This is a genomic window from Sporosarcina sp. FSL K6-1508 (genome assembly GCF_038007465.1).
Taxonomy (GTDB): Bacteria; Bacillota; Bacilli; order Bacillales_A; family Planococcaceae; genus Sporosarcina; species Sporosarcina psychrophila_B.
This window is the reverse complement of record NZ_JBBOXF010000001.1, coordinates 2,398,700-2,514,042: the sequence shown is the minus strand read 5'-3', so window position 1 is coordinate 2,514,042 and position 115,343 is coordinate 2,398,700. Positions and strand designations below refer to the sequence as shown.

The following is a 115,343-nucleotide window of genomic DNA, read 5'->3' as shown; positions in this document are numbered from 1 at the left end:
CATAAAAAAACCTCCAATTAATTTAAATATAGTGAAACTATTTAGATGGGTCGACCGTATAGGATAGTATCTATTAAATAATAAGGGGGGATCTGTTATGGGATTAATGATCCGCTTTGTCATTATTGCCTTTATCATTTATTTTTTCTATCGGGGGATTCGTTATTTAACGGACCCAAAACGCAAGCTTGATGATGCATATGCAGTGGAGAAATATTACTTTTACGATGAAGTGAAAAATGTGCGGAAAAACTTTTTCATTACGTATAAAGGCGCTATGTTTGAAGGTGAAAAATATTTGGGCACGACGGATGATTCAATTGACGTCATATCTATCTTCGTCTGGGTGAAAGATGACACAAAACTTCAAGGTTTTACAAAAGACGATTTTCATTTCCTCGAATCTGAGATCCTATCCAACTATCCTAACGCAACGATTAGTTGGAAAAACCCTATCGAACAACTAATGGAACAACAGTAAAAGTCCGTGGTATATACGGGCTTTTTTTTACGCCTCAACTATTCCTGGCAGGGAGACGCCAAGAAGAAAGAGTACACCGATTCCATAGGCCATCGCCAATATCAGAAAGCCGACCCGAAAAGATGTATGCCTCGTTTTATGACGGAAAACTTGCATTCCAAAATAAGCACCGATGCCTCCACCAAGCAGCGCCAGAGTCCATAAATCCTTTTCAGGAATACGCCGGCCTTTTCTTTTCGCTTGACGTTTATCATAACCCATCGCAATAAATGCCCAGATGGACATGATGGCAATCCACCCTAGAATTGTCGTTTGCAAGTGCTATTCCCCCTCTTCTTTTCTTCATTTACATTTTACACTGTTTAGCCGTCACAAAGAAATAATATACTAGAATAATCCTATAAGACTGGGTGAGAAGATACGACAGAATTCATGAACACTACGACAATCCTTGATAATTCCATAACCAATAATCCCCTAATAAAAAAGCCGCCTCGCACCCAGATTAGCTCTGGGCCGTTTGGCGGCTTCTATTGAAGTTCTTATTTTGCGATTGATTTTTTTGCTACATCTGCAAGTTGTGTGAACGCTTGTGCGTCAGTCACCGCAAGATCAGCAAGCATTTTACGGTTAACATCGATGCCAGCTACTTTCAAGCCGTGCATAAGAGTGCTGTAAGAAAGACCGTTAATACGTGCAGCCGCATTGATACGTGTGATCCAAAGTTTACGGAATTCACGTTTCTTCTGACGACGGTCACGGTATGCATAGTTGAATGATTTCATTACCTGTTGGTTTGCTACCTTGTAAAGTCTATGTTTTGAACCAAAGTAACCTTTTGCTAATTTCAATACTCGATTACGACGCTTGCGCGTCACTGTTCCACCTTTTACGCGTGGCATAGTTCATTACCTCCTGCTTTTCTGTCCGATTGTGTTTTTTGTTATTACATGTATGTGATCATTTGGCGAATACGTTTGAAGTCGCCTGAAGAAACGAGTGAAGCTTTACGCAGGTGGCGTTTTGCTTTCGTCGGTTTGTTTGCAAATAAGTGACTTGTGTAAGCACGGCCGCGTTTCAATTTACCAGAACCGGTTTTTTTGAAACGTTTCGCTGAGCCGCGGTGAGTTTTCATTTTTGGCATGTTCTGTTCCTCCTAAATCATTCATTCTTACTCTTTTTCAGCAGTTGGTGCAAGCACTAAGAACATGCTGCGACCTTCCATCTTCGGTCGTTGTTCAACCGTAGATACATCTTTGCACGCTTCTGCGAAACGGTCAAGGACGCGCTGCCCGATTTCCTTGTGCGTAATCGCACGTCCACGGAAACGGATAGAAGCTTTTACTTTGTCGCCTTTTTCAAGGAACTTGATAGCGTTCCGTAGTTTTGTCTGGAAATCATGCTCATCGATCGTCGGGCTTAACCGAACTTCTTTAAGCAGAATGATTTTCTGATTTTTACGGACTTCACGATCCTTTTTCTGCTGCTCAAATTTGAACTTTCCGTGGTCCATGATACGAGCCACTGGGGGTTTCGCTGTTGGAGCTACAAGGACAAGATCCAAATTCGCAAGAGCGGCAATTTCTAATGCCTCAGTGCGTGTTTTGATTCCGAGCTGATCGCCGTTGTGATCGATAATGCGCAGCTCGCGGGCACGGATGCCCTCATTTACGTACATGTCTTTGCTAATAGTAATCCACCTCCGGATATTTCTCGAATACATGGTTTGGGTATGCCGTCCGGTTGGGACGGTCCCACAGGTCCATCCAATAAAAAAAGGTAGACAAATTGGATTTGTCTACCCGCGTATGTGTACGTGCAAATGCACGGCACTTCACTCATGTGTTGACCTGTCAACAACGTCTAGGCGTCGAGCAGGTGAGAAGCGGGTAGCCTCTTCTTATACCACAAACTGTATTCAGTCATTACTAACCTTAATTACTTTAACATGAGACAATCAAAGTGTCAACTACTTTAATTATATATTACTTACTTCATCCTTTAATTTTACTAGGAAATCATCAAATTGCATGCTTTCTGAATTTTGCTCACCGTATTTACGGACGTTCACTTCGCCTGATTCAACTTCCTTGTCTCCAAGAACGAGCATATAAGGCACTTTTTGCATTTGGGCTTCCCGAATTTTATAACCAATTTTTTCCTCTCGGCTATCAATGTTAACACGGAATCCAGCAGCAACAAGTTTTTCGCGCACACCATCTGCATAGTCGAAATGTGCATCTGGCGAAACTGGAATCACTTCTACTTGGACAGGTGCTAACCAAGTTGGAAATGCGCCTTTGTATTCTTCAATTAGGAATGCAACAAAACGTTCCATAGTTGAAACAACGCCACGGTGAATAACGACTGGACGGTGTTGTTTTCCATCTTCGCCAACGTATGTTAGATCGAAACGTTCTGGAAGCAAGAAGTCGAGTTGTACTGTTGACAATGTTTCTTCCATACCAATTGCTGTTTTCACTTGAACGTCGAGTTTAGGTCCGTAGAATGCAGCTTCCCCTTCGGCTTCAACATAGTCAAGACCAAGCTCATCCATCGCTTCTTTTAACATCGTTTGTGCACGATTCCACATTGCATCGTCATCAAAATATTTCTCTTTATCTGCTGGGTCGCGGTAAGAAACACGGAATGAATAGTCATCGATATTAAAATCTTTATAGACATCAATAACAAGTTGGACGACACGTTTAAACTCATCTTTAATTTGGTCGGGACGGACGAAAATATGAGCATCGTTCAACGTCATTCCACGGACACGCTGTAATCCTGATAATGCGCCGGACATTTCGTATCGGTGCATTGTACCAAGTTCTGCAATTCGCATTGGTAAGTTTCTATAAGAATGGATACCATTTTTGTAAATCATCATATGATGCGGACAGTTCATCGGGCGAAGGACAAGGTCTTCATTATCCATGCTCATAACTGGGAACATGCCGTCCTGGTAATGATCCCAGTGGCCAGAAGTTTTATATAATTCTACGCTTCCGAGAACTGGCGTGTATACATGATCATAACCAAGCTTCTCTTCCTTATCGACAATGTATCGCTCGATAATTCGACGAATTGTAGCTCCTTTAGGCAACCACATCGGCAAACCTTGTCCGACTTTTTGAGAGTTCATGAACAGATTGAGTTCTTTCCCGATTTTACGATGATCACGCTCTTTTGCTTCTTCCAAAAGACGCAGATGCTCTTTCAACTCATCTTTCTTGAAGAATGCTGTGCCGTAAATCCGTTGCAGCATTTTGTTATTTGAATCACCGCGCCAATAAGCGCCTGCGATGCTAAGAAGTTTGAATTCCTTTAGCTTGCCTGTTGATGGAACATGGACACCGCGGCACAAGTCAATGAAGTCGCCTTGTTCATAGATAGACACTTGCTCACCCTCAGGTATCGCTTCAAGAAGTTCTAGTTTATATTCGTCATCGATTTCTTCAAAACGCTTTTTCGCCTCTTCACGAGATACATCATGACGAATTACTTCCACGTTTTCAGCAATAATTCTTCTCATCTCTTTTTCAAGTTCTGGTAAATCTTCTGCTGTAATCGGTTCAGGCGAATCAATATCATAATAAAATCCGCTTTGGATAACTGGCCCTATACCTAGTTTTGCATTAGGGAACTTACGTTTTACAGCTTGTGCAAGAAGATGAGCTGTACTATGGCGTAATATTTCAAGTGCTTCCGGCGATTGAGGTGTAATGATTGCGATGTCGCCGTCTTCAGTGATCGGCGATTTCAAGTCGACTAATTTATCCCCTACTTTACCAGCCAATGCACTTTTCCGCAGTCCCGGACTAATGGATGCTGCCACATCTTCAGTCGTTGTACCTTGTGGAAATTCTTTCACTGCACCGTCCGGAAATTTCAATTTAAGTATATTTGTCATTATTAAGCACTCCTCTTTATTATAATTAAAAAACAAAAAAAGCCCCATCCCTGGAAAGGGACGAAGCTTTAGCTCGCGGTTCCACCCTTCTTCCTTCAATCCAATAAAATGAAAAGCGCAAGTGGCCAGTCGTGTCTGACTGCTAGAGCTAAACAAACATTGAAAAGATGAAGCTTGACGTCGGGTAACGGACCGGATTCCGTCATCAGTTACTGCATTGTTCACCGATGCTGCTCAGAGGTGGTAAATCATCCGTCTCACCTTCAGGGCTTTCAGCCAATGACCCCGTTCTCTTTAGGCAGACAAAAAGATTGTTGTCCTCTTCCACGCATTTCATATTATTAATTAAAGTCGAGTATACGTCGATTACGCTTTAATTGCAAGTCAATTCTACATGAAACTCCAAGAAGTGCTTCGCTACGTTTCCCTTTCATCAGCTTTCTAGTTGTTCTGTCTGTAGTATTTGTCCGATAACCTATTTTCATTTCCTATGGAAACTATATTTATTTGCAAACGACGACATTAATCATCCTACAGTTAATAAATAAGAAAAGTCGGCTATTACTATCAGTAAGGTTAGCGGTTTTAGAAACAAAGCGTATGAAAAAGCCGCTGACAAGATGACAATTCGGAATCAGACTCCTCTTTCTCCGGGAGTAATTACCAAGAGTTGAAAAGCAAACTTGAACACATATTATGCTCACGGAGGTGAATAATCTTGCCAAACAACAAAGACAAAAATCCGAACAAAGACCGCAATAAAAAGCAAATCCCTAGCGATATGCGTGAAGAGTTTGGATCTACGTTTGATATTGATAAGTTAAATGATCAGAAAAATGATCCTAAAAAACAAAAAGAGCAACGTGCAAACCGATTTGACAATAACACTCGATAAGGAAAAATTAACGGACAGAAGCATAATGCTTCTGTCCGTTTTCCATTTATTTATCGCGTCTGTTTTCACCATCGAGTCGTACCGGGTTACTGATCATTTGGATTCTTTCCATGATACGCGCGGCTTTTACTACTTCTTTTTCACCGCGCTGCGTATATGTTAAGTGATTTTCAAGCTCCGCGTAGCTAAAATTGGAAGTGAAGAAAGTCGGTAGTTTTTCTGCCATCCTAAATTGCAGAATTGTTCCGAGCACTTCATCACGCGTCCAAGCAGACATTGTTTCCGCACCAATATCATCGAGCATAAGTACTTGAGCACCTTTTACAAAATCGATTTTTTCGTTTAATGTCTGATCTTGGATAGATTGTTTCATTTCTCTAAGGAATTCCGGCACATACACAGCAACAGTGCGTATCCGGCGATTCGCTAATTCATTCGCTAACGCTCCAAGCACAAAAGACTTTCCAATTCCAAAAGGTCCATAAATGTACATGCCGCGTTCAGGAAGTTTTCCAGTTTCATCGAAAACATTCAAGAAATCTTTTGCGGCACGTACGGCCGTCACCCTGCTGTCGTCAAAATACATATCAATATTTTGCAGCTTTGCTTCCATGACATCTTTCGGCATGTACATACTGTCAATCATTTTCTTAATATTACGCTGATCGTCATCCATAAGCTTGTTTGGACACTTTGTATATTCCACATCAATAAGACCGCAGGATAAAACCAATTTGGGTTCAAATCCGTTCATGATATTCACGCACCCCTGTAGATCCGGGCATTTTCCACAACCATGAGAAGCAGTGGCGTATTCGTATAATTTGCCGAGGCTCCGTTCAACAACTTCACCATCGATTTCAGTGGAATGATCCGTCAGAAATTGTTGCACGCCTGGACTCTCCATCACTTCTTTTCGTAATTCATCAAACCTCGCGGCAAATGCGGGAGACTTCACAACCCGTTTCAGCGTGTCACCAATATGTTCCATTTCACTTCACCGTCCCGTCCCCTGTTACACCTAATTCCTCAAGTAATTTACGACGTTCTTCATCAATAGCGGAAGAAGACTTAACAGGTTTATCTGATTTTGTTTTCTTTTCTTCTTTTTTATAAAACCATTCCGGTACTTTCTCTTCTCGTGCAGGTTTTCTTCTCGGGCCCGTTTTCTGACCTTCATTTTTCCATTTCACATACTGGTCATGCTCATTTCGCGACATTTCCATTGCAGTTTTCACTGAATCCACCTTTTTGCTCATCCAATGGGAAGCAATCCGTTCAGCATAACTATTTGTTATTTTTCCGTCATTGCGATAAAGAACGTATTGCAGGAGAACATTGACGACTCCGACGGACAATCCATGCGTATTGACAAGCTTTTCAGCAAGCTTTACATCTACCGATAATGGTTCTTTCCCCATAAAATCACGCAGCATTTCAAGCGGTGCCGTAGTTTCAAGGTAGTGTTCCAATTCTTCGTCACGTGTTAATAATCCAGTTTCAGGCTTAGGTGATTCTTTCGCGTATACTTTGTGCAAAACGGGTGCGTCTTTTGAAACATTCATTTTATAAAATTCGGCAGCTGATTTTCGCAATCTATCCTCTGGTAACTTAAGGTCCTCATCAAGTGCCATCATGATGACTTTTTGCATATCCAGCGGAGTCAATGAATAAAGGAATGCGAGTTTCGCAATCGATTCTTTAGAAACCGAAGATAATGAAGCTTGAGGAACCATTTGTTCAGATAATCCTGAGCGAAGCAGATCAAAATCAAAATCGGAATGCCCAAATGGAACACCTTCCGGTTCGTTGCGTCCGATAAACTGCTGATTCTCACCCATATCCATGCTATACCCCTGCTGGACGGGCGTATACACATCCAGAAACGTCCGTGAAACGTCATCGAACCCATCATCAGTGATACGGTCAAGTGCAAAACGGCTACGTAAACTGCGGTATGCCTGCTCTCCGATTTTACTGAACAAGAATGTCGACAACAATGGATCTAGGAAAAATGCTTTGGCGTCAAGGGGAGGCAGCAGTTCATAAACGAATAATCTTGCATCTCCATCTTTCTTCTTGTAAGTACGTAATAAGCCAATCGCTTCCAAAGAAATCCTCGCCTCGAAAACAGGTCCGAGCGGCATCGTTAGAATGTTCATAAGATGGTAATGGTTGTATTCCCGGCCGTCTTCACGCTCCGCGTCCGCCCATAGCGTCATAAACAAACTCATTGCACCTGGACCAATCAACGGCTGATAAAATAAAGTGAGGAGTTGTCTGTCGTAATCCGAAAAGGATTGCGATAACCGTATTTTGTATGCATCAACTGGCTGAAGTTCTTTATAAAGTGGTGCCATTGGAACTCTACTTCCTATCTGAATGGGATACGTTACTTTTTCGTACGTTTTTGTATATCTTGCAATTCTTCTATGAAAACTGTGATGTCTTTATATTGGCGGTACACTGAAGCGAATCTGACATAAGCGACTTCATCGACTTCCGACAACTGTTCCATAACCATTTCCCCAACATCATCAGAGTTAATCTCTACAACTCCTGCACTTTTTAACTCTTTTTCAATCGAATAAACGATTTTTTTGAGATCTTCAAGTGAAACAGGGCGTTTTTCACAAGCACGGATAAGGCCCCTGAGCACCTTTTCTCCGCTGAATTCTTCGCGCGAACCATCTTTTTTCACGACAACCAAAGGTGTTTCCTCGACTTTTTCAAATGTCGTAAATCGGAACGTACATTGTTCGCATTCTCTGCGCCGCCGGATGGATCTATTTTCCTCGGCAGGTCTGGAATCGACTACCCGAGTGCCATTGTACTGGCAAGCTGGACATTTCATAGTTTGTATCCTCCGCTTTTTCTTAGATATTAACTTGATTATAACAGAACAAGCACAAAAAAATTGGAATCCCGCGGAAAGATACTTGTTTGACTAGACAAAAGCGTCCCGCAAGTCATCGTACAACGACTTGCGGGACGCTATTTCAAGCATGGGAAACTATATGGTTCAGATCCGGTGGTTAACCTATAAAAAAGAATATTCCATATCTAAACTGCAGCCCCTCTAACCAGGCGCTCCCGCTTTTTTTAAGCCATTTCCACTGTTTTTAAAGCCGCGGCAACTCTCTTCGTTAAATCGACAACGCGTGCGGAATAACCCCACTCATTATCATACCATGCAAGTACTTTTACTTTGCGGTCAGCCATGACGATTGTTGAAAGGCCATCAATAATTGCAGAGTCTGTTGTCGTATTGAAATCAATAGACACCAGTGGCTCTGTCGTAAAGCGCAGAATACCTTCCATTGCCCCTTTAGACGCTTGCTTAAATGCATCATTTACCATATCTACAGTAACATCCTGCTTGAGATCCACAACGAGGTCGACAAGTGATACATTTGGTGTCGGAACACGAAGCGCCATCCCATGAATCTTTCCTTCTAGCTCAGGTAGCACAAGTGCCAATGCTTTTGCAGCACCAGTCGACGTCGGGATGATGGACTGCGCACATGCACGTGCACGGCGAAGGTCCTTATGTGGATTATCCAAGTTTTTTTGGTCGTTCGTATAAGCATGAACAGTTGTCATTAAGCCGTTGTCGATACCAAATGCGTCATTTAACACTTTTGCTACCGGTGCAAGACAGTTCGTTGTGCAGCTTGCATTCGAGATGACGTCATGCTTCTCGATATCCAGTTTGTCGTCGTTAACGCCAAGAACAATTGTGATATCTTCATCTTTACCGGGTGCAGATATTATAACCTTTTTTGCTCCAGCCTTAAGATGAAGTGCAGCTTTATCACGTGCATTAAATTTACCTGTCGCTTCGATAACAATATCAATTTCAAGCTCTTTCCAAGGAAGGTTTAGCGGATCACGATCTGAAACGATTTTAACACGTTTTCCGTTGACGACAATCGCATTTTCTTCTGCGATTACTTCACCATCAAATGTCCCGTGATTCGTATCGTACTTTATAAGATGAGCAAGCGTTTCTGAAGAATACATTGCGTTTATCGCAACAATAGTTACATCATCTTCTTTAATCATTTGGCGAAAAACCATTCGTCCAATACGTCCAAACCCATTTATTGCAATAGAAGTAGTCATGTGAAGATCCTCCCGTATGTATGTTATACTTTTTATCTTTATTCGCTCATTAGTATAACACATATTAAACAACAACAAAGGGTTAATGTTGCTTATTTCAATGTCCCACTTTTCAGAATAAAACTAAGGTTTCGCATTCCAAACAGATAGTATCCCATCTAGCTGGCTCTCCGTATGTTCTATCGTCCCGTTATTGTATAAAACGGCATCTGCGCCTAGTTCCTTTTCTTTCAGAGGCAGCTGGGAACTAATTCGAGCATCGGCTTCTTCTTCCGATAACACATTTCTCGACATGAGCCGATCTTTTTGAATTTCAGGTGTGGTGGACACGACAATAATTTTATCTACAAACGATTGCAGTTTGCTTTCGAATAAAAGTGGGATGTCTAAGATGACTGTGTTTGATCCGCTAGAAATCCATTGTTCTTTTTGTTTCAGCATCTCTTTCCGTATGGCTGGATGGATAATGCTATTTAACTTCAAACGCTCTTCTTCGTTTCCAAATATACGCTCACCAAGTTTTTCACGGTTTAGCGATCCGTCTTCCCTTAAAAATTCTTGCCCAAATAGGCGACTGATTTCCATCAGGACTGGACTGCCAGGTTCAACAACCAGCCGAGCAATTTCATCTGCATCTACAATCGGAAACCCTCTTTTCTTCAGCATTGCGGAAACGGTACTCTTTCCGCTTGCAATACTGCCGGTCAAACCAATAATCATAGAATATCCCTCTTTCCAGCGATTATTTCTGACATGTCGGACAATAAACAGATGTCCTGCCCGCTATTTTCATACTTCTCGTGGCGGAGCCGCATTCTGGGCAAACTTTCCTCCCATACATTTTTAGCCGGTCCTGCATTGTTCCCGCTTCTCCATTAATATTCCGATAATCGGAAATGGAACTGCCGCCAGCATCGATACTTTCCTGTAAGACATCCACGATTACGTCAAATAATTCATTTTTCCGTTTCTGACTAATTCGCTCTGTAGTCCTACCCGGATGAATATTCATCTTATAAAGTGCTTCCGTCGCATAAATATTTCCGCATCCCGAAATAACATGCCCATCCATTATGACTTCTTTAATCGGTTTCCGCGCATATTTCGGGGTAGCTGCCATTTCCAGAAAATGATTGTGCGCTTCTGCGGCGAACGGTTCGGGGGCCATTTTCAATAATGGCGGATGGTCCGCTTCGCAGCCAAGAAGCCGCAATTCTCCAAAGCGGCGAATATCTGAATAGACAAGCAATCCTCCGCCTTCCAGCGTAAAGATGACGTGAACATGGTTGCGAAATTTCATTTCCGTAATGTCATCGACAGAGTTAACTGTGAACCATGCACCTGACATGCCGAGATGGCTGACAAGAAGGCAGGTGTTACCGTCTTTCGCTAGATGAAAGTAAATGTATTTACTGCGTCGTGTGACGTCATTGATCTTCATCCCAGCCATATCTGCTATAAAATCTTCGGTTGTGATCCCTTTTATCACGGCTTCTTTTCCAAGTTGTTTTGATTTGATGACCGTGTCTGAAACGGTCACGTTCTGGATTGTCCTTCCGATCGCAACAGGTGCGAGTGCTCGGACGACCCCTTCTACTTCAGGCAGTTCAGGCATTATATCCCCTCACTTCGTATCATACCAAGATAATCCAAATGCCCAATCAACTTTCAATGGCACGTCCAGCGCAAGAGCTGATTCCATCACTTCAGGTACGATTACTTTTAGTTTTTCGATTTCGTCTTCCGGTGCCTCAAAGATCAACTCATCATGCACTTGCAGGAGCATACGCGTCTGCATACCATCAGCTTCAAGACGTTTTGCCATCTCAATCATTGCTTTTTTAATGATATCAGCCGCACTTCCTTGAATCGGCGTATTCATAGCTGTCCGTTCTGCAAAACTTCTCAGGTTGAAATTCGAACTTGTAATTTCCGGCAAATAACGTCGGCGGTTCATGAGCGTCGTCACATAGCCTTTTATCTTCGCTTCTGCAACGCTGTCACTCATATACTGCTTGACACCCGGGAAGCTACTCAGATATGTGTCAATGAACTTTGCTGCGTCTTTCCGTGTAATACCCAAACTTTGTGAAAGTCCATAATCGCTTATACCATAGACAATTCCAAAGTTTACCGCTTTCGCCGCCCTACGCATGTCTGAAGTCACGGAGTCATTATCCACTCCGAATACATCCATTGCCGTCTTCGTATGAATGTCTGCGCCTTCACGGAACGCTTCAATGAGCTTCTCATCTTGTGATATATGAGCAAGTACCCGCAACTCGATTTGCGAATAATCTGCAGCAAACAGATACCAGCCTGGTTCGGACGGAACAAACGCCGCTCGGATCTTTCTTCCTTCTTCGAGCCGTACAGGGATGTTCTGCAAGTTCGGATTGATGGAACTGAGTCGCCCCGTTGTAGTGAGCGCTTGCTGGAACCGTGTATGAATCTTCCCGTCCTCAAAGATTTCTTTCAACAGACCTTCAATATAAGTCGAGTTTAATTTACCCAGTTGACGGTAGTTTAAAATGTGGCTGATGATTTCATGTTCGCTTTCAAGCTTTTCAAGTACGTCAGCTGCTGTTGAGTAACCGGTTTTCGTCTTTTTAATCGGAGTAAGTCCGATTTTTTCAAAGAGAATGACACCCAGCTGTTTAGGCGAGTTTATATTGAACTTTTCCCCGGCAATTTCATAAATAGTTGTTTCAAGTGTGGCCAGCTTAGCAGTAAGTTCACTCCCGATAGTTAGAAGTGTCTCCCGATCTGTCATAACGCCCGTCGTTTCCATTTTGCCTAGAATCGCCGCAAGCGGTAGTTCCAGCTCATGGTATAAATCATACTGATCGTTTTCCTTTAATTTCTGTTCGATGTCAGGACGCAGTTTCCAAATTGCTTGCGCTTTACGGCCTGCGTGCTCCGCAATCATCTCCTGTGCTGGTGCCGCTTTCTTCGCTCCTTTTCCGTAAATCACTTCATCATGCTCGACCTCTGTGTAGCCAAATTCGCCTGCAACAGAGGCAACATCTGTATAAGTTGTCGAAGGATTGACAATGTATGTCGCAAGCAGTAAATCGAATTGGAACCCTTCTGCCTCCATACCTTGCCGCGCAAGCGATGCGAAAGCCGCTTTCGAATCGGACGTGTATTTCAACTTGTCCGTATTTTGCAGCCAGTTTTTGAACGCAACACACTCTTTTGCAACCTCTAACGGGACAAAAAGCGTATTTTTTTCATCTGCCAGACTAATTCCAAGAATTTCTGCAGTCAAATAGTTTTCATCCATCATTTCGACATGTATTGCCATCTCGTTTGATAAATCCGCATCCATTAATTCCGAAACGATTGTCACATCAATCGCTTCTTTTGGCTCTTCCGCTGCTTGCGGTGCGATTTTATCAAGAAGCGTTTTGAATTTCAATTCACGGTATATACTCGTCACTTCTTCCATGTCAGGTCCCTCATACGCTAAATCATTCAGGGAGACCGTGATTGGCGCAGCTACTTCGATTGTCGCTAAGTCTTTGCTCATGAACGCTTGCTCTTGATTTTCCGTTAAATTCTGATTCAGTTTTTTAGCTGTAATCTTATCGAGTGATTTGTACACATTTTCAATAGAGCCATATTCCACCAATAATTTAAGTGCCGTTTTTTCACCGACACCGGGGACACCCGGAATATTATCTGAAGCATCGCCCATAAGCCCTTTCATATCAATGATTTGACGGGGCTCGATGCCGTACTTTTCCATTACATGTTCAGGTGTGTATTTCTCAATGTCCGTCATCCCTTTTCGGGTGATGAACACCGTAGTATTACTGCTTGCAAGTTGCGTTAAATCTTTGTCCCCTGAAATGACGACGATTTCAGAACCATCCGCATCGCCCGTCTTACTGAGCGTACCGATGATATCATCCGCTTCGTACTGATCCAGTTCATATTGAGGAATATTGTAGGCATCAAGAAGCTTACGCAAATAAGGGAATTGCTCCGATAATTCCGGTGGTGTTTTCTGACGTCCACCTTTATATTCTCCATACGTTTTATGCCTGAATGTTGTTTTCCCTGCATCCCATGCAACGAGAATATGTGTAGGTTTTTCTTCTTCCAGGATGTTTTGCAACATCATTGTAAAGCCGTATACTGCATTGGTATGGATTCCATTATCATTGGTTAGTAAAGGCAATGCAAAAAATGCCCGATATGCCAGACTGTTTCCGTCAAGTAACACGATTTTCTTAGTCGTCACGTATATTCCACTCCTATTCAAAAAAACGTCATCTTCATTCATCTTACCACGGGGGCAAGTATAAAAGAAAACGACGCGATGTTTAGGTTAAATTCAAGTTCACTGCCAACGGGTTATGTGGCCATTTGGACAGCTTCCTACGCTATTCTTTACTCAAGATAGCCTGTCAGCACTTTTGCGTACGGAGAGTCGGCTGGGATGATGATCATCGTATCATCACCGATTGTTTTCGTATATGACTGAAGTGTACGATACAAGTTATAAAACTCTGGATCTTTTGAAAATGAATCATTATAGATTTTTGCCGCTGCGGATTCTCCTTCAGCGTGGATAATTGCTGCTTCTTTTTTTGCAGTTGCCAGCATCTCCTGCACTTCACGGTCTGTCTCCGCTTCGATCCGGCGCTTATCTGCATCCCCTTGTGATAAATAAGATTGAGCAGTCGATTGACGTTCAGAAATCATCCGCGTATAAATCGATTGTTCATTTTCCTCAGGCAAATCAATGCGCTTCATACGGACATCCACAACTTCGATTCCGTAGTTCCCCTCAGCTAAAAATTCATTTACCCGTTTCGTTACACGGTCATTCAAACTGCCTCGGGAAGAATTTTCATCATTGACGACATCTACATAATTCAGCTGCCCCAGTTCTGTTCGAACAACTGAGTAGATGAACTCTTCCATCCGAGCTTCAGCATTGATGATATTTCGTGCATTTGAAATCATCTTTCCGGGATTGGTGATCCTCCAAACTGAATAGTTGTCGATGATGATACGCTTCTTATCTTTGGTATTTATTTCAGCTTCCGAGACATTATAGGTCATCAGACTTTTCGGAAGAGAAGTAACACTTTGGATGAATGGAATTTTCATGTTCATTCCTGGTTCCTGAACGATGCGCTTAATTTCCCCAAATTGTCGTACAACGCGGTATTCATCTTCTTTAACGATGAAAATATTAGCGATCATGATGACTGCTAATGCAAATATGGCGGTGAGGATAAGTGTCAACTTTACATATTTCTTGACTTCAATCGGTGCTTTTGGTGTAACAGGCCCACCTGTCGCTTTTGGCCTTTTCTGTTTCTCGCGCTGTCTTTCAAGGAATTTTTCTTCGATGGATTTAAATGGATTATTGTCATTTGCCATCCGTTTCAACCCCTTCCGTTTTAGGCTCTTCTGGCGGTGGTGGTGTACTTTCCATTTGCTGCAACGGAAGATATTTCACCGTTTCACCTGTGTCGTTCATAATATAAATTTTTGCTTTCGGCAATACTTGTTCAAGTGTCTCGATGACAAGCCGTTGACGCGTGATTGCTTTATTCTTTGAGTATTCTGCAAGGAGGTCATTAAAAAGTGCGACATCACCTAACGCTAGCTCAGTACGTGCTTTCTTTTGCCCAATTGCATTCGATTTGACCGCGTCAACTTCCCCGATTGCTTCGTTCTTTTTTTGGTTCTCATACTTTTTCGCTTCATTTATTTTTGTGTTTTTTGTTTCGCGTGCATCCGTCACGGCTGTGAAGGCGGCCCGGACTTCAGCATTCGGAAGTTCGACATCTTGAAGCTTGACGCCTTGTACAGCAATTCCGATATCATATTTACCAATGAGTGTCGACAGTAATTCGCGCGTCTGCGCTTCGATTTCCGCTTTCCCATCCGTTAGTGCTGCGTCTATTGTTGAACTGCCGATGATGGACCTGATCGATGCAGACGTAGCGTCATGAAGGATTTCTTTTGGATCCTGAGCATTGAATAAATATTTTTGCGGCTCGGTGATTTTCCATTGGACTACCAAGTCAGTCAGCACGATATATTCATCACCTGTAATCATCTTGGTTTCTTTATCATACGAAACCAGCTCCCCTCCGGAATCTTGCTTATATCCGAATTGAAGACTATATGTCTCTTTAGAGAGTATTTCAGCCCTCTGAATAGGCCATGGTAATTTAAAATGTAGCCCCGAATCTGTCACTGTTGTATCTGCTTTTCCAAATGTGATGACGACAGCCTGTTCCGATTCGTCGACTGTGTACCATGTTGTAAAAGCAACGATAAGCAGCAATAACCCAACGATGATCATTCCAACTGTCATTAAAGTACGGCGTGTGCTCATTTGTAAGCCCCCTTCTCTTATGTATCAATCTGTTATACGGTCTGCCAAGTTAAAAGTTTCATAATATCAGAATTTAACAAAATAAAAATGAGTGATCCCCTGATTACGGATCACTCATTTTCATTGTCGCAAAGGGACTTGGATACTGATAGTAGTGCCTATTCCGATTGTGCTTTCCAATTCTACCGTTCCGCTATGGGCTTCCACGAGATGCTTTACGATAGCAAGCCCGAGTCCCGTTCCTCCTGATTCACGGCTTCTGGCACGGTCAACCCGGTAAAAGCGTTCAAACAGCCGTGTCAATTCCGACTGCTCAATTCCAATTCCCTCATCTTGCACTTTGATTAGGACATCATGTGCCATCATTTTGACTGAAACAGTGATTTTTGTCTGTTCTTTCGAATAATTAATGGCATTTGATAATAGATTCACCATCACTTGTATAAGCCGACCGGCGTCGCCTTCAATAATAATTTGATCAGGAATGTCTAAAACGAAGTTCATTTTCTTGCGCTCTAAATTTCCAGAAACAATTGTCATTGCATCGTTTATTACTTCCTTCAGATTGATTTGTGAGAACTGAAGGGAAAAACTTTCCCTTTCCATAGCCGACAATTCCAGCAGATCATCAATCAATAGATGTAATCTGTCGCTTTCCTTTTGAATAATTTCAAGAAACTCTTTCATAATTACTGGCTCGTTCATTGCACCGTCCAATAACGTTTCAGTAAATCCTTTAATGGACGTAATAGGTGTACGAAGCTCATGGGATACATTTGCGACGAAATCTTTTCTTACCTCTTCAAGTTTTATAAGCTTTGTAATATCGTGCATAACAACGACAATACCGAGCCAATTGCCATGATGACCGATAACCGGGGCACCATAAACGCCCATATAGGAAAAGAGCCCCCCTGCATCCAACCGTACCTGTTTTTCATGAACTTGTTCTGTCATAAAAACTGCTTCAATCAGATTTTCAATATCGGCAGGCAGACCAATTGTTTTATAAGTCCTTCCGATCAGTTCCTCTTTCGAAAATCCAAACGTCTTCTCGAATACCCCATTCACAAGATTGACTGCTCCTTCGCGGCCAAACATAAGAAGGCCGCTCCCCATGCTCTCGATAAGTGTTTTTAATCGCTCTTGTTCCATGGTGCGAAGTGTCGACATTTCTTGCAGGTTACTCGCTATTTTATTTACAGCAATTGCAAGTTCATTGTCATATTCAGGTTCGTCTGTCTTGGTCCTTATCAGGTAATCACCTTGCGCAATTTGAACAGCTACTCTTGTCACTTCATCGACCGGACGAGCATACTGCATCATCATGCGCATAGCTATTAAGAGAGAGATAACAAATGCAATTATCAGCGTAATTATTAAATAAACCCAGTATTGCCGTTGCAAATCAATGGCAACATCCCTTGCGAATAAAGGGAAAAACTGACCTAGGACAATACCAAGGCCAGTTAAAAGAACTGAAAGAAGAACTGCACATGCGATAGCTAATCGAGAATACAGATCTTTCATCACGCCTTCGGTTCCTCAAACTTATAGCCAATCCCACGCACAGTTTTAATGAAAGCTGGTTTTTTCGTATTTTCTTCTATTTTCTCACGTAAATGGCTCACATGGACATCAACGATGCGTGTATCTCCAGCAAAATCATAGTTCCAGACTGCACTCAAAAGCTGATCCCTTGAAAGCACACGATTCTTATTCTGCATGAAATAAACAAGTAGTTCGAATTCTTTCGGAGTAAATTCGAGTACTACTTTGTCAAGGTAAGCTTCGTATTGTTCAGCGTGTACCGTTAATAATCCAGAGGTTAAAACTCCAGTTTCTTCAACTTGTCCTGCCCATTCCCCACTACGTCTCAATACTGCCTTAACGCGCGCGACGACTTCCCGAGGACTGAACGGTTTCGTCATATAATCATCTGCGCCAATCTCCAGACCCAACACTTTGTCAAGCTCATCCCCTTTTGCCGTGAGCATGATGATCGGAATATCAAGACCGCGCTGTCTTAGCGTTCTGCAAACATCGATCCCATCCATTTTGGGGAGCATTAAGTCAAGTAAGATTAAATCAGGTTTTTCCATTTCTGATTTTAATACAGCTTCTTCCCCATCCGCGGCAGTGATTGTTTCATATTGCGCTTGCTTTAAGTTATATTCAAGCAACGTTCGAATCGGTTGTTCGTCATCGACAATTAATATTTTCCTAGAACTTGAATTCATCTCGCATCAGTCTCCTGTCAAAAATTCTCCATTGCTTGCGATGTGAGACGCTCTTCCACTTTTGGCGGAATGACTGTCACTATTCCAGTAATGACGATGTCTTCCTTTTCATCACACGCTTCGATTGAAATGTCTATTGAGTTATTTTCCTTATCTACATGAATAATTTCGAGTAAGAAGTTGATCGTTGTATAGTGAAACACAGCTTTTGGAAATGACAATTCCTGTTTAACGATATGTGAACCAGGACCAGGCAGATACTTCGAAACGGCTGATGTCACAATCCCTGTCAGCATGATAGTCGGTACGATAGGCAATTCATAAGCTGTCTGTGAAGCGTAATCATGCTGGATGTAAAGTGGGTTGCTATCATTTGTTAGTCCGAGATAGAGTAATAGGTCTTTATCTTCTATTTTCTCCGTCAGTTTTAATTTTTCTCCAACAGTTATCTCTTCTATCTTTCTACCGAGACGTCTTTTCTTCCCTAGTATCAACTTATTTCCTCCTTGAAATGTGATAATACAAGTTTATCAATAATCAGAAAAAAAATCGAGTAGCATAGGCTACCCGATTTAATAGTGAGGATAATCATTTATTCCTCAGCGTAATTGCATCCAAATTTTGAATTGCGCTTGCGCAGTTATTTCCTTTCAAAATTTGTACCATCTGCCGGAGGAATAACTTGAATCCACAGGGACTTCTGCTAATTCAAGTTACGCAAGAACTTTCATAACAGCTTTTACGGATTCAGCAGAATTAGCTAATGCCGCTTTTTCGTCATCAGTCAGTTCCAGTTCAATAATTTTTTCTATACCAGCTGCGCCAAGCACAGTCGGGACACCGATGTAAATACCGTCAAGTCCATACTCGCCTTCAAGGTATGCAATCGAAGGAAGGACACGTTTCTGATCTTTTAGAATCGCTTCAGCCATCTCAACAAGTGATGCAGCTGGTGCATAATATGCAGAACCATTCCCAAGAAGATTAACGATTTCTGCCCCACCTTTGCGTGTACGATCAACGATTTCTTCTAGACGTTCAGCAGAGATCAACGTTTCAAGCGGAATGCCGCCTGCGTAAGAATAGCGCACAAGCGGAACCATGTCATCACCATGGCCGCCAAGTACAAAACCTGTAACGTCTTTAACGGACATGTTCAATTCTTGCGCTACAAACGTGCGGAAACGTGCAGTGTCAAGCACACCAGATTGCCCGATTACGCGTTCTTTCGGTAATCCCGATTCTTTGTAGACTGTGTAAGTCATTGCATCGACAGGGTTTGTCAAAACGATGATTGTTGTGTTAGGAGAATGTTTTACAATTTCACTTGTAACAATTTTCATGACTTTTTGGTTCGTCTGAACGAGATCATCACGGCTCATACCTGGTTTGCGTGCAATACCAGCGGTGATGATAACGATGTCAGAGTCTTTAGTATCTGCGTAATCTGAAGTTCCGATAATATTAGCGTCAAAACCTTGAACAGGGCCAGCTTCAAGCATATCAAGCGCTTTCCCTTTAGTCGGGTTTTCCATTTGTGGAATATCGACGATAACTACATCGCAAAGCTCTTTTTGAGCTAAAAGAAATGCTGTAGTTGCACCTGTGAAACCAGAACCGATAACTGAGACTTTTTTACGTTTCATTGTCATGAGTTTTCTCTCCTTTTATTTATATGTATGAGGGGGATAAACCCCCTCCGTCCTAATTTGTTTACTTAAGGTTTTTGATCAATTCGTCTGCAAACTCTGATGCTTTCACTTCTGTTGCGCCATCCATTAGACGTGCAAAGTCGTAAGTAACAACTTTAGAGACGATAGTTTTTTCGATTGAAGTAGTGATCATAGCTGCCGCTTCGTTCCATCCTAGGTGTTCAAGCATCAAGACACCCGAAAGTAGAAGTGAAGAAGGATTAACTTTATCAAGTCCTGCATATTTCGGTGCAGTACCATGAGTTGCTTCAAAGATCGCATGTCCAGTGATGTAGTTGATGTTTGCCCCTGGAGCAATACCAATTCCGCCGACTTGCGCCGCAAGTGCATCAGAAATGTAGTCACCATTCAAGTTCATTGTTGCAACAACATCAAACTCTTTTGGACGTGTCAAGATTTGTTGCAAGAAGATATCAGCAATCGCATCTTTAACGATAATTTTGCCTGCTGCTTCAGCATCCGACTGTGCTTTGTTAGCAGCATCCGTACCGTCAGCATCTTTGATTTTATCGTACTCATTCCATGTGAAGACTTTATCGCCGAATTCTTTTTCAGCAACTTCATAGCCCCAGTTTTTGAATGCGCCTTCGGTAAACTTCATAATATTCCCTTTATGAACAAGCGTCAATGACTTACGGCCTTCTTTAATAATATAATTAAGAGCAGCACGAACTAGACGTTTTGTTCCTTCTTCGGAAATAGGTTTGATACCGATTCCTGAAGTTTCCGGGAAGCGGATGTTTTTAACGCCCATTTCATTTTGGAAGAAATCGATAACTTTTTTCGCTTCAGGTGTACCTTCTTGGTATTCAATACCAGCATAGATGTCTTCTGTATTCTCACGGAAGATAACCATATCACAGTCTTCAGGACGTTTAACAGGTGATGGAACACCTTCAAAGTAACGGACTGGACGCAGGCATGTATAAAGGTCCAATTCTTGGCGAAGCGCTACGTTCAATGAACGGAAACCGCCGCCGATAGGCGTAGTAAGTGGTCCTTTAATAGCGATCAAATACTCTTCGATTGTATCGAGTGTTGCTTGTGGAAGCCATTCGCCAGTTTCATTGAATGCTTTCTCCCCTGCAAGAACTTCTTTCCAAACAAGTTTCTTCTTGCCGCCGTATGCTTTATCAACAGCTGCTTCAAGTACACGTGAAGCTGAATGCCAAATGTCCGGCCCCGTGCCGTCACCGATAATAAAAGGAATTGTTGCGTGATCAGGAACGTTCAAAACACCATCAGTTACTGTAATTTTCCCACCGTTAGTCATGTTTAATTTCCTCCCAATTTCAAAATCAGAGGGCCGGCATATGTACGCCGCCCCATGTTATAAAGTTCTTATCTTTCTTTAATTGGCACGTACTTCTGCATGCCCGGTCCGATATAATCTGCACGAGGGCGAATCAGTCTATTGTTCGCATATTGCTCACGAATATGTGCAATCCATCCCGAAATACGAGAAACCGCAAAAATCGGTGTAAACAAATCATGATCGATATCAAGCGAGTGATAAACAGAAGCTGAATAGAAATCTACGTTTGGCGGCAAATTCTTTTCGCCTGTAACGATTTCTTCGATTTTACTGGACATATTGTAGTACTTTTCTTCCCCGCGAAGCTCTGTCAAGCGCTTAGACATTTCACGAAGATGTTTCGCACGCGGATCACCTTTACGGTAAACGCGGTGGCCAAAGCCCATGATTTTTTCTTTATTATCCAGTTTAGCACGAATGAATGCCTCAACTTTGTCTTCTGAGCCAATTTCCATCAGCATTTTCATAACTTGTTCGTTTGCACCACCGTGAAGTGGGCCTTTGAGTGCACCGATAGCAGCTGTAACACCAGAGTACATATCAGAAAGTGTTGCGACACATACGCGTGCTGTAAATGTCGATGCATTCAACTCGTGGTCTGCATGAAGTACAAGTGCTTTGTTGAATGCTTCAATTGCGATTGCTGCAGGCATTTCACCAGTGAGCATGTACAAGAAGTTTTCAGCATAGCCCAGCTCTTCTTTCGGAGCGACTGGCTCAAGACCTTTGCGGATACGAGAGAATGAAGTAACGATTGTAGCAATTTTCGCTTGAAGCTTGATCGCTTTTTCGTAATTTGCTTCCTCAGACATATCTTCCGCTTTTTCATCGTATAATCCAAGGAGAGAAACTGCAGTACGCAGTGCCGCCATAGGGTGAACTTCCCCAATCGGATACGTTTTGAAATGATTAAGTACTTCTTGAGGAATAGACATATTCTCTGCAAGCTGTTTTTTCAGCTCTGCAAGTTCATCCTCTTTCGGCAGACGTTGGTGCCAAAGAAGATAAATAACTTCTTCAAAGCTGGCGTTATCTGCAAGATCGTCAATGTCATAGCCGACATATGTAAGTGTGTCATCAATAATAGAACTGATTGCTGACTGTGTCGCTACGACTCCTTCCAACCCTTTGGTTGATGTCATATAAATCGCTCCCTCTTCCAGTATAGCTGTCCAATCTACAGAAAAAGACAGAAGAACAGCCAGTCTGCTAATAATACTCTTCCTAAAACGCTTACAACGACCATTATAATCAATTTTGTCATCTTTGTGAATGGAAACGCTTGTTTTTGTTTTTTAATTCATGAAAAGGGAGGCGGAAAATGCCAGAGAATCATAACAGGCAACAAGTTTTTCATTCGATTTTCATGAAATGGTTGCCTGCCGTTTTGACGGGTATTATCCTGTTCACTGTTCCCCCAGCGGCAATCGCTGTCATTATTGCCTACTTCACTGCACCTATCTTATCATCCGTCCGCTCAATGACCAAGCTTCCACTAACAATTGCAACGCTATTGGTTATGACACTTATGCTCTTTTTAATGAGTGCGTTCACATTTATCGCGCTACACGGACTGATTGACACCGTTCCAACTGTCGAACGCCATATAGCGCCATTTACACAGAACACCGATATCCCAAGTAAACTGTTCACTTTCTTGGAAGATAAAGTCGTTGAATATGGACATGCACTTTTAGAATACACCTTAACGATAATCAGCACTGTATTTCAACAGTTATTCGGCTGGTTCATTTTCCTCGTTGCTTACTTTTTCGCCTTACGGGAATCCGGTAAAAACCGGTACTGGTTTCTGGTGTATTTCCCTGTTACAATACGGCAGCCCGCGAAGAGGATGTTTACAAAGTCTGGCCAGCTTATCGGCACCTTCGTTTCAGTTGAAGCACGCTTATTTCTTTTAACATTCTTGATTATTACAATAGGGTTCTTCCTTCTACGATTCGATTCGCCAATCGGCAACGCTTTTCTTATCTCTCTTGCAGACAGCCTTCCATTTCTCGGAATTGGCTTATTCCTTCTACCTATGGCCGCTTTCTTTTTATATACAAGCAACCTGTACGTTGGAGTTTCACTTATATTGCTTTACCTTTTCACTATGACAACACGACAAATGGCTGAATCATATATGTGGGCATCCACTTTCCAATTAAAACCGATCCATGCTTTTTTCATAACAGCTTCTTCCTTTTATCTATTCGGATTACCTGGTATTTTACTGACGCCATTCCTTCTTTTTGCCGCCTTGAAAATAAGACAGCACCCTTTGTTTACCGGATAACAATTTGTCCATTTTTCATTTTATTATAGATCCATTTCTGGATGAAAGGCCTGATTAAATTTCTCGGACCTTTAAAGAGCAATAAAAAGCCGACAATATCAGTAATAAACCCGGGCAATATTAGCAGGATTCCTCCTAAGAGAATACAGAAACTGTCGATAAGGGCATCCCCTGGAGTCTCCATAACAGCCATACGCGTCCTTAATTCCGTCCATGCTTTCATCCCTTGGCGTTTGGCTAGATAAGCCCCGCCCAGACCAGTAACAAGGATAATCGCTATTGTAGGGAGAAGTCCTATTGTTTTCCCTGAATAAATCAGCAAACCTAGTTCTGCTGTTGGGACTAAGACAAAAGCAAGTATAATCCATTTCATGATTAAGTCCATCTCCTAAAAAGGCTGCTTACCGAACTTATCGGAAGCAGCCTTATCTTATTTACAACACGCTAGCGTGTCCGTTATAGATAACACCTGATTCAGCATCCATCGTCACTTCATTGCCATGTCGGATCAGTTTAGTAGCATCCTTCACACCGACGATAACAGGTATACCTAGACTAAGTCCGACAATAGCACCATGGCTTGTCAATCCGCCTTCTTCAGTGATAAGTCCAGCACATTTTTCAATCGCAGGCATCATGTCACGATCAGATGCGTTTGTTACCAGGATTGCCCCCTCTGTGTCATAGGCCAATGCCTCAGTTGCATTCTTGGCTACAACAGTTCGACCGTAAGCTACATTTTTGCCAATCCCTTGGCCGCGTGCAAGCAAATCGCCGATAACATGAATTTTCATTAAATTCGTTGTTCCTGCTTCACCAACCGGTACACCAGCAGTAATGATGACGACATCACCGTGTCCAACATACTGATGTTTGACACTCTGTTCTACAGTCTCCTGCAAAATCCCATCAATAGATGTCACTTTTTCTCCAACGATTGGGTAAACGCCCCACACGAGAGATAGCTTTCTTGAACAAGTTTCAGATGACGTAACAGCGATGACAGAGCATCCTGGACGATATTTAGCAATCATTTTGGCTGTATGTCCGCTTTCAGTCGGCGCAAGTATAGCTTTCACTTTCAAGTTAATTGCCGTGTATGCTGCTGCTTGTCCAATCGCTTCTGTCATATTGCCGTGTTTTTCACGTCTGCGCGTTGAAACGACAGAACGATAATCAATTGCTGCTTCCGTCGTGCACGCAATCCGATCCATCGTCTGGACGGATTCGACTGGATAAAGTCCTGCCGCTGTCTCACCTGATAGCATAATTGCATCAGAACCGTCTAAAATTGCATTCGCCACATCACTCGCTTCCGCACGTGTGGGCCGCGGGTTACGTTGCATAGAATCGAGCATTTGTGTTGCCGTGATCACCGGTTTACCCGCTTGATTACATTTTTCAATTAAATTCTTCTGAACGAGAGGTACTTCTTCAGGAGGAATTTCTACGCCGAGGTCGCCGCGTGCAACCATTAGACCGTCCGAAACATTCAGGATTTCATCGATGTTGTCTACACCCTCCTGATTTTCTATTTTCGGGATAATTTGCAAGTGTGATCCATCGTTCTTCTCGAGGAGGGCGCGTATTTCCATGACATCGGAGGCCCGCCGTACGAATGAGGCAGCTATGAAATCGACACCTTCTTTAACGCCGAACAAAATATCTTGAGCGTCTTTCTCTGTCATTCCTGGAAGTTGTACCGAAACACCTGGAACGTTAACCCCTTTATTATTTTTTAAAACACCCGAATTAATGACAAGTGTATGGATCAGCCCTTGTTCCTTATCCTTACCTGTCACTTCTAATTGGATAAGACCATCATCCAACAGAATGACAGACCCTTTTTCGACATCTTCAAGTAGTTTATCGTAACTAACTGAAAATACATCATTATCCCCTTCGACTTCCGTCATGGAAATATCGATTTTCTGTCCAGTTACGAGATCGACTTGTCCGTTTTTCATGGAATGAGTGCGAATTTCAGGACCTTTTGTATCAAGCAGTATTCCAACAACTTTGCCTTTTTCCCGTGCAACTCTTCTAATGGCATCAATGCGAGCTTTATGTTCTGCATGATTACCATGTGAAAAATTCAGCCTCGCTACGTTCATACCCGCTTCAATGAGTTGTTCCAATAATTCTGGTGATTCACTTGCAGGACCAATCGTACATACTATTTTCGTTTTTCTCATTGCCTATCGCCTCTTTTTAGTTTTTTGAACACCCAATCAATAGTGCCTGGATTCACGTTCTCTTGGTTACTCGGTGGAGAGGAATTGAACTTCATCCCGCTTTGTTGCCACAGTAGGCGACGAACTGAAACGTCAGAGTTGTACATTTCAGTCAGTGTTTGAACCTACACTGAATTTTAAGCATCGTTCTCATTCATCTCTACACTTATAGACCAGAAAATTTCTCCTGAATGAAATTAAATAGACAATTCCTTGGACAGCTTGTACATCTCTACATCAAAACCATCCGATTGTTCGAAAACGTCCTTTAAATTATAGTCTACCACCACATGATTTCGCATGCCAATTGCAATGCCTCCGCGGCCTTCTTTCAGTACTTCTACAGCTTTTGCTCCATACTGGCTTGCAATGACCCGGTCACGTGCAGAAGGAGATCCGCCCCGCTGAATATGACCCAATACCGATATACGTGTTTCAATATCCGCTTCACATCTGAGTATTTCAGCAAGCTCCGCGGCGGACATAACCCCTTCGGCAACAACGATAATACTATGTTTCTTACCGCGTCCTGTACCGCTCTTCAGCCTATCAATAATTGCAGGCACTTCATATTTTTCTTCTGGAATAAGGATCGTTTCAGCGCCCCCTGCAAGACCTGCCCATAGTGCAAGGTCGCCTGCATCGCGTCCCATTACTTCAATAATAAAAGTGCGTTCGTGGGATGTAGCCGTATCACGAATTTTATCAATTGCATCAATCACGGTGTTCAATGCTGTATCAAAACCAATCGTGAATTCAGTGCCATTGATGTCATTATCTATAGTGGCTGGAACGCAGACACACGGCAAACCGAGGGCAGTTAATTCGTAAGCGCCCCTGAACGAACCATCACCGCCGATGACAACTAGTCCTTCGATACCGTTCAACTTCAGTTGACGCAGTGCTTTGTCACGGCCTTCAGGTGTCCGGAATTCAGAACTGCGTGCTGAGCGTAATATCGTCCCGCCCCGTTGTATGATATCACCTACTGAACCGAGTTGCAGAAGTTCAATTTTCCCTTCGATTAACCCTTGATAACCATTAAAAATGCCCGCAACTTCGAGCCCTTCGTAAATTGCTTTTCGAACAACTGCTCGGACTGCGGCATTCATGCCCGGCGCGTCTCCTCCACTCGTCAACACAGCAATTTTCTTCATTGAAATCACTCCTGCTTAGTATAGTTTATTCTTTTTTAAACGCGAAAAGATGCGGTCACCCGCACCTCTCTTTTATTCAGAAAAAACACCAATTCGGCGGAACTTTTCATAACGATGGTCAATAAGACCGTTTCCATCCAGTGTCGTTAATTCATCCAACGAAGTTCGAATTGAATTCCCAATACTGACGGCTTGCGCTTTTGCATCACGATGCGCACCACCCTGCACTTCCGGGATAATATCATCGATAATTCCCATCTCTTTTAAATGCGGGGCTGTGATTTTCATCGCCTCCGCAGCTTGTTTGGCAAGACTGGAATCTTTCCACAGGATTGTTGCAGCGCCCTCGGGCGAAATGACAGAATAAGTTGAGTGCTCAAGCATATGAATATGGTTTGCTACTCCCAGAGCCAGCGCTCCGCCACTGCCGCCTTCACCGATGACGATTGAGATAACCGGAACAGTCAAGCCAGCCATTTCAACTAAATTACGTGCTATCGCTTCACTTTGTCCGCGTTCTTCAGCCGCCTTGCCAGGAAAAGCTCCTTTTGTATCGATAAAGCAAATGATCGGTCTGCCAAATTTTTCAGCCTGATTCATGAGGCGAAGCGCTTTCCTGTATCCTTCAGGATGTGGCATTCCGAAATTGCGCTTAACGTTTTCTTTTGTATCTTTTCCACGCTGATGTCCGATAACCGTTACTGGTATCGATTCAAATGAAGCGATTCCGCCAACGATTGCTGCATCATCACCATAAGCCCGGTCCCCGTGTAACTGCATGAAGTCTTTAAACAGCATATCGATATAATCAATCGTGGTCGGGCGTTCGGGGTGTCTTGCCACTTGAACCCGGTCCCATGGTTCCATATTTCCGTAGATCTCTTCTTCTAATTTTTTCAAACGCATTTTTAATGTTCCAATTTCATCAGAAAGGTCAACTGAGTTGTTTGCCGTGAACTCTTCAAGCTCGGCAATTTTCTCACGTAGCTTGACGATCGGTTCTTCGAATTTCAACGTCTTGCTCATGTCAGTTAGCCCCCTTCACGTGAAGTCGAACAATCTTGGATAAGGTTTCTTTCATTTCAGCACGGTGAACGACTGCGTCCAATTGTCCGTGATCCAGTAGGAATTCGGCAGTCTGAAAATCATCCGGTAATTTTTCTCTGACAGTTTGTTCGATAACACGCCTACCCGCAAACCCGATAAGTGCTTTCGGTTCTGCAATATTAATATCACCGACTGATGCAAAACTTGCCGACACTCCGCCTGTTGTCGGATAGGTCATAACGGATATATAAAGCAGCCCTTCACTAGCGTGACGTTTGAGCGCGACACTAGTTTTAGCCATCTGCATAAGTGATAATACGCCTTCCTGCATACGAGCGCCACCGCTCGCTGAAAAGATAATCATTGGAATGCCAAGTGCAGTTGCTTTTTCAATTGCACGGGTAATCTTTTCACCAACAACTGATCCCATAGAGCCCATACGGAAGTGGGCATCCATAATGGCAACCGCAATTTCTTGCCCATCAATTTTACCAACTCCAGTTAAAACAGCCTCATTCAAGCCTGTCCTTTCTGCATCTGCCTCAACCTTTTCTGTATAAGCCGGAAACTTAAGCGGATTTTCTGTCTTTAAATGATCATCCATGGATTCAAATGATTCATCGTCAAATAGACATGCAACCCGTTCAGCTGCCGTCATCTTCAAATGATGATCACATTTCGGACAGACTTTCATTACTTTCATTAAGTCTTTTGTTAAAATGATATTTTTACATTCTGGACATTTCGTCATTATTCCCTCGGGTACATCGTTTTTTGCATCAACAGAAGGAATCGTCGTCGTATGCTTTTTTCTGTTTTTCATAAATATATCGCGGATCATTTTTCATTGTCCCCTCTTTCACCTTCAACTAGTTCAATCCATTCAGAATAAGCTTCCAACGTTGTTAATACATTGCCAGCACACAAGTTATGAAGCAATATTTTCACGATATCGTTTTCATCTGCTTTTGACATTTCTTCGAATGGCACTTTACTATATTGTTTTAATAAAAACCAGATTTTCAGCGACAGTCTATTCCCTGTCGCAACAATCATTTCACGGATAATATCTTCTCGTAAGATTTCCCCATCCTGGTCGATTTTCGTAAGTAAGCTTTCCCACACCGGTAGCCCCCGTAACGTACTGTCCTTGCATACAGCAAGGATTGCCGCCGTTTCATGAATTCGCCTTGTTTCCTGGACATCAATGACGGAATCCGGCTGTTGCATGATGAATGCAGCGAGGACTTCAACAAGCTGATGCTTCTTGAAATCTGTAAGAAACGTCCCTTCTCCACGTCGGGTTTCGATAAGTCCGAGCAGTTCCAAACTTCGTAACGCCTCGCGAATTGTAGATCTTCCTGCCTGCAAACGCTCTGCCAACTCGCGCTCGGAAGGTAGCTTGCCACCGGTTTCAATGCCTTCTTCTTTAATTATCGATCTAAGTTGACCGACAATACCGAGAAACATTTTCGACGACGGTTTTGGATTTTGCATGCTTGGACCCCTTTGGAAATAAACATGATGGCAAGTGGTCTGACCACTACTGTCTCTAGCATACAGAAAACGCCGGTGAACGTAAAGTGTAAAATGTAAAATGAAAACATATAATAAATAGCCGCTGAAACCACCTAATATAAAAGAGGCTTGCCTGTTTTATTGGCATGCCTCTCATACAGTTTTTGTTTGTTGAACAAGTATTTGTGGCTTTCCTCTGCGACGCTCCACCATCCCTTCAATATGAATTATTGCCATTTCGGTAAGTTGACTACTTGAAATCGTATATTGTTTCGGGAATAACGTACAAGATATATTTCCCGTCTCATCTTGAATCGTAATGAAAGCCATCGATTCCCCTTTTTTCGTTCTAATTCGTTTGATTTCAATAATAAGGCCTACAATTTTCACATACGCGCGGTCCGCTATTGTGTCAATTGAAGAAATATCATGGAACCCTCCGCCTGCCGCTTTTTTCACTTCAGCTGCAGGGTGTTCTGAAAGATAGAAACCGAGTACTTCTCTTTCATATTCGAGCAGCATCATACGCGGCAACGTACCACCTGGAGAATACTTCGGACTTGCAACCGAGCGCATCACTTCACTTAGCAAATCGTTGCCATCATTAGGGCGGATGAATAATGCATGGGAAATTGCTGCGTCAATTGAAGCAAGCAGGACAGCTCTTGACTCACCAAATTCATCAAGTGCCCCTCCTTTTACAAGAGGACGAATGGCTTTCTCCGTAAAAAAGTCTCCTCCTACGGATGCCGCCATATCAAATAAACTCTTCCAGTTACCGTCCGACTTCCTTGCACGCTTAATCGCGTCATAAAAAGTTGGTGTCACGCCTTTGATAGAACCAAGTCCAATCCGGATTGAACCGTTCTCGACTGTGTGCATATATTTACTGTGTTTAATGGACGGCGGCAGGATCTTAACGTCCCTAGTCTCGGCTTCACGCATCAGCTCCATCGCCTTATCGTTGTTGCCAGTCATTGATGACAGAAGTGCCGCGTAAAAATATGCTGGCTCATTCGCTTTTAAATAGGCAAGCCTATATGAAATAAGTGAATAGGCGACAGCATGACTTTTGGGAAATCCGTAGTCTGCAAATTTTACAATGAGATCATAGATTGCAACAGCAGCCTTTTCAGGAAAGTTGTTTTCGATGGCTTTTTGCGTGAAATGAATTCGCTCTTTTTCTAGATTTTCGCGATTCTTCTTACTGACGGCGCGTCTTAACAAATCCGCTTCCCCCATTGTGAACCCCGCTACGCGGACTGCGATCTCCATAATTTGTTCTTGGTAGACGATAACACCATATGTTTCTTTTAAAACCGATTCGAGTTGCGAATGTATATAGATGATTTTCTCGTTATCATTTTTCCGCCGGCTATAAAGCGGAATATTGTCCATCGGTCCTGGCCTATAAAGTGCAGTGATAGCGAAGATATCCTCGAATTGATTCGGGCGAATCAAACGAAGGGCATCTCTCATTCCATCCGATTCAAACTGAAAGATTCCCGCCATATCTCCCCCTTTGAAAAGGTCAAATGTCTTTTCATCGTTCAGTGGAATCTTTTCAAAATCCAAACGAATTCCTCTATCATAAGCAATCATTGACCTGATCCGATCTAGTAAAGTCAAGTTCCGCAGGCCCAGAAAGTCCATTTTCAATAAACCTTGTTCCTCAACATCTCCCATCGGCCATTGTGTAAGATAAATTCCATCCGCGCCACTTTGAAGCGGTACCACCTCGACCAAAGGAACGGGAGATAAAATTACACCGGCAGCATGTGTCGATGCATTACGGGGCAATCCTTCTAGACAAATTGCAGCTTTGAACCAATCGCTTCGCACAGGATCAATTGCAATCCAATCTCGCAGCGCCTTCGATCCTGTCACTGCCTCTTCGAGGGTAATCGAGTGTCTATTTGGAATTTCTTTTGATAAATAAGCCATTTCTTCATTCGAAAAATCGAAAACACGTGCAACGTTTCGAGCGACTGACCTTGCGGATAGCGTACCAAATGTGATGATTTGTGCAACACTTGTCTTCCCATATTTCTGTGCGACATAGTCAATCACTTCTGCACGCCGATTATCCGCGAAGTCGATATCGATATCGGGCATTGTCACACGTCCCGGATTAAGGAACCGTTCAAAAATTAGACCGTATTTAATCGGGTCGACATCTGTTATACCAAGCACATAAGCAACAAGAGAACCTGCGGAAGAGCCCCGCCCTGGACCAGTCAGAATAGCATTTTCTTTGGCGTAGCGCATAAAATCCTCAACGATAAGAAAGTAGTCGGCAAAGCCCATCTTACTAATGACATCAATCTCGTAACGGAGACGATCTTCATATGCTTCTTCCACTTCCCCCAGACGTTTTTGCAATCCCAGCATGCTATTCTTCTCCAACAATGATGGTGACGTTTCTCCTGCCGGCACTGGGAAAACAGGCATAAGCGATTGACTTGGAGGTAATGCCGCATCGCACGATAAGAGGATATTTGAAGTATTCGAAAGCCATTCAGATTTATCCGCAAACCATTCAGTCAGCTCACTCTCCTCAGGGATATACGCAGCTTTTTGTCTATTCTTAGGTCTCACTGGGTCATTTAGCTTATACCCACTTCGAATCGCTTCTGCCACTTCATATGCAAATGCATCTTCTTTAGCGATGTACCGGCTTTCATAGACTGCGGCGATAAGTGTATTTGTAGCCTCTGCAATGGTTTCAATTATTTTTTCTTCAGGATGTCTTTCACCTTCCGGCCTGCCGATGCCAATGATAATCGAAGACTTGTCACAATCATTTATGACACGATTGAATACTTCTTCGTTTCTTGATAAATCCCAAGAAACGTCCGTCAACGGACAAACAATGATACAGCCGGAACTGTAAGCTTTCAGCCATTGAAGTGGTAATGTCTCAGAATCCCTAACAGAGACAGCACTGCTCATCTTCAATAGGTTCCGATAACCTTCATCATCTTTCGCATAGACATAGAGAAGGACATTTTCCCCATCACCAGTTTCCAAAAAGATCGATAAGCCAATAACAGGTCGGATTCCGTATTTTTTCATAACTTTATAAAATGACCGAATACCATACAGTTTCGAGTTAACGATGGCGACAGATTTAGCCCCTCTCCTTTTCAGAAGCGGGGCTAAATGGTCAAGTTTGATAATTCCGCGCAGTAAGTCTGCGCCCGTCACTACTTGCGGATAGACAAGTGTCAATGCAATCCCTCCGCCTATTTTTTACATACACAATTGTTTTAATTTCGTGATGACTTCTTCCACTTCTTCCCACGAATACACTGAAGCGCCAGAGGCAAGCGGATGGCCGCCGCCTCCGTATTGAGCAGCCAACGTATTGATGACAGGGCCTTTTGAGCGCAGGCGGACACGAATCTGATCCTCTTCTTCAATGAAAATTACCCATGCACATATTCCTTGTACATCACCCAAAGCTCCGACAAGTTGAGATGTATCCGAAGCTGTTACCCCAAACTGTTCAAGTGTCGCTTTGTTTAGTTTAACGAAAGCAGCTCCATTGTCATCCATTGTAAAGTTTTGATACATATAGCCTTTCAAATGAAGCAATTCCCGCTTAACCTCATACATGCCTGCAAATAATTCCGTCCGATCAAAATCAAAATTAATCAATTCACTTGCTACGTTAAATGTAGTTACAGTTGTACTCGGAAACAGGAATCGGCCTGTATCTCCAACGATGCCGGCGAACAGCAGTCTGGCGGCGTCAGTAGTCATTTTCCATCCATAGGATTCCCTTCCTTCTTCAAACAAGGAATAGATCATTTCAGACGTTGAGCTTGAAGATGTATTTACCCACTTCACATCCCCATAAGGATCTGCATCGGGATGGTGATCGATTTTCATAAGCAAATCACCTTCTGTATAAAATTCCCCGTCTATCCGTTCCGTGTTGCCTGTGTCAGTAACTATCACAAGGGCTCCTTCATAAAAGGAACGGTCGACTTGATCCTGCTGGGCTAGAAAGTTAAGCGATTCTTCGTGCTTGCCCACAGCATACACTTGCTTATCTGGATAGTTTGCTTTTATTAATTCTTTCAATCCTGATTGTGATCCGTACGCATCTGGATCAGGTCTTACATGACGATGAATAATAATTTTATCGTACTTTTCAATTGTGTCGATGATTTGTCTTTTCATATCCGATTCCTCCAAGCTTCGATATATTCGGGTCGCAATCTTTTCAAAAAGCCGCTACAATGTAAGAAGTTTGTATGTAATGGAGGGCTTTCATGTTAAGTATAAATTTCATTTTCGTTTTTTTCATTATTGCATCCGCGGTCTCTTATTTTTACTTTAAGACCCGGCAATTCCGGACAAGACAAGTATTCCCGATTCGCAAAAAAATGTACGCAAGTATGTCTGGTGCCTCTCTGGGCGGCTTACTTCTATTTTTTGGAATCAATCAGCTGATACTTTTTAACGGTATCACTACGTACATTATTGCCGCTTTATTTATTATATTTGGAGTTTACGTAGGTATTTTCAATTTTAAAGCTTACAAACATTACAGAAGCTTTGTAGATGAAGAAACGAAGTTGAACGACAACTGATGCTCATTATGAGCATCAGTTTTTTTATCGTCCATTTAACACGAACAATTGCCTTGCTAATTTACCGTTCGAACAGTTGATACATAATCATGGCCTTTGCCACAAGTTCTCCATCGGTTAATATGTCGAAATCAACTTTTACAAACCGCCTGCTCATGTGCAAAATTCGCGGAATAATAACAACTACACTGCCGAGTTGGACATGTTTAATAAAATAAAGCGACATATTCTCCGGAACACTTTCTCCGCGTTTCCGCATTTTGATTGCTCTATTACCCGCTTCGGTTAATAAAGTCGTCAATGCTCCGTATGACAATGAACCGAACTGATTCGTCATTTGTGGAATGACTGTAAATTCAATAGTATGCGGTTGTTCAGGGATTGTTTTCATTTGATTTTTAATAATGTCATCAATCGTTTCGCCTTGTTGAGGTTGACGCTGTGTCATTTGGAGAGCCTTCAAAACGTCTTGCCGACTAATGATTCCAACAAGCAGTCCGGCGTCCGAAACGACAGGTAACAGATCAATACCTTCCCAGATCATACTATGTCCCGCTGAAGCAACGGAAGTCTTTCCCGTTACCGTTATTGGATGGCGGGTCATAACTTTTTCAATCAATTCATTATCCATTTTTCCGATTGCATCACGTGAAGTAATTACGCCGACAAGTTTCCCTCTTTTCTCCACAACGGGGTAGCCGGTATGAGACGTCCTATCATTCACCTCATGGAAATGAGTCACGGTATCCTTTACTGAAAGTGTAATTGTTTCAGTAAGCGGCGTCAAAATATCTTCCACCAGCAATATTTCTTTTTCGATCAGCTGGTCATAGATTGCCCTATTCAGCATCGTCGCGACAGTAAATGTATCATAGCTTGTCGAAATAACAGGCAGTTCTAATTCGTCAGCTAACTTCCTCACCTCATCGGACGCATCAAATCCCCCAGTGACAAGTACTGCTGCACCGGCAAGAAGAGCTGTTTCATGCGCTTTCAATCTATTTCCGACGATCAGAAGACTGCCCGCATCGATGTAACGCATCATGTCATCCAGTTGCATCGCACCTATAACGAACTTCGTCAACGTCTTATGTAATCCCCCACGACCGCCGAGCACAAGGCCATCGACAATATTTAGTACTTCTGCGAATGTGAGACGTTCAATATTTTCTTTCTTTTTCTTCTCAATCCGGATTGTCCCGACACGCTCTATCGTATTGACAAGTTTCTGATTTTCAGCTTCTTTGATGGCTCGGTAAGCTGTTCCTTCGCTGACTGACAGCGCCTTTGCAACTTGACGGACCGAAATTTTCTCACCGACGGCTAAGCCCTCGATATAACGGAGTATCAATTCATGTTTTGTCGCCATGTCTTCACCTTTTCTCTATCATGACCTTAAGGCTATTCTACCACAAGAGCTTATAGAAAAGCGCTAACAGGTCGCCTAACTGCAACAAAACAGGCATTTGAAGAAAGCATTTGTACAGGGCTTTTATAATTCGAATGCTTCCCCTGCCTGCATTACGTTTACCTCATGTCTTACTACAAGCGCTTTGAACGTTTCAGGGTCCTGTTCAATCGGCGGAAATGTATTGAAATGGATTGGAACAGCAAGTTTTGGGTTGAGCAACTCGACCGCATATGCAGCATCCTGAGGCCCCATCGTAAAATTATCACCGATAGGAACAAAAGCCACGTCGATTGGATGCAGCTTGCCAATCAACTCCATATCGCCAAAAATCGCTGTATCTCCGGCATGATAAATTGTTTTATCTTCTGCCATTAGTAAAATACCTGCCGGCATACCAGTGTAAATGATCTCTTTGTCCTCTGTTGTGTAGGAGGAACTGTGAAACGCTTGTGTATATTTCACTGTTCCGAAATTAAATTTGCAGGCACCCCCAATATTCATACCATGTGTTCTTACCCCCTGCCAGCCCAGGAAAACAGCTAGTTCGTTTGGAGCTATAACTAATGCATCGCTCGCCTTCGCAATGGCCACCGTATCTCCGACATGATCATTATGTCCATGTGTCAGTAAAATAAAATCCGGTTTCTCGTTCGCAACTTCTAAGTCTGTAAGCTTATTACCTGTAATGTATGGGTCAATAAGAATTGTATAGTTGCCTGTTTTTATTTTCACAATCGAATGACCGTGGTATGAAATTTGCATTGAGCAATCTCCTCCTTTTTATCCTATAAATCAAATTTCGTTATACAACCCAAAAACCCTCTTTTTTGTTATGATAAGAGTAGTAAAAATAGGAGGTCATTAATTTGAGTAAAGTTAAAGAAATCCAACAATTTCTTCATGAAGAAAACTTGGATGCAGCATTCATTACTACACCGGACAATGTATTTTACATATCAGGATTTCAAAGCGATCCACATGAACGTCTTCTTGGTGTAATGGTATTTAAAGATGCTGAACCGTTCGTCATTTGCCCCTTGATGGAAATACCTGACGTAAAAGCTGCTGGATGGTCTTTTGATGTCGTCGGACACGAAGACACAGATGATGCTTGGGATATTGTCATGGACGCTGTCCGCATACGCGGAGATCTCCCGACTTCAGTTGCAATCGAGAAATCACACCTAACAGTGGAGCGTCTCGAACGGATGGATGGACTGTTTACAGACGCAAAATTTGTACGTTTGGATGAACAGTTAAACAGCATGCGTAATATCAAAAGCGAAGACGAACTAAACAATTTACGCAAAGCTGCTGAGCTGGCTGATTACGCTATCGAAGTTGGCTGCAGAGAAATTGCTGAAGGTAAAACGGAACTTGAAATTCTTATGGCAATCGAGTTTGAAATGAAGAAAAAAGGTGCCGAGAAAATGTCGTTCGATACGATGGTCCTCTCAGGTCCAAAAACCGCATCGCCTCATGGTACGCCTGGGGATCGTAAAATTCAAAAAGGCGATTTCATCCTCTTCGATCTTGGTGTCGTTTATAATGGTTACTGTTCCGATATTACACGTACAGTTGCGTTCGGCGAACCGTCGGATTCAATGCGTGAGATTTATGAAACGGTAAAACAAGCAGAACAGGCAGCTGTCAATTTAGTCCGACCTGGCGTAAAAGCAATGGAGATTGACAAAGCCGCACGTGATGTGATTGATCAAGCTGGTTTCGGTAAATATTTCACACACCGCATTGGTCACGGGCTTGGTATTTCAGTTCACGAATTCCCATCTATTACAGGTACAAACGAACTTGTCCTTGAAGAAGGAATGGTCTTCACAATCGAGCCTGGTATTTACCATCCTGAAATCACAGGTGTCCGAATTGAAGATGATGTTGCTGTTACGGCTGATGGTGTGGAAGTACTAACGAAATTCCCGAAAGAATTGCAAATCATTTAACCTTAATTAGAAAAGCATAAGGTGTCTGCTAGACGCGAGCCTAATCTAAGTTACGACATACAGAAGTACGAAATCCTAAAAATTTCTAGCCAACAGAAAAAAGGCTGTCCCCACTTTCGTAACGGGGACAGCCTTTTAAAATATATTCTTATCGGTTCAATAGTGTTTCAGCTGTTACATACTCAACGCCTTGAGCATCTGCTACAGCTTTATATGTAACGTGCCCTTCCATTGTGTTAATCCCTTTTTGAAGAGAAACATTGTCCAAACAAGCTTGTTTGAATCCTTTGTTCGCAATTTGAAGTGCATAAGGAACCGTAACGTTTGTTAAGGCTGTTGTTGAAGTTTGTGGGACTGCACCCGGCATATTCGCTACTGCGTAGTGAACAACACCATGCTTCACATAAGTTGGCTCATCATGCGTCGTTACACGGTCAGATGTCGCAAAAATACCGCCTTGGTCGATTGCGATATCTACAAGAACCGATCCTGGTTTCATCGATTTCACCATATCTTCTGAAACAAGTTTTGGTGCTCTCGCTCCGGGAATTAAAACAGCTCCTACAACAAGATCTGCATCTTTTACAGACTCAGCAATGTTGAATGGGTTTGATACAAGTGTTTGAATATCATTTCCGAAGATTTCATCCAATTGACGAAGACGATCAACTGACAAGTCAAGAACTGTTACTTTCGCACCCATCCCGACAGCAATTTTAGCAGCATTCGTTCCAGCTTGCCCACCACCGATAACAGTTACGTTACCACGTGAGACGCCTGGCACGCCGCTCAAAAGAATACCTTTTCCGCCATTCGTTTGTTGCAAGTATTGTGCACCGATTTGTGTAGCCATACGGCCTGCAACTTCACTCATAGGAGCAAGAAGGGGCAACGAGTTATTTGGGAGCTGTACTGTTTCGTAAGCGATTCCAACAACTTTATTGTCAAGAAGTGCTTTAGTCAATTCTAACTCAGGTGCAAGGTGCAAGTACGTAAACAAAATTAGTCCTTCACTGAAATAACCGTATTCAGAAGCAACGGGTTCTTTCACTTTCATGACCATATCCACATTCCATGCTTCTTCTGCAGACGCGACAATTCTTGCGCCTGCTTCAATATAATCCTCATCCATAAAGCTCGAGCCGAGACCCGCTCCTTTTTCAATGATGACTTCATGACCTGCTGACTTTAAATTAAAAACTCCAGCTGGTGTCATAGCGACTCGGTTTTCATTGTTTTTTACTTCTTTTGGAACCCCAATAAGCATTGCTATTCCTCCTAAAAAATGATTATTTAACTGATTCCTCGAAGACGCTTCAATAGAACCAATCCATATTTAATATTATCAGAAAGTAAACGTTTGTGCTGAGTTTTAATATTTTAGGAATGTTCTTTCAACAGATTGTTTAACCATTCGACAATAAACCTAAACCTTTTTACTGAAATTGTTATAAATTCGTCGAATCTTCCTGGAAATCGGCTTTTTCTTTTTAAGTTAAAAAGGAGTTTCAATCTTTCTATCGAAGTAAGTTAGTATACCAATTTAAGAATGGAGTGAGGAATATGCCATTAGTATACAAACAAATTCTTGTTGCCGTAGATGGTTCAAAGGAATCGGAGTGGGCTTTCAAAAAAGCAGTCGCAATCGCCGACAGAAATGAAGCGACACTAAATCTTATCAATATCATCGATACACGCTCATATGCCGCAGTTGAAGCTTACGATCGCTCAATTGCAGAACGCGCACAGAAATTCGCAGAAGAATTGTTAAACGACTACAAATTAGAAGCCGAGAAAGCCGGCTTGCAACGGGTTAACATCATTGTAGAATATGGTTCACCGAAAACGATGATTTCACGAGATCTTTCTAAAAAACTAGAAGCGGATCTGATCATTTGCGGAGCAACAGGCCTGAATGCAGTTGAACGCTTCCTAATAGGCAGTGTTTCTGAAAACATCGTCCGCTCAGCGAAATGTGACGTTCTCGTCATTCGTACACCTGAAGCTTTATAATAACAAAAAAGAGTTGCCTATTATTTCCCGGGCAACTCTTTTTTTGCTTAAAATACTGTATTGAACAATTTACAACTTCGCAACACGCATGGTGTCTCGTGCAATCATGATTTCTTCGTTGGTTGGAATCACTAATACTTTAACCGGGGAGTATGGGAAGCTGATATGCACTTCTTTTCCCTTGATCGAGTTCAAATCAGGATCGAAGTAAACGCCCATGAATTCAAGGCCCTCCAACACTTTCTTCCGAATTACATCACTATTTTCACCAATTCCCGCTGTGAATATAATGGCATCCACACCGCCCATTCGTGCGGCATACGAACCAATGTATTTATGAATACGATCCGCGAAGACATCTAAAGCCAGTTGTGCACGCGCATTCCCTTTGGTAGCTTCGATTTCAATATCGCGCAAATCACTTGAAAAACCTGATACTGCCAGCATACCCGATTGTTTATTTAAAATATCCAAGACTTCTTCAACTGTCTTGCCCGTCTGCTCCATAATATATGGAATGAGTGCAGGATCAATATTTCCTGAACGTGTCCCCATTGTCACTCCTGCAAGAGGTGTAAAACCCATCGACGTATCGAGCGACTTTCCACCTTCAACTGCAGCTATACTTGCACCATTTCCCAGATGGCAGGAAATAAGGCGCGTATCTTCAAGTGGTCGATTTAACAATTCTGCAGCACGCTCTGTTACATACTTATGGCTTGTGCCATGAAAGCCGTATTTTCGGATTCCATATTTTTTGTAATACTCGTAAGGTAACGGATAAAGGAAAGAACTTTCCGGCATCGTCTGATGAAAAGCCGTATCAAAAACAGCAATCGCAGGCACATCAGGCAATGCCTTTTTAAATTCTTTAATGCCAACAATATTTGCCGGATTATGGAGTGGCGCTAGATTGGATAGTCCCTCAAGAGTTGCGATTACATCATCATTGATGAGTACGGCATCGCTAAAAACCTCGCCGCCGTGGACAACACGGTGGCCGATTCCATCAATTTCTCCGAAGGATTGAACAATCCCCTCACTCAACAACATGCTAAGTAGCATGGATACAGCCTCAGTATGATTCTGAATATCTTGTCTCTTTTCTAATCTGCCCTGTTCGGATTTCATAGTGAAAACCGATTCTGAAAGACCTATTCGATCAATTTGCCCTTTGGCCGTCACATGCTCTTCTGGCATCTGGAGAAGCTGAAATTTCAAGGATGAACTTCCGGCGTTGATCGCTAAAATGTTCCGCATATAAAGTGCTCCTTTTAAACTCATTTCTTTACCAGTAACTTTAGACTTTTATCTATATATTGAACAAATAAATATCTATATTAACCAAGTGAAGGCGCCTTAAAAGAGGTAGCCTAAGCCCTAAGACTGATAGCGCCGCGGCGAATTCAATGAAATTCTTTATTCAGTAGCCCAAATATCAATTTTCTGAAGAAACAGGGACATGGCATGTTTGTCAGTCATATTCGGAACTTTCGCAAGGAGGACATCATGTGTCACTTTCTTATCGGGAGAGGGCTTTTGTAAGATTAGAATACTTTTTGCATGTGCTGCATTTTTGAATAACGAATCGGGCAACTGAATAATCGCCCGGATAATCGTTTGTTTTTTCAAATACGGATGTAATAAAGGCGACTGATTAGACTCGAATAAATTTGCAGGTATAATGAAAACGCCATGTCCACCCGATTTCGTATGTTTCATCGATTGCTCAATGAACAGATGGTGCGCATAAGCGTGTCCTTCTACAGGCATCAGTTCATAATTGAGCGCATTTTCATCATCAGGATAAAAACCGACAGGCAAATCGCTTACGGTAATGTCGACTGGATCAACAAATAACGGTCGCAATGCATCCTGAACATAGAATGTGACAGGATGTTCAAGTAGCTCCGCTGTAACAGCAGACAATCTTACCAACAAATCATCAATTTCAATTGCCGTTGCAGTGACATCGTTCTCAATTGTGTTCATGACCGTATAAAGAAGATTTCCTGTGCCAGCTGCAGGGTCTAAAAGTGTTATGCCTTGTTCACCCACCGCTAATTTTCCAGCGATATGTCCAATGAGCATTCCGATTGAATCAGGAGTCATCTGATGGTTAGGCTGTACATTTTGCTTCATTCCCTTTAGGATTGCAAGCTGAATACCTCTGCGAATATCTTCTTTTGTTACTGTTTCTGATACAGTAGGTTGCGAATCCCCAGAAAGCCATTTCTGACAAACTTCAATAACTGCTTCCAAGTAAAGTCCTTCTGAAGATTCCGCATACGCATCAATGAATGAAAATATATTTTCTGTATTTGTTGTCATTTAGTTATCCCTCAACTCACAAAACCCACCCGTTTCCGAGTGGGCTTTCAGTAGTATTTTTTATTTACTTCGTTAATTCTTTTACCGCTAAAATCGCTTTTTCATAGTCAGGATGATCCGTGCCTTCGCCAACATATTCAACATAAGTCACTTTATCATTTTTATCTATAACAAAGACAGAGCGCGCAAGCAAACGAAGTTCTTTCATAACAACGCCGTACGCTTCCCCAAATGATAGATCACGATGATCGGATAATGTCTGCAGATTTTCAATTCCTTCAGCTGCACACCATCTTGCTTGTGCAAAAGGAAGATCTGCAGAAATTGTCAACACTTGAACGTCTTCCCCAAGTGAAGAAGCTTCCTCGTTAAATTTACGTGTCTGCGTTGAACAGACTCCCGTATCAATTGAAGGTATCACACTGATTAGCCTGATCTTCCCTTTCGAATCGGCAAGTGTCACTGGGCTCAAATCGTTCGCAAGCACCGTGAAATCTTGCGCAGTATCACCTACTGCAACTTCTTTTCCAAGCAATGTAACGGGATTGTTCTTGAATGTAACGTTAGCCATTAAGACGCCTCCTCTTCTAAATCTATCTTACTAAATGATAGTACCCTCTTGCAACTGTTGTCCCTCAATCCGTTTCCGGTAATCTACGCGCATCTCTTTTTCATAAGAATGCTCATGTTCGACAATTGTATCGGCGAATAGGTCATGCAACGCTTCTTTTCGAGGCATGAATAGAACCAGCAGATAAGGGACAACTAACATTTTCGATATGAATCTTCCAATCACTTCGCGGAATATGACAGCAGTCCATGTAAGCTTGCCTCCATCTTTTGCCGCTACTTTTATGCCCATGATCATCTTTCCAACCGTCTGTTGTAAATACCTCGTCATAAGTGCGAAGTAAAGCAACAGCAAAATAAGTATTGTGAACTTATAGGTACTGAACAAGAAGAAAGAGGGGTTAGTAATTTCCCAACCTGCAACTCTAAAAATCGGTTTGACGATAATTCCGCTGATTGCCGATAGAACAAGAAGATCGATTGCATACGCCCATAGCCGTGTCCAGAAACCGGCATACTTCGCCCGATAATGCTCGGTCTGAATCGCTTCATAATCTCGATTAGGCATCGCAGCAGTGGAATTCCCTGTCAGGTTCGGTTGTTGTTCAATATGTTCCGACATTCGCTAGCCCTCCTTATTTTTCACCATACAAATACATCATCCGTGGTGCATTATAATCATTTAATAACTTGCCAATCAATTCAGATTCAATATTGCTTCCGAGCATATTTCCTGCTTTCACGCCGAACATCGAAGCCCAGCTATCAAGGGCTGTATACTCAAAGACAGTAGCATTTTGAAGATTATAATCTTCTTTCATTGCTGCAATGACATCACCGGCCTTGCCGTAATCATCTGCAAGTCCAGCTTCGATTGCCTGTCGACCGTTCATAATACGGCCATCAGCCACTTTTTTCACTTCGGCTTCTGTCATGCCTCGGCCTTCTACAATAATATCTACAAAGCGCTCGTAGGAATCATTTATCATTTCTTGAAGCATCGCTCGTTCATCATCTTTCATCTCACGAGATCCACTCATAATATCTTTGTAAGGACCTGTTTTGATCGTGTTGAAGTCAATTCCGTATTTTTCGGCAAGTTTCGCATAGTTAACACTTTCCATAATGACTCCGATCGAACCTGTTATCGTTTCAGGATTAACAAATATCTTATCGGCTGGCGCTGATACATAATAACCGCCTGAAGCAGCCATTCCGCCCATCGAAATATACAGCGGAATCTCCCTTTCTACTTGAATCATTCGAAGAGCATCATAAATATCCGCTGATTCAACGACTCCGCCACCTGGTGAATTCACTTCAAGGACAACACCTTTTACATTAGTATCCTCAAGAATCGCAGACAGCTGATTCATGAAATATTGATGATTATAGCCTCCAGATTGAAAAAGGGACGATGTATCCCCTAAATCTTGAATAACGCCATCAAGTGAAAGAACAGCAATTTTATCCTTTCCGTTTCCTTCTTCAAGAATCGTTTCCTCATAACCTGAAGATGATGTTGCCATCATTTCTTCAAAGAACCCGGTGAAATCCCTCGTAAATATGTACGATAGTGAATTGATGCCTACTGAAACAAAAACAAGTGCTGCAGCGACGATGATTGCAATCCATCGTTTCATTGTCATTTCAAATTCCTCCTTTTCATTACAACAACTTATACGTTCAAGCACACCAAAATGTTTCACTCCATGGTAAAATCAGTATAACCCATTCGGAAGGAGCTTGTATGATGACAGATCGAATGACTATTTTTATTTATAGTAAACACGATGAAGATTCACTCGATAAAAAATCAAAAGTGGCCGAGGCGCTGATCTATGAAGGTTTTACGATGACCGATGATGATAAAGATGCGAATATCATCATTAGCATCGGCAGCGATGGTTCATTTCTGCAAGCAGTTCGAAAAACCGGTTTTCGGCAAGATTGTTTGTATGCGGGCATTTCTGTAACAGGTAAACCGGGGCTTTACTGCGATTTCCACTATAATAATCTTTTTGAAATGACGCAGAGCATTCATACAGCAGGTCTTGAAGTAAGAAAGTATCCGATTATTGAAGTGAAAATTGATAATCACCAACCATTCTATTGCCTAAATGAGTTCAGTATTCGCTCAAGTATTATTCGAACATTCGTCCTGGATGTGATTATCGACGATAAACTGTTCGAAACATTCCTTGGTGATGGTCTGATAATTTCTACACCGACCGGCAGCACTGCTTACAATAAATCAGTCAACGGTTCCGTTGTCGATCCATTACTCAGTTGTTTCCAAGTGACCGAACTTGCTTCAGTAAATAACAATACGTATAGAACACTTGGCTCATCCTTCATAATGAGCGGCACACGAAAGCTCCAGCTTAAAGTGCATCAGGATGGTAATGTTTTCCCTTTAGTTGCTGCTGATAATGAAGCGCTTGGTATTCGTCAAGTTGAAAACGTAGAAATCAGATTAAGCGATAAAACTGTAAAAACCGTAAAATTGAAAAACAACTCTTTCTGGGAAAAAGTGCAACGAATTTATTTATAAAGAAAAGAGCCTCCCATTTATGGTTGGCTCTTCTTCATTTTCATCACTTCGATCAGTTTAGATACTGTAAAGAGTAGTAAGGCTGACCAAATGAAAGCGAATGACAGTAAATCGATTTCCCCGAATGTTTCTTTATAAATGATGACTCCCAGAAACAGCATCATCGTTGGCGCTATGTATTGAAGAAAACCTGCCATATAGAGTGGAATTCTTTGTACACCTTTTGCATACATAATCAGCGGTAGCGCAGTTGCTGCACCCGTCAGGATAAGTAAAATATCCGTCTTAATATCGGAGCTTAAAAATACTGCATTACCCTTCGTAAATAACCAAATGTAATAAATAACGGCAAATGGGGCAATGAAGAGCGTTTCAATCGTCAAACCGCGCAGTGCATCGAGCTTAATTTGTTTCTTGATGAGTCCGTAAACTGCAAAAGTTACAGCAAGTGTAAATGCAAGCCATGGAAATTTTCCGTATGAAACAGTCAAAATGATGACGCCTGTTGCCGCAAGTAAAAAAGCAACTTGTTGCGCTCTTGAAAGCTTTTCCTTCAAGAAAAAGATTCCAAGCAACACAGAAATAAGCGGGTTTATATAATAGCCAAGACTTGTTTGCACAATGTAATTATGATTCACAGCCCATATGTAGACGAACCAGTTCGTGGAAACAAGTGCAGAAGCAGCAAACAGAGCCCAAAAATCCTTTTGTGATCCCCACAGTGTTTTTATATCTTCCTTAAGATGTTGTCCATTCTTCATAAGTAGAACAACTGCTAACGTTAAAATAAATGCCCATACGATGCGACTCGTTAGTATTTCAGCACTCGCGACATGCTCCAGGCTTTTCCAGTATACCGGCATTATTCCCCAAATTAGATATGAACCGATTGCCCAGAGGACACCACTTTTTTCTGTTGACAAAATGACACCCCCTTTATTTTGATTCCCGAAATAACAAACTAAGTATAGACCCAATACAACAGTGCGTAAAGATGAAAATACGTATCAAAACGCAAAAACATTGGTAAAAAGTAAAGACCGCTATCATAAGCACGGAATAATCCGACTTACAACAGTGGTCTGTTTCCTGCAAAGACCTATTTCTGTTCTAGTTTCCTCAACTCTACCCGCATAATTTTCCCGGAAGCTGTTTTCGGCAAATTCTCTAAAAACTCAATTTTACGGGGATATTTATAAGGCGCCGTCAAACTCTTCACATGCTCTTGCAATTCTTTGATAAGGTTATCTTCGTCTTTACGATTGGAATCACGCAGCACCACAAATGCTTTCACGATATTACCACGAACTTCATCTGGGCTTGCAATGACTGCACATTCACGGACTGCAGGATGCTTCGTCAATGCATCTTCCACTTCAAAAGGTCCGATTGTATAGCCGGAGCTGATAATAATGTCATCACCACGTCCTTCAAACCAAAAATAACCGTCCTCGTCCATTTTTGCTCTGTCACCCGTTAGATAATAATCTCCACGAAACTGCATTTTAGTCCGTTCCGGATCTTTTAAATACTCCTTGAATAATGCAGGTGTCGATATATGTACCGCAATATCCCCAACTTCTCCAGCAACTGCTGGACGACCTTCGTCATCGATAATATCCACCTTATTGCCAGGTGTCGGTTTCCCCATGGAACCTGGCCGCGCTTCCATACCTAACATCGTTCCGACAAGTAATGTGTTTTCCGTTTGCCCATAGCCATCTCTTACTGATAACGAAAAAGTCTTATCAAATATATCAATCACTTCACGGTTTAACGGTTCTCCAGCTGAAACCGCACTGCGAATGGAAGAAAGATCAAAGTCCGCAAGATTTTCGGCCTTTGCCATAAATCGGTATTCCGTTGGTGTACAACATAATACATTCACTTGAAAATTGCCAATCAACTCTAAATACGTCGCTACATCGAACTTACCATCATATACTAGTCCTGTTGCCCCGCTGCCAATTACAGATAAGAAAGGTGTCCAGATCCACTTTTGCCATCCTGGTGCAGCGGTAGCCCAGACTACATCTCCTTCTTTGATACCCAGCCAACTCGCACCCGTTGTCCGTAAATGTGCATATCCCCAACCATGTGTATGGACGACTCCTTTTGGTTTTCCAGTTGTGCCCGATGTGTACGATAGAAATGCCATATCGGTACTTTTCGTTTCAATCGCTGTAAACTCTTCTGATGCAGCTTCCATCAGGTCAGTTAATGAAAGCTCTTCATTTTTTGCTTTCCCAACAACAAATAATTTAACGTCATTCATATTTTCAACTTCGCTAAATTGGTCAGTGAAAGCATCGAAAGCAATGATCGCTTTTGCATCGCTATGCGCCAATCGGTATTCGATATCCGAAGACCGAAGCATTTCGGAACTCGGGATGACAACGAGCCCGGCTTTTAGTGCGCCAATATACGTCACATATGCCTCTATTAATCGCGGTACCATAACTAAAACAACATCGCCTTTTTTTAGTCCGTTCGATTTAAAGACATTGGCCGCCCTATTCGCTGAAGCGATTAATTCATCATATGTAATTTCTTTCTTGTTTCCTTTGGCATTCACATAGATCAGCGCTTTCTTTTCTGCCCCTGTTGCGTACTTTTCAAATTCACTGACAAGGTTATACTCTTCTGGTGCTATCAGCTGTTCACGGTTCATGTAAACTCCCCCTTAGATGTATTATCTAAGTATACAAACAAACAACCGACAATTCAAAACTAATTTACTTTTCGAAATAAACCTAAGATAATTTGACGTATTTACAGCGTATTCTGCTTATAAATGAGAAAAGCTACTCCGGAATAATTCCGGAGCAGCTTTTCATGATAACAATTATTCTTGGTAACCTTTCATCTGATCTTGCGCCTGACGCACTAATCGCTTTGTAATTTCTCCGCCGACGGATCCGTTGGCACGCGATGATGCATCTGGTCCCATTTGTACGCCAAATTCTGCTGCAATTTCATTTTTCATTTGATCAAGTGCTTGTCTGACACCTGGCACTAATAGTTGGTTTGAGTTTCCGTTGTTGTTACTAGCCATGATTCTCACCTCCTTCTATTTATAGAATGTACAAAATCGAGAAATTCATGCGAATTTTATATAGTAAATTTAGTTAACGGTTTTAGAATTGTTTAAGCTACGCTACTTTTGCCTATACTGGATAAACAAAATGCAACTTAGTACAATCTCTAAAGTCACTTCACAATATCAATTTACTTTTGGTTTCCACCCATTTGTTGTTGCGCCTGACGCACTAATCGCTTTGTAATTTCTCCGCCGACGGATCCGTTGGCACGCGATGATGCATCTGGTCCCATTTGTACGCCGAATTCGGATGCAATTTCATTTTTCATTTGATCAAGTGCTTGTCTTACGCCTGGAACTAGAAGCTGATTCGAGTTACCGCTGTTGTTGTTTGGCATGTTTGACACCTCCTTGTGCACATAGAATGTACCGTTTAGAAAACTTTATACAGATAACCGTTCTAGCAAAACATTCCAATTAGTTATAGAAGATTAACTTTCTACATAATGGCTTATACTGAATAAGCCATTAGCTGTCTTAAAAATTTCAGAAACAACTTCTACTATAGAATTGTTATTTGTTCCCGTTCATTTGTTGTTGCGCTTGACGCACTAATCGTTTTGTAATTTCTCCGCCGACGGATCCGTTGGCACGTGATGATGCATCTGGTCCCATTTGTACGCCGAATTCTGATGCAATTTCATTTTTCATTTGATCAAGTGCTTGTCTTACGCCTGGAACTAGAAGCTGATTCGAGTTACCGCTGTTGTTGTTTGGCATGTTTGACACCTCCTTGTGCACATAGAATGTACCAGATTTAAAAATTCATGCGTGAATAGTAAAAGGTAAGTTTAACCAAATACTTGGAGCAGGTTTAAGCAACGGTACTTTTGCTTACACTGTCTAAGCAAAAAGCTGCATCGGACGACATTGTCCGATGCAGCTTTTTTATTCTTCAATTTAATTGAGTGACTGTTTTATATCTTGCTTATCTTCACCATTCACTTCTGTTTACTTACAGCGGGGCCGAAATTGATGATTTACTTATCCATCAAAGCAAGTCTTCGAAATCTTCCTTAGGTTGAAGAGGCAATTCAACTGTTATCCGTTTTTCAATCGCTTCTTCAATCATTGGCTCGAAATCAGTGAAGCTTTCATAATAAGCGACTTTTTCAAGCTTTGGCTTTGTTTTAGGATTTGATGGTGAAAAAATTGTACAGCAATCTTCATAAGGCCTAATTGAGATTTCGTATGTGCCAATCTTTTGAGCAATATCGATAATATCAAGTTTATCTGTTGCAATGAGTGGGCGCAAAATAGGTGAAGAAGTTACTGCGTTGATGGCCGTTAAGCTTTCAAGTGTTTGACTCGCGACTTGTCCAAGGCTTTCGCCAGTAACAATGGCAAGAGCTCCTTCTTCTTCACGTACTCTGTCAGCGATCTTAAGCATTAGCCTACGTGTTGTTGTCATTGAAACATTATCCGGTACTTGACTGACAATCGCTTGTTGGATTTCGGTGAATGGTATTATATGAAGCCGAACTGCTGCTCCGAATGAACTTAACTTCTCCGCTAGGTCCATCACTTTCTTCTTGGCCAATTCACTTGTGAATGGTGGACTTGCAAAGTGAATGGCATCTATCGATACACCTCGCTTCATCATGAGATAGCCTGCAACTGGACTGTCGATACCACCAGATAACATGAGAATCGAATGACCATTTGATCCGACCGGCATACCGCCTGCACCTTCATATACCTTAGCTGTTAGGAAAGCACCTTCTATTCGAATATCAATAAGTAGCACAATATCAGGCTTTTTCATTTGCACAACGAGCTCCGAGAAGCTGCGTAACACATGCGACCCTACTTCCTGCTGCAATTCATTTGTCACTAATGGAAACCTTTTGTCCGTCCTTCTTACTTCAACTTTAAACGTTTTCCCAACCGTTTCGTTTGCCCCAATTACTTCTAACGCTTTTTCTTTAATCGCATCAAGCGTCGCGTCACATTTTGCAACTGGACTGAATGACTGAATACCGAAAATATGCGGTAAACGCGCCATCGCTTCTTCCATATCATGCTTATCTTCCGCAAAAAGAAACATACGGTCACGTTCAGGTTTAATGATTACAGTTTTCAAATCGCTCAATGCATCCTTAATATTGTTACGCAGTTTCTTGACAAATACATTTCTGTTTCGTCCCTTTAATGATATCTCTCCGTAGCGTATCAATAGTTCATTCCATTCCATTACTTATTTCCCCTTCCAAGCAGATCCATGAACCGTGCAAATACTTGCTCGAATTCCACTATATGCTGTTCACTATTATTTTTTCCAAAACTTATACGGATTACACCGTTTTTAAATTTCCCATTAACACCTATAGCTTCTATAACATGTCCTGCAGTGCCACTTTTCGATGAACACGCACTGGATGTCGAAATTGTTATGCCGTTTTCTTGAAAGAAGTTTACAGCCACTTCTCCCTTCACTTTATAAAAAGCGATCGCTAAAATATGCGGTGCCGCCTTATCAGCAGCGAGTATACTAACGTTTTCAAATGGCTCTATAAACTTTATAAGGCGATTTCTCCATTGCCTATAATCCTTCTGCTCAACATCTATTGCACTCATCCGTACTGCCTTTGCCAGCGCCACTGCATCTGCTACAGATACGGTACCACTACGTATTCCTTTTTCCTGACCACCGCCATAATTAATCGCTTCCGGTGTCATACCTTTTCTTAACGCCAGTATACCCGAGCCTTTCAAGCCATTGATTTTATGGGCTGAAATTGTTAGTGCGTCCGGGCCATCAACTGCTAACGAAACAGGTAGCTTACCAAAACTTTGAACAGCATCCGAATGGAATAGTGCTCTGGAGTTTTCTTTTATGATTTTTGCGCACTCGGCAATTGGCTGTGCTGTACCGATTTCATTGTTGACATGCATGATGCTGACAAGTATTGTATCTTTTCGAAGCTTGCTTTTCAACTCTTGGATAGAAATCATTCCTTGTTCATCAACTGACAAATAATCAACTTCAAATCCTTGTGTCTCTAAATAGCTCATCGAATGAAGTACTGATGGATGCTCGATTTTTGTCGTGATTAGATGCTTGCCTCTTGCATGCAACGCGCGTGCGAAGCCAATAACCGCTAAATTATTGGCTTCAGTACCGCCCGATGTGAATAAAAGTTCTCCGTCAGGTGCGCCTAGAATCGATAATATCTGTTCTCTTGATCGTTCAAGAAGTGTTTCGGCTTCCTTTCCAGCTAGATGGATAGAGGCTGGATTCGCGAAAAAGCGCTTATTCACTTCAATGAATGATGTAAGTACACCCTCATCGGGTGCCGTTGTAGCGCTATTGTCTAAATAAATCATTTGTATCTCCCTTTCAGTCGCAAAAATCAAATACGCCTGCCTACAGGATGTAGGTCATGCAGCAGGGGAGGGATTGAACTGCATCCCTCCTTGTTGCCGCAGGACGCGGCGTACTTAGGTTACCTTCCTTTATTCAGTAGGGGCTTGAACCTCCATGAATATCACCATACTCTGTTTTCATCTTACCCACTTATAGACTGGGTGTCTTCGTTGCTGCCGCTTCACTTTCAGTACAAAAAATTTGCTGAATAAAGTTAAATGCGTGACAAAGCCACCTGCAAGATATGCCGGTGGCCATTTTTTTGTGTAATCACTTTTGAACTCAGACGTGTTCTTTCACAAGTTCTTCAATCCGCTTCATTGCACCAGGCTCCACATCTTCAACCGCTGTCGCTGCCTCTTCCAACGCTTTTGCGTAACGGAATTGCCTGAACGACTCTTCAGCGTCTAACAGACGGGCATGAACTTCGGGATTGGACGCACGGTATCTATTTCCGTATTGAATGATCCACTCGATTAGCAAGACGTTTTCAAGCATCTCTTCAACTTTCACACTTACATCTTCTACAGCCTTACCGGCATTCTCCAAATAAGAATCGACTAGGCTCATATTAAGTGGTACTTCCTGTAAACTTTGCGTTACGATATAAATTTGTTCGTCTGCTTCTTCAAGGCGAGCTTCCATATCATCTGGTATACCAGGAATATTCCCTTTATGAAGCATACGATCCGCATTTTGTAATTTACGCGATAGTACTTCAAGTTTGGTCCGTACATTATTTTCATCGATTCGTAAGTTTTTCATGCGATTTGCAAAAATTTCCTGTTCGTCAGCTATTTGCTCTAGTTCTTCGGAAATGGATTGTAGCTCTTCCTGTAAACCAGAATAAGCAGAAGCTTGTTCTTCAACGCGATAAGTAAGTACACCAAATCGCTTATCGAGAGCAACTAATTTTTTTAAGGACAATTGTGGAATTTGTGCTTCTTTTTCATCCAATCGATAGCTTTGCTGTACAAAAGCTGCCTCATCTGAGGTTTCTCTCGACAATGTTGTTATTACGTGAAGCTTATCAGCAATTTGATTATAGTGTTCGTCAACATAATGCTTTGCGTTCACTTCATTTTCTAGCGCATCGTAAAATGAATCAATGCGGTCATTAATTTCGCTTGTATGCTGTTGTACACTTTCGATTTGAAGATCGGCCATTTTCGACAACATTTCTTCAAGCTCATTTTCAATTGCTCTAAGGTGTTTTGACAGCTCTAAATGCTGCAAATAATAGGATTGCTCCTCCATCTCCCGCGTTCCATTCCGAAGTTCTCGAATCGATGCCGGAATTTTACTTTGTAATTCCGAAAGTAGGGCTGGAATTTCGTGGATGAGCGTAAAGACATGATCACCCTTTAGTGACAATGAAATAACGATTTCCCGCGCAAGTAAATAATTGCCGTTTGCTGTCAATTCATCGTATTCTTTGAATTTCGGATTAAAAGATTCTAATTCCTTTTCAAGCGGGTTCGCTGTCATCCCAAACGAATGCTGATGTGCGAGTACTGCTTTACGAGCAGCCCGGTGCTGCTCTTTTAATTTTTCCATCTCAATACGATTTTTCTCTTCACTGCCGACTAATTCATTCAATTCTTGTAAAATGTCATTCATCTTTTTATCGCAGAAACGGATTTTTTCTTGAATTGCTTTTTCTAACTTTGTTGCTTTTCCAAAACGGAAACGATCTACTACGTCTTCCACATCGAATAGTAACGTATCAATTTCGGGCATATGTACGTCCATCAATTCCGTCCATTCGTTGCGCCACCGTTCGAACTTCTCCTCAGTTTCACCTGTCATGTTCAATTGTTTAACTTTCGTCATCTCTTCTAAGATGGGTTTGTGTTGGATTTGTAGCTTTTCTTGCTCCAATCGACCAATTTCCTGGATATGTTTGCGCCTGAATAAGAAGGCGATTGTCGTCAATATGATAAGCACTATTATAGCAATGATGAAGGTTTTCATCGTGGTCCCCCTGTCCAAGTCACTGTACCATGATATTATCCTATATAGTACCACGTTTAAACCATTTTGGTTGCGAAAATGAATGATTTATAGGGAAAAATCTGTTTTCCACTATAATAATCAAGAAAGATTGTTAAAAAACGTCTTCATATGTATACTAATTTAAATTCTATTTTTTAAAAGGGGTGCTCTATTTGTTTCAAGGTCTTGACTATGCTACTGATTTAAAAGTGAAGTATAAACAGCTCGCAAGTCAATTAGATGCGTTGTTGACGGGTGAGGAAAATATGTACGCAAACCTGAGCAACGCTTCTGCATTACTCAATCAATTTTTCGATCGCATCAATTGGGTCGGATTTTACTTGAAGGACGAGAACGAACTTGTACTTGGTCCTTTCCAGGGTCTTCCTGCCTGTATCCGTATCCCGTTTGGAAAAGGTGTCTGTGGGACAGCGGCCGAATCGAATAAATCCATTATCGTTCCGGATGTCAATGCATTCCCTGGCCATATTGCATGCGACGCGGCTTCTCAATCTGAAGTTGTCATTCCTATTTCAAAAGACGGAGTTTTACTAGGTGTCCTTGATATCGACAGTCCTGAACTGAACCGTTTTACAGCAGAAGATTTGATTGGGCTTGAACATTTTGTCGAAGTTCTCATTAAACATATTTAATGACCCAAATTGTATGTGACTTAACGGGAATGACATTAAAGACCTGACAGCATGAAACTGCCTTGGCTACCTAACAATCGGTAGCCAAGGCAGTTTTTTCATTAAGCCTGCTCAGTGATTGTAACCTCCATGGCCGCGAAAGCGGTTTTGAGGTCAGCTATGAGATCATCGGCATGTTCTAAACCGACGGATAGCCTCAGTAAAGAGTCCGTGATGCCCATTTGTAGACGTTCTTCCTCGGGAATGACTGAATGGGTCATCGTAGCCGGATGCTGGATAAGCGTTTCTGCATCTCCAAGACTGACTGCAATCTTAATGAGAGAAAGGCTATCCATAAATAGCTGTGCCCCCTCTTTCCCACCTTTTATCGTAAATGAAATTAGTCCGCCTCCCGCTCTCATTTGGCGTTTCGCTATTTCATATTGCGGATTGTCTTTGTCGAATGGATAATAGATCTCTTCAACAATTTTTTGCCCCTTCAAATAGGCAATCAGTTTTTCCGCATTTGAAGTATGACGTTCCATGCGAACCGATAACGTTTTCAAACCGCGGATTAAAAGCCAAGCATCGAACGGAGATATAATACCGCCGAAATCTTTTTGAACCGACATACGGATTGATTCTATCTCTCCCTTGTCACTTCCAATAAGTAGACCTGCAATAACATCACCATGACCATTGATATATTTTGTCGCACTATGCAAGACGAAATCCGCGCCGATATCCAGAGGGTTTTGCAAATAGGGCGATGAAAATGTATTGTCGACAACAACACGTAGCCCGTGACGTTTGGCTACGCTTACAACCGCATGAAGATCAACAAGTTCCATTGTCGGATTAATAGGCGTTTCAATATAGATACAAACTGTCTCCGGTTTGATAGCTTGTTCAATCTCTTCTTCGGTCCCCATCCGAACTAGATCATGTGTAATATTGTATTTTTGGTTCAGCATACCAAGTAGACCGAATGTACAACCGTAAATACCGCGGGAACAAAGAATATGATCACCCGCTTCTGTCAAATGAACAAGAATTGAACTGACTGCTGCCATTCCCGAACCAAACGCCAGCGCTCCGTTACCGTTTTCAAGAGCTGCCATACGCTCTTCCAACACATGAACAGTCGGATTGCCAAGTCTGGAATAAATATTTCCCTCTTCAGCGCCTGAAAATCGATTTTCCCCTTGCAACGCTGTTTCAAACGAGTATGTTGAGGTCTGGTAAAGCGGCACTGCTAAACTTCCCTGATGGTCCCTGTCATCATAGCCTTCATGAATAACGACTGTATCTTTATGAAGATTTTTTCCGTCCATTTTCATTCCCCCCTGATGTTTTATGAATACTCACATTCCTTCGTTATTAGTTTACCCTTTATTAGTAGTTAGGAAAAGAAACAACTTGTCGCTCCATATATTACCACTTGGTTTTTACCATTGTTTTTCGCGGTATATAGTGCCGCGTCAGTATGCTGAAACAAATCTTTATAAGTCGACTGTTGTTTCGAGGTCCAGTTATGCATTCCAATCGATACCGTTACCGCGGGTTCAGTGGCAGCAGGGATAAGTCGGACAAGCCGTTCTGCAAATAACACTCCTTCTTCAAATCCTGTTAAGGGCAAAAAGATAGCGATTTCCTCTCCTCCCCACCTTCCAGCAACACCTTTATCGGCAATTTCCGCAAGTATGAAAGATGCAATCTGCTTTAGCACATCATCGCCTGTTACATGGCCATAAGTGTCATTTACCTTTTTGAAGTCATCGACATCTAAGAGGACAAAAACACCTGTTTCATCTTCGACAATCGATTTCTCAATAATCTTATCCACAAAACTTCTTGTATAAAGCTTGGTTAGATGGTCTTTATCTACAAGTTCCTGTAACTGGTCGCGCAATATCGAGTTAGCAAGCGCAAGCGAAGAATGTCCTATAAGAGATTGCATCAGCTTAAAGCTGTCAAATGAAAAAAAGTACTGGTTCAAATGTACTAACACAACGAATCCTGTGAGCACCTCCTGATTCATAATCGGAATCGCAATGATTGATTCGTAGGCAAGTGACTCGTTCATAGTAGTACTGAAATTTGCATCGAACAACGCTTCTTTGTTGCTCTGCAGGTGATTCGATGCGAATGCAATATAATTCTTCCCTGATTCAGTCCTGAAAAAATCCGTGCTCAACGGAGAAAGGTCGTAGCTATCTCTTTCACAGTTAAAAACGAATGCAATTTCAGATGGGTGAAATGCTTTCAACAATTGCTGCTTCAAAAATGCGGTCATTTCCCCAAAATGCATATTGCTGTTTAATTTTTTTGACGTTTCGTTAATCAGTTGCAGGTCTTCAATGACCCGATGAGATTGGTCATATAAAATTGCATTTTCTAACGCGCTTCCCGCCGTATTTACAATAATACTGACAAATTTATCCTGAGTTGGTGAAAAAACAAGATCAAGCGGTATTTTGATTTGCAATACACCATAGATGCCTTGTCTTCCTTTAAGTGGTGCATTGATCAGCTTGCAAGATAAGTCGGACATTATTTCTTTTGTCACTTCACCCGAGACAAATGCATTCATGGCAGAAGGCCTTTCATTCATGTAATCAATTAGCTTATAGTTATGCATCAGACCTTTTTGGTCATGTGATAGGAGTAGCTCAACGTGGGCAGACGGAAATGATTTAGATACCGCATTCACTACGCCGTCCAAAATCACATTACTTTGCATCGTTGAATTAAAGATTTCGGTGACTCCAAATAAGTGCCGTGAACTTTTTTCTTCCTTTACAAGAAAGACCATCTTCCTGACCATTTGAATAAGATGGCTAACTACCTTTTCAAGTTCCTGCAAATATGGTGAGGCAGCGAAGGCATTCCAGTCGTCAGTAGATTTGAGAATCAGCAGTCCAAGCGGTTCAGATTTCAAGTTTCGGAATAGTAGAAAGTCATCCGCATAGCTGAAACCCTTCTCACGGATTTGTGAAATTAAAATGGCATGTGTAAGCGAGTCCCCCGTTTCCAGCGTGTCAAACGGGAGGGTATCTCTCCTCTGTGAAATTGATTTGTGACCTTTAAGAGGCATAAAACTAGTTTTGTCATATATGAAAAAATCTGCTTCAGCTATATGAAAATGATGAACTAGTGTTGGTTTCAAAGCTTCAAACCATTGTTCATATGAATGCAATGCAGTATTTTCAGTCCACAAGTCCATTAAGTCGCTTTTAATTTTGAACATTGTCAATTGATGATCCGTCACACAATCACCCCTATCTTAATCTACATAAAAATTCAAACAAGTCTTATTACATTATAATACATTGGTACTATGGATGCTATCACTTTATATAGATCGTTAGACTTATTTCCACCTCAATGAATGAAGCTTGACTCTTACTTCTTTAGTTGTTATGATGGAACCTGTGTAAAATAGTTGCAGCAGTTGTGTGTTTCAGATTGTCCAGTCTATTCCTTTTACAAGGTGTATCGCGTAACTTCCTGGCTGCGGAAGCGAGGATGCAAGATGATAGAATGGCATTTGAATTGAACACATCTGGTTCTTATTTTACAACAAAATAAAACCAACAATAGAGGAGGAGTCTTTCATGGCTCGTTATACAGGTCCATCTTGGAAACTTTCCCGTCGTCTTGGGATTTCACTTACAGGCACTGGAAAAGAAATCGAAAAACGCCCTTACGGTCCGGGACAACACGGTCCTAACCAACGCAAAAAACTTTCCGAGTACGGAATGCAATTACAAGAAAAACAAAAACTCCGTTTCATGTTTGGCGTAAACGAACGTCAATTCAAAACGGTTTTCAACAAAGCTGGTAAAATGCCTGGTAAACACGGTGTTAACTTCATGATTCTTCTTGAGACTCGTCTTGATAACATTGTATACCGCATGGGCCTTGCACGCACACGTCGTGCATCACGCCAACTAGTAAACCACGGCCATATCCTGGTTGATGGTAAACGCGTTGATATCCCATCTTACAGCGTTAAACCTGGACAAGAAATTTCTCTTCGCGAGAAATCTCAAAACCTTGATGTTGTAAATGAAGCGCTTGAAGTGAACAGCTATGTTCCTGAATACGTTACATTTAACAACGACACTAAAGTCGGTCAATTCGTTCGCATGCCTGAACGCAGCGAACTTGCAGCAGAAATTAACGAAGCACTTATCGTTGAATTCTACTCACGTTAATACCATCTTTCGAAAAGAGTCCTTCACAGGGCTCTTTTTTTGGTTGTACAATAAATGACGTTGGTGAAAGAAAATCCCCATCCCTTTAAAAGGAGATGAGGAGGATCTTCACTAACGCCATTTTTTTATAAATATATTGGATAAGGTAATCCTACTACCCGCTGATTTCCGTTCCAAGCGGACGCTTTCCGCGGGCACGGCCTCAGCCGCTTCCCTCGCTGCGCTCAGTCCAGGGTCTTCAGCTCGCGCTGTTCCCGCTGGAGTCGCCGCTTTCCACTTCAATCAGCTGGAGAGTCTAGGTAAGATAAATTCCCTTTATATAAATAGAAAACAAGTGAGATTCCCTATAGAATAGAAGTCGACTAAAACCATCATCCAGGAGGGAACTCACTTGTCTCATTCTAATTGTATTAAATCTTTACTTGATATTCAAGACCCAAACATTACTTTTGATGAAGATTGTGTAAAGGAAGGAACTTATAAAGGGAAAAGGTGTAAATATATTTCTGGAAAGTTATCATATACCCCCACACATTGTGGACAATGTGGTGTGAAAAACACCAACTTTACAGTCTATAAAAATGGCACACAATTATCTAGATTTACATTGCCCATTACAGGCGTAAATCCGACCTACCTACTACTACAGAAACAACGTTTCATGTGCCAAGCCTGTCAAAGCAGTTTTACTGCTAAAACGCCTATTGTTCAAATGAATTGTTTTATTTCACAAAATGTGAAAGCACAAGTCACACTTAAATCCGCTGAAGCACAGTCACTTACGTCTATCGCAAGGGATTGTTCTGTATCACCAACAACTGTTCAACGTCAAATCAACGAGGCCGCAAAACAATTTATCCCGCACTACAAGGCGCTACTCAAGCACCTTTCTTTTGATGAGTTCAAATATGCAAAAGATGCAATTGCCTTCGAATATATAAATGCGGAATCAGGCAACATATTGGATATCCTAGATCGACGTGACAATTTCACGATTAAGAATCACTTTATTGTGAACTACAGTTTAACGGATCGTAAACGTGTGGAAACCGTAACGATTGATATGAATGCAGGTTATGTAAGTGTGATTAAAGAATTATTTCCAAATGCGAAGATTATCATAGACCGCTTCCATTTGGTTCAGTTGATTAATCGTTCCATGAATAAGTGTCGTATCCAGGTTATGAATCAACTTAAAACGTCTAGTGGAGATGATATGAAGAAATATCGTCGCCTTAAGCGCTACTGGAAGCTATTATTAAAAAAACATTCAGATTTATCCAGCGTAGAATATAAGTATTATTCATTGTTTGGACAACGTACAGGGCAAAGTATTGTAGATGAGATGTTAGAATATGATCCTGCACTAAAAGAGAACTATGAACTTTATCAAGAATTAATGGAATCCATATCAAATAAGGACTTCGGAGCACTATCGTCTTGTTTAACAAATCCTGTTCCATCTGCAATTTCAAATTATATGAGAACAAGCTTGAAAACGTTGAGAAAACATCTTCCATTTTTAGAAAACAGTTTTATTTACCCCTACAATAACGGAAGAATTGAAGGGAACAACAATAAGATCAAGGTATTGAATCGTGTCGCCTATGGATATAGAAACTTCCAGAACTATAGAAAACGAATTCTGTTACACTTCAGGTTAAAACCATCGGTTAAACAGCAGGAACAAGGACAATTCCATTTTGACGCTGCGTAACATTTATGAGGATTTAATAGGCTTGAAAATCTTTTGTCTATTTTTATTTAATTTCCAAGTGCAATACTAGTTGTTTGGAGTGCAAGATGGCGACTCCAGCGGGAACAGCGCGAGCTGAAGACCCCACAGGAGCGTGCTTTTCGCGACGAGGAGGCTGAAGCCGTGCCCGCGGAAAGCGTCCATCTGGAACGGAAAACAACGGGATACATGGAGGACTATATGAAAAAGGACTATCCCCAAAAATCAGCTTTACTGACTTCTTGGATAGCCCTACAATAACTAAGTTATGGTTGGCTACTATCCTTCGCCAACGTCATTTGACAAAGAACCCTTTTTTTTCGTGCTATACTTATACATATTATGAATTGTGGGGTGTTTAGATGAAACTCATATCAATCTGCCCAAGCAATACGGAATTGCTTGCCTATCTCGGTCTTATCGATCAACTTGTTGCAGTTGACGATTTTTCCGATTGGCCAAAAAGCATTAATCCCCTCCCACGCCTCGGTCCCGATTTGTCGATTGATATGGATAAATTGGAATTGTATGAGCCTGATCTTGTACTTGCTTCTCTAAGTGTACCCGGGATGGAAAAAAACATTGAAGAACTTGAAAAACGAATGATTCCTCATATTATTTTGGACCCGCAAAGTCTGGATGATATCGCTGATGATTTACTAACCGTCGGACAAGCATGTGGCATCGAAGAGCGAGCTATCCAAATTAGAGCGGAGTATCTTTCGTTTATTGAAGAGATGAAAAAACGCGCTGCCACAGTTGACGAAACTCCACGGCTCTATTGGGAATGGTGGCCGAAACCGGTATTTACCCCAGGCAGTATCAACTGGCTGACGGAAATCAGCGCGATCGCCGGAGGGGTGAATGAGTTTCAGGATGTGAAACTTGCCAGTGTGCAGACGGACTGGGATGATGTACTGAATAGGAAGCCTGATTATATCCTTCTTGCTTGGGTTGGCGTTAGAATCAACAAGGTGAAAAAGGAAGTCGTCCTGAAACGACCGGGCTGGAAGGAGCTTACCGCAGTAAAAAATGGCCACTTCTCAATTATGGAGGAGGAATTATATTGCCGTCCTTCCCCTCGGCTTCTAGAAGGAGCTTTGAAGTTGGGTAACATGATTCATCCTGAAACGTATGATAGCTTAAAGTTGCCTGAATGGATTAAAAACGACTAAACGGCAAAAGGCTATTTTCCTTGTTATAAGGAAAATAGCCTTTTGTATTATGGAGAAATGAACGTTTCCCTGGTTGAGCTGACAGTTTCATGACTTGCCATGACAATCCATAAAATCAAAGCCACTATATTCATTTATGTCACCAATTAAACGAATTTCACCATTTTATAATTTTTCTTGCCGCGTCGGACAATCGTAAATGCATCTTCAAGACGATCTTCTGCGTTCACTTCGTAAGCAGTATCAGTCACACGCTCTCCGTTCAATGAAATAGCGCCATTCGTTACATCTTCACGAGCCTGCCGTCTTGACGGTGACACACCGGAGTCTACGATAAAGTCGACAATATTTTTATCTTCTTTTGACATTTCAAATGAAGGTACATCTTTGAATGCGTCTTTCATTTCATCCGCAGTTAGTGTTTTTAAATCTCCGCTGAATAATGCTTTGGAAATACGGATTGCCTGGTCAAGTGCTTCCTGACCGTGAATCAACCGTGTCATCTCTTCTGCAAGTGCCAGTTGCGCTTTCCGTAAATGTGGTTCTTCTTGTACAGTAATCTCAAATGCTTCAATTTCTTCTCGCTCCATGAACGTGAAGATTTTCATATATTTAACGACATCCGAATCAGCTGTATTAATCCAGAACTGGTAAAATTCATATGGAGATGTTTTTTCCGCATCGAGCCAAACTGAGCCGCCCGCACTTTTACCGAATTTCGTACCATCCGCTTTCGTGACAAGCGGAATTGTGATGCCGAATGCTTTCACTTCTTCTTCATGCGTTTTACGAATCACTTCAAGCCCTGTTGTAATATTGCCCCACTGATCTGAACCGCCGATTTGGACACGGCAGCCATAGTTGTCGAATAAATGATTGAAATCAATTCCTTGGATGAGCATATAAGAAAACTCGGTGAAAGAAATTCCACCTTCTAGTCGCGATGCAACATTGTCTTTTGCAAGCATATAGTTAACGCCTAAAAACTTACCGTAATCACGCAAAAATTCGATCACACTCATGGTACCGATCCAGTCGTTATTGTTCACCATTTGCGCACCGTTTTCAGACTTAAAGTCGAATATCCGTTCCATCTGTTTCTTAATCCCTGCAACGTTTTTCGCAATCTGTTCTGTTGTCTGAAGCTGTCTCTCCTCCGAACGGCCAGATGGATCCCCGATCATACCCGTTGCTCCGCCGACAAGTAAAATCGGACGATGTCCATGCATCTGGAAACGGCGAAGGGTCAGCAGCGGTACAATGTGTCCAATATGCATGCTGTCCGCAGTCGGGTCGACTCCGCAATACAGGGAAATTTTCTCCTTAGTAAGCAAATCCTCAAGACCCGCCTCATCCGTTTGTTGGTAGAGTAAGCCTCTCCACTTTAAGTCTTCCATCAATTTCTCTTTCATCCTAACCCCTCCTGAAATTTAAGAAATCCGTAGATACCTGAAAATAAGACAATAAAAAAGTCCTTGCACGATTTTAAAAAATCATGCAAGGACGCTAATTATTATATTAACGCGGTACCACCCGGCTTGAGAATAACTTCTCCACTCAAAACGCAATAACACTGCGCACGCGTCACACTCCAGAGCTGTAATTCATGATTGGTTTACCGGACAGCTTTCACCAGCCGCTGTCTCTCTAAAACGGTTCCACCACCACTACTTCGACTCATTCAACATGTGAAAGTATATGTATCAACAATTCTAACCGATATTAAAAAGTTGTCAAACATTATCGATTGGCTCTTCTGGAAATGTGCTATAATAGGTAAGATTTCAGGAGGTTGATTTACTTGAGCAAACAGAAAAAAAATAGAATTGATCTTATAGAAGAAAAGTTGGACACGATGACTAAAACAAAGTGGGCAAAAGGACTGCGCATCACTTCAGGCGTCACCTGGAACCTCTTTCTCCTATTCATCGTTTTGGGATTAACACTCTCAGTCTTTGCCGCTTCGGTTGGAGCAGGCTATTTCGCGTCCCTGGTAGCGAAAGAACCGCTTCGCTCGAAAGAGGAAATGCGGGATGCAATATTCACCTATGAAGAAACATCTGAACTCTACCTTTCAGGCGGTGTCTATATCGGTAAGGTTAACTCTGACATTGAAAGACGAGAAACAAAGCTCGATAGTGTATCGCCCTTTGTTATTGATGCAGTCTTTGCAACAGAAGACGAATATTTCGAACGGCACAATGGTATCGTTCCCAAGGCAATCTTCCGTGGACTCTTCCAGGATGTAACAAATTCTGATAGCCAGACTGGCGGTTCGACACTGACACAACAGCTTATTAAAAACCAAGTTTTAACCAACGAAGTATCATATGAACGAAAAGCGAAAGAAATCCTGCTTGCAATGCGGATAGAGAATTTCATGACAAAAGATGAAATTCTTGAAGCTTACTTGAACATTATTCCATACGGCCGTAATTCAAATGGCCAAAATATTGCAGGCATTGAAACAGCAGCTGGCGGTATTTTCGGAACAAAAGCGGCGAAATTGAATTTACCGCAGGCAGCATTTATAGCAGGACTTCCTCAGGCACCTTTCGCTTACACTCCTTTTAAAAGCGGCGGCGGAGTAAAAGAAAAAGAATTCTTAGAGCCGGGAATTAATCGAATGAAAACAGTTCTTTTCAGAATGAAAGAAACCGGCTATATAACCGAACAGCAATATAATGAAGCGATAGTTTATGATATTACGAAAGATTTCCGCGACCCTGTACGGCGTGCAAATGAAAGATACCCTTATTTGACACAAGAAATCCAGAATCGCACCGTCGATATACTTGCGAAAATTATAGCTGAAAAAGACGGGGTTGATCCAGAGCGTCTTGACCAAGAAGAAAAACTTTATGAAAAATATGCAATATTTGCGACCCGTTCTATGAAAAATGATGGTTACAGAATTTATTCTACTGTCAATAAGGACCTATATGACAAGATGAATGAAGTCGCAAATTCCTTTGAAAATTACGGGTTCACATATACAAGAGAAGAAAAGGACCCCGATTCCGGCGAAGTGGAATTAGTGGAAGATCCCGTTCAAGTCGGCGCAATGATGATTGAAAATAACACCGGTAAAATCCTTTCGTTCATCGGAGGTCGCGATCACGCACAGGAAGCTACCAACCACTCGACGCAAGCCTTCAGACAAAATGGTTCTTCTATGAAGCCGCTACTCGTCTACGCACCAGCCATTGAGTATGGTGTTATAGGTGCTGGAAGCCCAGTCGTCGACGTCAAATTTGATAAAAGAGAGCCTAATGGTTCCATCTGGTCCCCAAATAACTATACAAAAAATATGGAACTTGGAATTATTCCGGCAAGAGATGCACTTTCAAAATCATTAAACCTTGCCACTGTTCGTCTATACAATGACATTATCGATAGACGACCAGCCGAATTCCTTGAGAAAATGGACTTTTCCAGAGTGGATCCCACCGATTATTACAATCTCTCAGCTTCATTCGGCGGAACGAAACGTGGGGTAAGTGTTGAAGAAAATACAAATGCATTTGGGACATTTGCAAATAACGGGAAATTCATCGATGCCTATATGATCGAAAAAATTGAGGATATGGATGGCAATACTATCTATCAACATGAAGTTGAGCCTGTAGATGTTTTCAGTCCCGAAACAAGTTATATCGTCACAGATATGTTGCGCGATGTATTAAAACCAGGCGGTACAGGCTCTCAAGTTCCAAAATACCTGAATTTCTCTTCTGACTTGGCCGTGAAAACAGGAACGACTCAAAACTACGCAGACGCTTGGCTTATCGGATACAATCCGAATGTTTCCCTTGGGGTCTGGCTGGGGTATAAAGACCTCAAAAGAAGTCTCTACAGTGGCGGAAGCCAGGCAATGCACCCTACTACAAGGACAAGCATATTGTTCGCACGGATTATGAATGCGGCAAATGAAGTGACACCCGAACTAGTCGGCGCCGCTTCAAAATTCAAGCAGCCAGAAGGAGTTGTCACCAGCTCATTCTGTGGCATATCAGGTCTTGCCCCTTCTGCTGCATGTTCATCTGCCGGACTTGTGAAATCAGATTTATTCTATGCAAAAGCGATGTTACCCGTTAAACCGGATGATAGTATTACTTCATCATCCTATGTATCTGTTAAAGGAACGAGGTATCTTGCATTGCCTTCAACACCTGCCGAATTCATCACAGCGGGCGGTACAGGTGTAAATCAAGTATTCATCGAGCGAATGCTTGGACCTTTAAGAGGAGACGCATCAAAACTGTTTCCTATGAACTCTGCATTTGCTTCACAAGTTGTTTCCGGGGCTATATTCAATGCTGATGATGTCGCTCCTGCATCGGTAAATGCTACTTTGAACGGATCGACACTAACGTGGAGCCAATCAGCATCTAATGATGTGGTCGGTTACTACATCTACGAAAACGGTGCAAAAATCGGAACAATAAGAGATGGATCTTCGAACTCGTTTTCAATCGGTGCCGGCTCATATTCTGTAAGAGCTGTTGATATTACCGGTAAACTTTCAGAGGTTTCGAACGTGGTCACTATTGAAGCGACTCAACCCGACGAGGAAGTAATTGATGAAACTCCGCCACCCGAAACCACTACGCCTCCCGGAAACGGCGAGGGAAGTGAAGGAGGAACAGATGGGAATGTTCCTCCGGTCGGTGGCGAGGACAAAACCGAGGATGATTAAATAAAATCTAAGACGCCTGTAGCTTAGACACTATTCCAAGTTGAAAAACTTAAACAATCTTACCTTTAAAAAAGAGCTTGTCCGCTAGTAAAATAGCGGACAAGCTCTTTTTCACCTTCAAATTTAGTCTTCCATCGTCGATAAATCACCCGTTGGTAAATTTAGTTCCCAAGCTTTCAATACACGACGCATAATTTTCCCGCTTCGTGTTTTCGGTAATTTATCTTTGAATTCAATCTCCCGTGGAGCAGCGTGCGCCGCCAACCCTTTTTTAACAAACTGACGAATATCCTCTTTTAATTCATCTGTTGGCTCGACCCCTTCATGAAGGGCCACAAATGCTTTAATGATTTCACCGCGGACCGGATCAGGTTTACCTATAACTCCAGCTTCAACAATTGCAGGATGCTCGAGAAGTTTACTTTCCACTTCAAATGGTCCTACCCGTTCCCCGCTCGTCATAATTACATCATCGACGCGGCCTTGGAAGAAGAAATAACCGTCCTCATCGATATACGCCGAATCTCCGGAAACATACCATTCATCATTGATAAAATAAGATGCGTATTTTTCAGGATTGTTCCAGATTTGACGCATCATTGCAGGCCAACCCTTTTTAATAGCTAAATTCCCCATATGATTTGGAGGCAGAACGTTTCCTTGATCATCCACGATTGCTGCTTCAATACCCGGAACCGCCTTACCCATGGATCCCGGTTTTATAGGAAGACATCCAAAATTGCATATCGTCTGTGCGCCTGTTTCTGTCATCCACCACGTATCATGGATGCGCAATTTAAATGCTTCAGCTCCCCAACGGATCACTTCTGGATTTAGCGGTTCACCGACAGATAGAATGTGTCGTAGTGATGAAAGATCGGCATTACTTAAAGGACCTTCTCCCACTCCCATAAGCATCCGGAAAGCTGTTGGAGCGCTATACCAAACTGTTACGCCATACTCTTCGATGGCTCCATACCAACCTTCAGCAGAAAATCTTCCGCCCAGAATTAAACTGGTAGCACCAGCAAGCATCGGTCCAAAAATACCGTAAGCCGTACCAGTCACCCATCCAGGGTCTGCCGTACACCAGAATATATCCTCGTCTTTCAAATCCAGTACCCAGCGTGTCGTCTGCAGTTGCTGTACCATCGCTTCCTGAACATGCACAACTCCTTTGGGTTTTCCCGTTGAACCCGAAGTGTAATGCAACAGTGTTGGATCTTCTCTTTCCATCCATTCAACTTGGAAATACTGGGAAGCATCTTTCATATGTTTGTTGAAATCGACGATAAGCCCTTCTTCTACAACATCTTCACCTACTATAAAGATTGTCTTTAGGTGCGGCAATTTTTCGACAGGCACCCGCCCTAGAAGTTCAGGAGTCGTGATAATTGCCGTTGCCTCACTATCAGAAAGCCTGTCATAGACCGCACCTTCCATGAACGCCTCGAAAAGCGGGCCCACGATAGCACCTAATTTCAATGCACCCAAGAGAGAAAAATATAGTTCCGGTGAGCGAGGCATAAAGATGAAAATCCGATCCCCTTTTTCAAGCGGCGATTGATTGCGCAATACGTTCGCTGCTTTGTTAGACATTTTTTTTAGCTCATTATACGTATATGATTCTTTTCGATTAGCATCTTTATAATAAAGGGCAACTTTATTTTTTCGATATGAATCCGCATGGCGATCCACTGCTTCATGAGCAATATTCATGAGACCGCTTTCAAACCAACTGAATTCTTTTTCTACATCCGTCCAATTGAATTGTGCAACGGTACGATCATAATCTGCTAACTGATAATCCCCTTTAATTGCGGGCAATGTTTTCATTACCATCCATCTCATCCTTTCAAAAATCAATTATAAAACTCATTCTACCTTACTTCCAATATAGTTGTCTAATTAATTATATTTTTCCGATTGTTTTTGTTTTGTAAGAATCAACAGCCTTTTCTTTATCCTTTTTGTTGTATACTAGAAATAAGTTGATATCAAATAAAGGTGGTGACCGTATTGGAACATATAAAAACATACAATGCGATGGAAATAAAACATAAGAACGGAAATATTATTATTGAAGGACCTATTACTGCAGATCACCTCGCAAACCTGGACTTTCACGAAGATCTTGTGGCGTTCAGACCCCCTGCACAACAACATAGGGCACTCATAGAGATTGCTGAACTTCCGGAAGGTCGAATCTTAATCGTTCGTGATTCAAATGAAATTGTTGGCTATGTCACCTATCTGTATCCGGATCCCTTGGAACGATGGTCCCAGGGAAAAATAGAAAATCTTATTGAGCTTGGAGCAATTGAAGTGATTCCAAAATTCCGGGGTGGCGGTGTTGGAAAATCACTTTTAAGAGTTTCCATGATGGATGATGCTATGGAAGATTACATCATTCTAACGACTGAATATTACTGGCATTGGGATTTGAAAGGGACGAAGCTCAATGTGTGGGAGTACAGAAAGATAATGGAAAAAATGATGAATGCAGGCGGGTTGGAATATTATGCGACCGATGACCCTGAAATAAGCTCCCATCCCGCCAATTGCCTGATGGCACGGATTGGAAAAAGAATTGACCAAGACTCCATTCAACAGTTCGACAGTTTACGGTTCATGAACCGATTCATGTATTGAAAGTGAGGTCAGTTAAATGCTAATTGAAGAAATAATGATAAGTGAAGTTATAACTTTATCGCCACAAAACACAGTGAAAGATGCTCTTAAACTCATGCGGGAAAAGAAAATTCGTCACTTGCCAATCCTTTCTGCTGATGGGGCTCTCGTGGGAATCGTGACAGACCGTAACTTAAAAGAAGTTGTTCCCTCAACAATTTCCGAAATCATAGACAATAGCACTTACGATACCCTGCTCGCCGAAGTGATGACAAAAAACCCGATTACCGGACATCCTATGGATTTCGTGGAAGAGACAGCAGTCATATTCTACGATACCAAAATTGGTTGCCTCCCCATCATTTCAAACAATAAACTGGTTGGTATCATTACAGAAACAGATCTACTTTATAAATATATCGAATTGACTGGCGCACATCAGCCCGGTTCACAGATAGAAGTGCGGGTTCCAAATACACCAGGAATCCTTTTCGAAGTATCCAAAGTATTTCACGAGCAGAAATCAAATGTTTTGAGTGTTCTCGTCTATCCAGATAAAGAAAACGAAGCAAATAAAATTCTGGTCATCAGAATTAATTCTATGAATCCACTTAAAATCATTCAAGGACTAAAGGACAGTGGCTTTGAAGTCCTATGGCCAAACGTGCCGGGCATCGACTTATGAAAAAAGATGCTGTTTTCATCTTCTCGGAAGAACAACTTGGATACTCTTTTTCGGATTCTCACCCGTTCAACCAGAAAAGGATATTGTTGACCCTTGATCTTTTAAAAAAATCAGGAGCCATTCAGGATAGTGATATTATCCCTCCCCGTATGGCGACAGATGAAGAATTGCTACTTGCTCACGATAGCAAGTTTATAGATATCGTTAAAAAAGCGGGAAAAGGGGAACTGCGTGAGGACGTTGGGAGTATTTATGGTATAGGAACAGAGGATACGCCAATTTTCCCTAATATGCATGAAGCCAGTGCAATGTTAGTCGGTGGTACTTTGACTGCGGTGGATGAAGTGATGCAAGGGCGCGCTAAGTACGCATTAAATCTTGGCGGTGGGCTACATCACGGTTTCCACGGCCGCGCCTCCGGTTTTTGTGTATATAACGACAGTTCAGTTGCAATAAAATATTTACAAGAAAAATACGGGGCCCGCGTTCTTTATATCGACACGGACGCCCATCACGGAGACGGCGTACAATGGAGTTTCTATGATGACCCATCAGTCTGTACGCTATCTATTCATGAAACAGGCCGCTATCTGTTTCCCGGGACCGGAAGTATAACGGAGCGAGGCAATGGATCCGGTTACGGCACTTCTTTTAATTTTCCGATAGATGCCTTCACGGAGGATGAGTCTTTCCTCTCGATTTATAAGACAGCCCTAACAGAGGTGACTGAATTTTTCAAACCGGATGTTATCTTGACACAAAATGGGGCTGACGCGCATTATTTCGACCCATTGACACATCTATACGGAACAATGGACATTTATAAAGAGATTCCCCGTGTTGCACGTGAAATTGCTGAAGAATATTGTGAAGGACGCTGGATTGCCGTTGGAGGCGGCGGCTATGATATCTGGCGTGTTGTTCCAAGGGCATGGTCTCATATTTGGCTGGCGATGAAAAACGTCCCTGCTCCTACTGGTCCCCTTCCCGAGGACTGGCTTTCCACGTGGCAGGAACAGTCTCCAGTCCCTCTTATACCGACTTGGGAGGACCCTGTACCACTCTATGAATCCATTCCACGAAAAGAGGAAATAAACGAGAAAAATGCCCAGATGCTGAGCCGGGCCTTACATACGATCCGTAACGAAAAAATGAACAAATAAGAAAAGCGTAAGCGTCTGGGTAGAGTCGACAGGCATAAGACGGGCTGGCGAAGCGGCGGACTTTGCCCGGGAAGGATGCAGTTCAATCCTTCCTAGCTGGACCGGCTTATGACCCGAGCCTCTAGGCGCTGGAGTCTAGGCGCTGGAGTCTAGCCACTATGAAAAGCGCAAGCGCCTGGTTAGGGGCGACAGGCATAAGACGGCTGGCGAAGCGGCGGACTTTGCCCGGGAAGGATGCAGTTCAATCCTTCCTAGCTGGACCGGCTTATGACCCGAGCCTCTAGGCGCTGGAGTCTAGCCACTGCTCCAGTTTGAAATCCTTATACTTTCTTTCAAAAAAGAGCAATCTTCTTCAAACGGATGTTTTCCGACTGAAAAGATTGCTCTTTTGTTATTTCATAGAATCACGATTTTCAAGCCTAAATGGTAAAATGACCTGCTGTTCGTCAATTTCTTCTCCATTCATCAATTTCGTCAACAGACGCATTGATACTGCTCCTAAATCATAAAGCGGAACAACAATTGATGTCAATTGGGGTCTGACTACCCTTGCTAAAATAGAATGTTCAAAACAGATGAGTTCATAGTCTTCAGGAACAGACAGCCCCTCATCCCTAATCCCATTTAACAGACCGACAGCAAGCGCATCATTTCCTGTAAAAATAGCAGTTGGCCTTCCAGGTAAATCACGTATTTGTTTCCACCCTTCGTATGCTCCGTCGTAAGTATCATCCATCTGCACGATGAGCCCTTCATCAACAGGAATGCCTGCATCTTGGAGTGCTCTCTTATATCCAGCTTTTTTACTTATCCGGTTGATATCACGGGTGAATGGACCAGAAACAAAAACGATTTTTTTATGGCCATTTGATATTAATTTGTTGACCGCTACATAGGCGGCCTCTTCATAGTCAATATTCACTGTTGCAAATTGTTTTTCCACATCCAGGGTTCCCGCCAAAACAATGGGAACATTGGCTGTCGAAAGTTCCGTACGCACCTCTTCCGAAACTGAGTCGCTCATGAAAATTAGTCCATCCACTTGTTTGCCAAGATGATCCTCAATCAATTCCACTTCTCTAACTGTGCGTTCATCAGAGTTTGAAAGAATAATATTATATTCGTACATTGTTGCAACATCAGCTATCCCGCGAGAAAATTCTGAGTAGAAACTTTTGGAGATATCAGGAACAATCACTCCAATAGTTGTCGTCTTCTTACTAGCCAGCCCTCTCGCCACAGCATTCGGTCGATAGCCAAGTCGTTCAATGCAGTCGAGTACTTTTTTCCTTGTGACAGGCTTTACATTCTGATTGCCGTTAACGACACGGGAAACCGTCGCCATCGAAACGTTTGCCTCCCTGGCTACGTCGTAAATCGTTATTGCCATAGATTTTTCTCCTTCCTTATATTCCATTTCTTTATCTAATCAAAACGCCGGAACCTTGGAAGGTCCGGCGTTGGATCATGAGATCGTGTGGTGGGTGTTCATGAACTGGTTAATCGCTTCATAGAACTCATCAAACTGTTGCAGATCCATCTGTTGTGCAGAATCAGATAATGCAACGGCCGGATCTGGATGTACTTCTGCCATTACACCATCCGCTCCTACCGCTATCGCAGCTTTCGCTGTAGGCAGTAGCAAGTCTTTTCTGCCTGTAGAGTGTGTTACATCCACAAAGACCGGTAAATGTGTCTCTTGCTTCAGTATCGGAACAGCTGAAATATCTAATGTATTGCGGGTTGCCCGTTCATATGTACGGATACCTCGTTCACAAAGGATAATTTGACTATTGCCTTTTGAAATTATATATTCGGCTGCGTGAATGAATTCATCGATTGTCGCTGCAAGTCCACGTTTCAGAAGCACTGGTTTATTAATCATCCCAGCTTCCTTCAACAATTCAAAGTTCTGCATATTACGTGCACCAATTTGGACAACATCGATATAATCAAGTGCTTCTTCTAAATGTGACGGTGTAATGATTTCCGTAACAACCGAAAGCCCTGTTTCATCAGCAACGCGTTTCAGTATTTTTAAACCTTCAAGACCTAGTCCTTGGAAATCGTATGGCGATGTACGAGGTTTGTATGCGCCGCCTCTTATCATCGTTAACCCTTTTGCTTTAATAGACTGTGCAACAGCTAAAACCTGCTCATACGATTCGACTGCACACGGACCATAAATGAATGACGGTTTTCCATCACCAATTTTATGTCCATTCACATCGACAATCGTATCCTCTGCTTTTCGCTTACGTGATACAAGCAAAGCGTTGCGTTGATCGTCTTCCTGTATTTCAAGTGCGGACATGAAAATACCTTTAAAGATTTGTTCGAGAATCCCATTAGGCAACGGACCGTTATTAGATTCTTTTAAGAAGTTAAGCATTTCTCTTTCGCGGATCGGATCATACCTGTTGACACCTTGCTTTTCTTTTACTTTACCAATTTCTTGGACAACAGTTGTTCTTTCGTTAATAAGATCCAAAACTTTAACATTCAGCTCGTTTACACGGCCACGTAATTCATCTAAATCATTTTGCCTCATCAGTCCGTCTCCTCCCCGCATATATAATTCCCTTTCAGAAGAGAAGAATATATGTTACATTTTTGATAATAGACCTAAGTATAAAGAAGACTATTTGAAAAGTCACGTTATTTCTATTTATTCTTCTAAAACAAGTCATTTATCAACAGAAAGGATGAAATAACTTGGCTACTACATTATTTGCGCTCGACATTGGGACCCGTTCCGTCGTCGGAATCATCCTCATCGAAGACAATGGTATGTTTCATGTTGCCGATCTTGTTTCGATTGAACACAAAGAACGTTCAATGATTGACGGTCAAATACATAACATTTTAAGTGTTGCAAATGTCATTTTAGAGATTAAAGAAATACTTGAAGAAAAGCACGGTCCTTTGAAACAAGTCAGTGTCGCTGCTGCAGGGCGAGCTTTAAAAACCTCTGAAGGATCAATGGCAATCGACATTTCAGAAAGATCCCTCATTTCTGATGAAGATGTCAATCGCTTAGAACTCGCAGCGGTTCAACAAGCACAACAAAAACTGCTGTCATCGGATACTGTTACGAAAGATGACTATTATTATTGCGTCGGCTATTCTGTACTTCACTACAAACTCGAAGGTGATGAAATAGGCAGCTTAATCGATCAGGCTGGCCGGTCTGCCTCTGTTGACGTAATCGCGACATTTCTGCCTCGGGTTGTAGTCGAATCACTTCTTTCGGCATTAAAACGCGCCGGGCTGGAAATGGAAGCACTAACCTTAGAGCCGATTGCAGCCATCAACGTCCTAATTCCGCCATCCATGAGACGCTTAAACGTCGCGCTCGTCGATATAGGTGCAGGGACGTCGGATATCGCTATTACCGATAATAATACAGTTGTGGCCTATGGAATGGTGCCACTTGCAGGGGATGAAATTACGGAAGCACTTAGCAACCATTTTCTTCTTGACTTCCCACTCGCTGAAGTTGCAAAAAGAAGTATCACAACAGAAGACGTAATTGTCATGACTGACATTCTCGGCTTTGAACAAGACTTCGCATCCCAGGACGTGGTTGATGTTATCAAACCCGCCGTTGATCGGCTCGCAAAATCCATTTCAGACGAAATTAAGCGCTTGAACAACGGGCTTGCACCTAAAGCAGTCATGGTTGTGGGCGGTGGAAGTTTGACACCCGGTCTTACAAAAGAAATTAGTACATGCTTGGGACTTCCCGAAAACAGAGTGGGTATCCGTGGATTAGATGCTCTATCCGGTGTTACATTGGAACCCGGCATCGCTTCATCACCCGAACTCGTCACCCCTATCGGAATTGCCATCGCAGCAAGAAGAGCACCGATTCACTATATGTCCGTTTCTGTAAACGACAAGGTATTGCGGCTTTTCGAATTAAAAGAAATGACTGTTAGCGATGCACTTCTGGCAGCAAACATTAAAGCCCGTCAACTCTATGGCATGCCCGGACTCGGGATGACCGTAATAGTAAACGGTAATGACATTATGATACCGGGAGAACACGGTACGCCATCGACAATTCTATTGAACGGAGAGACAGCAAGCACTAAAGACCTCATTCAAAATGATGATACGATTAACTTGATTCCTGGGAATGATGGCAGTAATGCAACCGCAACCGTACGCGACCTTCTTGAAGAAATGGAAACGATCAGTGCAACGATTAATGGAGTTGCTGTTTCATTGGAGCCAATCATAAACATAAACGGAAATCCGGAAACGATTGATACGGCAATCCAAGACCGCGATAAAATCACAGTCGCCCATGCTCGAACAGTGGCGGCCGCATTCGAAAAAATGCAACGAAGTGATCTTATAATTGAAAATGATTTTACTGTCTCAGTCAATCAAAAAACGATTACGCTGAAAAAAAGAAACATTGAATTTTTCATATCAGGGACACCAGTACGGCCTTCACAAATTATTAAGGATGGTGACCAAATTACAATACAAAACCATTCCCTGCCTACGGTAGATGAAGTTATATCAGAGATAGGTAAAAAGGCTTTCGATACAATAACAGTTACATTTAATGAAGAACCAGTTACAATTCGTAAACCGCTGCTCACCCCTACATTAAATGGAACTAAGGTGGAGGTTTCAGCGATTGTAAAACCTGGGGATCGACTCGATTTCGTCTCGCTAACTGAAAGTCCTATAACTTTTAGCGACGTCTTCGCATTTACAGATTATAGCTTGCCCGAAAATCCCTCAAGTAATTATAGTTTGCTTAGAAACGGGACACCAATCGGATTCAACGATGCTATCTATGGCGGCGACAGGCTTGAAATCAGTTTCGCATAAAAAAGCCAAGCATCTGTCTGCCCTCGTCAGGGAAGGAATGCAGTTCATTCCCTGACGGTTGTCTAAATTCGTCATATTTACTGTATATCTTGTTTTGTGCGGACGCCCACGTGCTTGAGACTGGATTAGGCATCAATTCACCAAGCAGCAACTTATCTATTATGACAAGTTCAATAATTTTCAAGACGAAAAGATCCACCTACTCAAATTTGAATAGGTGGATCTTTTACTTATTATTTTTTTGGTTTTTCTAGTATGTCAGTCACATAGTTCTGGTTCGTTATTTTATCTTTACCTAGATTATCGCTATTATCGTAAGAGACGTTACTATTACCTGTTGTTTCATCTTTGATATTATTCTCTTTTTTACCTTCTTTATTACTAACTTTATTTTCAACTGCCTTTTTTAATGCATCTACAGTAGCCGTTACTTTTTCTTCCCCGTTTTCCAATACGTTTTCAACTTTAGTTTTAGCCACATCGACATAATCAATAGACTCTTCACCTTCAGAAGATGCTGTTCCATCATCCATCGGTACCGATGTTTTAGATGTCATCGATTTCACTTTATCGACAAGTTGCCCAGATTGTTCTTGAATCGACTTTGATAGTTCTCCGGTTTTCTCTTTTGCAACAGAAGTTAATTCATTCGCTTTTTCTTTTGCAACAGAACTGATTTCAATACTCTTATCCTTCAGCTGAGATGCTTGATTTGTAAAATCACCGCGCATTTCACTGCCTGATTTCGGTGCTAGAAAAAGTGCCGCAGCCGCTCCGATAACCCCTCCAACAAGGGCACCTACTAAGAAACTGCCTGCTCCTGAACTGTCATCTTCGTCGTAGAAAGAATCTGTATAGTTCTTATTATAATTCACAGGTAAATAAGATTGTTGACCGTACGTGTTTTCATATTCCCTGTTACTTTGGTTAAATTCATGATTATACTGAGCGTCATTAAAATTCGGTTTCACTTTGCGATCTTCATTCATATCTAATTCCTCCTATTTTTCAAAAGTATTTCTTATTATTGATAATTATTGCATGCGATCATTCGGGTTCGGCAATCTCTTTTGACCTGGTGTAGGTTTATAAGCAGTCCAACCTCTAGTACCTGTCTTCCGTTCTTTCACTTTGTCCATTACGCCAAAAACAACAGTACTCCACTGAACGACTTGCGCAATTTTGTCACTGTTCCGTTCCGCTTCAGCAGCGATGTTACTGGACACTCTTTGAACGGAAGAATTAAGTCCTGTTACAGACTCACCGACGCCCTTTACAGCATCTACTACTGAGTTCAGTTTTTCTGCCTTCTGCTGGATGTCTTCAGCAAGATTGTTTGTTTTATGAAGAAGTTCAGTCGTTTCCGTTGTTACCCCTTCAAGTTGTGTTGTTAGTCCTTCCATCGTTCCAGAAACACTTTGCAATGTGTTTTTCAATGAGAACAGAGTCATCGCTAAACTAATGCATAAAATCAAAAATGCGATTGCAGCGACAATTGCCGCTATGTACAATAAATTTTCCATGGCACTGCCTCCTTTACCTACGCTATAAGCTAAGTTTACCCTTTTCATAACAAAATAAACGTTATGCCTCTACAACATCTTCGACATTAATCTTCATTTTCCTGCATTCAACTAAAAATCATTTTCATTTCTTAGTAATTCTTTTTTTCTGCAAATGAAAAACAGCTGATCAGGGACCAAGTTGAATCGTCTTGGTCCTTGATCAAGCTGTTTTAATCCTCAGGCTGTCTCTTCTTTTTCTAGATAATTTTTGAATGCGTTCATATACTTCTGAACATCACCGGCGCCCATGAATAAGTAAACTGCCCTTCCATGCGCTTCAAGCGCTTCATTATCATTAAGATCAAGATGCTTTGCACCTGGAATTTTTTTAATCAGGTCATTAATAGTTAAATTCCCACCCTGTTCACGTGCTGAACCAAATATATCACATAAGTAGACATGATCAGCGGTTGAAAGACTTTCCGCAAACTCTTTTAAAAGAGCAGCAGTCCTCGTAAAAGTGTGTGGTTGGAATACTGCGACAATTTCCCTGTCCGGGTACTTTTGTTTTGCTGATTGCAGTGTTGCCTGAATTTCTGTCGGATGATGGGCATAGTCGTCTACAATAATACGATCATCCGTTTCCGTGACGGTAAAGCGCCTTTTCACACCAGTAAATGTGGAAAGTCTCTCTTGTATAATGGAAGCATTTACACCCTCGTAGTGACAAAGTGCAATCACGCCTAACGAATTCAGGATTGCGTGATCACCGGCCTGCGGTATCATAAAAGTATGATAAAATTCGTTACGCACGAAAACATCAAAGGATGATCCTTCCACGGTTTTGGTAACATTTTTTGCGGCAAAGTCATTCGAATCATCAAATCCGTAATAGACTACTGGTACATTAGCTTGTATCTTTTGCAAGTGGATGTCATCTCCGCAAGCAATAAGCGCCTTTTTCACACGGAGTGCCATTTCGCCAAATGCATTCATCACATCTGCTAAATCCTTAAAATAGTCTGGATGATCGAAGTCAATATTCGTCATGATTGCGTAATCCGGCTTATATGCAAGAAAATGCCGTTTATATTCACAAGCCTCGAAAACAAAATACTCGCTGTCTGCCGGACCGCTACCCGTGCCATCTCCAATTAAATAAGAAGTTGGTGAATGGCCCGATAACACATGTGCAAGCAAGCCTGTAGTCGATGTTTTGCCGTGAGATCCGGTAACTCCAACGGATACGAATTTCTCCATATATTCCCCTAGAAAGTCATGGTATCGAATAACTTCAAGCCCAAGCTCTTTTGCCCTTATAAGTTCTGGATGGCTATCGGGGAAAGCATTCCCAGCGATGATCGTCATGCCTGTTTTAATATTATTTTCATCAAATTTCAGTACAGAAATCTTTCTTTCATGAAGTGGATCTTCTGTAAAGAACCATTTCTCCACGTCCGAACCTTGTACTTCATTCTCAGAATCGTGAAGAATCTGAGCCAGCGAACTCATTCCGGCGCCCTTGATGCCAGTAAAATGGAACAACGTCATAATGCAACCTCCCGGGATCATTTCTGTTCCCCTTAATTAAACTACAGTAAATTATTTCCGATGATTTTGTCATTTAAGCATTTTTAATTGTTGTCTACATCGTAATCCATTTATTACTCCAAACGATCTGTAAGTCGATCGAGATCACTTTCTGTTAAAAATACATCACGCGCCTTACTTCCACGCGGACCTGAGATGAAACCACTTTTCTCCATGCGGTCAATTAGTTTTGCAGCCCGATTGTATCCAATACTAAAATTTCGTTGTAACAGAGACGTAGAAGCACTGCCTGTTTCATGGATAAAGAGACAAGCCTCTTCAAAGAGTGAATCGGCTCCTTCTTCTTCGATACTGCTTGCAAGAAGGTCTTCTTGCCCAAATAAATAGTCTGGTGAAGCCTCATTCTGAACGTGTTCTATTATACGCTCTATTTCTTCATCCGTGACAAATGTACCTTGTAGCCGGACACTAGAAGACTGCCCATTTCCAATATAGAGCATATCTCCTTTTCCAAGCAGTCTTTCAGCTCCTGGAGAATCAATGATAGTTCTTGAATCGATTTGGGATGAAACCGAAAATGCAATTCGCGTTGGAATATTTGCTTTGATCGTACCTGTGATGACATCGACAGAAGGACGCTGTGTTGCGATAATCAAGTGAATCCCGCAAGCTCGCGCCTTCTGAGCAATCCTGCTAATTGAAACCTCGACATCCGCCGGCGCCATCATCATTAAATCGGCAAGCTCGTCAATCACAATTAGAAGATACGGCATTTTCAAAGAGAAGCGGCGATTTTCTACGGCTGCTTTATTATACCGTTCGATATCTCGGACACCCGCATGAGCAAGTAGCTCGTAACGTCTTTCCATTTCAGCTACCGCCCATTTCAAAGCGGCCGTTGCAGCTTTAACATCCGTAATAACCGGACTGATTAAATGCGGAATTCCATTGAATGGTGCAAGTTCTACCATTTTAGGATCAATCAACATCATCTTCAAATCGGTTGGTGAAGCTTTGTAAAGTAAGCTGACCAAAATCGAGTTTATACAAACGGACTTACCTGAACCTGTAGCTCCCGCAATCATTCCGTGTGGCATCTTACGCAAATCTAAGGTCACCGGTGTCCCCGTTAGGCTTAAACCGAGCACAGCTTCGAGAGGTGATGTAGAAGACCTGAACTGCTCTGTTGCGATAACTTCGGATATCCGGACTGGTCTTGTCTTTCGATTCGGTATTTCAATTCCGATAGAACTCCTTCCAGGAATCGGTGCCTGGATTCGAATATCCTCCGCTGCAAGCGCCAGCTTCAAGTCATCTGTCAAATTACGTACTTTGCTCACCTTGGTGCCTACTCCGACAGTCAGTTCAAAGCGAGTAACTGTCGGGCCTTGCATCGCTTCGATGACATTCGCTTTGACCGCAAAATGCGACAAGGCCTCCTCAAGCTTTTCCGATTGTGATTCCAGCCATTCTGTATCTTCAATTTGCGTTTCTGGCGGAATTAGATAATCCAGTGACGGGAAAGCATAATAGGGTTCTTCTTCTAGTTCTTCTAAGATTTCTTCATCTACTTTTTTCACGTCTACCGAAATCTCTTCTTGAATGGTGACAGCGGGTTTATGAGTAATTGGTTCACTCATCGTATTCGCCATTATATTTTCAATTGTCGCTTGCGATATTAAGGGTTCTTTTGCCTTTATTTTCTCTTTGTCGGATTTCAACATTAATACATTGAAAGGAACAGTCCGTTCACTTCTCATTTGCAGAGTTTGTTCGCCTTCCACTACTTCATTCTTAGTGAATTGTCCCGTTTCTATTTCAGTTAATTCAGTCTCAGTATGTTCCACTACATTTGAAATAATTCCATTTGAATCTTCTTTTACCGTCCAAGGTTCTGGTTCTATGACAACATTATCAGCCTTCGCAGCCTCTACATCATCCGGTACGGCTACTATTTCTTCATCAACAGTATCAGTCACTGCCGAATCTACTTCGGAAACTTCCGCCTCCAGCAATGCTATTTCATCGAAAGAAAGTTTACTGATTTCACTCTCCACTACAGAAGTTACTGTCGATTGAGAAGGGTAAATCGTCTCGTTCTTTTCAAAAAGATCATCAATCTTATCGTCCTGCTCACCGACATCTGCCATTTCTTCCAATGAATATAAATTTTCTTCTTCCACTTCCAAGATTTTCGGTACATCCCTTTGCGGCTTGGCAAATCCATGAACCGGCGAAGGAACTGCAGTCGGTATAAATGGTTTGCTTGAGCGTTTTTGCACCACTGCATTCATCCTAGGAGTAAGCTCCTCCTGCTGAACTTTTCCCGGAGTAGTAGGAGTTCTCCTTTTTTCTTTCTCTTCAGTACCATATTTCAGTGGAGATTGGGCTCTAAAGATATTGACCTTTCTAGTATCACTCGGCCATTTAGCATTTTCATGAAGCGGTTTCGTTTCGTAAGTATCATCTTCATCTTTAATTGGGGTTGTAGTTTTTGGATAATCACGTTCGTTGACAGGTTCCTCATCCCAACCGTATATTTCTGCATCCGAGATAATCGGAAATCGGAATGAAGTACTGTTCTTTGTTTCCATCCTTTTTAATGTCTCATCAATTTCAATCTCTCTTTTTTCATAATCCACATTTTCTATATTCTCATCTTCATCCGGTCCAAATAACCGGTTTGCAATCGTTTTAAACCAACTCAAGACTATCACTCTTTCCATGTCAATCACTCTATTTTAACAGTACTGACACGACTAAATCAAATCAATCTACTAAATGAGAAAAACGTACCATATCGGTACGTTTTTCCACACTTACTTATTGAATATTTTGCCAACGACAGCATTGTCATCTAATACTAAAATCCCTTTTTCTTCAGGTGCGTCGGCCAATCCAAGTTCTTTAGCGGAGCAAATCATTCCAGCCGATGCTACACCGCGCAGTTCCGCATCACGTATGACCATTCCTGATGGCATAACAGCTCCGACTTTTGCAATAACAACTTTCTGTCCTTCATCTACGTTCGGTGCGCCGCAGACAATTTGGACTGTTTCATTGCCAACATCAACCGAACAGACACTTAATTTATCCGCATTCGGATGCTTTTCTTTTTTCAAAACATGGCCAACGACGAATTTAGGCGTAAAGTCAACATCGAGTTTAAAGTCAACATCGTTCTTTAGAAGTGCACCCTGAAGTTGACTGACCATTCCCTCAGTTAACTCGACTTCCCCCGCGGCTTCGACTTTCATGTAAGCTGATGCTTTAAATAAGTTAATAGCAGCCAATTCCCCAGTCGCTTCGTCATGGATCAATGTTACATCCCCTTGCGATCTCGTTGTAATGGCTTCTGGTCGTGTAAGCGCGATTTGAACAAGCAATACGTCCCCGACACCATTTAAGTTATAGAATACGTTCATTTTTTCTTTCCTTCCCTTCTTGCCAAACGATTTTTAGCCATGATGAAAATTGGTTCAAGTTTCCCATCTTCGTAGATGAATGAAAGCGACGTAACCGGAACAGCGCCCGTTGTAAAGAAATGCATAGCCATTTGCGCAAGTACATCGTAGCCTGTATCGTTTCGGATATCGCCGATAATAAGCACATCTTGGTGCGGAACTGAGACAGTCATATGTCCCTCAATTTTCTCTTCCATCTCTTTCAGGAATGCGCTATTTAATATTCTACTCGCATCATAGCCGTCATTATTGTTAACAAAGTAATAGATGTTATCCGAAACTTCATCCTTTTTCATTACTGTCGGCAGCGCCCTGACCCGGAAAAGCGCAGATTCCATTATTTCCGTTTCAGATAATCCGATAGACTCTAACATGCTTTCATCGATTAAACGATAAGTCGTTCCAAGGTCCAGTGCATAATAGATACGTGTTTCAGCTGTATGATCTTTCATTAGGAAACGCTGTCCTACCGCAGATTTTTGCGGAAAGGATGATGATCTGATAACGGGGTAAATAACATTACCCTCAGAGAAACCCATTGATTGCTCTTTTTCCATTGCTTTAAATGTTTCACTGATTGTATAAACGATTTCTTTTATTGCTGCATCTTTTTTCTGTTCATATTTCACCAGAATTTCCGGTAAAGAAATATCCATCCCTTTTTTTAAAACTGAATGTTCAAGACGGACCTTATCCGTTTTCCGGTCAAACCTCCACTTGAAATGTTCAGATGGAAGATGCTCTTTTAAAATTTCAACAAGCTGTGCAGAATTCATCTACTAATTTCCTCCATTCTAAAAAAGCGCAAGTCGCCGTTTTACCGGAATGCCCTCTACAATTATCGCTCTCTTACGGTAGCAGTTGTGTAAGTGAGCGTCTGGCGCCAAGATAGTATTCCATGTCAATTACATTTTCTAGTCTATCTTTTTTCAAAAAAAGAAATTGACCTAATCCTGCTTAACAGAACGAACGATTTCCATCATTCTTGCTAGATTTTCTTCAATCTTTTTCTTTTTTGTCAATGTCGTCATTTTGGTTCCGCCAACGCTCGTAATAAGCTCGACATCATCGCCGCTTTTCACTACAGCCGCAAAGCCGAATGTATCCTCATCAGTGAATGTTGCTTGTTCGACAATTTCTTTACTTTGATCCGCCAGAAGTAAATCATAAAATAGTTTACTGTCACTCTTTTCATTTGGATTAATAAAAAGAATGAATGTTTCATCGTTCTTCATAAAGACGATATTTTGCGCATCTGAATTATCATTCATCGTAAATCCGGCAGGCTTGTATAGTTTAATGCCATCAATTTCTTCCGTACGATTTTTATCATTCGAATGAAATGCTTCTCTCGCTGTCTCGACACCTGAAGTTGCTCTCTCGTCGAGCGATTTCCCGCATCCTGCAAGCGCTAACACGGATACCGCCAATAGGAATATGAATTTCCATTTTCGGAACATTCGGCTTCCTCCATTCATTAAATTAAGCTCCATTAATCATTTTAATATTGTTGAAGTACAGTTGCAACCTAAAGACGTTGCAACCTGTTTTCCTCTCAGACCTTGTAACTTAATGACGTAACAAATCACCTCCACTTATTAACAATTCAAATGATATTTATATTGACCTATTAGAAGCTGTAAAACGTGTACAAACAGCTCATCACGCTTTACCGCGTTCGCTGTCAGCATTCCGATGGCGCCTTCTTTATTCCGGATTCCGCTGGTTTTGAAATAATTATCGACTACCGGTCCCAATTCTTTCCCAGCCGTCAACTCATCCGCAATTTCTTTCGGTAACGGAATTTGTGCACCGCCAGCCGTAAATCTTGTTCCGTCAGGAAGTGCCAATGCTCCCCAGTTGCAAAGATACATCTGCTCTTCAAGAATCCTGACACCGCCTTCCAGTCCAATTCCGACTACACCCGTTTTTGTTCCTGCTGCACGCAATGCACGGTTGATAGCACCTAATCTGGTTTCATCATCACCGAATGGCTGGTCTGAAACACCTGATCCCACTTCGGCTTCAACAAGATTTGCCAACGGGAAATGAATTGCAAGAACTTCCTTTGCCGCTTTCACTTTTGCAGGATTTGTAGATCCAATCATAAATTCCATGCATGTTCCCCTCCATATATTCAAATAGAAAACCGTCCTTTGCTCCAATTAAGAGCACAAGGACGGGGTTCAAATCATACGTTACTTTTAATTGTTTCTACCGTCGTCTTATCACATGCTTGGACGAGTTTCACGAGAAGCTCCTTCGCTGCTGCGTAGTCGTCCGTATGGATGATCGACCCCGACGTATGGATATACCGCGAACAAATACCAATAACTGCACTTGGAATGCCTTCATTCGACATATGGACCCGTCCGGCATCCGTCCCGCCTTGTGAAATGAAGTATTGGTAGGGAATATTATGAGTTTCAGCCATATCAAGAATAAATTCACGCATGCCGCGGTGAGTGATCATCGAACGGTCAAAAATCCGAAGTAATGTCCCTTTTCCAAGTTGACCAAATTCATTTTTGTCCCCCGTGGCATCATTTGCGGGACTTGCATCGAGTGCAAAGAATAAATCCGGATCAATCATTGTTGCGGCTGCCGCAGCCCCGCGAAGTCCAACTTCTTCAAGAACATTAGCACCGGAGTACAAATTATTCGGCAGTTTTTCACCGTGCAATTCTTTTAAGAGCTCGATTGCGAGCCCACACCCATAGCGATTATCCCAAGCTTTAGCAAGTATTTTCTTATCATTCGCCATTGGAGTGAACGGGCTAACTGGAACGATTTGCTGCCCCGGACGAATACCGATTTTCTTAGCATCGCCCAAATTGTCAGCACCGATATCAATTAGCATGTTTTTTATATCCATCGGTTTATTGCGCACTTCATCGCTTAACAGATGTGGCGGAATCGAACCGATGACACCAATAACCGGACCGCTGTCCGTAATAATTTCAACGCGTTGTGCTAACAGTACTTGGCTCCACCAACCGCCAAGCGGCTGAAAACGAATCATTCCGTTTTCTGTAATTTGGCTAACCATAAATCCAACTTCATCCATATGACCCGCAACCATTATACGCGGTCCATCTTCAGGCCCTTTTCTAACACCGAAAATACCACCCAGGTTATCTTGGATCAATTCGTCAGCATACTTCCCAAGCTCATTCCGCATATAATTACGCACCGCGTGTTCATTGCCAGGCGCGCCCGGAAGTTCCGTTAATGTTCTGAACATTTCAATTGTATCCTTATGCATAGAGTATTGCCTCCCACTTCTTATGTATGTTGTCTACATTAAATAGTGTAGTCGATTATTCAGAAACTTTCCATGTTTAATTCGGAAAACGAATTACTATTTTCAATAGACTAGCTCTGCAATGAATCATAGTAGTGTGGTACACTGGTTTAAATAACCATGTAGGGGGTAAAACGAGTATGAAATTGAAGGATTTCCTAGCAGGCGTGTTAACAGGTATTGCGGCCGGAATCGTTGTCAGCGAAACGATCGATCGTGTTAATCAGAATGTTTCAGCAGACTCTGTTTTAAACACCATTAAAAATGCTTTTAAAAATGAAGGTCCGATAGATGGTTCATGGATCGTCATGAAAACTGAGCCATACACGAACAATGTTATTACAATGGATGTGTACCGCGGCGGAATATCACGCATTAGAGAAGGCGAACTGGAACAATTCGAATTTGCAGCGGATGCAAAAACAGGTACAGTCGTCGAATTAAAAAAAATGTAAATTAAAACCGCCACACTGCCGAATTCTATCGGTAGTATAGCGGTTTTTTAATTGCGTTAGAAACTATAAAGTTCGAAATCATTGGATAATCAGTGCATAGAACGACTCAACATTAAAACTCCAGCGCCTGTCCTTAATGAGAAACCTTGACGGCTTCGATGATTTCCTTTCCACTTGCATCCCATTTTATTAGTCTATAATAGGCATCATGATAAAAAATAAATTTATATCCACCAGCAAGTGCTTCTTGCATCAATTTCTCTTTCGCAAAAATTGACGTCATCGGATAATCATCAAAAGCTAGCACCCATAACGGATTACTATGCGCCTGCGTTGGCATAATATCAGCCATATGGAGAATCGTCTCGCCATTCTGTGTCAATTTGATAATACTATGCCCATCGCTATGACCGCCTGTGTGAATCATTTCGATTCCTGGCAGGATAGTAATGCTTTCCTCGAATGTCTTCACCTGTTGCTGGACAGGCTCCCAGTTCTCCTTTAAATATGTATTTCTGGAACGGATATTCGGATTACGCATTTCATCCCATTCAGTTTGAGAAACGTAAATATCCGCATTCGGGAATATAGAAACAAGATTCCCATCACGCCATTCCGTCAAACCCGCCGCATGGTCATTATGCAAATGCGTCATAAGTATAGTATCAATGTCTCCTGGTGACAGACCAAGCTCAACAAGATTTTCCTCGACTTTTGCCTCTTCCGTTATCCCCAAATTCTTTTTCATTTTCTCTGAAAGTTTCCCTTTGCCATGCCCTGTGTCAATTAATATATTTTTTCCTTCATAACGAATTAAAATCGGATCGTTTCTCATTTTAATGCGATTTTGTTCATCCGCTTCATAGCGCCTTGACCAAAGCGCTTTTGGAACCACCCCAAACATTGTTCCGCCGTCCAGATAGTTCCCACTTCCATCCAGCCACGTCAACGTCATATTGTGAAAAGTATATGTATCCACAGAAACATCCTCCCTTTCCCTTACCTACATGAAATTATAGCTTATTAAATTGAGCTTCAAGCCTATATATCGGGTGCCCTTTTGCCGAAAATTTCTCTTCATATTCTGTCATGATATTATCTTCAGGCATTTCCGCATGCAAATCGAGCGATACAGAGCGAAGAATCATGCCATACTCTGACATCGAAACGAGTGAGTATTCAAACAGCAAACGGTTATCCGTTTTAAAATGGATTTCTCCGCCCGGCGTAAGTACTTCCTCATAAAGCTTTAAAAACGTTTTATGTGTTAATCTTCGTTTGGCATTTCTTGTTTTAGGCCAAGGATCGGAGAAGTTCAAATAGACTCGATCAATTTCCCCTTTGTGGAAGATAGTTGCGAGATCCATTCCATTTGCACGGAATAATCGTAGATTTGACGGTTTGTCAGCTTCAATCGCTTTTTCAAGCGCCGATACAATAACATTATCAAAATGCTCGATACCTATATAATTAACATCCGGATTAGCAATTGCCATGCCGATTATAAATTGCCCCATCCCTGATCCCACTTCAATATGGATTGGATTCTCATTACCAAACAGGTTTTGCCAGCCATTCATCATTTTTTCTGGTTCTGCTAAAAGGACATCAGGGTGTTCTGCCATGTAATCCCTTGCCCAAGGTTTATTGCGGAGTCGCATTGTATACACTCTTTTCTATTTCAATTTATGATTTATGCCTAAAAAGGTTAAAACAGGATATTTCGGTATACTAGATAGGAGCCTAGTTAATGATTCAATTCAATACCGCTATGGCCCTAAGTTTATAAACCGGATTCAATACTTCAACTTATCTAATCAATTTATAGGTTATTTCTCTTCTTCTGTATAATTTTCTTCGCCAAACAATCTGCTTATTGACGTCGTTTGTCCCAAGTCAAGTATTGCCTGTCCTGCTTTGAATTGCGTAGATTTCATCGGTACAGACATTTTCTTAAGTGAAGAAAACCAGTTGTCATATGCCCGTCTATCGATTATATCCACATCGAATGCTGAACCTGGATGATCGATATACCCGTTGCGTGAGATTAAATATTTACGTACTGGAAAATCGATTTCTTGCGCTTTAAATATACCTGAAATAATTTTTTCAGTTCTATTAAGTGCAATAAGCGGGCTGAGAAGTTTCGTTTCTTTTTCTCCCAGTTTTTTTAACCAGAATCGGTCTCCGCTTCCGCTGAATGCAGCAACATCCTGTTGCTCCAGCACTGTAATACACATGCATTCAACAGGTGTCAAAATGATAATGTCCAACTCAACAGGCGCTTTCTTCAGCAACAAAATCGGATAATAAAACAACAGATAATTATCTGGAAGTTGCTGGGCGAAGCTTCGTAAAAGTGTATCACGCAAAAAACGTGAATCGACCCTTGACTTGTCCATTATTGTCGAGCTTGCCCACTTGATTTGAAAATGAAAAAGCTGATCCAAATAAACTTTTCTTAATTGTTCAAGAGTCGAAGGATTATGAATTACGTTTAGACTAAAGCCAAAATCGTCTTCTTCACTACTTTTTTCTTCTTCGCAGTTGCTATGATTCTGCTCTGCCTCAACATCTTTACGTTGGCCGAAGACCCGGAGCAGAGGAGAAAACCACTTACTCTCCTCCGGTTCTTCTACCTCCTCCATCTCTCGTCGCCATTCTGATAAATCCGCTCCACTTTCCCATTGAGTTTTCATACGTTCCCACTGATACCTTTTTAGACGGATATACTGCGATGGATAACGCGTAAGATCTTGTTCATAACGGGATACATAGTCGAGCAGCTTAACAAGTTGCGCCATGTCCATTCACTCCGATCACATACTGTACACTATTACTCACCCGCTATGAAAGACGGGATTTGTAAGTTAAATGCTTTTTGTATCTTTTTCGTTACTGAACCTGGCACTCCTGTACCTAAAGAACGTCCATCGATTGAAATAACTGGCGTCACTTCAGATGTTGTTGATGTTAAGAAAAATTCATCCATTTCAAATGCTTCTTCAAGTGTAAAAGATTTCTCTATAAGTGGGATACCCTGTTCACTACATAGTCCAAGTATGACTTGACGCGTAATTCCATTCAATATGAGATTGGTCACAGGATGGGTATAGACTGTTCCATCTTTTACCCCAAACATATTCGAAGCGGAGCCTTCTGTGACAATCCCGTCACGATGAAGTAGCGCTTCAATACAACCTGCTTCCTGTGCTTCCTGCTTGGCAAGAACATTGCCGAGTATATTTAAACTTTTAATATCACAACGCAGCCAACGCACATCTTCCACTGACTTGACCGCGACTCCTTTTTCCATGCCTGCAATAGGTCTTGGGTTGTTGATTGCATATGCAGTAACAACTGGCGATACTGCCGGATTAGGGAATTGATGAAGCCTCGGAGCAGATCCGCGTGTCACTTGAATATAAACATGCCCGATCAGTATATTATTTGTCGCCACTAATTCACGGGCAATCTCCATTAATTGCACTTCAGCATACGGAATTGACATTTTTATCTTCGCTGCGCTTTGAAATAAACGATTAATATGTTCTTCCGCAGTATACAATTCTCCATCATATACTTTAATTACTTCATACACACCATCACCGAAATAATAACCCCGGTCATCAATGGATATGTTCAATCCATCACGTTCTGTGAACCGTCCGTCAACAAAATACACTGTCATCCTTATTCCCCTTCCGTTTTTTCAGATACGAGTCGGCTAATTGCGTCTGCGTAAATTCCAGTCGCCTTCACTAAGTCATCTATATAAACATATTCATCGGCCTGATGAGCTACATCTTCCCTGCCAGGAAACAGCATACCAAAAGCAACTCCTTTTTCAAGAACACGTGCGTACGTACCACCGCCAATCGCCAATAGATCTGCATGTTCTCCCGTATGATCAGTATACACTTCTTGCAATGTTCTGATGAGAGAGTCACTTGCATCCACATGATGAGGTGCAGAGTTCGATCCGATATCGATTGAAAAAGGTGTTTCAATTAACCGTTCCATGCATGTCGTCATTTTCTCTTCGAACGGATAGCTGACTGAGTAACGCAAGCTGACGTTAATTTCTCCTCCACTTTCAGGATTGTATGTCACGATACCCGCATTCAGCGTTGTATCGCCTGACATTTCATCATTAAACGCTAAACCTAGGAAAAGTCCTCGTGACTCATTAGCAAACGCTTCAAACATGAATTGTGTAAAGTCTTTTGATGGACCTTCTTTCAAGATCCGGTTCAAATAAGAAGCCAGAAGTACAGCTGCATTGACACCATTATCCGGTTCCATCGCGTGCGCTGATTTTCCATTCAAGCTGATGATGGTATTGCTACCTTCAATGGAAACTCCTCCTGTTACGTCATGAATATTCAAAAATGTAACGAACTGTTCGTTATCGAATTCTACGTCCCCTGACAGATGTGCCTCTGCATAATCGGGTACCATATTTGTGCGATTTCCCGACTTGAACAGCAAAAGTTGTCCGTCTGCAGTTACTGCTTTTTGCGTAAATAAAATAGAGGCAATTCCTTTTTCAGCGTTAATTATCGGGAAGTCGGCATCTGGAGCAAAACCGATAGTCGGCATTTCCTCTTTTTCAAAATAGCGATTTACACAGCGAAAGCCACTTTCCTCGTCTGTTCCAATAATGAGTCGTATACGTTTATTCAATACGATACCAGAATCACGTACTATTTTCATGGCATGCCATGCCGCTATAGTCGGCCCTTTATCATCGATAGCACCACGTCCAAACAACTTGCCGTCCTCAACAGTACCGCCAAACGGCTCATGGACCCAATTACTCCCCGCTGGTACAACATCGACGTGACAGAGAATTCCGATGAGTTCCTCTCCTCCTCCCATCTCAATATGTCCCGCCATATTATCAATATTTTTCACGAGCATTCCCGCTTTTCGGCCTTCTTCCAACAGCCAGTCAAGCGCGCGCTTTGGTTCTGGTCCAAATGGCAGATCATCGGTTACAGCGCTTTCGTCGAGTACAGATGGAATAGCAATTAAATTTTGCAGATCTTCTATTAGGTATTCTTGCCTTTTCAAAGCTTCATTTTTCCAATTTAACATTCAAGGCACCTTCTTTCATAGTCAATCTATTTTCACACGTTCGCCCAAGAAAATAAAGAGGAATCACCTTTCACAGTTTTTTTACAATTAACTCATGCAATTTTTCTATAAATACGTTATACTGGTATTGTCAGAAGTTATAATCTGACTTTTCGACCTTTTCGAAAGGATGTGCGGCGTCAAGGATAATTTCAACGTGCTTTAGGCAACATTCATAAGTCTCATGACCAAACACTTTTTGGATAATGAAGATGAAGGGGTGATTCCACACTTGAAACCTGCAACTGATCGTATGCTTACACGCATTAAGGATATTTACTTTTATATCCTAGACAATGGAACTGTAACTACAGAAAACTTGGTCGAAGAATTTGGCATCACTCACCGTACAATACAAAGGGACTTAAATGTTCTCGAGTACAACGAGCTTATTATGAGCCCGGTACGCGGTAAATGGACGACGACAGCAAAAAAGGTGAAATTATCTTCTTGACCCACGCATACCCAGAAAAGCGAAAGGCGCCAGCTCTGACACCTGCTTCCTGCAGGATTAGGGCTGGCGCTTGGAGCCTGGAATAAAACAATAAGCGCAGGACGCCTGCTACAAATAATTTGCCACTTCCTGTGGTAAAACATAGAGGGATGCAGTTCACTCCCTCTCCGCTATAGCACTCATCTCCCTTGAACCTCCGTGTATTTTACATCCAGAGGCCGGACAAACAATAAAGAGCTGAACCGTATCAAACGGCTCAGCCCTTTTCATTCCCCAGAAATCTGCATCAGTTGTTGTAATTCTTCTTCCGTCAATTCCCGGTATGTCCCAAGTGCCAGTCTTTCATCCAAATTTAAGGATCCCATTGACAAACGTTTTAAGTAAATGACTTGTTTTCCAACCGCTTCAAACATTCGCTTCACTTGATGAAATTTGCCTTCCGTAATCGTCAGCTCAATCTCGGAAATATCAGCGGACTTCAAAATGTGCAACTCGCCTGGCTTTGTCTCATAGCCATCATCCAGAATGACTCCTTCTAAAAACCGCTCTGTATCCTCTTCGGTAACAATTCCTTCGATATGAGCATAATACGTTTTCGGAACACCTTTTTTAGGTGACAGTAAGTTATGGGCAAGTTTCCCGTCATTTGTAAGCAAGAGGAAACCTTCCGTATCTTTATCTAATCTGCCGACAGGAAACAGTTCATAAATTTCTTTTTCAGCATCCAGTAAATCGATGACCGTTCGATCCCTCTTATCTTCTGTTGCGGATAGTACCCCTTGCGGCTTGTTCATCATCAAATACATAAATTCTTTATAGACAACGCGTTCACCGAGTACCGTGACTTCATCCTTTTCGGTATCGACATGCAGTGCTGCATCTTTCACTGGTTCCGTATTAACCCGGACAGCTCCTTTTTTCATTAGCTGTTTAACTTCTTTCCGGGTGCCATAGCCCATGTTCGATAACAATTTATCTAAACGCATTTTCTTCCTCCTAAAAGCCTAATTTCTTCGTGAATCTAGTCAATCGCTCACCGAATAATTTCTGCGCGAGACCCGTTTTAAGTGACAGATAGCCGTAAATGGCAGCACCTACAGTGGCACAAATCATAATGTAAAGAAAAGCGTGCATTTTCCCATCAGCAGGACTGATTGCCGTCAGACCTTTTAGCGTAAATACGACCGCTATTAACATGATGATATTTAAAATTGCGATGAGAATCAGCCTTCTGAACACCATCTGCGACCTATAATGAAGTACTTTTGTAATGATGGCTATATTGATGCCGACTGCCACTGTATAGCCAATTGAAGTCGCTATAATGGCACCATTCGTTTCAAATACTTTGATGAGCGGTATATTCAGCACCAGTTTGAAAAATAGTCCGAGCAACGAAGTGAAAACGATCCACTTATGTCGGTCGATGCCTTGTAGAATGGCGGCTGTCACCGTGTACAAACCAAATAAAATTGCGACCGGTGCATAATTTGCCAGTATTTCTGCTCCTACAGCATCTTTTTCATATAGAAATTGGTAGAACTCATTTGACAAAACGATTAATCCAATGACGATTGGAACAGTCAAGTACAGCATAATTTGGTAGGTCTGATCAAGTGAATTTGTAATCCCTTTTTGATCATTTTTTGCATAATAACTTGTAATGACCGGAATAAGAGCCATCGAAAATCCTGTGGCGACCATAACTGGTATCATGACAATTTTATGCGTTAAAAAGTTCAGCATCGTTAAATAGATGTCAGTCACTTTTGCAAAACCGATTGAAGACATCGCCTCATTGAATGTAATCATATCAACGAATTGATAAAGGGGATTAATTACCCCTACCAGGACGAATGGCAAGATATAAGCAAATACTTCTTTGTACATATCTTTGAATGAAACATCACTTGATGAAGTGCTATTCGCAAGAAGATGGTCAAATTCTGGTTTATAACTTTTCCAATACTTGAACAAGACAGCAAGACCCGCAAGCGCCCCGATAAACGCCGCAAATACCGCGAAATTCACTGCAGTTTTCGGAGATCCATGCATGAAGTTTACGACAATAAACGCTCCTGCCAGAACGACAATAATTCGCACAACCTGTTCCACTAACTGAGAAACCGAAGTCGGCATCATTTTTTGATTGCCCTGTAGGAAGCCTCGCACGATACTCATAAGTGGAACGGCAAGCAGTGCATAACTGACCCAGCGAATCACATTTGCAATCTCTTCGATTGTGAAGATTTGTTCATCATCTTTACGAACAAGTTTTGCAATCGGTTCAGCTAAAAAGTACAGTGTTAAAAATGAAAGTATACCTGTGACTGCCATCACAAGCATCCCTGACTTTAAAAGTTTCCGTCCTGTTGCATAATCGCCACGAGCATTATATTTTGCTACGAATTTTGAAATCGCGAGTGGTGCCCCTGATATGGCGATAGCTAACGCGATATTGTAAGGGATGTATGCATATTGATAGAGACCGATACTTTCTTTGCCAACGATTGCGTAAAACGGAATAACATATAATAGTCCAAGCGCTTTCGATAAAAATAGACCTATCGTCAGTATGAAGGTCCCTTTTACAAGATTTGATGACATGTTTGATCCTTCCATTCTCCCTAAATCTACTTAACAGTTTACCCCCAGACGACGCTTTTCACAATGTATATCCGTCATTTGTGTCTAACAGAAAAAACTGAAAGTGTGGTTTCCATTATATATGACGTCATCATCTGACAATTAGTTAGTAAAACATATAAACAAGTTAAACTAAATTGGCAGTTGCCAAAGAAAAAATAGTAGAAACAATACAATGGAGAGTGTATTCAAAAAATCAGGCAACTTATCTCCACTGAATTACGGAGAAAAGATAGCCTGACTTTTGTTCTGTCTGTGTCTCAAGTCACCAGGTAAGCTCAGTATGATTCATTTCGTTTTAATTTAATGTTTTCATTAGCAATAAGTACTCCTTGCTTAAATTCTTCATAGTCAGGCTCTGTTGAGTTTAGGAAGCATGTGGTAGCAATTTTTTTTGCAATCAATCTCCTACCTTTTCTGACTACATCCATTCCCCCTGCATGGCTAATCAATTTATGATAGATGCGCTGACACTCTTTTTGTTGAAAAGCATCGTGTCTTATTTTCTCGTTCTCCGCGCTTGTTGGATACGACTGCTCTTGATATCCCTCTTGCTGACTTCTAGGCTGTTCAATTTCGCTATTTACTTCTCTAGTCATTCGGTACCCTCTTCCTATTCTTCATTTAAAGCAAATATACTCTGCTTCCTCATCATTCCAATTTATCACAGGCACTATCCCAGTCTTGGGAAAGAAATTCCAAACACTTCTACTCGCACTATTCTTGAAATTTTTATTGTAAAATCATTTTTAATTGTACCATATGCCGTCGTTATATTTTCTTCCATTTTGACCGCCCCTACTATTTTTCAATGATGCTGTGTTAAACTGTTATTTAATAATCCATTACCGAAAGGCTTGATAACATAATGACTACTAACCATGTTGATGCAGACGTCATCATCATTGGCGGGGGGCCATCAGGATTGATGGCCTCGATTGCCGCTGCTGAAAACGGAAGGAAAGTTCTCCTTCTTGAAAAAGGTAAAAAACTTGGCACTAAACTGGCCATTTCAGGGGGCGGGCGCTGTAACGTTACGAATCGCCTGTCACAAGAAGAAATCGTTAAAAACATTCCAGGGAACGGGCGATTTTTATATGGTCCCTTTTCAGTTTTCAATAATGAAGACATCATTCATTTTTTTGAAGATCTTGGCGTTGCATTGAAAGAAGAAGATCATGGCAGAATGTTTCCTGTTTCGAACAAAGCAAAAGATGTTGTCAATGCATTGCTGACAGAAATGGATCGTTTACATGTTGAAGTGAGATTAGAAACGCGCGTTAAAAAGCTTTTGATGAACGAAGAACAAATTCTAGGTGTCAGACTCGATTCTGGTGAGGAGATCCGTTCACACGCTGTTGTTGTTGCGGTCGGTGGAAAAGCAGTTCCTCAAACCGGTTCCACAGGAGATGGTTATCCATGGGCGGAAAAAGCCGGCCATACCGTGACAGAACTTTATCCGACAGAAGTACCTTTATTATCAAATGAACCATTTATTGTTTCAAAGGATTTACAAGGTCTTGCTCTTCGTGATGTGGCAGTATCCGTCCTTAACGCCAAAGGTAAGAATCTGATTACACATCAAATGGACATGTTGTTCACCCATTTCGGCTTAAGCGGGCCCGCAATTTTACGATGCAGTCAATTCGTTGTGAAAGAACGTATGAAAAATGGCAACAAGCCTGTTGAAATGAGAATTGACTCCCTTCCAGCTCTGAATGAAGAACAAGTATTTCAGCTGCTGAACACCGCGTTAAAAGAAGATTCAACAAAAGCGGTGAAGAATGTTTTGAAAGGAATTGTCCCTGAACGCTGGATGCTGTTTTTATTTGACCGGTCAGGAATTGATCCGGCTGATACCGGAGCCCAGATGCAGGTCGAAAAAATCCGTACATTGGCTAAATTGTTGAAAGCTTTTTCAATGAACGTCAATGGTACACAGCCACTTGAGAAAGCATTTGTCACAGGCGGCGGAGTCTCCGTAAAAGAAATCGTTCCGAAAACGCTAGGTTCCCGTAAGAAAGAAGGTCTCTACTTCTGCGGTGAAATTTTGGATATTCACGGCTATACAGGAGGTTATAATATTACTTCCGCACTTGTAACTGGCAGAATTGCCGGGATAAATGCGGGAGAGCATGCAACCAATAACCTGTAATTTTTAAGGTAATATAATAACACCTATATATGTTGAACAAATGAATACTGCATAGACGCTTTACAATGGATAGAATTAGAAATCCTGCTAATACCGATTCGACGCTTTGTGGTAGCCTTCGCTGGATAGTCTATTTGAGAAAATGTATTTCATTATCTATGATGAACTATTGAATCCGGTGTATAATCTGAGCGAAGGCGCCTATTCGGAGGTAGCCGAAGCCATAAGACTGGCGGCAAAGCTGCTTGGCTTATGGCGGGAGGCATTCCCTAGCGCCGTAGCGGTTCAATGGAATTCTTTATTTCATTTTATATAATATTAACTAGTAATCACCTTATAATCTCGGCATATACATCTCAAAATCACATTTCTCTCACTAATGAACACCCTGGCGCAGGCACGGCAAAGGCATCCCAAAAGCGTCAAGCGTTCTAAAATCCACACTCCGAATTACAACCCTCCCTTTATTGAGCGCTACAGCAGATTCAATGGGATTCTTTAATTCAACATATATAATAAGGTTTTTTTCCTGTTCCGTATTTAACCAATTGGACATATATGACAAATCCCCTTTAATTTGGAAATTGAAGGGGATTTGTCTTTTTTAACGAATTCATTTACATACTAGATTCAATGTCTACGTCGCGGTCGTTTAAAGGCTGAACTGGGCGATGATTGTCCTCAAAGATTTGACGGAATAAATCAATTTGTTCCTTAGACATTTCAATTGGTTGCTCTAAGACGATCCATTCAACTTCTTCTGAACATGGTGGAGTAGTCAAAGAACCTTCATAACGGAAAGTTTGCTTATTTTCGGGCAATAACCCTATTAAATCGATTGCTTCGGTTACTGTTACATCTTTAGTTGTTACTTCTTTAGGAAGGACATTCCATGCTTGCTCTAAAACAGGGTTATTCGAACCTTCTTTAATCATTAAACCGATAACGGCTAATTCATTATTCGCGCTTTTATGTACTAAATGAAGTTCCATGTCAAAACCCTGTCCGTTAAATTCGTGTTCGCTCGGAGTATGGAAATGGAATTGAGCTAACATGTACTCTTCTCCGTCAACGACAATAGAATTATCTATTGCTGCTGGATTTCCTTGAATCGTATGGCCATTGTTAGCTAAAGAAAAATTTGTTGGGGTATAGTTAAATTTCAACTTCTCTATTTTGTCGTCTTTCTCGGTTTTTGCCATTTCAATGTTAATCGGAGACTGTTCCTTACCATTCGTACAAACGGCGTTGGCAGGATCTAAGTCACCCCAATATTCCGGACCGGTTTCACCTTCATATGACCAATGGGACGATTGAACCTTTGTTGTTTGCTTTTCTTCTTGAACATTTTCTGAAGCCTTTTCTTCTTTCGGCACGTCAGCTGTCTCAGAAGAACAAGCAGCTAGTGATAACAAAAGACAAGTAGACAAAATCGGATAAAAAACTTTTTTCTTCATCATCTGTAGATCCCCTTTTTTATTATATTTTTTTAAATAAAATCATAACTAATACATTCTACACTATTCAGTAAACGTTAAGATACCTCATTTCCCGTTAAAAAACTTACACATTAAAATACATTCTATAGTCCTTTCTATTAAACATGAACTTTTGTCATAGGTTACATCAGTTTTCAACAGTCAACCGCTCCATTCAACCTATTATATATACAAAAATCCGCCGAAAGAGACGTATCTCTTTCGGCGGATTTTTTAACCTACCGCAACAATATTTATAAGTCTTCCTGGGATTGCGATGACTTTCTTCACTTCTTTACCTTCAAGAAGTACTTTCACACTTTCATCTTCAAGTGCAAGCTTCTCAAGTTCATCCTTCGTAACGTCTTTCGATACGACGATTTTCGCACGCACTTTGCCGTTAATTTGAACAGCCATTTCAACTGTATCATCGACAAGTTTCGCTTCATCATATGTCGGCCATTGTTCATACGTAATTGTATTGCTATGACCTAACTTCTCCCATAACTCTTCTGCAAGATGCGGAACAACTGGCGCTACCATTATAACAAAGCCTTCAACATATTCTTTTGGAATCGAATCCACTTTATATCCTTCATTAATGAAGACCATCAACTGAGAAATTGCTGTATTATTACGCATTCCTTCAAAGTCTTCCGTCACTTTTTTCACTGTTTGATGGTAAACTTTCTCCAGCGGTCCGCCCGTTTTCCCACCAATTTTCGTGCTAAGTGATCCATCTTCATTGACGAACAGGCGCCAGATACGATCTAGGAAACGACGAGCACCGTCAAGACCATTCGTCGTCCACGCTTTTGAACCTTCCAAAGGCCCCATGAACATTTCATAAAGGCGAAGTGAGTCAGCTCCGTGTGAATGAACGATATCATCGGGATTAACTACATTTCCTTTTGATTTCGACATCTTCTCATTACCTTCGCCAAGAATCATTCCTTGGTTGAATAACTTTTGGAATGGCTCTTTCGTATGAACAACGCCAATATCATAAAGCACTTTATGCCAGAATCGTGCGTAAAGCAGATGTAGAACCGCGTGTTCTGCTCCACCAACATAGATATCTACAGGCAACCAACGTTTCGCAAGTTCAGGGTCGATGATCATTTCATCGTTATCCGGATCAATGTAACGTAAGTAATACCAGCAACTCCCCGCCCATTGTGGCATCGTGTTCGTTTCGCGACGACCTTTCATCCCTGTTTCAGGATGCGTCACGTTCACCCACTCAGTAATATTCGCAAGTGGGGATTCACCTGTACCACTCGGCTTGATATCATCTGTGACTGGTAATTTCAACGGTAAATCAGCTTCGTCGACTGGTGTCATTGTGCCATCTTCCCAGTGGATAATTGGAATCGGTTCGCCCCAATAACGTTGTCTTGAAAACAGCCAGTCACGAAGACGGAATGTAATCTTCTTATCACCTTTGCCCTTTTCAACAAACCAAGCGATCGCTTTTTCGATTGCTTCTTCTTTGCCTAATCCATCGAGGAAACCGGAATTGACATGTTTTCCATCTCCAACGTAAGCTTCCTTGGATACATCTCCTCCTGCCACAACTTCAACAATCGGCAGGTCGAATTCTTTCGCGAACTCATAGTCACGTTCGTCATGTGCTGGAACCGCCATAATCGCGCCTGTTCCATATGTTGAAAGTACATAATCTGCAATCCAGATCGGCATCTTCTCGCCGCTTGCAGGATTGATTGCGTAAGCTCCCGTAAAGACACCCGTTTTTTCTTTTGCGAGATCCGTACGCTCAAGATCACTCTTCATTTTCACTTCGTTCAAGTATTTCTCAACTGCATCCTTCTGTTCTGCAGTCGTTACTTTTTCGACGAGTTTTAATTCAGGTGCAAGGACTGCATACGTCGCTCCAAAAATCGTATCTGGACGTGTTGTGAATGCTTCAAACGACAGATCTGTTCCGTCGATTTCAAACGTCAGCTGTGCCCCTTCAGAGCGGCCAATCCAGTTGCGCTGCATGTCTTTCAAGCTTTCCGGCCAATCAAGTTCATCAAGATCCTCAAGAAGACGGTCTGCATAATTTGTAATGCGTAATACCCATTGGCGCATTGGACGGCGCTCAACCGGGTGGCCGCCTCGTTCTGACTTACCATCGATTACTTCTTCATTCGCAAGAACCGTACCTAGTGCTGGACACCAGTTAACAGCTACTTCATCAACGTAAGCTAAGCCTTTATTGTAAAGTTGGATGAAAATCCATTGCGTCCACTTGTAATAAGATGGATCTGTCGTATTAATTTCACGTTCCCAGTCATAAGAAAAACCAAGATCGTTCATTTGACGTTTAAACGTTGCGATATTTTTCGCTGTGAATTCTGCTGGATCATTGCCTGTATCAAGCGCGTATTGCTCTGCCGGAAGGCCAAATGCATCCCAGCCCATCGGATGCAGGACATTAAAGCCTTGCTTCCGTTTGAATGAGCTCAAAATATCTGTCGCGATATAGCCAAGCGGATGCCCAACGTGTAGTCCAGCACCTGATGGATATGGAAACATATCAAGCGCAAAAAATTTCGGTTTAGACGGATCATCCATCATTTTGAATGTTTTATTGTCTTTCCAGTATTGTTGCCACTTCTTCTCAATTTGTCCGTGATTATAACTCATGTAAAATTCCTCCTATTCAAATCAATTGCGCCTCGGCGTAATTGCGTCCAGATTTTGAATCGAGCAAGCTCGATTCAAAATCTGTGACATCCGCCGGAGGCTTTATTTTCATTCAGCCGGTGCATGAACACCGGCTGAATAAAAATAAAAAAACTCCCGTCCCTTAAAAAAATAAGGGACGAGAGTCGTATAATTCCCGCGGTGCCACCCAAATTGACGGCAAAACCGCCCAACTTGACTCCTTAACGCGGAAAAACGGCACGGGCTAGTTATAAATAATTCACCAATGCAGGCTCCAAGGCGAGTTCATCTCTGTCGTACAGGCTTTCACCAACCGCCTGCTCTCTAAAATCGACAGCAAAGATTACTATTCCTCATCAATGCCAAAGCTATTGCTATTAGTTTACCCGAATCATGTCAATTTAACAACAATCATTTTACGCCTTCAATAACGTCCTTCACAATTAACGAGGCTTCTGTTGAATCAATGACTTCCTGAATGGTGAAACCTTCGAACACTTCCTTTAATTCCAAACCATCGGCAGTCACGTCAATCAATGCACGCTCTGTAATGATTTTATGAACGACCGCTTTTCCAGTTAACGGGAGAGTACATTCTTTCTTAATTTTCGAGGAGCCGTCTTTTGCGACATGGTCCATAATAACGATAATTTTTCGCGCTCCATGAACAAGATCCATCGCACCGCCCATTCCTTTAATCATCTTGCCAGGGATCATCCAGTTAGCCAAATCCCCTTTTTCAGACACTTCCATGGCGCCAAGTATGGCAACGTCGACATGTCCTCCACGAATCATTGCAAACGATTCAGCACTGTTAAAGTATGCTGAACCTGGAATAGAGGTGACCGTTTCTTTTCCTGCATTAATGAGATCCGGATCGACTTCATCAGCAGTCGGATAAGGCCCAATGCCTAACAACCCATTTTCTGATTGCAGTACGACTGTCTTATCAGGCGATATATAGTTAGCGACAAGCGTCGGCATGCCAATCCCCAGATTGACATAGTTGCCGTCTTCGATTTCCTTTTCAGCCCGTCTTGCGATTCGTTCCCTTACATTCACTTCTCCCATATCACAATTCCCCTTTCCTTAGCGAGTCGTCAGACGCTCGATTCGTTTTTCCTGTTGTGCCTGCAGAAGTCCTTGCACATAAATGCTTGGCGTATGAACAGTTGCAGGGTCCAAATCGCCGGTTTCCACAAGTTCTTCTACCTCTGCAATCGTAAACTTCCCTGCAGCCGCCATCATCGGATTGAAGTTTTGTGCGGTCTTATTGTAAATCAGATTACCGAATTTATCGGCTTTTGATGCCCTGACAAGTGAAAAGTCTGCACGAAGCGCTTTTTCAAGTACATACTCTTTACCGTCGAATACACGGATTTCTTTCCCTTCCGCAACGAGCGTTCCAACACCAGCCGGGGTGAAAAACGCTGGAATACCGGCCCCTCCTGCCCGAATCTTTTCAGCAAGTGTTCCCTGCGGCGTCAACTCGACTTCGATTTCGCCTGAAAGTACCTGGCGTTCAAATTCTTTATTCTCTCCGACATATGAGCCTATCATTTTCTTAATTTGTTTATTTTTCAACAGAAGTCCAAGTCCCCACTCATCGACGCCACAGTTATTTGAAATAACTGTTAGGTCTTTCACTCCTTTTTCAACAAGTGCCAAAATGAGTTGTTCCGGAATTCCTACTAGTCCAAATCCCCCAACCATTAACGTTGCACCATCTTCAATCTGTGCAACCGCGTCGTTCGCTGATGAATAAATCGGTTTCATTTTACATCCCCCTTTGAATCTTTTAAAAATTACGTAATAATCCTTCTTCTCAATTAAATCAAACTCTACCGAATGTTGCAATGATAGTAGCACTCAGAAAAAAACGGAAAGCCTATAAGTGGCTTTCCGGTTGATAGTCGGCTTTTTTAATAGGTCGGTCGTATAGTAAACTAGTGATGATTGGAATGATCATAAATGCTGTCAATATGAACAGCATCACTTGCATACCGTATTGGTCGGCAAGTATTCCTCCGAAGAACGGCCCAAACATCCGTCCCATTGTCGCAAAGGAATTGACGATTCCCTGATAAAACCCTTCCCTTCCTTTAGGCGAAAGCTGGCTCGCAATGGTTGGTACGGCTGGCCAGACAAACATTTCCCCAAATGTCACAATAACCATTGCAACGATGAACATAGTGAATGTCCCTGCAAAACTGACTACAATATAAGAAATGCTGAAAATAATAATCCCAATAATTATTTGCATTTTTATTTTATTTTCCAATCTAGAGATGATTGGCTTAATGATTGGCTGTCCAATGACAATCAGTAAGCCATTTATCGTCCACAGTAAACTATATTGTTTTAATGAAATACCAAGTGATAATGAGTGTGTGGATATTGTCGTCATCCACTGAGAATAAACAAGCCACATGATCAGATAACCGCCTGAAATGATTAGCAGCGCATAAAACGGTGCTTTCTGTCGAATTTTCTTTTTTTCTTTAATAACACTTGTGTGTCGATCAGGCGCAATTTCAAGTTTCCGATAACCGAAGAAAGCTAGTAGGAAAAAGACCACGTAAAAGGCTAAATTCGCTGGAAAAATATAGTCAATACTGACAGAAGCGACAAATCCCGCTAAAGCTGGGCCAATTGCCACACCGACGTTTTGGGCAAGATAAATCGAATTGAAGGCTTTTCTTCCGCCCTCCGGCCACAGCGTAGCGACCATGGCATACATACTCGGAAAAATTAGACCCCCGCTGAAACCGAGAATCGTCAAAAACCAGATGTAAGGCTGCCATTCATGCCAAAACACAAGACCCACCAGCGCAATAATTGAAAGAGAAATTCCAGCTATAATGGACTTGAACCCCCCTATCCGGTCGAATAAATAACCCCCAAGCAAGTTGCCTACTACGCCTGCTCCAGCATTGGCCATCAAGACAAGACCCGCAACAGAAAGCGACTTCCCTAAATAATCATGCATATAAATCGTATTAAGAGGCCACAGGAACGAGTTGCCCATGACGTTGATAAACATTCCAATCACCAGAAGCCATACTTTTTTAGGCATGCCGTCTGCCTCCGTTCATTCATAAAGTTAGTAAAAGTGTATGACTTTTGCCGCATTCAGACAAGCCTCTCAGAATAAGTTCCATAATTCAGATGATACTACAGCGGAAAAACATGATACAATCAACTGTTAGAGGAGTGAATGAAGTGGATAAATTAAACTTACCATTCCCTACTGAAGGGAAACGCTACCATACATGGTCACGACACTTAAAAGATGAATTCGGGTTCAAAGTGATGAAAGTGGCGCTTGACGCTGGATTTGATTGCCCGAACCGGGACGGCACTGTCGCTTTCGGAGGCTGTACATTTTGCAGCGTTGCAGGATCCGGTGATTTTGCGGGCGACCGCGTCGATCCAATCGATGTCCAATTTGCAGAAATCAGTGAAAGAATGCATAAGAAATGGAAAGACGGCAAATATATGGCCTATTTCCAAGCATACACAAATACACATGCCCCACTTCCAAAGTTAAAAGAAAAGTTCGAAGCGGCATTAGCACAAGAAGGCGTCGTTGCATTGTCAATTGCAACCCGTCCGGACTGCTTACCTGACGATGTCGTCGAGTATTTGGCTGAGCTGAATGAACGGACTTATTTATGGGTTGAACTTGGCCTGCAAACTGTTCACGAAAAAACGGCAAATCTTGTAAATCGTGCCCATGATTTCAAATCGTACGTTGAAGGCGTCGAGAAACTACGCAAACACGGGATTCGCGTCTGTACACATATCATTAACGGCTTACCGCTCGAAGACTATGACATGATGATGGAAACGGCACGCGAAGTTGCAAAACTAGACGTCCAGGGCATCAAAATCCATCTTCTTCATTTACTAAAAGGAACGCCAATGGTAAAACAATATGAAAAAGGCCATCTAGAGTTCTTGGAAAAACAGGAATACATTGACCTCGTTGCAGATCAGCTCGAAATTCTACCACCAGAAATGATTGTCCATCGCATTACTGGTGACGGTCCGATTGAATTAATGATTGGCCCGATGTGGAGTGTTACGAAATGGGAAGTATTGAATGGCATCGATAAAGAACTCGAACGCCGTGACAGCTGGCAAGGGAAACATTACGCAGGGGCGGTTGAATTGATTTGAAGCTGCATCGTATTCTTCCTTTTGCAAGACAATTATTCAGTGAAACGGTTAATGCGGGTGAGACTGTTGTCGATGCAACAACAGGCAACGGCAATGATACACTCTTTTTAGCTGAACTTGTCAGTGAAACAGGACACGTCTTGGCATTCGATATTCAACAAGCTGCACTAGACTCGACAGCCGAACGACTAGGTGATTTAAGTGACCGCGTGTCACTGATATTGGACAGTCATGCAAACGTCGAGAAATACGTCAACGGACAAATTGGCTGTGCCGTTTTCAATCTTGGTTACTTGCCGCATAGTGAAGACTTGTCAATCGTGACAAAAGCCGACTCAACAATCAAAGCAATCGATACAATGCTTGGTTTGCTGAAAAAGGGCGGTATCATCGCGGTTTCCGTCTACGATGGACATGAAGGCGGCGGTGAGGAACGGGATGCACTTTTGGCTTATGTAAAAAATCTTCATCAAGCCGATGTCCATGTCATTCGCTACGAAATGATCAATCAACGGAATAATCCCCCGTTTTTGATTGCCATGGAAAAAATGAAAGATTTTACGTCAGTTAAACGTGTCGATTAAAGAGAGAAAGGTTGCCTCCGATTTGAATTGAAATCGGTGCAACCTTTTTTCTAGTCTGTTTTTTGTATATGGTCGGTCATCGATGGGATATGATCAGTTATCCACCTTATATGATCGGTGCCCAGTGGATATGATCGGTTATCCAACTTATATGATCGGTCGCCGGTGGGGTATGATCAGTCATGGAAAAGATATGATCGGTCGGTACTTCAGCGTCAATATTCCCGTAAATCGGTTATCGAGTCTATCGTTTTAAAATCTACATTTTCCATAAAACTAATTAATTTCTCCGCCGTTTGTTCGGCACTGCTCAATAACCCTTTTTCTTTATAATCCATGAATTTTTCAAGTAGAGGAAAGGCCTCTTCTTTACTTCCCCGAATGGTTTCCTGCATCCCGGTATCTATAATTCCAGGAGCGATTGAAACAATGTCGACTGGATATTTTGCATTTTCCTGTTCAAGTGCGACGACCCGTGAAAAATGATCTAGCCCTGCTTTCGTCGTACAGTACGTTCCCCAACCTTCATATGCGTTGCGGCCCGCTCCTGAAGAGATATTGATGATCCGTTTCACTCCATCGAACTCTTTTAATTTCATCATAAAGGCATTCGAAAGAATCATTGGTGCCGTCAAATTAAGCGCAATCGCAGTGCTCACCTCTTCTGCATTAATAGTTCCAATCAAACCTATAGGATTCACAGTACCCGCGTTATTAATAAGCGTGAAAGAAGCGGTATCTTGCGGGGTTGTAGCAATTATTTCATTCATAAGAGATTCCAAATTTCCTGTTTCGGAAAGATCCGCTTCAATGAATTTCACCCCGTCCAATTTGCTTGCCGTCCGTGCAATCCCGATGACGAAATGCCCCTCACCGCTTAGTTGCTTTGCGAGTTCAAAGCCGATTCCTTTTGACGAACCTGTAATAATATAGACGTTCATTTAACTTCCCCTCCTATATAAGCACCGAACCATTCCGCAAGATGCTCTTTCTTAACAATTGGTTGCTGCACTTTTTCTGCAAATACTTTTTCATTATTAAATGTAGCTATATCTTCCCTGAACCATCCGTTGACTCGCTCACGCGTTACTGTATACTTCTGGTCGGGAAACGCAAACTCTAATGTTTCTAAATTTTCAATTAGAGAGAATACTGCTGGTACATTATAAAGAATTGCCTTTTTCACTCTATCCTCCCCAATTTCTTTAATAGGTTCATTATAATTCACAATCAATTTAAATTCCTCAGGCTTTAATTCGTATGTCCAAGGAACATCGCTCAGCAGTGGTAAACTCCCGATTAAATTAGCATCATTTGAGGCATTGCCCATATATGGATTTTCATATTGGAGCACTTTTTCAAAGTTATGTGTTTCAGGATTAAGTTGCTTTATATTCTCCTCTTCCTCTAACTTTTCCTGTCCAGGTAAGTAAACCATTTGCATCCATGCGAACAGAAGAAGCCCTACCGCAAGTAATCCGAATATCGCTTTATGTTTCAAACGAACCATCCTCCCCTTGTTTTTCAATTACTATTTTCAGCTTGTTCATTAGAAGTGGGATGATGACAGTAATAATTGGAATGGCATACATAATAATGAATCTTGCAAATTCATATGGTCCGTTTATAGAAACTGGGTGGCGGAACCAGATGTTGCTCCCGAAAAATAGTGCTGTGACCATTCCCCATTTGATAATAATAAAAGCAGACCACATAATCCATAAAAATTTTCTTATTGCTACAATTTTGATAAGGTCCACCTTCACGCTCTTTTTCAGAAGAAATCCGTGGATAAAATAAACAGCGAAATAAATTATGCCAATAATTATTACGAAAAACAATAGTATCCATGAAGTTCTTCTTACCGTATCGAATATGCTTAACGGTATTGTCAGAATCCATGCAATAAGTGTGTAGATAAGCGTCCACTGCAACATTTCAATAATAACTTTGTTTATTCTTATAAACTTTACTCCGTCGATTAGTACATCTAACTTTGCCATCTTTCCAATACTAAATCGGGCAGCTTCTTCGAACGTGAGCCCACCTCTCTCTAAATCTTCAATTTCAGCTTCCAAATTCCCTATCACTTCTTCTTTTAATTCAAGTGTCTCATTCGTTTTAGGATATTTGGCAAAAAGTTTATCAACCTGCTTTCTAACATTAGTCAACATCTCCACTCCTCTCTTGTACTAATCGATCGATTAATTCTTTCGCTCTATTCCATGCCACTAAGTTCTGCTCGTATGCAGCAATCCCATCATTAGTGAGCGTGTAGTATTTCCTGCGCCCTCCCTGCGATTGATCTCCCCAATACGCGTTTATGAAACCCGCTTTTTCCAACCTCTTCAAACTGCTGTACAACGTCGGTTCTTTCAAAATATATTCTCCTGAACTGCCTTCGTAGATTGCTTTCATGATTTCATATCCGTAATTATCTCCATTTTTTAATACCCGCAAAATAATCGTATCTATATTTCCTCTGATTAAATCAGCACTAATCGCTTTTCCATCCATCATTTCACCTCTAACTACAATATAAAACACATTACTACGACTGTCAAAGTAATGTGTGCAACAATGTAATTTTTGTAAGTTACTGAGTAAAGCAACGAAAGACAACTCCATCGAATCAAGCTGACTTAACGCTCCTTTATCCAATTATTAATATTTTGAATTGACTGGGTGACAGTCACCCAGTCAATTCTGACACTATTCAAACGCAAAAAACCAATCTCCCGAAGGGAAATTGGTTTTCACTTTTAACATTAGATTGAAATAACACCGATGACTACAGCGATTGCCAATAGAACAATACTGAAACCCCACATCATCATAAATGAATAACGGATATGACGACCCATTTCGAGACCTGCCAGTCCAAGCGCAAGCCATAGAGCCGGCGATAAAGGACTGACAAACGTTCCAATGATATTTCCGATGATCATAGCATAAGCAGCGGAGAGTGAAGATACTCCAAAACCAGTTACAACCTGATCAACAATCGGAAGCAAGGCGAAATAATAAGCATCCGTACTTAAAAGTAAATCGAATGGAACACCAAACACACCTATAATGATATGTAAATATGGAATGATGAATGCTGGCAGAACAGTCACAAGATCTTTTGCAATCGAATTCAACATATCCGTCCCATTTAGAATACCTAAAAACGAACCTGCAGCTAAAATGATCGTTGCCATAAGAATTGCACCCGGTGCATGATCTTTTATACGCGACATCTGATCTTGGATGTTAGGGTAGTTAATGGGTAAAGCAATACTGACCCCAATCATAAATGCGAATCCAGCTGGAATTACGCCCCATACCAATACGCCAATTACACTGATTGCTAATATGACGTTTACCCAATAGAACTTTGGTCGGCTCAATAACTTTTCCGCTACCGTATCTTGGTCCTGATTAACATTTACCGGCAATTCAGGTGAATCATCTGCGGACATGGATTTTTCATCCGCTAATATGTTTTTCGCGATGCGACGTTTTTCACGAAGTCCAAGTAAAACTGCCAAAACAATTAATAATACTAGGCCAATTATTTGAATCTTAATGAGTGGTCTCCACAGTTCAGTGACATCCATATCAAGCACTGCCGCGGTTCTTCCTAACGGGCCAGCCCAAGGCACCATATTCATGACACTTGCACTTGTTCCGACTAACATGAGCAACAAATACGGGCTCATCTTTAATTTTTTATATAACGGGAGCAAAGCAGGTATTGTAATTAGGAACGTCGAGGCTCCCGAACCATCCAAGTGGGCGATTGCAGCGATGATAACTGTACCAACAGCCACTGCGATAACATTTCCACGAGTAAGTGATATCATCTTATCAATGAGAGGGTCGAATACCCCTACATCCTGCATGATTCCGAAAAACAGTATCGCAAAAATGAACATGACAGCAACACTGAAGACAGACTGCGTTCCACTTGTGAAAAACTCACCAATTTGTTCGAAGTTGAATCCTGCACTAAACGCCCCCACTATCGGAACCAGTACAAGCCCTACAATTGGAGAGACTTTGCCACTAATAAGTAGCACAACAACAATGAGTATTGTAAATAAACCAATAATACTAAGCATAATTTCCTCCTTCTAGTAAACGACTGTGTACTAATGAAAAGGAAGGTCACTTAGTGTAAGCGGATACAACAATTTTCATAACGATTGAAAATTTGTTTCGGCATACAAAGTGAATCCTCTCTTTTTCAAAGTTTTCTATACTCAGAAATTTATCATAAAGAGAGTAGAAAAATAAGTTTAGTTAAGTAAAAACACTATTAATCTTTCTGTGTATTTTGTTCATTTTGTCCACGGTATGTATTTTCGTTCAGGCCGCCCGATGTCTCCATAGTTTAATTGCGCTTCCGCTTCTTTAACTGACACTAGGTACTCCAAATAACGTCTCGCTGTTGAGCGGCTTACGCCTACTTTGTTTCCGGCATTCATTGCGGTAACCCCTGAGTTTTCGGTCGTCTGTAAAATAGCTTTTATTTTATCTAATGTAATCTGGTCAATTCCTTTTGGTAACTTGCCTTCGGTCGCGGTTTCAAGCTTCGGCAATGCTTGCATACCTATCAGCCTATCGATTTCATCCTGCTCAAGCTCCTCTCTTGATGAAAGAAGTGCGTGCTGACCACTGAACCTTTTCAACGTCTGCTCAAAACGAATAAAATCTGCTGGTTTCACAATATAATCGAAAATCCCGCCTCGCAGCGTTTCTGTAATCGTCGTTACTTCCTTCGCCGCAGTTACCATAATGACATCAATTTCATTAAACTCATTCCGTAATTGCCAAAATAAACTCAGCCCTTCAGTATCAGGTATATAGACATCCAACAAGATCAGCTGGGGTCCACCTGACCTATGGTTCCGTAAATAAGCTAGTGCTTCCTTCCCCGTTTTAACAACATCGAGCACTGTAAATCCATCTACTCGATTAACAAACTGACGATTGATTTCTGCAATTCTAAAATCATCCTCCACAATTAATACCCGTATCGTATCATTCAACTCTATCTCCTCCTTCTACTGAATCTTTTGGGATTGAAATAACAAAACAAGCTCCGCCAAGTTCGCTTTCCTCTAAATAGAGAGCACCATCCACTTCGGTAATTTTTTGTTTCGTTAAGGCTAGTCCAAAACCGCGATTCATGCCTGCTTTAGAAGTATATCCCTGTTCAAATACTTTGCGGGACAGCTCCATATGAATTCCTTCACCTGAATCCTCGATTTCAAAAATGATATCGTCACCTATATCGGTAAAAAAAATTGATATTTTCCGGTTCGTAGCGGGTTTATTTTTCACCGCGTCCATCGCGTTATCAATCAAGTTTCCAATAGCGGTCAATAATGCTTCACTCTTCTTTTCAGATAGGTTACCTTTCAATATACTATCCGGATGAATTGCCAACTCGACGCCTGATTCATTCGCTTGATTTAGTTTCCCCAATAAAATTCCACTTACTAAAGGGTCCGCCACTTTCCTTATCAAAATACGAATCCAGTTTTTCTGCAGGTTACTTTCTTTTTGGATAAAATCGATGACTTCTTTTTTCTTTCCAAGTTGCAATAGGCCTAGTATCATATGTAGCTTGTTTGAGAATTCATGAGTTTGGGCTCTTAATGCATTTGCGTATTGTTTAATCCGGGTTAGCTCCCTAGTTAACAACTCAATTTCAGTTTTATTCCGAAAAGTAGAGACAGTTCCCATAAACGTCTGTTCAAAGTAGATTGGAACAGTATTTATAAAAACAATATTCTTACCGATTACTATTTCCTTATCCACCAGCCCATCTACGTCATTCAACAATTCGGATAAATGAGGAGTTGGAGATATTTCTTTTATCATTTTACCCAAGTACCGATTGGAGGTAATTGGTTTATCAAAAAATAGATGTTGGGCAGATGAATTCATCATTGTAATCATTCCATCTGGATTCAATGCAATGATCCCTTCATGTGTGGACTGAAGAATAGTTTCTTTCTGGATCAGCAAATGAGTTATTTCCTCCGGTTCCAATCCAAATAATACTTTTTTAATATACGATGCAATAACAACTGCTCCGATGATTGCAACTCCAACAATGAGTAACCAGACAAACCATAGCTGGTTATTGTAGGTACGAATTATACTTTGTATATCATCGGCTAAAAAGCCGACTGAAACAACTCCGATAATCTTCCCTTCCAAGTAAATGGGCACTTTTGCTCTTAACGAACTGCCTAAAGAACCGACTGCTTTTGAAACATATGATTCTCCATATACTAATGCTCGCTCATTATCTTCACCCATCATTTTTTCACCAATATGAGCGGCTATTGGATGAGCGTATCTAATTTCTTCCGTATTTCCAATGACGATAAATTCAGCTCCAGTAGCCTCTTGAATCGGTGTAATGATCGGTTCTATTAGTAAGGCAGGATTTTCCTCCCCAAATGCGTTTGCAAGTTCAGGAATATGGGCTACACTTTCGGCAACACTAAGTGCCCTTTCCCCCATTTGGGTTTCTAAAGTATCAGACATGAAATAATCGATGAAAAGCCCGATGACCAAAACAATTGCAATGATTAATATCCCTATAAGAAGAATCATCTTCATTTTCAAATTAACTGTTACATTGGGTTTGATATGGGGGGTTTTTATGTCGCTTTTTTGAAAATAAATCATAGTCTGAAGCTCCTTACAATACGATTAATAGGTGAATACGAAATATAGCAGACAGGACTCTGAATAGCAATGCGTTGTTATGTATTACACCACTTCTTCTGAATTAGTTAAACTGTTAAATGCGCTAGAGCCTGAACGTAAAAAAAAGCTTGCCCAATGAAATAGGCAAGCTTCTATCAACTTTATTCAACTATTGTTATTTTGACGTTTTTCCGCCCCCACTTATAAGCCTCGCTTTTCGAGGGGATAAATACATCAATCTTATTTCCTTTAATCGAACCGCCCGTATCACCTGCAATTGCGTATCCGTAGCCTTCTACATGTACTTTCGTGCCAAGTTTGATGACATTTGGATCTACGGCAATCACTTTCAGATCAGAGTTTTCCCTCAAGTTGATACCTGTTTTCGTGATACCTGAACAACCATTACAATACGCTGTATATGCAGTTGCCGAGACAGTAAACTCTTTAACGGGTTTCACAGAAGATGACCGTGATATAGTCTTTACGGCGGGCTTATTAGCTGTTGCAGCTGTTTTCTTAGATTTCTTAGCGCTTGAAACAACACTAAGTTTTTGCTTTGGGAAAATAGTATCCGATTTTAAATTATTCCATGACTTCAAGTTTGCTACTGTTGTGTTGTACATTCGAGAAATTTTGTATAATGTATCTCCTTTTTTCACCGTATACATTGATGATGAAGCGGCACTTTCATTTGCTCCGCTGACCAATAAGGCAATCGTCAGGATTAGTGTCAAAAGCATATTTTTCATTTACTCGTCTCCTCGTGTTTTATTCCACGGAGACAGCTTGTCCAAGTTGTATGACAAGAACATTACAGCGAGTTGTCTTTTTCATTACAAAAATTCCACAAGAAAACAAATGTAGTTGCTTCTGAATTGATTCAAAAAAAGCGCTAACTTTTCAGTTGAAAAGTTAGCGCTTTATCATTTAATTCAATATTTTTATCTTTACATTTTTCCTGCCCCATTTGTAAGCTGCCTCTTTTGTCGGGAAAAATACGTCAATCTTTTTTCCTTTGATTGCGCTTCCCGTATCACCGGCAATCGCATATCCGTAGCCTTCCACATGTACCTTTGTCCCTAATTTAATGACACTTGGGTCGACTGCAATAATCTTCACATCAGGGTTACTCTTCAAATTAACGCCTGTTTTTGTAATACCTGAACATCCATTACAGTTTGCTGTAAATGCACTAGCTGACACGGTGAATTCTTTGACTACGTTGTCGGAGTCAGAACGTGATGGTGTTTTCGCTACTGATTTAGCTGCTTTTTTCGGTGCTGCTGTTTTTTTAACAGCTTTTGCTCCAGAAGCGACTTTCAGTTTCATATTTGGGTGGATTGTATTTGACTTCAAGTTGTTCCATGATTTTAAGTTAGAAATAGAGACGTTATGCATCTTAGAGATTTTGAATAACGAATCACCTTTCTTAACTATGTAATTTGGTGATGCTGCCCAGCTTTCATTTGCCCCGCTGACCAATAATGCAATCGTAAGAATGAGTGTCATTAAAATTTTTCTCAATTACTCTACTCCCTGCTATTTAGTCTATACTTATAATAGCAATCGACTATTACAGGAACATTACAGTAAGCTACCTTTACCATTACAAACAGGTTATAGATTATTACATGCAAAGAGGTGTGTATATGAAGCCGATAACTATTCGCAGAGCAACAAGAAATGATGCCGTGGCCATAACCGACATACTTGTAACAAGTCAATGGTTTACATATGAAAAGCTTTATTCCGAGGCTTATCTCACTAAACTGATCGAGCAATATTACAATGTGAAACGTATTGAGCAAGAAATCGTCACTATTAATGAACAATGGCACGGTTATTTCATTGCCGAGAAAGATGGTATAATCGTCGGGGCTATTGGCGGTGGAATGACTAGTGAAACTACAGGAGAAGTATATGTTTTCTATTTGGATCCTTTAATGCGTGGAATGGGTATCGGCACACGACTTCTCGACTTCTTTACTAAAATACAGAAATATACCTATGGCGCACAAGAACAATGGGTTTCCGTGGCCAAAGGAAACATGTTCGGCATCCCCTTCTACGAAGCTCGGGGGTTCATCTTCCAGCATGAAGAACTTGCATACGGAACTTCTATAGAAGATCAGGACATATCACTGAAGTATAAACGAGACTTATAATAAAGTAAGGTGGATTTAATGACATCAATTTTAGGTTATATCGGAGAAATGATTCCATATTTACTAGTTGCTTTACCAATTATCCTCATCCTCCGCGTCACTTACAATAACTTGCGAGGATACAAGGAGGTTCACTTATACCACGAAATTGGCATTGTTGTCTTTCTACTATTCATGACAGCGTTATTTTCGCAAACAATACTGACATTCCTCTATACAGGTCCCGTCGTTACACGCTCGTTTTCGAATGTAAATCTTATGCCGTTCAGAGTTTTTCAAGATAACTATTACGCCATAATGGAACTGAATTTTTGGCAACCCTTTATTATAAACTTTTTAGGTAACATCTGTATTTTCATACCCATCGGCTTTATGATTCCGATGTTATGGAAGACATTCAATCGTTTTTGGAAAGTTACTCTTATTGGATTAAGCATTTCACTTTTCATCGAAATAATGCAAGTGCCCCAAGCAAGAAGTAGCGATATAGATGATTTATGGTTAAACACAGTAGGTAGCATGGTTGGCTATTACATATATTACGTTACCAAAAAATGCTTTCCGAAGGCAGACGACTTGCTTAAAAAGGATTGATTCCCATTCGTAATATATTGCATATCTTCCAACTGGCGTCACTTTATTGTATACTAGAGCAATAATGACTTATATAGGATGGTGATTCACAATGCCGATACCGACAGAACACGAGAAGCCTCTTCGAATTTCCGCAAAGGAAAATGCCTTTAACCAACTCCAGCAATGGATTATAGATGGTACATTGCATCCAGGTGAAAAATTGAACGATACAGAACTTGCCGGGGCATTGGGGGTCAGCAGGACACCTATTCGCGAATCATTGCAACTGCTTGAAGTGCAAGGGTTTGTGAAGATGTATCCCGGAAAAGCGACACAAGTGACAGAAGTAGATAAAGAATCTATTATAGATCTTCTTCCGCCTCTCGCAGCGTTGCAAGCATTATCCGCGGAACTTGCAATTCCGCAACTTACTAAAGAAACAATTGCCTTACTTGAAAGTACGAACGAACGGTTTGCCGACGCGGTCTATACTAAAAATTATTTTTCAGCATTGAAAATCGATGAAGAATTTCATCAGATTATCGTCGATACGGCAAATAATCCATATATCTTATCTATGGTTGCATCGCTTCAAGCACATGTCAGAAGATTATTCTTCCATAATTCTATTATTTTGACTGAAAAGTCGATTGGAGAACACAATAAAATCATTAAGTTAATGAAAAATCGTGACGAAACGAACGTGTCCTCAATTATGCGTGGCAATTGGCTGCGGGCAATTGATGAATTCCATTCTTTAAAATCCAAGTAAATACAAAAAGCCGGTTCCCTTTCAACGAGGAACCGGCTTTTTATTATACTTCTACTATAGGTTTTTTCTGAATGCGTGCGGCTATTCCGGTTATTAGTATGACAATGAATACCGGTAAAAGCCAACCAAGTCCTTCCTCGTAGAAAGGCAGTACACGATCATAAAAGGATATAATTGGGGCTAACCAGTCAAAATAGTCTATCTTAAGTGATTTACAAAGCGTTTTAAATCCATCAATGAAACTAATCATAAATGCGACAACCGTGGCTGATACATACACTATCCGCGCATGATTGAATAGCGGTGAAAGGAAAGTCAGAATCATTAAAACAACAGCCAAAGGATATAAGAACATCAATACTGGAATCGAATACGTAATGATATTCGCCAATCCGAAATTCGCGATGACAAAACAGAACGTCGAGAAGAATATAACAAATACTTTGTAGCTGATTTTCGGCATAATTGTATTGAAGTATTCAGCACATGCAGTAACCAGTCCGATACTCGTAGTCAAACATGCGAGCAGTAT

The 115,343-nt window shown here is 41.6% G+C and carries 110 protein-coding genes and 1 other annotated feature (2 of these 111 running past the window's edge); of the genes, 25 read left to right on the top strand and 85 right to left on the bottom strand.

The window, feature by feature from the left end; genetic code table 11:
• On the bottom strand, window positions 1–3 hold the 5' end (the start) of the coding sequence (locus tag MKZ11_RS12540; RefSeq protein WP_340794759.1) for a dUTP diphosphatase. It extends 483 nt beyond the left edge of the window; only the first 3 of its 486 coding nucleotides appear in the window; its start codon is at window positions 1–3; the stop codon falls past the left edge of the window.
• A 94-nt stretch (window positions 4–97) separates the two neighbouring features.
• Here MKZ11_RS12540 and MKZ11_RS12535 point away from each other — a divergent pair, with 94 nt between their 5' ends.
• The gene (locus MKZ11_RS12535; RefSeq protein ID WP_340794758.1) at window positions 98–481 is read left to right on the top strand and encodes a sigma-w pathway protein ysdB; all 384 of its coding nucleotides are present in this window, start codon (window positions 98–100) and stop codon (window positions 479–481) included.
• A 27-nt stretch (window positions 482–508) separates the two neighbouring features.
• Here the strand turns inward: MKZ11_RS12535 and MKZ11_RS12530 are convergent, their stop codons facing one another.
• The 5 genes from MKZ11_RS12530 to thrS all read right to left on the bottom strand — a co-directional run bounded on the left by MKZ11_RS12530 (window position 509) and on the right by thrS (window position 4,394).
• The gene (locus tag MKZ11_RS12530) at window positions 509–799 is read right to left on the bottom strand and encodes a DUF1294 domain-containing protein (RefSeq protein ID WP_340794757.1); all 291 of its coding nucleotides are present in this window, start codon (window positions 797–799) and stop codon (window positions 509–511) included.
• Between the two features lie 224 nt (window positions 800–1,023).
• Entirely contained in the window at window positions 1,024–1,383 is a 360-nt protein-coding gene (gene rplT / locus MKZ11_RS12525; protein WP_340794756.1) for a 50S ribosomal protein L20, read from the bottom strand.
• 44 nt (window positions 1,384–1,427) lie between these two features.
• A complete protein-coding gene (gene rpmI / locus MKZ11_RS12520; RefSeq protein WP_179392201.1) occupies window positions 1,428–1,625 on the bottom strand; it encodes a 50S ribosomal protein L35 in 198 nt (65 codons plus the stop codon).
• Between the two features lie 27 nt (window positions 1,626–1,652).
• Complete coding sequence (gene infC / locus MKZ11_RS12515) at window positions 1,653–2,159, bottom strand: translation initiation factor IF-3 (RefSeq protein ID WP_149580720.1); 507 nt, start codon at window positions 2,157–2,159, stop codon at window positions 1,653–1,655.
• A gap of 300 nt (window positions 2,160–2,459) precedes the next feature.
• The gene (gene thrS / locus MKZ11_RS12510) at window positions 2,460–4,394 is read right to left on the bottom strand and encodes a threonine--tRNA ligase (protein WP_340794755.1); all 1,935 of its coding nucleotides are present in this window, start codon (window positions 4,392–4,394) and stop codon (window positions 2,460–2,462) included.
• 718 nt (window positions 4,395–5,112) lie between these two features.
• Between thrS and MKZ11_RS12505 the strand changes: the two genes are divergently transcribed.
• Window positions 5,113–5,289, top strand: coding sequence for a hypothetical protein (locus MKZ11_RS12505; protein WP_340794754.1), 177 nt, complete (start codon window positions 5,113–5,115; stop codon window positions 5,287–5,289).
• Between the two features lie 46 nt (window positions 5,290–5,335).
• Here the strand turns inward: MKZ11_RS12505 and dnaI are convergent, their stop codons facing one another.
• From dnaI to citZ, 15 genes are all read right to left on the bottom strand, one after another.
• A complete protein-coding gene (gene dnaI, locus MKZ11_RS12500) occupies window positions 5,336–6,280 on the bottom strand; it encodes a primosomal protein DnaI (RefSeq protein ID WP_340794753.1) in 945 nt (314 codons plus the stop codon).
• Window position 6,281: 1 nt separating this feature from the next.
• Entirely contained in the window at window positions 6,282–7,649 is a 1,368-nt protein-coding gene (locus tag MKZ11_RS12495; protein WP_340794752.1) for a replication initiation and membrane attachment family protein, read from the bottom strand.
• A 32-nt stretch (window positions 7,650–7,681) separates the two neighbouring features.
• The gene (gene nrdR, locus MKZ11_RS12490; RefSeq protein WP_340794751.1) at window positions 7,682–8,143 is read right to left on the bottom strand and encodes a transcriptional regulator NrdR; all 462 of its coding nucleotides are present in this window, start codon (window positions 8,141–8,143) and stop codon (window positions 7,682–7,684) included.
• Window positions 8,144–8,391: 248 nt separating this feature from the next.
• Complete coding sequence (locus tag MKZ11_RS12485) at window positions 8,392–9,414, bottom strand: glyceraldehyde-3-phosphate dehydrogenase (protein WP_340794750.1); 1,023 nt, start codon at window positions 9,412–9,414, stop codon at window positions 8,392–8,394.
• A 123-nt stretch (window positions 9,415–9,537) separates the two neighbouring features.
• Window positions 9,538–10,134 (bottom strand): dephospho-CoA kinase, encoded by a 597-nt coding sequence (gene coaE, locus MKZ11_RS12480; protein WP_340794749.1) that lies wholly within the window; start codon window positions 10,132–10,134, stop codon window positions 9,538–9,540.
• Between the two features lie 22 nt (window positions 10,135–10,156).
• Window positions 10,157–11,029: a bifunctional DNA-formamidopyrimidine glycosylase/DNA-(apurinic or apyrimidinic site) lyase gene (mutM, locus tag MKZ11_RS12475; RefSeq protein ID WP_340794748.1), complete on the bottom strand. Its 873-nt coding sequence runs from the start codon at window positions 11,027–11,029 to the stop codon at window positions 10,157–10,159.
• Between the two features lie 9 nt (window positions 11,030–11,038).
• Window positions 11,039–13,663 carry a DNA polymerase I gene (gene polA / locus MKZ11_RS12470; RefSeq protein WP_340794747.1) on the bottom strand — a complete coding sequence of 875 codons (2,625 nt, stop codon included), beginning with the start codon at window positions 13,661–13,663 and terminating at the stop codon, window positions 11,039–11,041.
• Window positions 13,664–13,812: 149 nt separating this feature from the next.
• Window positions 13,813–14,814, bottom strand: coding sequence for a protease modulator HflC (gene hflC / locus MKZ11_RS12465; protein WP_340794746.1), 1,002 nt, complete (start codon window positions 14,812–14,814; stop codon window positions 13,813–13,815).
• Window positions 14,804–15,781, bottom strand: a complete 978-nt coding sequence (gene hflK / locus MKZ11_RS12460; RefSeq protein WP_340794745.1) for an FtsH protease activity modulator HflK — start codon at window positions 15,779–15,781, stop codon at window positions 14,804–14,806. Before hflK ends, hflC begins: the two co-directional genes overlap by 11 nt.
• A gap of 120 nt (window positions 15,782–15,901) precedes the next feature.
• Window positions 15,902–17,311, bottom strand: coding sequence for a two-component system histidine kinase PnpS (gene pnpS, locus MKZ11_RS12455; protein WP_340796999.1), 1,410 nt, complete (start codon window positions 17,309–17,311; stop codon window positions 15,902–15,904).
• Window positions 17,311–18,021 (bottom strand): response regulator transcription factor, encoded by a 711-nt coding sequence (locus tag MKZ11_RS12450; protein ID WP_340794744.1) that lies wholly within the window; start codon window positions 18,019–18,021, stop codon window positions 17,311–17,313. Before MKZ11_RS12450 ends, pnpS begins: the two co-directional genes overlap by 1 nt.
• 17 nt (window positions 18,022–18,038) lie before the next feature.
• A complete protein-coding gene (locus MKZ11_RS12445; RefSeq protein WP_340794743.1) occupies window positions 18,039–18,515 on the bottom strand; it encodes a MaoC/PaaZ C-terminal domain-containing protein in 477 nt (158 codons plus the stop codon).
• Window positions 18,516–18,734: 219 nt separating this feature from the next.
• Window positions 18,735–19,673, bottom strand: coding sequence for a malate dehydrogenase (gene mdh / locus MKZ11_RS12440; RefSeq protein ID WP_340794742.1), 939 nt, complete (start codon window positions 19,671–19,673; stop codon window positions 18,735–18,737).
• A gap of 61 nt (window positions 19,674–19,734) precedes the next feature.
• Window positions 19,735–21,006, bottom strand: a complete 1,272-nt coding sequence (gene icd / locus MKZ11_RS12435) for an NADP-dependent isocitrate dehydrogenase (RefSeq protein WP_340794741.1) — start codon at window positions 21,004–21,006, stop codon at window positions 19,735–19,737.
• A 68-nt stretch (window positions 21,007–21,074) separates the two neighbouring features.
• Window positions 21,075–22,190, bottom strand: coding sequence for a citrate synthase (gene citZ / locus MKZ11_RS12430; RefSeq protein ID WP_340794740.1), 1,116 nt, complete (start codon window positions 22,188–22,190; stop codon window positions 21,075–21,077).
• A gap of 179 nt (window positions 22,191–22,369) precedes the next feature.
• On the opposite strand from citZ, the gene MKZ11_RS12425 reads away from it, so the two are divergent.
• Window positions 22,370–23,344: an AI-2E family transporter gene (locus MKZ11_RS12425; RefSeq protein WP_340794739.1), complete on the top strand. Its 975-nt coding sequence runs from the start codon at window positions 22,370–22,372 to the stop codon at window positions 23,342–23,344.
• Here MKZ11_RS12425 and MKZ11_RS12420 read toward each other — a convergent pair.
• The 8 genes from MKZ11_RS12420 to MKZ11_RS12385 all read right to left on the bottom strand — a co-directional run bounded on the left by MKZ11_RS12420 (window position 23,334) and on the right by MKZ11_RS12385 (window position 33,488).
• Window positions 23,334–23,717: an FxsA family protein gene (locus tag MKZ11_RS12420; RefSeq protein ID WP_340794738.1), complete on the bottom strand. Its 384-nt coding sequence runs from the start codon at window positions 23,715–23,717 to the stop codon at window positions 23,334–23,336. The genes MKZ11_RS12425 and MKZ11_RS12420 overlap by 11 nt on opposite strands.
• Window positions 23,718–23,778: 61 nt before the next feature.
• On the bottom strand, window positions 23,779–25,539 hold the full coding sequence (gene pyk, locus MKZ11_RS12415; protein ID WP_340794737.1) for a pyruvate kinase: 1,761 nt from the start codon (window positions 25,537–25,539) through the stop codon (window positions 23,779–23,781).
• Between the two features lie 236 nt (window positions 25,540–25,775).
• Window positions 25,776–26,735: a 6-phosphofructokinase gene (pfkA, locus tag MKZ11_RS12410; RefSeq protein WP_340794736.1), complete on the bottom strand. Its 960-nt coding sequence runs from the start codon at window positions 26,733–26,735 to the stop codon at window positions 25,776–25,778.
• A gap of 72 nt (window positions 26,736–26,807) precedes the next feature.
• Complete coding sequence (gene accA, locus MKZ11_RS12405; protein WP_340794735.1) at window positions 26,808–27,761, bottom strand: acetyl-CoA carboxylase carboxyl transferase subunit alpha; 954 nt, start codon at window positions 27,759–27,761, stop codon at window positions 26,808–26,810.
• Between the two features lies 1 nt (window position 27,762).
• Window positions 27,763–28,623, bottom strand: a complete 861-nt coding sequence (accD, locus tag MKZ11_RS12400) for an acetyl-CoA carboxylase, carboxyltransferase subunit beta (RefSeq protein ID WP_445326996.1) — start codon at window positions 28,621–28,623, stop codon at window positions 27,763–27,765.
• The gene (locus MKZ11_RS12395; protein ID WP_340794733.1) at window positions 28,620–29,279 is read right to left on the bottom strand and encodes a FadR/GntR family transcriptional regulator; all 660 of its coding nucleotides are present in this window, start codon (window positions 29,277–29,279) and stop codon (window positions 28,620–28,622) included. The genes accD and MKZ11_RS12395 overlap by 4 nt, the downstream gene beginning before the upstream one ends.
• 174 nt (window positions 29,280–29,453) lie before the next feature.
• Window positions 29,454–32,531: a DNA polymerase III subunit alpha gene (locus MKZ11_RS12390; protein ID WP_340794732.1), complete on the bottom strand. Its 3,078-nt coding sequence runs from the start codon at window positions 32,529–32,531 to the stop codon at window positions 29,454–29,456.
• Between the two features lie 21 nt (window positions 32,532–32,552).
• A complete protein-coding gene (locus MKZ11_RS12385; RefSeq protein WP_340794731.1) occupies window positions 32,553–33,488 on the bottom strand; it encodes a DHH family phosphoesterase in 936 nt (311 codons plus the stop codon).
• Between the two features lie 92 nt (window positions 33,489–33,580).
• Here MKZ11_RS12385 and MKZ11_RS12380 point away from each other — a divergent pair, with 92 nt between their 5' ends.
• Window positions 33,581–33,901, top strand: a complete 321-nt coding sequence (locus MKZ11_RS12380; RefSeq protein ID WP_340794730.1) for a YtpI family protein — start codon at window positions 33,581–33,583, stop codon at window positions 33,899–33,901.
• A gap of 61 nt (window positions 33,902–33,962) precedes the next feature.
• On the opposite strand, the gene MKZ11_RS12375 is transcribed toward MKZ11_RS12380, so the two are convergent.
• Together MKZ11_RS12375 and MKZ11_RS12370 are read right to left on the bottom strand one after the other, a co-directional pair.
• Entirely contained in the window at window positions 33,963–35,270 is a 1,308-nt protein-coding gene (locus tag MKZ11_RS12375; RefSeq protein WP_340794729.1) for a DRTGG domain-containing protein, read from the bottom strand.
• Between the two features lie 123 nt (window positions 35,271–35,393).
• A complete protein-coding gene (locus MKZ11_RS12370) occupies window positions 35,394–36,074 on the bottom strand; it encodes a metal-dependent hydrolase (protein WP_340794728.1) in 681 nt (226 codons plus the stop codon).
• A gap of 104 nt (window positions 36,075–36,178) precedes the next feature.
• On the opposite strand from MKZ11_RS12370, the gene MKZ11_RS12365 reads away from it, so the two are divergent.
• Entirely contained in the window at window positions 36,179–37,270 is a 1,092-nt protein-coding gene (locus MKZ11_RS12365; RefSeq protein ID WP_340794727.1) for a M24 family metallopeptidase, read from the top strand.
• A gap of 148 nt (window positions 37,271–37,418) precedes the next feature.
• On the opposite strand, the gene ald is transcribed toward MKZ11_RS12365, so the two are convergent.
• Entirely contained in the window at window positions 37,419–38,537 is a 1,119-nt protein-coding gene (gene ald, locus MKZ11_RS12360; RefSeq protein ID WP_340794726.1) for an alanine dehydrogenase, read from the bottom strand.
• 296 nt (window positions 38,538–38,833) lie between these two features.
• Between ald and MKZ11_RS12355 the strand changes: the two genes are divergently transcribed.
• Window positions 38,834–39,283 carry a universal stress protein gene (locus tag MKZ11_RS12355; RefSeq protein ID WP_340794725.1) on the top strand — a complete coding sequence of 150 codons (450 nt, stop codon included), beginning with the start codon at window positions 38,834–38,836 and terminating at the stop codon, window positions 39,281–39,283.
• Between the two features lie 69 nt (window positions 39,284–39,352).
• On the opposite strand, the gene MKZ11_RS12350 is transcribed toward MKZ11_RS12355, so the two are convergent.
• From MKZ11_RS12350 to sppA, 5 genes are all read right to left on the bottom strand, one after another.
• Window positions 39,353–40,543 (bottom strand): acetate kinase, encoded by a 1,191-nt coding sequence (locus MKZ11_RS12350; RefSeq protein WP_340794724.1) that lies wholly within the window; start codon window positions 40,541–40,543, stop codon window positions 39,353–39,355.
• A 159-nt stretch (window positions 40,544–40,702) separates the two neighbouring features.
• Window positions 40,703–41,614: a class I SAM-dependent methyltransferase gene (locus MKZ11_RS12345; RefSeq protein ID WP_340794723.1), complete on the bottom strand. Its 912-nt coding sequence runs from the start codon at window positions 41,612–41,614 to the stop codon at window positions 40,703–40,705.
• 64 nt (window positions 41,615–41,678) lie between these two features.
• Window positions 41,679–42,185 carry a thiol peroxidase gene (tpx, locus tag MKZ11_RS12340; protein ID WP_340794722.1) on the bottom strand — a complete coding sequence of 169 codons (507 nt, stop codon included), beginning with the start codon at window positions 42,183–42,185 and terminating at the stop codon, window positions 41,679–41,681.
• 30 nt (window positions 42,186–42,215) lie between these two features.
• Window positions 42,216–42,806 carry an RDD family protein gene (locus MKZ11_RS12335; protein ID WP_340794721.1) on the bottom strand — a complete coding sequence of 197 codons (591 nt, stop codon included), beginning with the start codon at window positions 42,804–42,806 and terminating at the stop codon, window positions 42,216–42,218.
• Between the two features lie 13 nt (window positions 42,807–42,819).
• The gene (gene sppA / locus MKZ11_RS12330; protein WP_340794720.1) at window positions 42,820–43,833 is read right to left on the bottom strand and encodes a signal peptide peptidase SppA; all 1,014 of its coding nucleotides are present in this window, start codon (window positions 43,831–43,833) and stop codon (window positions 42,820–42,822) included.
• A 104-nt stretch (window positions 43,834–43,937) separates the two neighbouring features.
• Here sppA and MKZ11_RS12325 point away from each other — a divergent pair, with 104 nt between their 5' ends.
• Window positions 43,938–44,738, top strand: coding sequence for an NAD kinase (locus tag MKZ11_RS12325; RefSeq protein ID WP_340796998.1), 801 nt, complete (start codon window positions 43,938–43,940; stop codon window positions 44,736–44,738).
• 17 nt (window positions 44,739–44,755) lie between these two features.
• Here MKZ11_RS12325 and rarD read toward each other — a convergent pair whose 3' ends face one another.
• From rarD to ezrA, 8 genes are all read right to left on the bottom strand, one after another.
• Window positions 44,756–45,661, bottom strand: a complete 906-nt coding sequence (gene rarD, locus MKZ11_RS12320) for an EamA family transporter RarD (RefSeq protein WP_445326995.1) — start codon at window positions 45,659–45,661, stop codon at window positions 44,756–44,758.
• Between the two features lie 176 nt (window positions 45,662–45,837).
• The gene (gene mbcS, locus MKZ11_RS12315) at window positions 45,838–47,409 is read right to left on the bottom strand and encodes an acyl-CoA synthetase MbcS (RefSeq protein WP_340794719.1); all 1,572 of its coding nucleotides are present in this window, start codon (window positions 47,407–47,409) and stop codon (window positions 45,838–45,840) included.
• Between the two features lie 174 nt (window positions 47,410–47,583).
• A complete protein-coding gene (locus MKZ11_RS12310) occupies window positions 47,584–47,793 on the bottom strand; it encodes an alpha/beta-type small acid-soluble spore protein (RefSeq protein WP_340794718.1) in 210 nt (69 codons plus the stop codon).
• Window positions 47,794–47,966: 173 nt separating this feature from the next.
• On the bottom strand, window positions 47,967–48,176 hold the full coding sequence (locus MKZ11_RS12305; RefSeq protein WP_340794717.1) for an alpha/beta-type small acid-soluble spore protein: 210 nt from the start codon (window positions 48,174–48,176) through the stop codon (window positions 47,967–47,969).
• 175 nt (window positions 48,177–48,351) lie between these two features.
• Window positions 48,352–48,558 carry an alpha/beta-type small acid-soluble spore protein gene (locus MKZ11_RS12300; RefSeq protein WP_340794716.1) on the bottom strand — a complete coding sequence of 69 codons (207 nt, stop codon included), beginning with the start codon at window positions 48,556–48,558 and terminating at the stop codon, window positions 48,352–48,354.
• A gap of 271 nt (window positions 48,559–48,829) precedes the next feature.
• Complete coding sequence (gene thiI / locus MKZ11_RS12295; protein WP_340794715.1) at window positions 48,830–50,032, bottom strand: tRNA uracil 4-sulfurtransferase ThiI; 1,203 nt, start codon at window positions 50,030–50,032, stop codon at window positions 48,830–48,832.
• Window positions 50,032–51,165, bottom strand: a complete 1,134-nt coding sequence (locus tag MKZ11_RS12290; protein ID WP_340794714.1) for a cysteine desulfurase family protein — start codon at window positions 51,163–51,165, stop codon at window positions 50,032–50,034. Before MKZ11_RS12290 ends, thiI begins: the two co-directional genes overlap by 1 nt.
• Before the next feature lie 322 nt (window positions 51,166–51,487).
• Complete coding sequence (gene ezrA, locus MKZ11_RS12285) at window positions 51,488–53,179, bottom strand: septation ring formation regulator EzrA (protein ID WP_340794713.1); 1,692 nt, start codon at window positions 53,177–53,179, stop codon at window positions 51,488–51,490.
• 194 nt (window positions 53,180–53,373) lie between these two features.
• Between ezrA and MKZ11_RS12280 the strand changes: the two genes are divergently transcribed.
• Entirely contained in the window at window positions 53,374–53,853 is a 480-nt protein-coding gene (locus tag MKZ11_RS12280; RefSeq protein ID WP_340794712.1) for a GAF domain-containing protein, read from the top strand.
• A 101-nt stretch (window positions 53,854–53,954) separates the two neighbouring features.
• On the opposite strand, the gene megL is transcribed toward MKZ11_RS12280, so the two are convergent.
• Together megL and MKZ11_RS12270 are read right to left on the bottom strand one after the other, a co-directional pair.
• Window positions 53,955–55,166 carry a methionine gamma-lyase gene (gene megL / locus MKZ11_RS12275; protein ID WP_340794711.1) on the bottom strand — a complete coding sequence of 404 codons (1,212 nt, stop codon included), beginning with the start codon at window positions 55,164–55,166 and terminating at the stop codon, window positions 53,955–53,957.
• Between the two features lie 68 nt (window positions 55,167–55,234).
• Window positions 55,235–57,103 carry a sensor domain-containing diguanylate cyclase gene (locus MKZ11_RS12270; protein WP_340794710.1) on the bottom strand — a complete coding sequence of 623 codons (1,869 nt, stop codon included), beginning with the start codon at window positions 57,101–57,103 and terminating at the stop codon, window positions 55,235–55,237.
• A 197-nt stretch (window positions 57,104–57,300) separates the two neighbouring features.
• Here MKZ11_RS12270 and MKZ11_RS12265 point away from each other — a divergent pair, with 197 nt between their 5' ends.
• Together MKZ11_RS12265 and rpsD are read left to right on the top strand one after the other, a co-directional pair.
• On the top strand, window positions 57,301–57,423 hold the full coding sequence (locus MKZ11_RS12265) for a hypothetical protein (RefSeq protein ID WP_340794709.1): 123 nt from the start codon (window positions 57,301–57,303) through the stop codon (window positions 57,421–57,423).
• 26 nt (window positions 57,424–57,449) lie between these two features.
• Complete coding sequence (gene rpsD / locus MKZ11_RS12260; RefSeq protein WP_340794708.1) at window positions 57,450–58,052, top strand: 30S ribosomal protein S4; 603 nt, start codon at window positions 57,450–57,452, stop codon at window positions 58,050–58,052.
• Window positions 58,053–58,163: 111 nt separating this feature from the next.
• Here the strand turns inward: rpsD and MKZ11_RS12255 are convergent, their stop codons facing one another.
• Complete coding sequence (locus MKZ11_RS12255) at window positions 58,164–58,334, bottom strand: hypothetical protein (protein WP_340794707.1); 171 nt, start codon at window positions 58,332–58,334, stop codon at window positions 58,164–58,166.
• Between the two features lie 109 nt (window positions 58,335–58,443).
• Between MKZ11_RS12255 and MKZ11_RS12250 the strand changes: the two genes are divergently transcribed.
• Both MKZ11_RS12250 and MKZ11_RS12245 read left to right on the top strand, forming a co-directional pair.
• Window positions 58,444–59,769, top strand: coding sequence for an ISL3 family transposase (locus MKZ11_RS12250; RefSeq protein WP_340794706.1), 1,326 nt, complete (start codon window positions 58,444–58,446; stop codon window positions 59,767–59,769).
• Between the two features lie 380 nt (window positions 59,770–60,149).
• Window positions 60,150–60,962, top strand: coding sequence for a cobalamin-binding protein (locus MKZ11_RS12245; RefSeq protein ID WP_340794705.1), 813 nt, complete (start codon window positions 60,150–60,152; stop codon window positions 60,960–60,962).
• A 146-nt stretch (window positions 60,963–61,108) separates the two neighbouring features.
• On the opposite strand, the gene tyrS is transcribed toward MKZ11_RS12245, so the two are convergent.
• Window positions 61,109–62,374 (bottom strand): tyrosine--tRNA ligase, encoded by a 1,266-nt coding sequence (gene tyrS, locus MKZ11_RS12240; protein WP_340794704.1) that lies wholly within the window; start codon window positions 62,372–62,374, stop codon window positions 61,109–61,111.
• A gap of 443 nt (window positions 62,375–62,817) precedes the next feature.
• On the opposite strand from tyrS, the gene MKZ11_RS12235 reads away from it, so the two are divergent.
• Complete coding sequence (locus tag MKZ11_RS12235) at window positions 62,818–65,661, top strand: transglycosylase domain-containing protein (protein ID WP_340796996.1); 2,844 nt, start codon at window positions 62,818–62,820, stop codon at window positions 65,659–65,661.
• Window positions 65,662–65,784: 123 nt separating this feature from the next.
• On the opposite strand, the gene acsA is transcribed toward MKZ11_RS12235, so the two are convergent.
• Window positions 65,785–67,503: an acetate--CoA ligase gene (gene acsA, locus MKZ11_RS12230; RefSeq protein WP_340794703.1), complete on the bottom strand. Its 1,719-nt coding sequence runs from the start codon at window positions 67,501–67,503 to the stop codon at window positions 65,785–65,787.
• A gap of 177 nt (window positions 67,504–67,680) precedes the next feature.
• Between acsA and MKZ11_RS12225 the strand changes: the two genes are divergently transcribed.
• From MKZ11_RS12225 to MKZ11_RS12215, 3 genes are read left to right on the top strand one after another with little or no spacing between them, the layout of a single operon-like run.
• Entirely contained in the window at window positions 67,681–68,313 is a 633-nt protein-coding gene (locus tag MKZ11_RS12225) for a GNAT family N-acetyltransferase (protein ID WP_340794702.1), read from the top strand.
• A gap of 16 nt (window positions 68,314–68,329) precedes the next feature.
• Window positions 68,330–68,977 (top strand): acetoin utilization AcuB family protein, encoded by a 648-nt coding sequence (locus MKZ11_RS12220; protein ID WP_340794701.1) that lies wholly within the window; start codon window positions 68,330–68,332, stop codon window positions 68,975–68,977.
• Complete coding sequence (locus tag MKZ11_RS12215; protein ID WP_445326994.1) at window positions 68,947–70,140, top strand: acetoin utilization protein AcuC; 1,194 nt, start codon at window positions 68,947–68,949, stop codon at window positions 70,138–70,140. The genes MKZ11_RS12220 and MKZ11_RS12215 overlap by 31 nt, the downstream gene beginning before the upstream one ends.
• A gap of 391 nt (window positions 70,141–70,531) precedes the next feature.
• Here the strand turns inward: MKZ11_RS12215 and ccpA are convergent, their stop codons facing one another.
• Both ccpA and MKZ11_RS12205 read right to left on the bottom strand, forming a co-directional pair.
• Window positions 70,532–71,530, bottom strand: a complete 999-nt coding sequence (gene ccpA / locus MKZ11_RS12210; RefSeq protein ID WP_340794700.1) for a catabolite control protein A — start codon at window positions 71,528–71,530, stop codon at window positions 70,532–70,534.
• Window positions 71,531–71,605: 75 nt separating this feature from the next.
• Window positions 71,606–72,691, bottom strand: a complete 1,086-nt coding sequence (locus tag MKZ11_RS12205; protein WP_340794699.1) for a bifunctional 3-deoxy-7-phosphoheptulonate synthase/chorismate mutase — start codon at window positions 72,689–72,691, stop codon at window positions 71,606–71,608.
• A gap of 164 nt (window positions 72,692–72,855) precedes the next feature.
• On the opposite strand from MKZ11_RS12205, the gene MKZ11_RS12200 reads away from it, so the two are divergent.
• Window positions 72,856–74,991, top strand: a complete 2,136-nt coding sequence (locus tag MKZ11_RS12200; RefSeq protein WP_340794698.1) for a cell division protein FtsA — start codon at window positions 72,856–72,858, stop codon at window positions 74,989–74,991.
• On the opposite strand, the gene MKZ11_RS12195 is transcribed toward MKZ11_RS12200, so the two are convergent.
• The 10 genes from MKZ11_RS12195 to MKZ11_RS12150 all read right to left on the bottom strand — a co-directional run bounded on the left by MKZ11_RS12195 (window position 74,978) and on the right by MKZ11_RS12150 (window position 84,776).
• Window positions 74,978–75,175 (bottom strand): hypothetical protein, encoded by a 198-nt coding sequence (locus MKZ11_RS12195; protein ID WP_340794697.1) that lies wholly within the window; start codon window positions 75,173–75,175, stop codon window positions 74,978–74,980. The two genes, MKZ11_RS12200 and MKZ11_RS12195, sit on opposite strands and share 14 nt — an antisense overlap.
• Before the next feature lie 49 nt (window positions 75,176–75,224).
• Window positions 75,225–75,980, bottom strand: coding sequence for a YtxH domain-containing protein (locus MKZ11_RS12190; protein WP_340794696.1), 756 nt, complete (start codon window positions 75,978–75,980; stop codon window positions 75,225–75,227).
• A 45-nt stretch (window positions 75,981–76,025) separates the two neighbouring features.
• Window positions 76,026–76,514, bottom strand: a complete 489-nt coding sequence (locus tag MKZ11_RS12185) for a DUF948 domain-containing protein (RefSeq protein ID WP_340794695.1) — start codon at window positions 76,512–76,514, stop codon at window positions 76,026–76,028.
• Between the two features lie 219 nt (window positions 76,515–76,733).
• The gene (gene murC, locus MKZ11_RS12180) at window positions 76,734–78,047 is read right to left on the bottom strand and encodes a UDP-N-acetylmuramate--L-alanine ligase (RefSeq protein ID WP_340794694.1); all 1,314 of its coding nucleotides are present in this window, start codon (window positions 78,045–78,047) and stop codon (window positions 76,734–76,736) included.
• Between the two features lie 113 nt (window positions 78,048–78,160).
• Window positions 78,161–80,755: a DNA translocase FtsK gene (locus MKZ11_RS12175; protein WP_340794693.1), complete on the bottom strand. Its 2,595-nt coding sequence runs from the start codon at window positions 80,753–80,755 to the stop codon at window positions 78,161–78,163.
• Between the two features lie 111 nt (window positions 80,756–80,866).
• The gene (gene ytpR / locus MKZ11_RS12170; protein ID WP_340794692.1) at window positions 80,867–81,472 is read right to left on the bottom strand and encodes a YtpR family tRNA-binding protein; all 606 of its coding nucleotides are present in this window, start codon (window positions 81,470–81,472) and stop codon (window positions 80,867–80,869) included.
• A complete protein-coding gene (locus MKZ11_RS12165; RefSeq protein WP_340794691.1) occupies window positions 81,469–82,287 on the bottom strand; it encodes a DUF1444 domain-containing protein in 819 nt (272 codons plus the stop codon). The genes ytpR and MKZ11_RS12165 overlap by 4 nt, the downstream gene beginning before the upstream one ends.
• Before the next feature lie 171 nt (window positions 82,288–82,458).
• Complete coding sequence (locus MKZ11_RS12160) at window positions 82,459–82,971, bottom strand: hypothetical protein (protein ID WP_340794690.1); 513 nt, start codon at window positions 82,969–82,971, stop codon at window positions 82,459–82,461.
• 138 nt (window positions 82,972–83,109) lie between these two features.
• Window positions 83,110–83,628 (bottom strand): DUF84 family protein, encoded by a 519-nt coding sequence (locus tag MKZ11_RS12155; RefSeq protein WP_340794689.1) that lies wholly within the window; start codon window positions 83,626–83,628, stop codon window positions 83,110–83,112.
• A 74-nt stretch (window positions 83,629–83,702) separates the two neighbouring features.
• Complete coding sequence (locus tag MKZ11_RS12150; RefSeq protein ID WP_340794688.1) at window positions 83,703–84,776, bottom strand: M42 family metallopeptidase; 1,074 nt, start codon at window positions 84,774–84,776, stop codon at window positions 83,703–83,705.
• A gap of 179 nt (window positions 84,777–84,955) precedes the next feature.
• Between MKZ11_RS12150 and MKZ11_RS12145 the strand changes: the two genes are divergently transcribed.
• The gene (locus MKZ11_RS12145) at window positions 84,956–85,270 is read left to right on the top strand and encodes a hypothetical protein (protein WP_340794687.1); all 315 of its coding nucleotides are present in this window, start codon (window positions 84,956–84,958) and stop codon (window positions 85,268–85,270) included.
• A 133-nt stretch (window positions 85,271–85,403) separates the two neighbouring features.
• Here MKZ11_RS12145 and MKZ11_RS12140 read toward each other — a convergent pair whose 3' ends face one another.
• The 5 genes from MKZ11_RS12140 to pepV form a co-directional block, all read right to left on the bottom strand.
• Window positions 85,404–86,249, bottom strand: a complete 846-nt coding sequence (locus tag MKZ11_RS12140) for a YtnP family quorum-quenching lactonase (protein WP_340794686.1) — start codon at window positions 86,247–86,249, stop codon at window positions 85,404–85,406.
• 34 nt (window positions 86,250–86,283) lie between these two features.
• Window positions 86,284–86,931 (bottom strand): tRNA (guanosine(46)-N7)-methyltransferase TrmB, encoded by a 648-nt coding sequence (trmB, locus tag MKZ11_RS12135; protein WP_340794685.1) that lies wholly within the window; start codon window positions 86,929–86,931, stop codon window positions 86,284–86,286.
• A 168-nt stretch (window positions 86,932–87,099) separates the two neighbouring features.
• Window positions 87,100–88,074, bottom strand: coding sequence for a nuclease-related domain-containing protein (locus tag MKZ11_RS12130; protein WP_340794684.1), 975 nt, complete (start codon window positions 88,072–88,074; stop codon window positions 87,100–87,102).
• 32 nt (window positions 88,075–88,106) lie between these two features.
• The gene (gene dat, locus MKZ11_RS12125) at window positions 88,107–88,961 is read right to left on the bottom strand and encodes a D-amino-acid transaminase (protein ID WP_340794683.1); all 855 of its coding nucleotides are present in this window, start codon (window positions 88,959–88,961) and stop codon (window positions 88,107–88,109) included.
• 2 nt (window positions 88,962–88,963) lie between these two features.
• Window positions 88,964–90,370, bottom strand: coding sequence for a dipeptidase PepV (gene pepV, locus MKZ11_RS12120; RefSeq protein WP_340794682.1), 1,407 nt, complete (start codon window positions 90,368–90,370; stop codon window positions 88,964–88,966).
• Between the two features lie 271 nt (window positions 90,371–90,641).
• On the opposite strand from pepV, the gene MKZ11_RS12115 reads away from it, so the two are divergent.
• Window positions 90,642–90,863, top strand: coding sequence for a DeoR family transcriptional regulator (locus MKZ11_RS12115; RefSeq protein WP_340796992.1), 222 nt, complete (start codon window positions 90,642–90,644; stop codon window positions 90,861–90,863).
• 266 nt (window positions 90,864–91,129) lie between these two features.
• On the opposite strand, the gene MKZ11_RS12110 is transcribed toward MKZ11_RS12115, so the two are convergent.
• From MKZ11_RS12110 to MKZ11_RS12100, 3 genes are all read right to left on the bottom strand, one after another.
• Window positions 91,130–91,849, bottom strand: coding sequence for a pseudouridine synthase (locus tag MKZ11_RS12110; protein WP_340794681.1), 720 nt, complete (start codon window positions 91,847–91,849; stop codon window positions 91,130–91,132).
• A gap of 10 nt (window positions 91,850–91,859) precedes the next feature.
• The gene (locus MKZ11_RS12105; protein ID WP_340794680.1) at window positions 91,860–93,470 is read right to left on the bottom strand and encodes a putative polysaccharide biosynthesis protein; all 1,611 of its coding nucleotides are present in this window, start codon (window positions 93,468–93,470) and stop codon (window positions 91,860–91,862) included.
• 317 nt (window positions 93,471–93,787) lie between these two features.
• A complete protein-coding gene (locus tag MKZ11_RS12100; RefSeq protein WP_340794679.1) occupies window positions 93,788–94,108 on the bottom strand; it encodes a hypothetical protein in 321 nt (106 codons plus the stop codon).
• Window positions 94,109–94,377: 269 nt separating this feature from the next.
• Between MKZ11_RS12100 and MKZ11_RS12095 the strand changes: the two genes are divergently transcribed.
• A complete protein-coding gene (locus tag MKZ11_RS12095) occupies window positions 94,378–95,664 on the top strand; it encodes a BaiN/RdsA family NAD(P)/FAD-dependent oxidoreductase (protein ID WP_340794678.1) in 1,287 nt (428 codons plus the stop codon).
• A 617-nt stretch (window positions 95,665–96,281) separates the two neighbouring features.
• Here the strand turns inward: MKZ11_RS12095 and MKZ11_RS12090 are convergent.
• The 5 genes from MKZ11_RS12090 to MKZ11_RS12070 form a co-directional block, all read right to left on the bottom strand.
• On the bottom strand, window positions 96,282–97,124 hold the full coding sequence (locus MKZ11_RS12090) for a carbonic anhydrase (RefSeq protein WP_340794677.1): 843 nt from the start codon (window positions 97,122–97,124) through the stop codon (window positions 96,282–96,284).
• A 252-nt stretch (window positions 97,125–97,376) separates the two neighbouring features.
• The gene (gene leuS / locus MKZ11_RS12085) at window positions 97,377–99,794 is read right to left on the bottom strand and encodes a leucine--tRNA ligase (protein WP_340794676.1); all 2,418 of its coding nucleotides are present in this window, start codon (window positions 99,792–99,794) and stop codon (window positions 97,377–97,379) included.
• Window positions 99,795–99,965: 171 nt separating this feature from the next.
• Window positions 99,966–100,184, bottom strand: a binding site (T-box leader).
• A 42-nt stretch (window positions 100,185–100,226) separates the two neighbouring features.
• Window positions 100,227–100,886 carry a 3-oxoacid CoA-transferase subunit B gene (locus tag MKZ11_RS12080; RefSeq protein WP_340794675.1) on the bottom strand — a complete coding sequence of 220 codons (660 nt, stop codon included), beginning with the start codon at window positions 100,884–100,886 and terminating at the stop codon, window positions 100,227–100,229.
• A gap of 18 nt (window positions 100,887–100,904) precedes the next feature.
• Window positions 100,905–101,591 (bottom strand): CoA transferase subunit A, encoded by a 687-nt coding sequence (locus tag MKZ11_RS12075; protein WP_340794674.1) that lies wholly within the window; start codon window positions 101,589–101,591, stop codon window positions 100,905–100,907.
• 112 nt (window positions 101,592–101,703) lie between these two features.
• Complete coding sequence (locus MKZ11_RS12070; protein ID WP_340794673.1) at window positions 101,704–102,891, bottom strand: MDR family MFS transporter; 1,188 nt, start codon at window positions 102,889–102,891, stop codon at window positions 101,704–101,706.
• 146 nt (window positions 102,892–103,037) lie between these two features.
• Between MKZ11_RS12070 and MKZ11_RS12065 the strand changes: the two genes are divergently transcribed.
• Together MKZ11_RS12065 and MKZ11_RS12060 are read left to right on the top strand one after the other, a co-directional pair.
• The gene (locus tag MKZ11_RS12065; protein ID WP_340794672.1) at window positions 103,038–103,997 is read left to right on the top strand and encodes a TIGR01212 family radical SAM protein; all 960 of its coding nucleotides are present in this window, start codon (window positions 103,038–103,040) and stop codon (window positions 103,995–103,997) included.
• Window positions 103,994–104,581, top strand: a complete 588-nt coding sequence (locus tag MKZ11_RS12060) for a class I SAM-dependent methyltransferase (protein WP_340794671.1) — start codon at window positions 103,994–103,996, stop codon at window positions 104,579–104,581. Before MKZ11_RS12065 ends, MKZ11_RS12060 begins: the two co-directional genes overlap by 4 nt.
• 215 nt (window positions 104,582–104,796) lie before the next feature.
• Here the strand turns inward: MKZ11_RS12060 and MKZ11_RS12055 are convergent, their stop codons facing one another.
• The 9 genes from MKZ11_RS12055 to MKZ11_RS12015 form a co-directional block, all read right to left on the bottom strand.
• A complete protein-coding gene (locus tag MKZ11_RS12055; protein WP_340794670.1) occupies window positions 104,797–105,522 on the bottom strand; it encodes an SDR family NAD(P)-dependent oxidoreductase in 726 nt (241 codons plus the stop codon).
• Window positions 105,519–106,082, bottom strand: a complete 564-nt coding sequence (locus MKZ11_RS12050) for a DUF4825 domain-containing protein (RefSeq protein ID WP_340794669.1) — start codon at window positions 106,080–106,082, stop codon at window positions 105,519–105,521. Before MKZ11_RS12050 ends, MKZ11_RS12055 begins: the two co-directional genes overlap by 4 nt.
• Complete coding sequence (locus tag MKZ11_RS12045; protein ID WP_340794668.1) at window positions 106,072–106,752, bottom strand: hypothetical protein; 681 nt, start codon at window positions 106,750–106,752, stop codon at window positions 106,072–106,074. The genes MKZ11_RS12050 and MKZ11_RS12045 overlap by 11 nt, the downstream gene beginning before the upstream one ends.
• The gene (locus MKZ11_RS12040) at window positions 106,745–107,242 is read right to left on the bottom strand and encodes a PadR family transcriptional regulator (RefSeq protein WP_445326993.1); all 498 of its coding nucleotides are present in this window, start codon (window positions 107,240–107,242) and stop codon (window positions 106,745–106,747) included. Before MKZ11_RS12040 ends, MKZ11_RS12045 begins: the two co-directional genes overlap by 8 nt.
• A 107-nt stretch (window positions 107,243–107,349) precedes the next feature.
• The gene (locus MKZ11_RS12035) at window positions 107,350–108,687 is read right to left on the bottom strand and encodes a CitMHS family transporter (RefSeq protein WP_340794667.1); all 1,338 of its coding nucleotides are present in this window, start codon (window positions 108,685–108,687) and stop codon (window positions 107,350–107,352) included.
• A 219-nt stretch (window positions 108,688–108,906) separates the two neighbouring features.
• Entirely contained in the window at window positions 108,907–109,617 is a 711-nt protein-coding gene (locus tag MKZ11_RS12030) for a response regulator (RefSeq protein ID WP_340794666.1), read from the bottom strand.
• Window positions 109,610–111,274, bottom strand: coding sequence for a sensor histidine kinase (locus MKZ11_RS12025; RefSeq protein ID WP_340794665.1), 1,665 nt, complete (start codon window positions 111,272–111,274; stop codon window positions 109,610–109,612). The genes MKZ11_RS12030 and MKZ11_RS12025 overlap by 8 nt, the downstream gene beginning before the upstream one ends.
• Before the next feature lie 182 nt (window positions 111,275–111,456).
• Window positions 111,457–112,047, bottom strand: coding sequence for a 3D domain-containing protein (locus MKZ11_RS12020; protein WP_340794664.1), 591 nt, complete (start codon window positions 112,045–112,047; stop codon window positions 111,457–111,459).
• Between the two features lie 178 nt (window positions 112,048–112,225).
• Window positions 112,226–112,822: a 3D domain-containing protein gene (locus tag MKZ11_RS12015; protein WP_340794663.1), complete on the bottom strand. Its 597-nt coding sequence runs from the start codon at window positions 112,820–112,822 to the stop codon at window positions 112,226–112,228.
• A gap of 125 nt (window positions 112,823–112,947) precedes the next feature.
• On the opposite strand from MKZ11_RS12015, the gene MKZ11_RS12010 reads away from it, so the two are divergent.
• The 3 genes from MKZ11_RS12010 (at window position 112,948) to MKZ11_RS12000 (ending at window position 114,811) form a co-directional block, all read left to right on the top strand.
• Window positions 112,948–113,463 carry a GNAT family N-acetyltransferase gene (locus MKZ11_RS12010; RefSeq protein ID WP_340794662.1) on the top strand — a complete coding sequence of 172 codons (516 nt, stop codon included), beginning with the start codon at window positions 112,948–112,950 and terminating at the stop codon, window positions 113,461–113,463.
• Window positions 113,464–113,481: 18 nt separating this feature from the next.
• Complete coding sequence (locus MKZ11_RS12005) at window positions 113,482–114,057, top strand: VanZ family protein (RefSeq protein ID WP_340794661.1); 576 nt, start codon at window positions 113,482–113,484, stop codon at window positions 114,055–114,057.
• Window positions 114,058–114,148: 91 nt separating this feature from the next.
• The gene (locus tag MKZ11_RS12000; RefSeq protein ID WP_340794660.1) at window positions 114,149–114,811 is read left to right on the top strand and encodes a GntR family transcriptional regulator; all 663 of its coding nucleotides are present in this window, start codon (window positions 114,149–114,151) and stop codon (window positions 114,809–114,811) included.
• A 43-nt stretch (window positions 114,812–114,854) separates the two neighbouring features.
• Here MKZ11_RS12000 and brnQ read toward each other — a convergent pair whose 3' ends face one another.
• Window positions 114,855–115,343 carry the end of a branched-chain amino acid transport system II carrier protein gene (gene brnQ, locus MKZ11_RS11995; RefSeq protein WP_340794659.1) on the bottom strand. Its footprint extends 867 nt past the window's final position, so the window shows 489 of its 1,356 coding nt (coding positions 868–1,356); its start codon lies beyond the right edge, outside the window; the stop codon is at window positions 114,855–114,857.

What these genes read in the sequence shown, in the direction of transcription:
- MKZ11_RS12000 (WP_340794660.1), top strand. Translation starts at nt 114,149, where the DNA reads ATGCCGATACCGACAGAACACGAGAAGCCTCTTCGAATTTCCGCAAAG.
- rpmI (WP_179392201.1), bottom strand. Translation starts at nt 1,625, where the DNA reads ATGCCAAAAATGAAAACTCACCGCGGCTCAGCGAAACGTTTCAAAAAA.
- dat (WP_340794683.1), bottom strand. Translation starts at nt 88,961, where the DNA reads ATGACAGTGTATTTTGTTGACGGACGGTTCACAGAACGTGATGGATTG.
- thrS (WP_340794755.1), bottom strand. Translation starts at nt 4,394, where the DNA reads ATGACAAATATACTTAAATTGAAATTTCCGGACGGTGCAGTGAAAGAA.
- citZ (WP_340794740.1), bottom strand. Translation starts at nt 22,190, where the DNA reads ATGACATCAACCAAAGGGTTGGAAGGAGTCGTAGCGACACAGTCAGCA.
- MKZ11_RS12165 (WP_340794691.1), bottom strand. Translation starts at nt 82,287, where the DNA reads ATGAATTCTGCACAGCTTGTTGAAATTTTAAAAGAGCATCTTCCATCT.
- nrdR (WP_340794751.1), bottom strand. Translation starts at nt 8,143, where the DNA reads ATGAAATGTCCAGCTTGCCAGTACAATGGCACTCGGGTAGTCGATTCC.
- MKZ11_RS12220 (WP_340794701.1), top strand. Translation starts at nt 68,330, where the DNA reads ATGCTAATTGAAGAAATAATGATAAGTGAAGTTATAACTTTATCGCCA.
- accD (WP_445326996.1), bottom strand. Translation starts at nt 28,623, where the DNA reads ATGATCCGCGATATATTTATGAAAAACAGAAAAAAGCATACGACGACG.
- MKZ11_RS12150 (WP_340794688.1), bottom strand. Translation starts at nt 84,776, where the DNA reads ATGCATAAGGATACAATTGAAATGTTCAGAACATTAACGGAACTTCCG.
- MKZ11_RS12425 (WP_340794739.1), top strand. Translation starts at nt 22,370, where the DNA reads ATGCCAGAGAATCATAACAGGCAACAAGTTTTTCATTCGATTTTCATG.
- tpx (WP_340794722.1), bottom strand. Translation starts at nt 42,185, where the DNA reads ATGGCTAACGTTACATTCAAGAACAATCCCGTTACATTGCTTGGAAAA.
- murC (WP_340794694.1), bottom strand. Translation starts at nt 78,047, where the DNA reads ATGACGTTGTTCCATTTTACTGGCATCAAGGGCGCCGGAATGAGTTCG.
- MKZ11_RS12185 (WP_340794695.1), bottom strand. Translation starts at nt 76,514, where the DNA reads ATGGAAAATTTATTGTACATAGCGGCAATTGTCGCTGCAATCGCATTT.
- MKZ11_RS12190 (WP_340794696.1), bottom strand. Translation starts at nt 75,980, where the DNA reads ATGAATGAAGATCGCAAAGTGAAACCGAATTTTAATGACGCTCAGTAT.
- MKZ11_RS12350 (WP_340794724.1), bottom strand. Translation starts at nt 40,543, where the DNA reads ATGCGGAACATTTTAGCGATCAACGCCGGAAGTTCATCCTTGAAATTT.
- infC (WP_149580720.1), bottom strand. Translation starts at nt 2,159, where the DNA reads ATGTACGTAAATGAGGGCATCCGTGCCCGCGAGCTGCGCATTATCGAT.
- MKZ11_RS12535 (WP_340794758.1), top strand. Translation starts at nt 98, where the DNA reads ATGGGATTAATGATCCGCTTTGTCATTATTGCCTTTATCATTTATTTT.
- icd (WP_340794741.1), bottom strand. Translation starts at nt 21,006, where the DNA reads ATGACTAACGGTGGGAAAATTACAGTAACTGATGGTGTTTTGAACGTT.
- MKZ11_RS12080 (WP_340794675.1), bottom strand. Translation starts at nt 100,886, where the DNA reads ATGGGAGAAGTGAATGTAAGGGAACGAATCGCAAGACGGGCTGAAAAG.
- MKZ11_RS12020 (WP_340794664.1), bottom strand. Translation starts at nt 112,047, where the DNA reads ATGAAAAATATGCTTTTGACACTAATCCTGACGATTGCCTTATTGGTC.
- MKZ11_RS12055 (WP_340794670.1), bottom strand. Translation starts at nt 105,522, where the DNA reads ATGAACGTCTATATTATTACAGGTTCGTCAAAAGGAATCGGCTTTGAA.
- MKZ11_RS12385 (WP_340794731.1), bottom strand. Translation starts at nt 33,488, where the DNA reads ATGAAAAGACAAATCATCGACACAATTGAAAAGTACGATAAAATTATT.
- tyrS (WP_340794704.1), bottom strand. Translation starts at nt 62,374, where the DNA reads ATGAAAGAGAAATTGATGGAAGACTTAAAGTGGAGAGGCTTACTCTAC.
- MKZ11_RS12215 (WP_445326994.1), top strand. Translation starts at nt 68,947, where the DNA reads ATGGCCAAACGTGCCGGGCATCGACTTATGAAAAAAGATGCTGTTTTC.
- MKZ11_RS12005 (WP_340794661.1), top strand. Translation starts at nt 113,482, where the DNA reads ATGACATCAATTTTAGGTTATATCGGAGAAATGATTCCATATTTACTA.
- mdh (WP_340794742.1), bottom strand. Translation starts at nt 19,673, where the DNA reads ATGACAATGAAACGTAAAAAAGTCTCAGTTATCGGTTCTGGTTTCACA.
- MKZ11_RS12290 (WP_340794714.1), bottom strand. Translation starts at nt 51,165, where the DNA reads ATGATTTATTTAGACAATAGCGCTACAACGGCACCCGATGAGGGTGTA.
- MKZ11_RS12310 (WP_340794718.1), bottom strand. Translation starts at nt 47,793, where the DNA reads ATGGCTAGTAACAACAACGGAAACTCAAACCAACTATTAGTGCCAGGT.
- MKZ11_RS12130 (WP_340794684.1), bottom strand. Translation starts at nt 88,074, where the DNA reads ATGGCGCAACTTGTTAAGCTGCTCGACTATGTATCCCGTTATGAACAA.
- MKZ11_RS12160 (WP_340794690.1), bottom strand. Translation starts at nt 82,971, where the DNA reads ATGTTCCGAAAATGGAAATTCATATTCCTATTGGCGGTATCCGTGTTA.
- sppA (WP_340794720.1), bottom strand. Translation starts at nt 43,833, where the DNA reads ATGACAATGAAACGATGGATTGCAATCATCGTCGCTGCAGCACTTGTT.
- MKZ11_RS12095 (WP_340794678.1), top strand. Translation starts at nt 94,378, where the DNA reads ATGACTACTAACCATGTTGATGCAGACGTCATCATCATTGGCGGGGGG.
- trmB (WP_340794685.1), bottom strand. Translation starts at nt 86,931, where the DNA reads ATGCGACTCCGCAATAAACCTTGGGCAAGGGATTACATGGCAGAACAC.
- MKZ11_RS12075 (WP_340794674.1), bottom strand. Translation starts at nt 101,591, where the DNA reads ATGAAACCGATTTATTCATCAGCGAACGACGCGGTTGCACAGATTGAA.
- rpsD (WP_340794708.1), top strand. Translation starts at nt 57,450, where the DNA reads ATGGCTCGTTATACAGGTCCATCTTGGAAACTTTCCCGTCGTCTTGGG.
- MKZ11_RS12300 (WP_340794716.1), bottom strand. Translation starts at nt 48,558, where the DNA reads ATGCCAAACAACAACAGCGGTAACTCGAATCAGCTTCTAGTTCCAGGC.
- MKZ11_RS12155 (WP_340794689.1), bottom strand. Translation starts at nt 83,628, where the DNA reads ATGGAATTTATGATTGGATCTACAAATCCTGCAAAAGTGAAAGCGGCA.
- MKZ11_RS12370 (WP_340794728.1), bottom strand. Translation starts at nt 36,074, where the DNA reads ATGCAAATTTCATACCACGGTCATTCGATTGTGAAAATAAAAACAGGC.
- rplT (WP_340794756.1), bottom strand. Translation starts at nt 1,383, where the DNA reads ATGCCACGCGTAAAAGGTGGAACAGTGACGCGCAAGCGTCGTAATCGA.
- MKZ11_RS12380 (WP_340794730.1), top strand. Translation starts at nt 33,581, where the DNA reads ATGTTAAGTATAAATTTCATTTTCGTTTTTTTCATTATTGCATCCGCG.
- MKZ11_RS12235 (WP_340796996.1), top strand. Translation starts at nt 62,818, where the DNA reads ATGACTAAAACAAAGTGGGCAAAAGGACTGCGCATCACTTCAGGCGTC.
- MKZ11_RS12090 (WP_340794677.1), bottom strand. Translation starts at nt 97,124, where the DNA reads ATGATGAAGAAAAAAGTTTTTTATCCGATTTTGTCTACTTGTCTTTTG.
- MKZ11_RS12335 (WP_340794721.1), bottom strand. Translation starts at nt 42,806, where the DNA reads ATGTCGGAACATATTGAACAACAACCGAACCTGACAGGGAATTCCACT.
- pnpS (WP_340796999.1), bottom strand. Translation starts at nt 17,311, where the DNA reads ATGAAAGATCTGTATTCTCGATTAGCTATCGCATGTGCAGTTCTTCTT.
- MKZ11_RS12205 (WP_340794699.1), bottom strand. Translation starts at nt 72,691, where the DNA reads ATGAGGCAAAATGATTTAGATGAATTACGTGGCCGTGTAAACGAGCTG.
- MKZ11_RS12485 (WP_340794750.1), bottom strand. Translation starts at nt 9,414, where the DNA reads ATGACTACTTCTATTGCAATAAATGGGTTTGGACGTATTGGACGAATG.
- mbcS (WP_340794719.1), bottom strand. Translation starts at nt 47,409, where the DNA reads ATGAACCGTGAACAGCTGATAGCACCAGAAGAGTATAACCTTGTCAGT.
- MKZ11_RS12145 (WP_340794687.1), top strand. Translation starts at nt 84,956, where the DNA reads ATGAAATTGAAGGATTTCCTAGCAGGCGTGTTAACAGGTATTGCGGCC.
- megL (WP_340794711.1), bottom strand. Translation starts at nt 55,166, where the DNA reads ATGGACGGAAAAAATCTTCATAAAGATACAGTCGTTATTCATGAAGGC.
- MKZ11_RS12025 (WP_340794665.1), bottom strand. Translation starts at nt 111,274, where the DNA reads ATGATTTATTTTCAAAAAAGCGACATAAAAACCCCCCATATCAAACCC.
- ytpR (WP_340794692.1), bottom strand. Translation starts at nt 81,472, where the DNA reads ATGAACGTATTCTATAACTTAAATGGTGTCGGGGACGTATTGCTTGTT.
- MKZ11_RS12110 (WP_340794681.1), bottom strand. Translation starts at nt 91,849, where the DNA reads ATGCGTTTAGATAAATTGTTATCGAACATGGGCTATGGCACCCGGAAA.
- MKZ11_RS12325 (WP_340796998.1), top strand. Translation starts at nt 43,938, where the DNA reads ATGACAGATCGAATGACTATTTTTATTTATAGTAAACACGATGAAGAT.
- acsA (WP_340794703.1), bottom strand. Translation starts at nt 67,503, where the DNA reads ATGGTAATGAAAACATTGCCCGCAATTAAAGGGGATTATCAGTTAGCA.
- pepV (WP_340794682.1), bottom strand. Translation starts at nt 90,370, where the DNA reads ATGTTAAATTGGAAAAATGAAGCTTTGAAAAGGCAAGAATACCTAATA.
- ezrA (WP_340794713.1), bottom strand. Translation starts at nt 53,179, where the DNA reads ATGAAAACCTTCATCATTGCTATAATAGTGCTTATCATATTGACGACA.
- MKZ11_RS12420 (WP_340794738.1), bottom strand. Translation starts at nt 23,717, where the DNA reads ATGAAATGGATTATACTTGCTTTTGTCTTAGTCCCAACAGCAGAACTA.
- leuS (WP_340794676.1), bottom strand. Translation starts at nt 99,794, where the DNA reads ATGAGTTATAATCACGGACAAATTGAGAAGAAGTGGCAACAATACTGG.
- pyk (WP_340794737.1), bottom strand. Translation starts at nt 25,539, where the DNA reads ATGAGAAAAACGAAAATAGTATGTACGATTGGTCCTGCAAGTGAATCA.
- coaE (WP_340794749.1), bottom strand. Translation starts at nt 10,134, where the DNA reads ATGATTATTGGTTTGACCGGCAGTATTGCAAGCGGAAAGAGTACCGTT.
- MKZ11_RS12105 (WP_340794680.1), bottom strand. Translation starts at nt 93,470, where the DNA reads ATGTCATCAAATCTTGTAAAAGGGACCTTCATACTGACGATAGGTCTA.
- ald (WP_340794726.1), bottom strand. Translation starts at nt 38,537, where the DNA reads ATGCTTATTGGGGTTCCAAAAGAAGTAAAAAACAATGAAAACCGAGTC.
- MKZ11_RS12305 (WP_340794717.1), bottom strand. Translation starts at nt 48,176, where the DNA reads ATGCCAAACAACAACAGCGGTAACTCGAATCAGCTTCTAGTTCCAGGC.
- pfkA (WP_340794736.1), bottom strand. Translation starts at nt 26,735, where the DNA reads ATGAAGAAAATTGCTGTGTTGACGAGTGGAGGAGACGCGCCGGGCATG.
- accA (WP_340794735.1), bottom strand. Translation starts at nt 27,761, where the DNA reads ATGAGCAAGACGTTGAAATTCGAAGAACCGATCGTCAAGCTACGTGAG.
- MKZ11_RS12100 (WP_340794679.1), bottom strand. Translation starts at nt 94,108, where the DNA reads ATGACTAGAGAAGTAAATAGCGAAATTGAACAGCCTAGAAGTCAGCAA.
- MKZ11_RS12495 (WP_340794752.1), bottom strand. Translation starts at nt 7,649, where the DNA reads ATGGCACCACTTTATAAAGAACTTCAGCCAGTTGATGCATACAAAATA.
- MKZ11_RS12355 (WP_340794725.1), top strand. Translation starts at nt 38,834, where the DNA reads ATGCCATTAGTATACAAACAAATTCTTGTTGCCGTAGATGGTTCAAAG.
- dnaI (WP_340794753.1), bottom strand. Translation starts at nt 6,280, where the DNA reads ATGGAACATATTGGTGACACGCTGAAACGGGTTGTGAAGTCTCCCGCA.
- MKZ11_RS12070 (WP_340794673.1), bottom strand. Translation starts at nt 102,891, where the DNA reads ATGCCTAAAAAAGTATGGCTTCTGGTGATTGGAATGTTTATCAACGTC.
- MKZ11_RS12035 (WP_340794667.1), bottom strand. Translation starts at nt 108,687, where the DNA reads ATGCTTAGTATTATTGGTTTATTTACAATACTCATTGTTGTTGTGCTA.
- mutM (WP_340794748.1), bottom strand. Translation starts at nt 11,029, where the DNA reads ATGCCTGAACTGCCTGAAGTAGAAGGGGTCGTCCGAGCACTCGCACCT.
- MKZ11_RS12395 (WP_340794733.1), bottom strand. Translation starts at nt 29,279, where the DNA reads ATGCAAAATCCAAAACCGTCGTCGAAAATGTTTCTCGGTATTGTCGGT.
- MKZ11_RS12010 (WP_340794662.1), top strand. Translation starts at nt 112,948, where the DNA reads ATGAAGCCGATAACTATTCGCAGAGCAACAAGAAATGATGCCGTGGCC.
- thiI (WP_340794715.1), bottom strand. Translation starts at nt 50,032, where the DNA reads ATGGAATGGAATGAACTATTGATACGCTACGGAGAGATATCATTAAAG.
- MKZ11_RS12245 (WP_340794705.1), top strand. Translation starts at nt 60,150, where the DNA reads ATGAAACTCATATCAATCTGCCCAAGCAATACGGAATTGCTTGCCTAT.
- MKZ11_RS12450 (WP_340794744.1), bottom strand. Translation starts at nt 18,021, where the DNA reads ATGAATTCAAGTTCTAGGAAAATATTAATTGTCGATGACGAACAACCG.
- hflC (WP_340794746.1), bottom strand. Translation starts at nt 14,814, where the DNA reads ATGGCAAATGACAATAATCCATTTAAATCCATCGAAGAAAAATTCCTT.
- ccpA (WP_340794700.1), bottom strand. Translation starts at nt 71,530, where the DNA reads ATGGCAATAACGATTTACGACGTAGCCAGGGAGGCAAACGTTTCGATG.
- hflK (WP_340794745.1), bottom strand. Translation starts at nt 15,781, where the DNA reads ATGAGCACACGCCGTACTTTAATGACAGTTGGAATGATCATCGTTGGG.
- MKZ11_RS12345 (WP_340794723.1), bottom strand. Translation starts at nt 41,614, where the DNA reads ATGACAACAAATACAGAAAATATATTTTCATTCATTGATGCGTATGCG.
- MKZ11_RS12375 (WP_340794729.1), bottom strand. Translation starts at nt 35,270, where the DNA reads ATGGCGACAAAACATGAATTGATACTCCGTTATATCGAGGGCTTAGCC.